Source organism: Streptomyces rubellomurinus (assembly GCF_000961885.1).
GTDB classification, from domain to species: domain Bacteria; phylum Actinomycetota; class Actinomycetes; order Streptomycetales; family Streptomycetaceae; genus Kitasatospora; species Kitasatospora rubellomurina.
Genome location: NZ_JZKH01000028.1, coordinates 1 through 88,793, shown reverse-complemented (window position 1 = coordinate 88,793; position 88,793 = coordinate 1). Strand labels below are relative to the sequence as shown.

The 88,793-nt window shown below is 73.5% G+C and carries 78 protein-coding genes, 1 tRNA gene and 1 pseudogene; 43 read left to right on the top strand and 37 right to left on the bottom strand.

From position 1 onward, the window contains the following. Nucleotides 1-159: pseudogene (locus VM95_RS39670) on the bottom strand (FHA domain-containing protein); the annotation flags it as partial. 46 nt (nt 160-205) lie between these two features. Beyond that, nucleotides 206-1,081, bottom strand: a complete 876-nt coding sequence (locus VM95_RS15940; protein WP_045697039.1) for an FhaA domain-containing protein — start codon at nt 1,079-1,081, stop codon at nt 206-208. Nucleotides 1,082-1,500: 419 nt separating this feature from the next. Between VM95_RS15940 and VM95_RS15935 the strand changes: the two genes are divergently transcribed. Further along, nucleotides 1,501-1,584, top strand: a tRNA-Leu gene (locus tag VM95_RS15935). An 84-nt stretch (nt 1,585-1,668) separates the two neighbouring features. Here VM95_RS15935 and VM95_RS15930 read toward each other — a convergent pair. Both VM95_RS15930 and VM95_RS15925 read right to left on the bottom strand, forming a co-directional pair. Beyond that, nucleotides 1,669-2,817, bottom strand: coding sequence for a sensor histidine kinase (locus tag VM95_RS15930; protein WP_045697037.1), 1,149 nt, complete (start codon nt 2,815-2,817; stop codon nt 1,669-1,671). Between the two features lie 7 nt (nt 2,818-2,824). Further along, entirely contained in the window at nt 2,825-3,481 is a 657-nt protein-coding gene (locus VM95_RS15925) for a response regulator (protein ID WP_482259365.1), read from the bottom strand. Between the two features lie 326 nt (nt 3,482-3,807). Here VM95_RS15925 and VM95_RS15920 point away from each other — a divergent pair, with 326 nt between their 5' ends. Together VM95_RS15920 and VM95_RS42605 are read left to right on the top strand one after the other, a co-directional pair. Beyond that, a complete protein-coding gene (locus tag VM95_RS15920) occupies nt 3,808-5,637 on the top strand; it encodes a phosphatidylglycerol lysyltransferase domain-containing protein (RefSeq protein WP_078859972.1) in 1,830 nt (609 codons plus the stop codon). A gap of 302 nt (nt 5,638-5,939) precedes the next feature. Beyond that, entirely contained in the window at nt 5,940-6,644 is a 705-nt protein-coding gene (locus tag VM95_RS42605; RefSeq protein WP_157882116.1) for a hypothetical protein, read from the top strand. A gap of 55 nt (nt 6,645-6,699) precedes the next feature. On the opposite strand, the gene VM95_RS15910 is transcribed toward VM95_RS42605, so the two are convergent. Beyond that, the gene (locus VM95_RS15910) at nt 6,700-9,492 is read right to left on the bottom strand and encodes a SpoIIE family protein phosphatase (protein ID WP_244178794.1); all 2,793 of its coding nucleotides are present in this window, start codon (nt 9,490-9,492) and stop codon (nt 6,700-6,702) included. 249 nt (nt 9,493-9,741) lie between these two features. Between VM95_RS15910 and VM95_RS15905 the strand changes: the two genes are divergently transcribed. From VM95_RS15905 to VM95_RS15885, 5 genes are all read left to right on the top strand, one after another. Next, the gene (locus tag VM95_RS15905) at nt 9,742-10,953 is read left to right on the top strand and encodes a rhodanese-like domain-containing protein (RefSeq protein ID WP_063773508.1); all 1,212 of its coding nucleotides are present in this window, start codon (nt 9,742-9,744) and stop codon (nt 10,951-10,953) included. Nucleotides 10,954-10,972: 19 nt separating this feature from the next. Next, nucleotides 10,973-11,737 carry a DUF5819 family protein gene (locus VM95_RS42600; protein WP_052707393.1) on the top strand — a complete coding sequence of 255 codons (765 nt, stop codon included), beginning with the start codon at nt 10,973-10,975 and terminating at the stop codon, nt 11,735-11,737. A gap of 17 nt (nt 11,738-11,754) precedes the next feature. After that, nucleotides 11,755-13,020: an HTTM domain-containing protein gene (locus VM95_RS15895; protein WP_052707392.1), complete on the top strand. Its 1,266-nt coding sequence runs from the start codon at nt 11,755-11,757 to the stop codon at nt 13,018-13,020. A 9-nt stretch (nt 13,021-13,029) separates the two neighbouring features. Further along, nucleotides 13,030-15,141 carry an FUSC family protein gene (locus VM95_RS15890; RefSeq protein WP_045697034.1) on the top strand — a complete coding sequence of 704 codons (2,112 nt, stop codon included), beginning with the start codon at nt 13,030-13,032 and terminating at the stop codon, nt 15,139-15,141. Nucleotides 15,142-15,223: 82 nt separating this feature from the next. Next, nucleotides 15,224-15,997 (top strand): TrmH family RNA methyltransferase, encoded by a 774-nt coding sequence (locus VM95_RS15885; protein ID WP_045697032.1) that lies wholly within the window; start codon nt 15,224-15,226, stop codon nt 15,995-15,997. Between the two features lie 16 nt (nt 15,998-16,013). Here the strand turns inward: VM95_RS15885 and VM95_RS15880 are convergent, their stop codons facing one another. The 5 genes from VM95_RS15880 to VM95_RS15860 all read right to left on the bottom strand — a co-directional run bounded on the left by VM95_RS15880 (nt 16,014) and on the right by VM95_RS15860 (nt 22,723). After that, nucleotides 16,014-17,342 carry a peptidoglycan-binding protein gene (locus tag VM95_RS15880; protein ID WP_045697030.1) on the bottom strand — a complete coding sequence of 443 codons (1,329 nt, stop codon included), beginning with the start codon at nt 17,340-17,342 and terminating at the stop codon, nt 16,014-16,016. Nucleotides 17,343-17,558: 216 nt separating this feature from the next. Beyond that, on the bottom strand, nt 17,559-18,470 hold the full coding sequence (locus VM95_RS15875) for a pyridoxamine 5'-phosphate oxidase family protein (RefSeq protein WP_045697028.1): 912 nt from the start codon (nt 18,468-18,470) through the stop codon (nt 17,559-17,561). 69 nt (nt 18,471-18,539) lie between these two features. Beyond that, the gene (locus tag VM95_RS15870) at nt 18,540-19,013 is read right to left on the bottom strand and encodes a VOC family protein (RefSeq protein ID WP_045697026.1); all 474 of its coding nucleotides are present in this window, start codon (nt 19,011-19,013) and stop codon (nt 18,540-18,542) included. Nucleotides 19,014-19,210: 197 nt separating this feature from the next. Next, nucleotides 19,211-20,272 (bottom strand): hypothetical protein, encoded by a 1,062-nt coding sequence (locus VM95_RS43735; protein ID WP_052707391.1) that lies wholly within the window; start codon nt 20,270-20,272, stop codon nt 19,211-19,213. Between the two features lie 297 nt (nt 20,273-20,569). Next, a complete protein-coding gene (locus tag VM95_RS15860) occupies nt 20,570-22,723 on the bottom strand; it encodes a protease pro-enzyme activation domain-containing protein (RefSeq protein WP_045697023.1) in 2,154 nt (717 codons plus the stop codon). Nucleotides 22,724-22,981: 258 nt separating this feature from the next. Here VM95_RS15860 and VM95_RS15855 point away from each other — a divergent pair, with 258 nt between their 5' ends. Then, nucleotides 22,982-23,548: a CGNR zinc finger domain-containing protein gene (locus VM95_RS15855; RefSeq protein WP_045697021.1), complete on the top strand. Its 567-nt coding sequence runs from the start codon at nt 22,982-22,984 to the stop codon at nt 23,546-23,548. Between the two features lie 116 nt (nt 23,549-23,664). Here VM95_RS15855 and VM95_RS15850 read toward each other — a convergent pair whose 3' ends face one another. The 3 genes from VM95_RS15850 to VM95_RS15840 form a co-directional block, all read right to left on the bottom strand. Beyond that, entirely contained in the window at nt 23,665-25,161 is a 1,497-nt protein-coding gene (locus VM95_RS15850; protein WP_045697019.1) for an FAD-dependent monooxygenase, read from the bottom strand. A gap of 149 nt (nt 25,162-25,310) precedes the next feature. Continuing rightward, nucleotides 25,311-27,011 (bottom strand): phenylacetic acid degradation protein PaaN, encoded by a 1,701-nt coding sequence (gene paaN / locus VM95_RS15845; protein WP_045697017.1) that lies wholly within the window; start codon nt 27,009-27,011, stop codon nt 25,311-25,313. A gap of 182 nt (nt 27,012-27,193) precedes the next feature. Continuing rightward, complete coding sequence (locus VM95_RS15840; RefSeq protein ID WP_244178793.1) at nt 27,194-28,462, bottom strand: glycosyltransferase family 39 protein; 1,269 nt, start codon at nt 28,460-28,462, stop codon at nt 27,194-27,196. Between the two features lie 116 nt (nt 28,463-28,578). Between VM95_RS15840 and VM95_RS15835 the strand changes: the two genes are divergently transcribed. Beyond that, the gene (locus tag VM95_RS15835) at nt 28,579-29,163 is read left to right on the top strand and encodes a TetR/AcrR family transcriptional regulator (RefSeq protein ID WP_045697015.1); all 585 of its coding nucleotides are present in this window, start codon (nt 28,579-28,581) and stop codon (nt 29,161-29,163) included. 9 nt (nt 29,164-29,172) lie between these two features. On the opposite strand, the gene VM95_RS15830 is transcribed toward VM95_RS15835, so the two are convergent. Further along, nucleotides 29,173-29,619 carry an Lrp/AsnC family transcriptional regulator gene (locus VM95_RS15830; RefSeq protein ID WP_078859968.1) on the bottom strand — a complete coding sequence of 149 codons (447 nt, stop codon included), beginning with the start codon at nt 29,617-29,619 and terminating at the stop codon, nt 29,173-29,175. Nucleotides 29,620-29,782: 163 nt separating this feature from the next. On the opposite strand from VM95_RS15830, the gene pdhA reads away from it, so the two are divergent. The 4 genes from pdhA to VM95_RS15810 all read left to right on the top strand — a co-directional run bounded on the left by pdhA (nt 29,783) and on the right by VM95_RS15810 (nt 35,151). Further along, nucleotides 29,783-30,922, top strand: a complete 1,140-nt coding sequence (gene pdhA / locus VM95_RS15825; protein ID WP_045697084.1) for a pyruvate dehydrogenase (acetyl-transferring) E1 component subunit alpha — start codon at nt 29,783-29,785, stop codon at nt 30,920-30,922. Further along, on the top strand, nt 30,922-31,917 hold the full coding sequence (locus tag VM95_RS15820; RefSeq protein ID WP_045697012.1) for an alpha-ketoacid dehydrogenase subunit beta: 996 nt from the start codon (nt 30,922-30,924) through the stop codon (nt 31,915-31,917). The genes pdhA and VM95_RS15820 overlap by 1 nt, the downstream gene beginning before the upstream one ends. Nucleotides 31,918-31,922: 5 nt before the next feature. Continuing rightward, nucleotides 31,923-33,248 (top strand): dihydrolipoamide acetyltransferase family protein, encoded by a 1,326-nt coding sequence (locus tag VM95_RS15815; RefSeq protein ID WP_045697082.1) that lies wholly within the window; start codon nt 31,923-31,925, stop codon nt 33,246-33,248. Nucleotides 33,249-33,603: 355 nt separating this feature from the next. Next, complete coding sequence (locus VM95_RS15810; protein ID WP_244178792.1) at nt 33,604-35,151, top strand: globin domain-containing protein; 1,548 nt, start codon at nt 33,604-33,606, stop codon at nt 35,149-35,151. A 64-nt stretch (nt 35,152-35,215) separates the two neighbouring features. Here the strand turns inward: VM95_RS15810 and VM95_RS15805 are convergent, their stop codons facing one another. Beyond that, nucleotides 35,216-35,785, bottom strand: a complete 570-nt coding sequence (locus tag VM95_RS15805) for an NUDIX domain-containing protein (RefSeq protein WP_045697010.1) — start codon at nt 35,783-35,785, stop codon at nt 35,216-35,218. A gap of 144 nt (nt 35,786-35,929) precedes the next feature. Between VM95_RS15805 and VM95_RS15800 the strand changes: the two genes are divergently transcribed. Continuing rightward, nucleotides 35,930-36,361 (top strand): SsgA family sporulation/cell division regulator, encoded by a 432-nt coding sequence (locus tag VM95_RS15800; protein ID WP_045697008.1) that lies wholly within the window; start codon nt 35,930-35,932, stop codon nt 36,359-36,361. A gap of 80 nt (nt 36,362-36,441) precedes the next feature. Here the strand turns inward: VM95_RS15800 and VM95_RS15795 are convergent, their stop codons facing one another. Continuing rightward, complete coding sequence (locus VM95_RS15795) at nt 36,442-36,822, bottom strand: phage holin family protein (protein WP_045697006.1); 381 nt, start codon at nt 36,820-36,822, stop codon at nt 36,442-36,444. A gap of 115 nt (nt 36,823-36,937) precedes the next feature. On the opposite strand from VM95_RS15795, the gene VM95_RS15790 reads away from it, so the two are divergent. The 4 genes from VM95_RS15790 to thiC all read left to right on the top strand — a co-directional run bounded on the left by VM95_RS15790 (nt 36,938) and on the right by thiC (nt 40,436). Then, nucleotides 36,938-37,255 (top strand): cupin domain-containing protein, encoded by a 318-nt coding sequence (locus tag VM95_RS15790; RefSeq protein WP_045697004.1) that lies wholly within the window; start codon nt 36,938-36,940, stop codon nt 37,253-37,255. Nucleotides 37,256-37,295: 40 nt separating this feature from the next. Further along, the gene (gene tenA / locus VM95_RS15785) at nt 37,296-37,964 is read left to right on the top strand and encodes a thiaminase II (RefSeq protein ID WP_045697002.1); all 669 of its coding nucleotides are present in this window, start codon (nt 37,296-37,298) and stop codon (nt 37,962-37,964) included. A 179-nt stretch (nt 37,965-38,143) separates the two neighbouring features. Continuing rightward, nucleotides 38,144-38,344 carry a DUF5326 family protein gene (locus VM95_RS15780; protein ID WP_045697000.1) on the top strand — a complete coding sequence of 67 codons (201 nt, stop codon included), beginning with the start codon at nt 38,144-38,146 and terminating at the stop codon, nt 38,342-38,344. A gap of 268 nt (nt 38,345-38,612) precedes the next feature. Beyond that, nucleotides 38,613-40,436 carry a phosphomethylpyrimidine synthase ThiC gene (thiC, locus tag VM95_RS15775; protein WP_045696997.1) on the top strand — a complete coding sequence of 608 codons (1,824 nt, stop codon included), beginning with the start codon at nt 38,613-38,615 and terminating at the stop codon, nt 40,434-40,436. A gap of 256 nt (nt 40,437-40,692) precedes the next feature. Here the strand turns inward: thiC and VM95_RS40365 are convergent, their stop codons facing one another. Both VM95_RS40365 and VM95_RS40360 read right to left on the bottom strand, forming a co-directional pair. Continuing rightward, nucleotides 40,693-41,313, bottom strand: coding sequence for a DUF4276 family protein (locus tag VM95_RS40365; protein WP_078859967.1), 621 nt, complete (start codon nt 41,311-41,313; stop codon nt 40,693-40,695). 7 nt (nt 41,314-41,320) lie between these two features. Then, nucleotides 41,321-42,535, bottom strand: coding sequence for an AAA family ATPase (locus VM95_RS40360; protein ID WP_078859966.1), 1,215 nt, complete (start codon nt 42,533-42,535; stop codon nt 41,321-41,323). A gap of 448 nt (nt 42,536-42,983) precedes the next feature. Here VM95_RS40360 and VM95_RS15770 point away from each other — a divergent pair, with 448 nt between their 5' ends. Then, the gene (locus VM95_RS15770) at nt 42,984-43,136 is read left to right on the top strand and encodes a hypothetical protein (RefSeq protein ID WP_045696995.1); all 153 of its coding nucleotides are present in this window, start codon (nt 42,984-42,986) and stop codon (nt 43,134-43,136) included. Nucleotides 43,137-43,300: 164 nt separating this feature from the next. On the opposite strand, the gene VM95_RS15765 is transcribed toward VM95_RS15770, so the two are convergent. Then, complete coding sequence (locus tag VM95_RS15765) at nt 43,301-44,137, bottom strand: helix-turn-helix domain-containing protein (RefSeq protein ID WP_045696993.1); 837 nt, start codon at nt 44,135-44,137, stop codon at nt 43,301-43,303. A gap of 102 nt (nt 44,138-44,239) precedes the next feature. On the opposite strand from VM95_RS15765, the gene VM95_RS15760 reads away from it, so the two are divergent. Both VM95_RS15760 and VM95_RS15755 read left to right on the top strand, forming a co-directional pair. After that, a complete protein-coding gene (locus VM95_RS15760) occupies nt 44,240-44,845 on the top strand; it encodes an NADPH-dependent FMN reductase (RefSeq protein WP_045696991.1) in 606 nt (201 codons plus the stop codon). 11 nt (nt 44,846-44,856) lie between these two features. Continuing rightward, nucleotides 44,857-45,825, top strand: coding sequence for an aldo/keto reductase (locus VM95_RS15755; protein ID WP_045696989.1), 969 nt, complete (start codon nt 44,857-44,859; stop codon nt 45,823-45,825). A 32-nt stretch (nt 45,826-45,857) separates the two neighbouring features. Here the strand turns inward: VM95_RS15755 and VM95_RS15750 are convergent, their stop codons facing one another. Then, on the bottom strand, nt 45,858-46,247 hold the full coding sequence (locus VM95_RS15750) for a VOC family protein (protein ID WP_045697076.1): 390 nt from the start codon (nt 46,245-46,247) through the stop codon (nt 45,858-45,860). 128 nt (nt 46,248-46,375) lie between these two features. Between VM95_RS15750 and VM95_RS15745 the strand changes: the two genes are divergently transcribed. Next, nucleotides 46,376-47,275 (top strand): LysR family transcriptional regulator, encoded by a 900-nt coding sequence (locus VM95_RS15745; protein WP_045696987.1) that lies wholly within the window; start codon nt 46,376-46,378, stop codon nt 47,273-47,275. An 8-nt stretch (nt 47,276-47,283) separates the two neighbouring features. Here VM95_RS15745 and VM95_RS15740 read toward each other — a convergent pair whose 3' ends face one another. The 4 genes from VM95_RS15740 to VM95_RS15725 form a co-directional block, all read right to left on the bottom strand. Further along, complete coding sequence (locus VM95_RS15740) at nt 47,284-48,642, bottom strand: DUF2029 domain-containing protein (protein WP_052707390.1); 1,359 nt, start codon at nt 48,640-48,642, stop codon at nt 47,284-47,286. Nucleotides 48,643-48,745: 103 nt separating this feature from the next. Then, on the bottom strand, nt 48,746-49,597 hold the full coding sequence (locus VM95_RS42595; protein WP_045696985.1) for a hypothetical protein: 852 nt from the start codon (nt 49,595-49,597) through the stop codon (nt 48,746-48,748). A 223-nt stretch (nt 49,598-49,820) separates the two neighbouring features. After that, complete coding sequence (locus VM95_RS45200) at nt 49,821-51,206, bottom strand: metallophosphoesterase (RefSeq protein ID WP_279616831.1); 1,386 nt, start codon at nt 51,204-51,206, stop codon at nt 49,821-49,823. A 113-nt stretch (nt 51,207-51,319) separates the two neighbouring features. Further along, nucleotides 51,320-52,477 (bottom strand): LacI family DNA-binding transcriptional regulator, encoded by a 1,158-nt coding sequence (locus VM95_RS15725; protein WP_078859964.1) that lies wholly within the window; start codon nt 52,475-52,477, stop codon nt 51,320-51,322. 348 nt (nt 52,478-52,825) lie between these two features. Between VM95_RS15725 and hisC the strand changes: the two genes are divergently transcribed. The 7 genes from hisC (at nt 52,826) to VM95_RS15690 (ending at nt 59,711) form a co-directional block, all read left to right on the top strand. Next, entirely contained in the window at nt 52,826-53,911 is a 1,086-nt protein-coding gene (gene hisC, locus VM95_RS15720; RefSeq protein WP_045696981.1) for a histidinol-phosphate transaminase, read from the top strand. Nucleotides 53,912-54,204: 293 nt separating this feature from the next. Further along, on the top strand, nt 54,205-55,608 hold the full coding sequence (locus VM95_RS15715) for an efflux RND transporter periplasmic adaptor subunit (protein ID WP_045696979.1): 1,404 nt from the start codon (nt 54,205-54,207) through the stop codon (nt 55,606-55,608). A 2-nt stretch (nt 55,609-55,610) separates the two neighbouring features. Beyond that, a complete protein-coding gene (locus VM95_RS15710; RefSeq protein ID WP_045696977.1) occupies nt 55,611-56,414 on the top strand; it encodes an ABC transporter ATP-binding protein in 804 nt (267 codons plus the stop codon). After that, nucleotides 56,411-57,628 (top strand): ABC transporter permease, encoded by a 1,218-nt coding sequence (locus VM95_RS15705; protein WP_045696975.1) that lies wholly within the window; start codon nt 56,411-56,413, stop codon nt 57,626-57,628. The genes VM95_RS15710 and VM95_RS15705 overlap by 4 nt, the downstream gene beginning before the upstream one ends. 31 nt (nt 57,629-57,659) lie before the next feature. Then, on the top strand, nt 57,660-58,271 hold the full coding sequence (locus tag VM95_RS15700) for a DUF5666 domain-containing protein (RefSeq protein WP_157882115.1): 612 nt from the start codon (nt 57,660-57,662) through the stop codon (nt 58,269-58,271). 289 nt (nt 58,272-58,560) lie between these two features. Next, the gene (locus VM95_RS15695) at nt 58,561-59,226 is read left to right on the top strand and encodes a DUF4097 family beta strand repeat-containing protein (protein WP_045696973.1); all 666 of its coding nucleotides are present in this window, start codon (nt 58,561-58,563) and stop codon (nt 59,224-59,226) included. 134 nt (nt 59,227-59,360) lie between these two features. Continuing rightward, nucleotides 59,361-59,711 carry a hypothetical protein gene (locus VM95_RS15690; RefSeq protein WP_045696971.1) on the top strand — a complete coding sequence of 117 codons (351 nt, stop codon included), beginning with the start codon at nt 59,361-59,363 and terminating at the stop codon, nt 59,709-59,711. A gap of 15 nt (nt 59,712-59,726) precedes the next feature. On the opposite strand, the gene VM95_RS38865 is transcribed toward VM95_RS15690, so the two are convergent. Together VM95_RS38865 and VM95_RS15680 are read right to left on the bottom strand one after the other, a co-directional pair. Beyond that, nucleotides 59,727-60,389 (bottom strand): DUF6304 family protein, encoded by a 663-nt coding sequence (locus tag VM95_RS38865; RefSeq protein ID WP_052707388.1) that lies wholly within the window; start codon nt 60,387-60,389, stop codon nt 59,727-59,729. Nucleotides 60,390-60,467: 78 nt separating this feature from the next. Continuing rightward, the gene (locus VM95_RS15680) at nt 60,468-61,340 is read right to left on the bottom strand and encodes an aminoglycoside phosphotransferase family protein (protein ID WP_078859960.1); all 873 of its coding nucleotides are present in this window, start codon (nt 61,338-61,340) and stop codon (nt 60,468-60,470) included. Between the two features lie 194 nt (nt 61,341-61,534). Between VM95_RS15680 and VM95_RS15675 the strand changes: the two genes are divergently transcribed. From VM95_RS15675 to VM95_RS15635, 9 genes are all read left to right on the top strand, one after another. After that, on the top strand, nt 61,535-62,008 hold the full coding sequence (locus VM95_RS15675) for a carboxymuconolactone decarboxylase family protein (RefSeq protein WP_045696969.1): 474 nt from the start codon (nt 61,535-61,537) through the stop codon (nt 62,006-62,008). A gap of 196 nt (nt 62,009-62,204) precedes the next feature. After that, complete coding sequence (locus VM95_RS15670) at nt 62,205-63,041, top strand: response regulator transcription factor (RefSeq protein WP_078859958.1); 837 nt, start codon at nt 62,205-62,207, stop codon at nt 63,039-63,041. An 11-nt stretch (nt 63,042-63,052) separates the two neighbouring features. Next, the gene (locus tag VM95_RS15665; RefSeq protein ID WP_045696964.1) at nt 63,053-64,630 is read left to right on the top strand and encodes a sensor histidine kinase; all 1,578 of its coding nucleotides are present in this window, start codon (nt 63,053-63,055) and stop codon (nt 64,628-64,630) included. A gap of 137 nt (nt 64,631-64,767) precedes the next feature. After that, nucleotides 64,768-65,379, top strand: coding sequence for a Uma2 family endonuclease (locus tag VM95_RS15660; RefSeq protein WP_045696963.1), 612 nt, complete (start codon nt 64,768-64,770; stop codon nt 65,377-65,379). 323 nt (nt 65,380-65,702) lie between these two features. Then, nucleotides 65,703-67,247, top strand: coding sequence for a cytochrome ubiquinol oxidase subunit I (locus tag VM95_RS15655; protein WP_045696962.1), 1,545 nt, complete (start codon nt 65,703-65,705; stop codon nt 67,245-67,247). A gap of 24 nt (nt 67,248-67,271) precedes the next feature. Next, nucleotides 67,272-68,273 (top strand): cytochrome d ubiquinol oxidase subunit II, encoded by a 1,002-nt coding sequence (gene cydB / locus VM95_RS15650; RefSeq protein WP_045696960.1) that lies wholly within the window; start codon nt 67,272-67,274, stop codon nt 68,271-68,273. Nucleotide 68,274: 1 nt separating this feature from the next. Continuing rightward, the gene (cydD, locus tag VM95_RS15645; protein ID WP_045696958.1) at nt 68,275-71,808 is read left to right on the top strand and encodes a thiol reductant ABC exporter subunit CydD; all 3,534 of its coding nucleotides are present in this window, start codon (nt 68,275-68,277) and stop codon (nt 71,806-71,808) included. Between the two features lie 188 nt (nt 71,809-71,996). Continuing rightward, the gene (locus VM95_RS15640) at nt 71,997-73,670 is read left to right on the top strand and encodes a sensor histidine kinase (RefSeq protein WP_425265312.1); all 1,674 of its coding nucleotides are present in this window, start codon (nt 71,997-71,999) and stop codon (nt 73,668-73,670) included. A gap of 167 nt (nt 73,671-73,837) precedes the next feature. Further along, entirely contained in the window at nt 73,838-74,245 is a 408-nt protein-coding gene (locus VM95_RS15635) for a YegP family protein (RefSeq protein ID WP_107072977.1), read from the top strand. A gap of 51 nt (nt 74,246-74,296) precedes the next feature. Here the strand turns inward: VM95_RS15635 and VM95_RS15630 are convergent, their stop codons facing one another. Next, nucleotides 74,297-75,145, bottom strand: a complete 849-nt coding sequence (locus VM95_RS15630) for an HAD family hydrolase (protein ID WP_045697059.1) — start codon at nt 75,143-75,145, stop codon at nt 74,297-74,299. A gap of 158 nt (nt 75,146-75,303) precedes the next feature. On the opposite strand from VM95_RS15630, the gene VM95_RS42590 reads away from it, so the two are divergent. Together VM95_RS42590 and VM95_RS15625 are read left to right on the top strand one after the other, a co-directional pair. Further along, on the top strand, nt 75,304-75,459 hold the full coding sequence (locus VM95_RS42590; RefSeq protein ID WP_157882114.1) for a hypothetical protein: 156 nt from the start codon (nt 75,304-75,306) through the stop codon (nt 75,457-75,459). A gap of 51 nt (nt 75,460-75,510) precedes the next feature. Further along, complete coding sequence (locus VM95_RS15625) at nt 75,511-76,323, top strand: pyrroline-5-carboxylate reductase family protein (RefSeq protein ID WP_167352928.1); 813 nt, start codon at nt 75,511-75,513, stop codon at nt 76,321-76,323. Here VM95_RS15625 and VM95_RS43730 read toward each other — a convergent pair. Next, nucleotides 76,247-76,663, bottom strand: a complete 417-nt coding sequence (locus tag VM95_RS43730; protein WP_157882113.1) for a methyltransferase domain-containing protein — start codon at nt 76,661-76,663, stop codon at nt 76,247-76,249. The genes VM95_RS15625 and VM95_RS43730 overlap by 77 nt on opposite strands. A 140-nt stretch (nt 76,664-76,803) precedes the next feature. On the opposite strand from VM95_RS43730, the gene VM95_RS40355 reads away from it, so the two are divergent. Then, the gene (locus tag VM95_RS40355; protein ID WP_244178790.1) at nt 76,804-77,193 is read left to right on the top strand and encodes an isochorismatase family protein; all 390 of its coding nucleotides are present in this window, start codon (nt 76,804-76,806) and stop codon (nt 77,191-77,193) included. Between the two features lie 435 nt (nt 77,194-77,628). Here the strand turns inward: VM95_RS40355 and VM95_RS15610 are convergent, their stop codons facing one another. The 8 genes from VM95_RS15610 to VM95_RS15575 are packed head-to-tail and all read right to left on the bottom strand — an operon-like array spanning nt 77,629 to nt 86,273. Then, the gene (locus VM95_RS15610) at nt 77,629-79,206 is read right to left on the bottom strand and encodes an amino acid adenylation domain-containing protein (RefSeq protein ID WP_244178789.1); all 1,578 of its coding nucleotides are present in this window, start codon (nt 79,204-79,206) and stop codon (nt 77,629-77,631) included. Beyond that, nucleotides 79,203-79,994 (bottom strand): lysine 5,6-aminomutase subunit beta, encoded by a 792-nt coding sequence (gene kamE / locus VM95_RS15605; RefSeq protein WP_208615463.1) that lies wholly within the window; start codon nt 79,992-79,994, stop codon nt 79,203-79,205. The genes VM95_RS15610 and kamE overlap by 4 nt, the downstream gene beginning before the upstream one ends. Continuing rightward, entirely contained in the window at nt 79,991-81,562 is a 1,572-nt protein-coding gene (gene kamD / locus VM95_RS15600; RefSeq protein ID WP_045696952.1) for a lysine 5,6-aminomutase subunit alpha, read from the bottom strand. The genes kamE and kamD overlap by 4 nt, the downstream gene beginning before the upstream one ends. Next, nucleotides 81,562-82,632, bottom strand: coding sequence for an L-erythro-3,5-diaminohexanoate dehydrogenase (gene kdd / locus VM95_RS15595; RefSeq protein WP_208615462.1), 1,071 nt, complete (start codon nt 82,630-82,632; stop codon nt 81,562-81,564). Before kdd ends, kamD begins: the two co-directional genes overlap by 1 nt. Then, nucleotides 82,629-84,035 (bottom strand): KamA family radical SAM protein, encoded by a 1,407-nt coding sequence (locus tag VM95_RS15590; RefSeq protein WP_045696950.1) that lies wholly within the window; start codon nt 84,033-84,035, stop codon nt 82,629-82,631. The genes kdd and VM95_RS15590 overlap by 4 nt, the downstream gene beginning before the upstream one ends. Nucleotides 84,036-84,095: 60 nt before the next feature. Then, nucleotides 84,096-84,779: a GNAT family N-acetyltransferase gene (locus VM95_RS15585; RefSeq protein WP_244178788.1), complete on the bottom strand. Its 684-nt coding sequence runs from the start codon at nt 84,777-84,779 to the stop codon at nt 84,096-84,098. 52 nt (nt 84,780-84,831) lie between these two features. Beyond that, entirely contained in the window at nt 84,832-85,869 is a 1,038-nt protein-coding gene (locus VM95_RS15580) for a pyridoxal phosphate-dependent aminotransferase (protein WP_045696948.1), read from the bottom strand. After that, complete coding sequence (locus VM95_RS15575; RefSeq protein WP_244178787.1) at nt 85,866-86,273, bottom strand: cupin domain-containing protein; 408 nt, start codon at nt 86,271-86,273, stop codon at nt 85,866-85,868. Before VM95_RS15575 ends, VM95_RS15580 begins: the two co-directional genes overlap by 4 nt. 181 nt (nt 86,274-86,454) lie before the next feature. Between VM95_RS15575 and VM95_RS15570 the strand changes: the two genes are divergently transcribed. Beyond that, nucleotides 86,455-87,447 carry a helix-turn-helix transcriptional regulator gene (locus VM95_RS15570; protein ID WP_052706645.1) on the top strand — a complete coding sequence of 331 codons (993 nt, stop codon included), beginning with the start codon at nt 86,455-86,457 and terminating at the stop codon, nt 87,445-87,447. Nucleotides 87,448-87,498: 51 nt separating this feature from the next. Here VM95_RS15570 and VM95_RS15565 read toward each other — a convergent pair whose 3' ends face one another. Further along, nucleotides 87,499-88,764 (bottom strand): ATP-grasp domain-containing protein, encoded by a 1,266-nt coding sequence (locus tag VM95_RS15565; protein ID WP_045696945.1) that lies wholly within the window; start codon nt 88,762-88,764, stop codon nt 87,499-87,501. Between the last annotated feature and the right edge of the window lie 29 nt (nt 88,765-88,793).

Sequence of the window (88,793 nt, the reverse complement as noted above, 5' to 3'; positions counted from 1 at the left end):
GGGCGCGGGCGTCCCGGCGTCCCGGCCGCGGCGGGCGGGCCTGGGGTTCACCTTGGTGCCGAAGAGGTCGCTGCGGATCACCTGGATCGCGACGATCACGAACAGCCACAGCACGGCCAGGAAGCCCAGCCGCATGACCGTGAGGGTCAGCTCTGACATGGCCGCCCCGTCAGTCCGGGAGCGAGGCGCGCGAACAACTCGGACACTACCCTTCGACCTGCCGGTAGACGATGGTGGTGGAACCCACGACGATGCGGGAGCCGTCGCGGAGCGTAGCGCGCTGGGTGTGCTGTCCGTCCACCACGATGCCGTTGGTGGAACCCAGGTCGAGCACCATCGAAGGGGTGCCGGGGCGGATCTCGGCGTGCTTGCGGGAGACCCCGGGGTCGTCGATCCGCACGTCCGCCTCGGTCGAGCGGCCGAGCACGCAGGCCGAGCCGGAGATCTGGTGCCGGGCGCCGTTCACCTCGATCCAGCGGCGGACGGAGGTGCCGTGGCCGGCGCCGGGGAAGGCCCGGACGTTGCCGCCCGCGGGCGCCGGCGGCGTCGGCGGGGCCGGGGGCATGGCGGGGGGCGCGGCGGGCGGCGGGGGCGTGCCGAACTGGCCGGCGCCCTGCTGCTGCCACGGTGCGCCGGGGGCCGGGGCGGCCGGGGGGCGGTCGTAGCCGGGCTGCGCCGGCTGCGGCGGGGCGTACTGCTGGGGCTCCTCGGCGGCGAGGGTGCGGCTGCGCACCCGGTACAGCCCGGTGTCGAGGTCGTCCGCCTTCTCCAGGTTCACCTGGAGCGGGCCCATGAAGGAGTACCGCTGGGCCTCCGCGTACTCGCGGACCATCCCGGCCAGCTCGGTGCCGAGCTGCCCGGAGTACGGGCTGAGCCGCTCGTGGTCGTGCGGGCTGAGCTCGACGATGAAGTCGTTCGGCACGACGGTGCGGTCGCGGTTCCAGATGCTCGCGTTGTTGTCGCACTCGCGCTGCAGCGCCCCGGCGATCTCCACGGGTTGGACCTCGGACTTGAACACCTTGGCGAAGGTGCCGTTGACGAGACCCTCCAGCCGCTGCTCGAACTTCTTCAGCATCCCCATGGGGCACCCCCTTCCAGGGTCCGTGCGCCTGCCTGCCGACCGACTCCCGCCGGGGATCCGGTCGCGCCTACTTGCGGTACTTCCGTACTGATCGTATCCACGCCGGGCCCTTCCGTACGGTTCCCGGACCGCGTGGTGCCCGGGGGTGGGCTCGGACACACAGGGTGACGCATGTCCGGCCCGGCACGCCAGGTGTGCCCGCCGGAGCGGTCGCCCACCCGTCGCGCACGCGTTCGTCGTGCATCCGTTCGGGTGCGGTCCGTTCCGCCGGAATACGGATTCGGAGTCGGCCCCGGGGCCGTGCTACTGTTTTCCACGTCGCAAGGGCCGCCCGGAAGGGAGGCCGGACCGGGGAAACGCGAAGGCCTTACGGTACCGAGCGGATCCGCGGATCGGTCGGCAACGAAGACAACACCCATGCGCGGGTGGCGGAATAGGCAGACGCGCTGGATTCAGGTTCCAGTGCCCGAAAGGGCGTGGGGGTTCAACTCCCCCCTCGCGCACAGCGAAGCCCCGCAGATCTACGGATCTGCGGGGCTTTTTTGTTCCCCGTTTCCGCCTCGCGGCGTGCTCCGGTGCTCCGGTGCTCAGGAGCGGGTGGCCGGGAGTTCGGCGCGGACCTCGAAGCCGCCGTCCTGGGTCGGGCCGGCGGTGAGGGTGCCGCCCAGCAGCTGGGCGCGCTCGCGCAGGCCGACCAGGCCGTGGCCGCCGCCGGGCAGCGTCTCGGCGGGGTGCACCGGGGGTGCCTCGTTGCGGACCTCGACCCGCAGCCGGCGGCCCTTCGCCCGGACCTTCACGTGCACCACCGCGTCGGGGGCGTACTTGGTGATGTTGGTGAGCGCCTCCTGGACGGTCCGGTACGCGGCCCGCTCGACGGCCTCCGGCCACGGGCGGTCGCCGGGGTTCAGCTCGGCGTCGGCGGCCAGCCCGCTCTGCTCGATCAGCCGGGGCAGGTCGGCCAGCCGGGGCTGCGGGGCGAGCGGGGCGTCCTGCAGCGGGCCGCCGGTGCCGCGCAGCACCCCGACCATCTGGCGCAGCTCGTCGAGGGTGCGCACGGACAGTTCGCGGATGGTGCGGGCGGTGGAGGCGGCGGCCGGGTCGGCGGTGCTGACCTGCAGCGCGCCGGCCTGGATGCTGATCAGGCTGACCTGGTGCGAGACCACGTCGTGCATCTCGCGGGCGAGCCGGCCGCGCTCGCTGATCAGCACCCGCTCGGCGAGCAGCCGGCTCTCCCGCTCCTGGCCGCGGGTCAGCTCGTCCAGGCGGGCGGCCAGCTCGTGGCGGGTGCGGGAGAGCAGGCCGGTGGCAGCCGGGCCGGCGGCCAGCATGACGGCCTGGATGGCGTCCAGTGCGGCGGCGCGGCTCAGGTCGAAGAGCTGGTCGGGCAGCGGCCAGTGGAAGTACTCGACCAGGGTGAAGAGGGCGGCGCAGGGGAAGACCAGCCGGGGGTTGGGCCGCTCGGCGGCCACCGTGTAGACGGCGGTGATCGGGGCCAGCCAGATGTCCTCCACCCAGCTGCCCGGCATGGTGAGCAGCAGCACGGTGACCGGGAAGCGGCGCCGGAACAGCAGGGCGACGGCGGCCAGGGTGGAGAGCGTGAGCTGCCACCAGGTGGCGTCCCGGGCCACCAGGGCGGCGTCCAGCAGGGAGTAGAGGACGGGCAGCGTCAGCATCAGCCAGGTCGAGGTGCACCAGGCCGGCAGCCGGCGGGAGGGCAGCTGGTCGGCGGCCGTCATGCGGCCGTCATGCCCCGTCGTTGGGCTTCGGCCGGACCAGTCCGGCCCGGTGCGCGACCACGGCGGCCTGGACCCGGTTGGCGGCGCCCAGCTTGCCGAGGATCGCGCTGATGTGGTCCTTGACCGTCCCGGTGCCGAGGAAGAGCCGGTCGGCGATCTCGGCGTTGGACAGGCCCTCGCCGAGCAGGGCGAGCACGTCGAGTTCCCGGCCGGTGAGGGTGCGGGCCAGCGCCGTCGCCTCGGCGTCCGGGCCGCCGCCGTCCACGTAGCCGCCGATCACGGTGCGGGTGACGGTCGGGGAGAGGATGTTGCCGCCGGCCGCGAGCACCCGGACGGCGTGCACCAGCTGCTCGGGGGCGGTGTCCTTGAGCAGGAAGCCGGAGGCGCCGGCGCGCAGGGCGGTGCCGATGTACTCGTCGGTGTCGAAGGTGGTGAGCATCGCCACCGCGGGCGGGTCGGGCAGGGCGCGCAGCCGGCGCAGCACCGAGATGCCGTCGAGGTCCGGCATCCGGATGTCGAGCAGCACCACGTGCGGGCGCAGCCGCTGGACGTGCTCCTCGGCCTGGCCGCCGGAGCAGTCGCCGACCACTTCGAGGTCGGGGGCGGAGCCCACGATGAGGCCGAGGCCGGAGCGGACCAGGATCTCGTCGTCGACGATGAGCACGCGGGTGGTGGTGATGGTGCCTCCTCGGTTCGGGCGGCCGGCCGGGGCGGTCCGCGTGGGTCGTTCCGAGGGTAGGGGTAGGAGCGGGGGCGTGCCGAACGCGTGGCGGGGTCCCACCCCCGCCGTTCGGCGGGGGTGGGAATCCGCTACCCGGTTCACGTAATTCTCACGTCCGGTGCGGAACCATGGATTTGGCTGCCTCTTCGTCGGCCTGCTCCCCGTGGGCGGTCCGCGCGGGCGGCCGGTCAGACCACCGGGCCGTGCGGGCGCCCGGAGCCGGGCCGTGTGCGGATGCGCCCCACCACCTGATCGTTTGGAATTGAGCTGTGTCGTCCACTGTGAAGTCGGAGCCGTCCGCGCCGCCCCAGGAGCCCCGGCACCCCGGTGCACTCGACCGCTGGAGCCCGCGGGCCGCCTCGGCCTGCGTCTGGTACCTCCGGCTGCTGGCGCTGCTGAACATCTCGACGGTGCTGCTGGTGCCGTGGCGCAACCAGGTCAGCGAGCACAACGAGGGTGAGTACTTCACCCCCTACCTGATGACCTCCGGCCTGGCGGCCGCGGTGCTGTCGATCTTCCTCGCGGTCGCGATGCGGCGCCGCAAGCGGGCCGCGTGGATCTTCAACGCGGCGCTCGGCAGCCTGTTCGCGGTGCTGTACGTGCTCGCCATGGTGGTGCCCGGGGAGCGGTTCAACCACCACCCGCTCAACTACATCTCGACGGTGCTGACCTGCGCGTTCGTGCTGGCGCTGTGGGTCGGGCGGAAGGAGTTCACCTCCAAGGGCGACCGCTCCAACCCGAAGACCGCGGCGGCCACCTTCGTCGGCGGGCTGGCGTTCGGCGGCGGTGTCGGCGCGCTGCTGGTCTGGTCGACGAACGCGCTGACCGGCGCGGGCTTCTGGGACCTCTTCCGGTACTCGGTCGGCCGGATGATCACCATCACGCCGACCCAGCACCTGCGCTCGGTGATCTCCGCGCCGACCTGGGTCGACGCGGCGATCAACGCGATGGGCGCGGTGCTCTTCCTGCTGGTGCTGTACGTGGCCTTCCGCAGCCCGCGCGGCAAGGAGCTGCTGACCGCCGAGGACGAGGGGAAGCTGCGGGCGCTGCTGGACAAGCAGGGCGAGCGGGACTCGCTCGGCTACTTCGCGCTGCGCCGGGACAAGGCGGTGATCTTCTCCCCCAGCGGCAAGGCCGCGGTCACCTACCGGGTGATCGGCGGGGTGTCGCTCGCCTCGGGCGACCCGATCGGCGACCCGGAGGCCTGGCCGGGCGCGATCGACGCCTGGCTCGCGGAGGCCCGCGAGCACGCCTGGGCGCCGGCCGTGATGGGCGCCTCCGAGGAGGCCGGGGTGATCTACGCCCGGCACGGGCTGGACGCGCTGGAGCTGGGTGACGAGGCGATCGTCGAGCTGGACGAGTTCTCGCTGGACGGCCGGGCGATGCGGGTGGTCCGCCAGGCGTACAACCGGGTCAAGCGGGCCGGGTACACGGTGCGGATCCGCCGGCACGAGGACATCTCCGAGGCGGAGATGGAGCAGCTGGTGGCGAAGGCCGACGAGTGGCGCGACGGGGCGACCGAGCGCGGCTTCTCGATGGCGCTGGGCCGGCTCGGCGACCCGGGCGACGGCCGCTGCGTGATGCTGGAGTGCCACGACGGGGACGGCGAGCTGAAGGCGCTGCTGAGCTTCGTTCCGTGGGGCCCGGACGGGCTCTCGCTGGACCTGATGCGCCGGGCCCGGGACACCGAGAACGGCCTGATGGAGTTCATGGTGATCGAGATGCTGCAGCGCGCCGACGCGGTGGGGCTGAAGCGGGTGTCGCTGAACTTCGCGATGTTCCGTTCGGTCTTCGAGCGCGGCTCGAAGCTCGGCGCCGGGCCGGTGCTGCGGCTGTGGCGTTCCGTCCTGGGCTTCTTCTCGCGCTGGTGGCAGATCGAGTCGCTGTACCGCGCGAACGCCAAGTACCGGCCGATCTGGGAGCCGCGCTACCTGCTGTTCGAGAAGAGCAGCGAGATCCCGCGGATCGGCATCGCGAGCGCGCGGGCCGAGGGCTTCATCGTCGCGCCGAGCCTGCCCGCCCTGTTCCGTCGCCGGCACGCGGGGGCCGCCGTGGTGGCGCCCCGGGTCCCGGTGGCGGCACGCGACGGGAAGGGGTAGCCCTCCGCCGGGGGGCGGAGGGGGGCCCGGGGGCGGGGGCCTCCGGAACCGGCCGGAGGGGGTGTTCTCGGCCGGATGGGGGTGCGGCCGGGAGGCGGCTCTCCCCCCAGAGGATGACGCCGATCCCCTTCCGAGCCGATGTGGATTTGTTAACGGCCTTCTAATGTTGGGATAGCCGAGAAAAAATTTCGGGGACTTCGAGAGAAACGGTTGTGATGGACAGGACCCACGCGGGGGGCGTGCGAAAGGGGCCGCTGGCGTACGCCAGATCGGCCGCTGTCGCCGAGTGGGGAACGTTGTTCGTGGCGGTCCGGGACGGCGTGGTGCGCAAGAAGTTCGCCGCCGTGCCGCTGGCGACCGCGGCGACGTTTCTGATCCTGCTGTTCAGCATCGTCCAGCACCTGCCGGGCGGCGAGCGCTTCGTGAACCACATCGGGGTGGTGAAGGCGGCCCTGCCGCTGGAGGTCTCCCTGCTGCGGACGCCGTTGTCGCTGTACGTGCCGGCGCTGGACCTGCCGGTCTGGGGGGCGCTGGCCCAGGTGTTCGTGGTCTTCGCGATCGCGGAGATCGTGCTCGGCCGGCGGATGACCCTGGTGGTCGCCTACGCCTGCACCCTGGCGGGCACGCTGTTCGCCCGGGTCGGGGTGGCGGTCGGGCCGGGCCACGTGTTCGGCTTCCCGAAGTGGGTCGCCTACGTGCGGGACACCGGGCCGTCCGCGGCGGTGGTGGCGCTGGCGATCTGCATCGCGTTCCGCTGCCGGGCCTGGTTCACCGCCGGCCTGGTGGTGGTGCTGATGGTCGGCGAGGCCGTCGTGCTGCCGAACCTGGCCGGCCTGGAGCACGTCGTCGCGGTGATCACCGCGCTGCTGATCGCCGTCTCGGTGGAGGTGTTCGGGGACTTCTGGCCCCGGGTGCTGGCCGGGGTCGGGGCCGCCACCTCGGTGGCCACCGCCGCCTCCCGGGAGGTCGCGGAGGCGCGCCGCCCGGCCGGGGCCGTCATTCCCTGAGGGGGCCTGTCGCTGCGCTGTCGGCCGGGTGCCGGACGCTGTCCGCACCCGGCCGTCAGGCGTGCGGGAGGGGCAGTTCGAACCAGACGACCTTGCCCACCGCCTTGCGGGCGGTGCCCCAGCGTTCGGCGAGCTTGGTGACCAGGGTGAGGCCGCGGCCGGTCTCGCCGAGCTGCTCGGCCGGCTCCAGCGAGGGCAGGTTGTGGTTGTCGTCGCTGACCTCGACCAGCAGCTTGTCCACCCGGATCAGCTGGAGCTGGACGCGGTCCCGGGCCACCCGGACGGCGTTCGTGACCAGCTCGCTGACCAGCAGCTCGGTGGTGTCGCTGAGCGCCTCCAGGTGCCAGGCGGCCAGCTGCTCGCGGACCAGCGAACGGGCCCGGCGCACCTCGCGCTGGTCCACGACGAGGTCCCAGGTGGCCACCTCGGACGGGGCGACCCCGTCGAAGCGGGCCACCAGCAGGGCGACGTCGTCCTTCCGGTCGTCCGAGTGCAGCCGCTTCAGCACCACGTCGCAGGCCTGCTCGGGGCTCTGCCGGGGGTCGATCAGGTTCCCGCACAGCGCCGCCAGGCCGGCTCCTATGTCCCCGCCCCGGACCTCGACCAGGCCGTCCGTGCACAGCACCAGCATCGAGCCGTCCGAGACGTCGATGGTCTTGGCGACGAACGGCACCCCGCCGACGCCGATCGGCGCGCCGGCCGGGATCTCCAGCAGCTCGCCGCGGCCGTCCGGGTGCACCAGCACCGGCGGGACGTGGCCGGCGCTGGCCAGCTCGCAGGTCCGGTTGATCGGGTCGTAGACCGCGTACAGGCAGGTGGCGAGGTGGTCGTCGCCGAGCTTGTGGGCCAGGTTGTCCAGGTGGCGCAGCAGCTGGCCGGGCGGGAGGTCGAGGGCGGCCAGGGTCTGCATGGCGGTGCGGAAGCGGCCCATCGCGGCGGCCGAGTGCAGGCCGTGGCCCATCACGTCGCCGACCACCAGGGCGACCCGGCTGCCCGGCAGCTGGATCGCGTCGAACCAGTCGCCGCCGACCTCGGCCTTCGGATCGCCGGGCAGGTAGCGGTGGGCGATCTGCACGCCGGGGATCTGCGGCGGGCGGGTCGGCATCATCGAGCGCTGCAGGGTGGTGGCGACCCGGGCCTCGGCGCGGTGCAGCCGGGCGTTGTCCAGCGACAGCGCGGCCCGGACGGCCAGCTCCTTGAGGGTGGCGGCGTCGCTCTCGTCGAACGGGTCGCGGTCCGGCAGCCGGAGCAGCTTGAGGATGCCCAGCACGGTGCCCCGGGCGGACAGCGGGACGACCAGCATCGAGCGGCCGGAGACCACCGGGGCCAGCCGGGCGTCGCCGAGCGCGCTCGCGTAGTCCACCGCGACGTCCGCACTGACCGCCGGGACCAGCACCGGCTGGTTCAGCTGCAGGGCCATCCCGGGCGGGGTGCGCCGGGGCATGCTGACCAGCGAGCCCTCGGCGAGCACGTGGTCCCAGACGCCGCCGGTCTCGTTGCAGACCAGGGCGACCCGGCGCAGCATCGTGTCGTCGTCCGGGCGGGCGACCGGCAGCTCGGAGTCCGAGATCAGCCCGTCCACCAGGTCCACGCAGGCGAAGTCGGCGACCCGGGGGACGAGCACCTGGCACAGCTCGCGGGCGGTGAAGCCGAGGTCCAGGGTGGTGCCGACCTTGCCGCCGACCTCGTTCAGCAGGGCCAGCTGCTCGCCGGCCTGCCCGTTGGTGAGGAACGGGCCGAGCCGGCCGGCCGGCGGGTTCTCCGGGCACGCGGGGGCGGCCGGGACGGACGGGGCCGCCGGGGCCGCGGGTGCGGGGACGGCCGGGTGGCCGGGGGCGGGCGGGGTGGCGGCGGCCGGCTCGATGGCGGCTCCTCCTCGGGTGTCTGGACCTGCGGTCGGTGCGGTCGGTGCGGTGGTCGGTGCGGCCTGCGGTGCCGTGGGCGACGCGGCGTGCGGTTCGGCGGCGGGGCGCTGGGCGGGCAGCGAGCCGGGCGGCCGGCGGCCGGCCGAGGGCTCGGGCGGGGCCGGCGGGCCGATCCGGGCGGCGCGCTGCTGCGGCGTCGGGTAGCGGCGGCCGATCGCGGTGGCCGCGTGCGCCGTGCCGCCCTGGGCCTCGGCGGGCAGCACCGGCAGCACGGTGGCGGCGTCCAGCCGCAGGGCGGGCAGGCCGGCGGCGTCCAGCACGTCGAGCAGCAGCACCCGGCGCTCGGCGGGGGCGGGCGGCAGCAGCCGGGCGAACTGCGCGGGCATCGGGGAGGCGCCGGGCGCGGTGAGGACGGCCGTGAGCCGGTGGAAGCCGCCCCGGGCGGACGGGGTCGCGGCGAACGGCAGCAGCCGCTCACCGAGCGCCAGCCGCGGGCCGGCCGTGCGCAGCGGCCGGGCGTCGGCGGCGAGGGCGAGCAGGCCGCCGGACGGGTCGCCCGCCGGGTGGCCCAGCGGGTAGGCCCACCAGAACACGTCGCGGACGTGCTCCTCGCGGTCGACGACCGGGATCCGGCCGGCCCAGGGGCCGCCGTGGGCGGTCAGTGCGGCCAGCGTGTCCAGGGCGTCGCGGCGGCGGCCGGCCGGGCCGGCGGGGTGCCCGGGGGCGGCGGCCGGCTCGGCGGCGGGCAGCAGGCCGGCGGCCGGGCGGTCGTGGACGACCTCGGCGCGGTGCCCGAACAGCTCCTCGGCGGTCCGACTCCACTGGGTGATCCGCCCGGCGCGGTCGACCAGGACGAGGGCGAGCCGGACCAGGGCGGCCACGCCGGTCGGGTGGTCACCCGGCACGGTCTCGGCGCCCGCCGGACGCGGTGTGGAGTTGGACTCGGCCACCATGGATTCGGTCTGCTCCCGCCTGGCCGCCACGCCTGGAGGCGGCCCGTCACTCCGGAGGAAGGCACGCTGTGCGGATACCAGCGAAGCACGGACCGGGCCGGGCTCGACACCGAAACGGGGAGATTCATCAGTATCGGTTGCGTGTCGTACCGCGCGCGCCGGTGCGCACCCCGGGTTCACCCGGACGGCGCTGCCGGGGGCGAGGGTAGGGTGGCAGGCCGGGCCGCCCGAGCGGGCGCCCGGCAGGACGCAGCCGGCCGGACGAGACAGAGGCGAAGAGTGAGCGCGCAGAGCCCCGCCCGCTGGACGGATCCGGAGCAGTCGGAGCTGGAGGAGCGGGTCGCCGCCGCCGAACTCGCCTGGCTGACCATGGACGTCGACGTGCAGACGCTGCGCGTCGAGATCGACAACTTCGCGCTGATCCACCACCAGCTGCTCGGCCCGCTCTACGCCCGGCTGGACGAGCTGGACGCGCTCGTCGCCGAGGCCGTCGCGGCCCGCACCGGCCGGCCCGAGGACCGGCGGCGGGCCGCCGAGGCGCGTCGGCAGGTCGAGGAACTGCCGGACCTGGACGCGCTGTTCGACTCCGTGCGGGAGGTGCGGGAGAAGTCCGGGCAGGACGCGGACGCCGTACCGCCGCCGCCCGCCGCGCCCGCCCGGGTCCGCCCCGGCAAGGACGCCCAGCGGATCTACCGCGACCTCGTCCGCCGCGCCCACCCCGACCTGACCACCGACCCCGGCGAGCAGCAGCGCCGGGCGGCCTTCCTGGCCCGGGTCAACGAGGCCTACGCGTACGGCGACGCCGCCGCGCTGGCCGGGCTGGCCGCCGAGTGGTCCACCGCGCCCGAGGCCGCGCCCGCCGTCGACTCCCCCGACCGGCTCGACTGGCTGCGCCGCCGGCTGGACTGGCTCACCGCCAAGATCACCGAGACCGCCACCGAGCAGGTCCGGCTGGAGCAGACCCCGATGGGCCAGCTGCTCGCCCTCGCCCCGCAGGACCCGGACGGTCTGCTGGAACAGCTCGCCGAGGAGCTGCTGGCCAAGGCGGCCGAGCGGCAGGCCGAGCTGGAGCGGCTGCTGGGGCCGTCCGGCGACCCGTCCGGCCGGGCGGGCGCGGTGGGCGACAATGGCACCGAGTCGACCGAGACCCAGGAGAACCAGACGATGTTCGCGCAGATCCCCGCCACTGACGCCGCCGCCGTGCCCGCCGACGCCGCCCTGCTGGACGTGCGCGAGCAGGACGAGTGGGACGCCGGCCACGTCGAGGGCGCGCTGCACATCCCGATCGGCCAGGTCGTCGCCCGGATCGGCGAGCTGCCGGACGAGAAGCTGTACGTGCTGTGCCGGGTCGGCGGCCGCTCCGCCCAGGTCGTCCAGTACCTGGTGCAGCAGGGCCGGGAGGCCGTGAACGTCGACGGCGGGATGTACGCCTGGGAGGGCGCGGGCCGTCCGATGGTGAGCAGCACCGGGCAGCCGGCCTTCGTCCTGTAGCGGTCGGCCGGGGGAGGGCATGACGGAGACGACGGACCGGGCGGCGACGGCGCGGCCGGCGGGGGACCGCCCGACTGCGGACCACCCGGCGGGGGACCGCCCGACTGCGGACCACCCGGCGGGGGACCACCCGGAGGGGGACCACCCGGCCCGGGACCGGGTCTGGTCGGCGCCCGCGCAGCTGGTGCTGGGCCTGGCCGCCGCCATGCTGACGGCCGGCACCGGGCTCTTCCTCGCCGCCGTGTTCCTGCACGTCGCGCCCGCCAACACGCTGTCCCGGCAGTACCGCGACCAGATCGACGGCGTGGTCTACCCCGAGTTCGAGCAGAACTGGAAGCTGTTCGCGCCCAACCCGCTGCAGCAGAACATCACCGTGGACGCCCGGGTGCGCACCGTCGCGGACGGCGGCACCACCCGCACCCGCGACTGGACCGGGCTGACCGCGCAGGACATCGCCGCGATCCGGGGCAACCCGGCGCCCAGCCACGTCGACCAGAACCTGCTGCGCCGCGCGTGGGACTTCTACGACGGCTCGCACGACCCGCAGGACGAACGGCCGACCGGCACCCGCGGCAAACTCGCCGAGCAGTACCTCAAGCGGATCGCGCTGCAGCGGATCGGCCGCGAGGTGGACGGCGAACGGGTGCTGGAGATCGAGTTCCGGATGACCGCGACCACCGTCGCGCCGCCCGCCTGGAGCGGCGAGGCCGAGCCGCCCGCGCCGAAGGTGCGGGAACTGCCGTGGTGGCCGGTGGCCGACGAGGACTACCGGGGGCTCGGGTGAGCGAACCGGCGCGTCGGGTGGCGGAGCAGCCGCGGCTGCTGGACGGCATCCCCCGCCAGGGCCCCGAACCCGGTGTCGGCGTGCCCGCCGCCGCGCCTGCCGTCGCGCGGTCGGCCCCGGTGCCGCCCGCGCCGGGGGTGCGGGAACGGGTGGGCCGGGCGGTCTGGCAGGCGCTCGCGGCGTTCACCGGTCGGGCCCTCGGCCCGCACCAGGCCGCGGCGGTGCGGATCGGCTTCGGGCTGGTCTGGCTCGCCTACCTGCTGCGCGAGTGGCCGCACCGCCGGGTGCTGTACGGCGACCTCTCCCCCTGGTCGATGCCCCTGGCCGAACGGCTGCTCGCCGAGAACGGGGCGTTCACCGTGCTGCCCTGGTTCGGCGGCCGGCTCTGGTTCGAACTCGTCTACCACCTGGCGGTGTTGGCCGCCCTGGCGGTGCTGCTCGGCTGGCGGACCAGGGCCAGTGCGGTGCTGTTCCTGGTCACCGTGCTGTCGCTGCAGAACCGCGACGTGTTCCTCGGCGACGGCGGCGACAACGTCGTCCACCTGATGGCGGTCTACCTCGTCTTCACCCGCTGCGCGCAGGTCTGGTCGCTGGACGCGCGGCGACCGGCGGGCCGGGGCGGGGTGGTGCTGTGGGCCGTCCTCGGCGCGCTGCTGGCGGCCGCTCAGTTCGGCGGCTCCGCCGGTGACGCGCTGACCTGGACGACGACGAGCTTCCCGTACGTCGGGTGGTCGCCGCTGTTCTGGGGGCTGTGGGCGGTGGCCGGGCTGTGGTGGGCGCTCGGGCGGCTGCGGCCGGACGGCGAGATCCGGGCGGTGCTCGACGCGCTGGCGAACATGGTGCACAACTGCGCGATGGCGGTGATCGCCGCCGAGGTGGTGCTGATCTACGCCACGGCCGGCTGGTACAAGGTGCAGGGCTCGCGCTGGCAGGACGGCACCGCGCTGTACTACCCGCTGCACCTCGACTACTTCGCCCCCTGGCCCTGGCTGTCCGGGCTGGTCGGCTCGGCACTGCTGCCGGTGTTCCTGATCTCGTACGGGACGGTGATCCTGCAGGTCGCCTTCCCGTTCACGCTGCTCAACCGGCGGGTCAAGAACGCGCTGCTGGCGCTGATGATGGCCGAGCACCTGGGGATCGCGGTGGTGCTCGGGCTGCCGGTGTTCTCGCTCGCGATGATCGCGGCGGACTCGGTGTTCCTGCCGACCAGCGTGCTGCTCTGGCTGGCCGCACGGGCGGACCGGCTGCGCCGGTGGCGTCCCGCGGGGGATGCCGCGACCTAGGATGTCGCTATGTCCTGGTTCGCCGCACTTCGTGACACCGCGCGGACCGGGCTCACCCTCGACCGGGCGCTCACCGACCCCAAGCGGGCGCTGCGCGGCGCGGTCGCCGTCGCCCTGGTGCTCTTCCCCACGCTGGCGCTCGGCGGGCCCGCGCTCGCCACCTCGGCCGCGATGGGCGCCTTCATCGCCGGGACGGCCACCTTCCAGCGCAGCTTCCGGCCCCGGGCCAGCCTCGCCGTCGCGGCCGGACTCGGGCTCGGCACCAGCACCTTCCTCGGCTACCTGGCCGCCGGCGTGTACGGGCTGTTCCCGGCGCTGCTCGCGGTGTGGGCCTTCGGCGCCGGGCTGGCCTGGGCGATCGGGCCGACCGCCGGGGTGGTCGCCGCCAACACCGTCTCGGTGATGCTGGTCGTCGTCCAACTCCCGGTCAGCGCCGCGGCCGCGCTCGGCCACGGACTCGTCGCCGCCCTCGGCGGCGTCACCCAGGCCGTCGTCATCACCCTGTGGCCGATCGGCAGTTGGACCGCCCAGCGGTCCGCCCTCGCCGACACCTATGCCGAACTCGCCGACTACGCGCGGCGGTTGCGGCAGGATCCGACCGCGCACGTGGACCCGGCGCCGTTCATGACCGCCCGGCACGCCGCCGCCCTCACCCCCTGGCAGGACCGCCACCGGCCGCCCGAGCTGCGCGGCCTGCGCGGCATCGCCGAACGCATCCGCCCCACCCTCGCCGCGCTCGCCGACCCCAAGGTCGGCGCCCCCGAGGAAGGGCCCGGGCGCGACCGGGCCCGGGAGGTGCTGGCGGCCGCCGCCGAGGTCATGGACGCCCTCGCCCGGGCCGTCCGCACCGGCGACCCGCTCCGGCTGCCCCGCTCCGCGCCCTCGCTCACCGTCGTCGGCGCGGAGGACGGGCCACGGCTGCAGGGCGCCGCCCGGCACTCCGCGCGGCGGCTCGGCGGACTGCTGCGCAAGGCCGCGGACGCGCTCGACCGCGGCGACGAGGACACCATCACCACCCCGGTGGTCGGCGCCGGCGGGGCCCTGCACAAGCCCCCGCTCTCCCGGATGCTGCCCGTCGCGCTGCGGGCCGTCCGGCGCCAGCTCCGGCCGCGCTCGGCGATCTTCCAGCACGCCGTCCGGCTCGCCGGGGTCGTCACCGTCGCCTACCTGCTCGCCCGGCTGGCCGGCTTCCACCACGGCTACTGGGCGCCGCTCACCGCCGCCATGGTGATGCGGCCCGACTTCGCGCAGACCTACAGCCGCGGCGTCGCCCGGCTCGCCGGGACGGTCGTCGGCGTCGCCGTCTCGACGCTGGTCGTGCAGCTCGCCCACCCCGGGCACTGGGTGCTCGCCGCGCTCGCGGTGCTGTGCATCGGCGCGGCGTACCTGACGCTGAAGACCGGGTACGCGCTGATGACCGTCGGGATCTCCTCGTACGTGGTGTTCCTGCTCGGGCTGCAGGCCGGGGACCCGCTGGTCACCGCCTTCGAACGGGTCGGGCTGACGCTGCTCGGCGGAACCGTGGCCCTGCTGACGTACGCGCTGTTCCCCACCTGGCAGACCGCCCGGCTCGGCGAACGGCTCGCCGAGTGGCTGGCCGCCGCCGGGCGGTACGCGGCCGCCGTCGTCGCCTGCTACGAGACGCCGGACCGGCCGCGCGGGCGGAGCGTGCGGTCCGCGCTGCTCGACTCGCGGGAGGCGCGCTCCGAACTGCTCCAGGCGATCCAGCGGGCCGACGCCGAACCCGGGCGGCACGAGACCGGGCTCGCCGGGGTGACCAGGCGCCAGGTCGACCGGGCCCGGGCCGCGGTCGGACACCTCGGGCGGGTCGCGGTGCTGCTGGAGGCGCACCTGCCGGCGGCGGACGCGGAGCCGGTGCCCGGGACGGCGGAGTACGCGGAGGAGCTGCGGCTCGCCACCGCGCTCGCGGCGGGGGCGCTGCTCACCGGGCGGCCGGTGGAGTTCGGGGCGGTGCGGGACGCGCAGGCGCGGCTGGAGGAACGGCTGGCGGCGGGGGCGCCGGGGGTGGAGCGGGACGTGGTGCGGGCGGGGACGCGGCTGCTGGGGCAGGCGCTGCGGGACCTGGAGCGGGCGTTGCGGGGGAGTGCGAAGGGGGTGTGAGTCGGGGTGGGTGCGGGTCGGTGATCGCTGCCGCCGGACGCCGCAGTGAGTAGGGCACTGGCGGGGTGACAGCATGATTGCCATGGACGACGAGGTGGAGCGGGCCTGGCGGGCGGCGGAGCGGGAGCCCGGGGTGGTGGTGCTGGACGGGTTCCACGCGCTGAAGCACGCGCTGCGGTTCGGCGGGGACGTGCGGCGGGTGCTGACCTCGGACCGGGCGGCGCTGGCGGCGCTGGCCGAGGAGCTGGCGGCGGACGTCGGGCCGGCGCTGGACGAGCTGGCGGTGGAACTGCCGGAGCCGGTGCTGCGCTCGCTGGTGCCGCGGCTGCATCCGACCGGGGTGATCGCGCAGGTGCGGCGGCCGTCCGCCGGTGCGAACCGGGAGGCGCTGGCGCGCCGGCCGCGGCGGGCGCCGGTGGTGCTGCTGGAGAACCCGCGGAACCTGGGCAACGTCGGGGCGGTGATCCGGCTGGCGGCCGGCTTCGGTGCGACCGGGGTGGTGACCACCGGCGAGCTGGACCCGTGGCACCCGACCGTGCTGCGCGGCAGCGCGGGCCTGCACTTCGCCACCGCCGTCGAGCGGCTGAGCCTGCCGGAGCTGCCGGACGGCCCGCTGTACGTGCTGGACCCGGAGGGCGCGGACATCCGGGAGGTGCCGTTCCCGGACGACGCGCTGCTGGCCTTCGGCACCGAGCGGCACGGCGTCTCGGCGGAGCTCCGGGCGCGGGCGGACCAGCTGGTCGCGGTGCCGATGCGCCCCGGGGTGTCCAGCTTCAACCTGGCGACCAGCGTCGGGATGGGGCTGTTCCACTGGATGGCGGGGCGCCCGCCCGGCGCGGGGCCGGACGGGCGCTGAGGCGGAGCGGGGGCGGTCAGGAGAAGAGCCGGCGCCAGGTCTCCGGGCCCGGGTAGCCGTCGGCGTCCGCATCCGTCCAGCCCTGGGCCTGCTGGAAGGCCTGGACGTTGCGGCGGTCGCTCTCGCTCCACCGCGGGCCGGGGCCGACGCCGTACGCGCCGCCGTAGCCCTTGCGGACCAGCTGCTCGCCGAGCTGCCGGACGGAGTCGTTGTCCTGCCCGGGCCCGAAGGCCTCCCGGCCGGGGTAGGCGGGGGTGCCGGTGGCGGTGCCGGGCGGGGGCGGCGGGGGCGACGGGACGCCGGCGGCGTCGATGTCGCGGCCCTTGCCGTTGACCAGGTAGGCCCAGGTGTCCTTGCCGGGGATGCCGTCCGCCTCGGCGCCGCGCCAGCCCTGGGCGAGCTGGAAGGCCTGGGTCGCCCTGCGGTCGGCCTCGCCCCAGCGCGGGCCGGGGCCCTCGGAGTAGAAGCGGGCGCCGCCGCGCTGCACCAGCATCCGGCCGAGCCTGGTGACGTAGGCGTTGTTCGCGCCGGGGCCGAACTTGTCCGCGCCGGGGAAGGCGTCCGCGGAGGTTCCGCCGTCGCTGCTGCCGCCGGACAGGCCGGTGTAGCGGTACGGGACGTAGCCGGCGGAGTTGTTCCAGTACGCGTACGGGGTGTCGCGCTTCTTGGTGCCGGGGGAGGTCTGCTCGTAGGCGAGGTAGCGGGTGCGGGAGGAGTCCGTCCAGCCGCCGAAGAGCGTGACGTGCGAGCCGGCCTGCGGGTTGGCCGGGTTGTTGTAGATCAGCACATCGCCGGGCTGGAGGTCGTTCTTCCCGATCCGCTCGGCGAAGTCGGGCAGGGTCCAGGTGGTCTGGCTGCTGTCGAGGCCCCAGGCCATCGAGACGAAGCCGGAGCAGTCCTGGCGGTAGCCGTCCGACCAGTAGCGGCCCATGCTGTACGGCACCCGTTGGTCGACCCAGCTCTGTGCGCGCTGGATGATCTGCGCGCGGGTGACCGGGACGGCGGCGCCGCGGGCCTCCTGGTCCTCGCCGTACAGGCCGCTGACCTCGCCCTGCGGGGACGCCGGGGGCTGGGCGGTGCTGCTGCCGCCCGGGCCGGGGGTGGGGGCGGGCGCCGCGGCGGCGGATCCGGCGGCCGCGGTGCCGCCGGCTATCGCGGTGCCCACCGCGGCCACCAGGACGGCGGCCCGGCGGCGCAGGCTGCGGGCCGCCGCGTGGCCGCCCTCGTGGACGGGGGCGGCGTGCAGCCGGGCCAGGCGGCGGGCGCCGCAGCCGCCGCACGTGCAGTCCTCGCCCGGCTCGATCTCGTCGAACTCCGGCAGCGGGGACAGGTCGGTCAGGGTCATGCTCCGCCTCTTTCCTGCGGTCCTTCCTGGTCACGGCCTGACGGCGTGACAGGAGTGGCCTGCCCGGGTCGGCTCCGCGTGCCACCGGGACCAAAGTCCCAAAGCGGGCGGGGTGCGGCGCGGCGGATTGAGCCGGAGGGGTGACGACCAGTTGGCTCCCGGGCGTGGCGCGGGACCGGCGGAGCGGTTAGTGCCGGTACGGAGCTGTGCGCGGGGTCAGCGCGGGTTGGCCGGCGAGTACTCGGGATCGGTCCAGGTCAGCGGGGTGGCGTCGGCGAGCTCGACCACGCCGGTGACGGCGAGTTCGACCATCCGCTCGGCGCCCGGGGCGGCGCTGCGGGCCTCCTCGGACCAGTCGGTGCGGGCCTCGCCGGTGACCAGCAGCGCCCCGCCGGTCTCCCAGTCGGGCAGCAGCAGGCCGGCGCGCGGGTCCACCTCGAGGTTGCCGAGGGTCAGGAACATGCTGTTGCCCGGGTACTCCGGCCAGCGCAGCCGGTCCGGGGCGACGGCCTGGAGGAAGCCGGGCAGGCCGCCGCGGTGCGAGGCGTCGACGCTGCCGTCCGGGCCGGTGGTGGCGATGAAGAAGGTGTCCGCGGTGACGGCCGTCAGCTGCTGCGCGGTGGTCAGCGTGGTGCCGGCGGCGACGGTGCGGGGCGGGCCGGCCTCCGGGCGGTCCAGCGGGGTGCGGCGCTGGATGTACTTCGGGCAGTTGGAGACCACCTCCTCGGCGGTGACCGCCAGCCCGCCCCGCCCGTCCGGCCGGGAGTGGCCGTTGAGCCGCATCCGGCGGCGGCCGGCCGCGTCCAGCGCGATGGTGCCGACCCGGGCCGGGCGGGTCAGCGCCTCGGCCAGCGGGTCGGCCTCGGCCGGGTGCGCGGCGACGGCCATCGTCCGTTCGTCCGGCGCCCGCAGGAAGCCGGCCGGGCCGGCCAGCTGGGTGGCCCAGATCCGGCCGTCCCGGTCGGCGGCGCCGAGGACCAGGGTGCGCCGCTCGGCCAGGAAGCGGGCGGCGACGGCCGGGATGGTGGCGCGGATGGCGCGTCCGGCGTGGTCGGCCCGCGCGGTGAGGCCGGCCCGGGCCTGGGCGGCCCGTTCACCGGAGTGGTAGGGCGTGCTGACGGTCGTCATGGTGTGCTCCCCCGTGGCTCACCTCGATGGCCGACGGATGTCGTGGTCCGGCTGTGGTCCAGCCGCGGTCTAGAAGAAGCCGCAGGTCGGGGCGTCGGCGGTGGGGGCGGCGGCGCCCGTCGCGTCCACGCCGGTGCGGGTGTAGATCTCCAGCCGGATGCCGTCCGGGTCGGTGAAGAAGATGCCGCCGGAGGCGGAGCCCTCGCCGTGCGGGACGACGCCGTCGTAGGCGAACTCGGCGCCCAGCTCGCGCAGCAGGGCCTCGGTGGCGCGGACCTCGTCGAGGCTCTCGACCTCGAAGGAGAGGTGGTGCAGGCCGGGGGTGGCGGTGGAGAAGGTGCCCTCGCTCTGCTGCCAGAGCGTGACGACCAGGCGGCCGTCGCGGCCGAGGAGGGCGAAGCGGCGGTCGGCCTCGGTGCCCTCGTGGGCGATGTCGAGGCCGAGGACGGCGCGGTAGAAGTCGATCGAGCGGGCCAGGTCGGTGACGTTCAGGCCGACGTGGCCGGTCTGCAGGGTGCGGAGCTTGGTGACGGTGGCGGACATGCCTGATCACTCCTGGAGGGCGGTGGCTCCGGCGGCGACTGCCTAACCGGTATGAATGAGAGTAGGGGTTAGGTGATGAGGCGTCAACCGGTGTGGGTGCGTGAAGGGGTTAGGTGTCCGGGGCAGAAGGAAGCCCCGCCGGGCACGGGGCCGGGCGGGGCTGACGGGGTGGGGCTGACGGGGTGGGGCCGGAGGGGCTAGGACCACTCCCAGCGGATGCCGATGTGGCCCGGCTGCTGGTCCGGGGCCAGGACGTGGGCGCTGGCGGAGGCGCCGATCCACAGCTGCTCGCGGCGGTGGTCGACGTCGGCGCCCGGCTCGCGGTCGTACCGCTCGCAGTGCGCCGGGACGGACGCCGGGTCGAAGTGCACCTGCAGCACGTACTCGCGCACCGGGGTGGCGAAGCGGCGGCTGTACTCCAGGGTCGGGCCGCCGGGCGGGATCTCCACCTCGTACTCGAAGACCGTGCTGTCGCCGAGCCCCAGCGGGCGGTCCAGCATCAGCTCGGCGACGGTCAGCCCCTCCTCGGGGCGGCGGCGGACCCGGCCGAGCCGGCCGTGCCGGACCGAGGTGATCTCCGGGCAGCCGGTGGCCTCCTCGTCGGCCTTGTGCACGACCAGGCAGCGGCCGACGCCGCCGACCGTGGCGCGCACCACCTGGCGCATCCGCAGCAGGTTGCCGCGCCGCTCGGCGTCCACGTAGTAGGAGTCGTGGATGCTCAGGCGCTCCAGCTCGCCGGCCGGCGGGGCGTCCAGCTCGGCGAAGATCGAGGCGAGCTCCTGCTCCCCCGGCCAGACGTCCTCCAGCCCGAGGTGGCAGGTGTTGGCGGCGGCGGCCCAGCGGCCGCGCGGGCGCGGCGGGCCGAGCAGCGCGGAGAGCGCGCTGTGCGGCAGGCCGAGCAGCTCTTCCAGCAGGTGGACGGCGCGCAGCGAGCTGGCCCGTTCGGGCTGGCTGCGGCCGCGCCGCCAGTAACTCAGCGTCGTGACGCTGACCCTGACGCCGCGTTGGGCGAGGGCCGCGCGGATCCGGTCCAGGCTGAGGCCGCTGGCCTCGATGGCCAGGTGCAGGGTGTCCGCGAAGCCGCCGGCCGGCGCGGGCCGTCCGGGCGAGGGCGCCGGGACGGGCGCCGGCCCGGGTGTCGGGGCGGGTGCCCGGTCGGCCGGCGGGGCCGGCTGGGCGGGCGCGGACGGGCCGGGGCGCTCCGGGTGCGAACCGACCAGCCGGAGCCGCGCGGAATCCTGAGGCTGCTGTGCGGCCATGCGGTGACCCTCCCCACCAACTGAGCTCGGTCGGACCGGGCCGACGCCGGGTCGCGTCGCCGGCGGCTTCACCGAGGTTTGGGGAACCCTATGCACGGTCGAGAGGCTACGTCATCAGTCGTGCGTATGACAGTGGTCACGACAGGTGAACCGCACAGTTAGCGATCTTGAAACAGTCCGGAAACACGGCGGGAACCCGGCCGGCGCGGAGCGGAACGGACACCGCCGGGGCGGGCCCTGTGGCTCCGCCCCGGCGGGGGTCTCGGTGGTGCTGCGGCCGGCGCTACCGGCCCGTGGTCACTTGACGTTCAGCGCGACGTCGTCGATCACGAAGCTGGTCTGCTGCGAGCTGTCCTCGGTGCCGGTGAACTTGAGGGTCACGGTCTGGCCGGCGAAGGAGGTCAGGTCCACCGTCTGCTGGACGTAGCCGGCGGCCGCGTTCACGTTCGACCAGGTCTTCAGCGTGGTGCTGTTGGCCTGCAGGGTCAGCTTGTCGTACGCGGTGCTGCCGGTCTCGGCGGTGTCGATGTGCAGCCAGAAGGTGAGGGTGGCGGAGGCGCAGCCGGTCGGGACCGTGACGGTCTGCGACAGGGTGTCGGTGTGGGCGCTGCCGTAACCGTTCAGCCAGGCCTTCCAGCTGCCGGAGTGGGCCGCCTGGGAGGAGCTGTTGTCGACGACGCCGGAGGAGGCCGTCCACGGCGAGGCGGTGCCGGTCTCGAAGCCGCCGTTGTTGATCAGCTGGGTGGCGGTGCAGCCGCCGCCCGGGTTCGGCGGGGTGGTGCTGCCGCCGAGCAGGGCGGTGGTCAGGGCGTCGGCGACCGGGGAGCCCCAGCCGGTGACCTGGTCGTAGCCGGTCTTCGCGGGGAAGTCCTGGTTCGAGCCGGAGGTCACGTCGTGGAACGTGCTGCCGTAGCTGGTGCTGTTGGCGACCGAGTACAGGCGCGGGCTCGCCTCGCCGAGGACCGGCTGCCCGGCGGCCTTGGCCTTCTGGTTGAACTGGGCGGCGTAGCCGGACCACAGCGGGGCGGCCGCGCTGGTGCCGCCGTAGACCTGCCAGCCACCGGCGGTGTAGATCGAGAAGCCGCTCGCCGGGTCGGCGTTGGAGGCGACGTCCGGAACGGTGCGCATGGTGCCGCTGACGCCGGTGCCGGTCTGCCAGGACGGCTTGCTGAACACGGTGGAGACGCCGCCGCCGGCGGTGCTCCAGGCGCTCTCCGAGGAGTAGCCGTTGCCGCTGGTGACCTTGAGGTTGGTGCCGCCGACACCGGTCTGGTGCGGGCTGGACGCCGGGAAGTCGACGGCCTTGACGGTCGAGCCGCTGGTCGAGCGGGTGCAGTCGCGGGAGCCGTCGTCGCCGGAGGCGGAGAAGATCGAGATGCCCTGGGCGGCGGCCTGCTTGAAGGCGTTGTCCACGGCCGTCATCGAGGCGGCGGTGGTGTCGGGCTCGCAGGAGCCCCAGGAGATCGAGATGACCGAGGCCTTGTTGTCGGCCACGATCTTGTTGGCCATGTCGATCTCGCCCTGGTCGCTGTTCGGGGCCTCGTAGACCAGCTGGGTGGCCTTGGGCGCCGCGCCGCGGACGATCTCGCTGTCCAGCTCGACCTCGCCCTGGCCCTGGCCGGGGGCGGAGTCGTAGCTGGCGCCGTCCACCGAGACGGTGCTGACGGCCGGGCCGGTCAGGCCGAACTGCGAGTCGTAGGTGGTCAGGTTGGACGACTGGTAGCCGTCGAACTCCCACAGGGCGACGGTCACGCCGGTGCCGTCCGCGCCGGTCTTGTTCAGGTTGTAGGCGCCGGTGTACTGGGCCGGGCTCATGCCGCTCGGGCTGGCGGTGGCGGCGTTCGGGGTGATCGCGCTCGGCTTGGCGATGCGGTTCTTGCGGACCGCGTGGTTGTCCAGGCCGCTGACGCCCTGGATCACCGAGGCCAGCTCGGCCGGGATCGAGGCGGCGGCGTCGTTGGCGAAGAAGGTGCGCTGCAGCTGCGGGTCCACGTAGGCGCTCTCGTGGGTCCCGAAGGCCTGCGAGACCTGGGCGGTGGTGCCGTGGGCGCTGACGACCTGGCGGTTGGCGCTGACCTCGGTGACGGTGAGGCCCTGGGCGGCCAGGTAGGCCTTGACCTGGGCGACGTCCTGCTGGGTCGGCCCGAAGCGCTCGGTGAACTGCTCCGGCGTCAGGAACTTGCCGTACTCGGGGGAGCCGGGCGTGGTGACCGCGCCGAGGAAGCGGTCGAGCTCGGCGGCGTTGCGCAGCTTGAGGCTGACGGCGACCGAGATCTGCTGCTCGGCCGGGACGTCACCCTTCTTCTCCGAGTGGGCCACCGCCGGGTTCACGGTGTTCGTCAGGGCGACGCGGGGAGCGGGCGCGGCCTGCGCGGTGGAGACGCCGAGCGAGACGGCGGTCAGCGGCAGGACGGCTATCGCCGCGGCGAGGGCGAGAGAACGGGGGCGCAACGGATCTCCTCCTCCAGCCGGCTGTGGGGGCCGGCAAGGGGCCAGGCGTTCCGGGGTCGTGAACGCTGGCTAGAACATGTCAGAACCGGTGTGCGAGGTGGCCCATGATCAAGCAATTCGTTGCTAAAAAACAGTCAAGTGTGGATGCCGCGAAATGCCGGTCGTTCATACAGTGAATGGCTGGAATTCTCAGGACGGTCCATACCAATTCACCGGCGGGGGCGCGGCCGTAGAATCGGCTCGAACCGAGGGAGAAGGATGACTGACGTGACGCCGGACCCGAGGGATCCCCGGCCGCTGATCGGCGAACCGCTCGCGCTCGACCTGCTCAACACCCGCTGGGCCGGCCTGCCCGTCAACGACCTGCTGGACGGCGTCGAAGGCTACGGCATCTGGATCTCCTCGGCCGGGCTCGGGGGGCGCTGCACGGCCGACGAGGCCGGGCTGGCGGCGATCCGGCAGGCTCGTGAGGCGATCGACCGCGCCGCCCAGGACGCCCGTGAGCAGGGCGAGTTGGGGCCGGCGGCGCGGGACGGGCTGGACGCGGTGCTGGCCCACGGCCGGATCCGGCGGTCGGCCGGGCCGGGCGGGGCCGAGGAGCGGATCGAGGTCGACGGGCCGCAGTGGCTGGCGCCCTGGCTGGCGGCGGACGACTTCCTGGCGCTGCTCGGGCAGGGCGCGAACCGGGTGAAGCAGTGCGCGCACGAGGCGTGCATTCTGCATTTCTTCGACGCCTCGCAGAACGGGCGGCGCCGCTGGTGCCGGATGGCGGTGTGCGGGAATCGGGCGAAGGCCGCCCGGCACTACGTGAAGGCGCGGGGTTAACCGACGACCGGATCCGGTCGGTGGGTCTCCTGTGTCGCGCACGAACCCTCCGCGCCCGGGCGGACGCGGAGGGTGAGGACGGAGCGTGCGGGCGGCAGGAGCGGCCGGACGGCCCGTCAGGCGGTGGCGGGGGCGCCGAGCCAGCCGGTGAGGGCGGTGCGGAGCTCGTTCTGACCGGGGTCGACGCCGGCCCAGGCGACGTAGCCGTCCGGGCGGATCAGCAGAACGGTGTCGCGCAGCTTGCCGTGCGGATCGGCCGGCGCGGCGAACACCAGGCGGTCCGCCCAGGGCGCGGTGGCGGCCAGCTCGTCATTGCTGACCAGCACGAACTTCCCGGCGCGCAGCGCCTCGTAGAGCCGCTCGGGGGCGGCGGGGGCGTCCTCGGCGGGGCGGCTCAGCGCGGTCAGCCGCAGGTCGGGGACGCGCTTGCCGGTCTGCGGGTGGGTGTCCTTGGGCGCCGGGTAGGAGATGCCGATCCCGGAGACCATCCGGGCGCCGCGCTCGGCGACCGGGTCGAGGTGGCTGCTGATCGCGCCGAGCGCGCCGCGCAGGGCGCGGGTGGGGACGGATTCGGCGAGGGCGAGCCGGATCAGCGCGCCGGAGCTGCGCAGGACCATCCGCCCGACCGGGTGCCGCTCGGTCTGGTAGGTGTCGAGGAGCGCGTCGGTGGCCCGGCCCCGGAGGACGGCGGCGAGCTTCCAGGAGAGGTTGGCGGCGTCCTGGAGGCCGGTGTTCATGCCCTGGCCGCCGGCCGGGGAGTGGCAGTGCGCGGCGTCGCCGGCGAGGAAGACCCGGCCGGAGCGGTAGTTGGGCACCTGGCGCTCGTCGCTGTGGAAGGTGGACGTCCAGCGGGCGTCGTGCAGGCCGAAGTCCTCGCCGATGGCGGCCGTGGCGATGGCGGAGATCTGCTCGATCGAGGGGGCGGTGCCGTCCGGCACCTTGTGGTGGCGGTCCCAGGCGATGACCCGGTACCAGCCGTCGCCGAAGGGGGCCAGGAAGGCGAAGCCGGACTCGTTGGCGCCCACGGTGATGGTGCCCTCGGGCTCGCGCTCCAGCCGGACGTCGGCGAGCAGCACCGAGTCGACCACCGACTCGCCGGGGAACGGGAGGCCGAGCAGGTCGCGGACGGTGGAGTGGACGCCGTCGGTGCCGACCGCGTACCGGGCGCGGTACGCGGTGCCGCCGGCCGTCTCCAGGGTGACGCCGTCCGCGTCCTGGCGCAGGCCGGTGACCTCGGTGCCGCGCAGGATCGTCGCGCCGGCCTTCTCCGCGCGCTCGTGCAGCAGCCGTTCGACGTTGTACTGCGGGGTGATCAGGACGAAGGGGAAGCGGGTCGGCAGCCGGTGGAGCTCGACCGCGAGGCGGTCGAACATCCTGAGCTCGGAGAGCGGGCGGCCGGTGGCGATGAGGTCCTCGGCGAGGCCGCGGGCGTCCAGCATCTCCAGGCTGCGGGCGTGCACGGCGAAGGCCCGGGTGAGGTTGGACTCGGTGGCGCGCTTCTCCAGGAGGGTGACGCCGATCCCGGCGGCGGCGAGGTCGCCGGCCAGCAGCAGGCCGGCCGGCCCGGCACCGACGACCAGGACGTCGGTTTCGATCGTCGGATTCTCGGCCATCTGTCAGCTCCCGTGGTTCTGAGGGTGGTTGGACGCCGCCCCGCGCGGCGTTCTCCCAGCCTCCATCATCGCGGGCGCGGTCGGGGCTGTGAACCACCGGGGCCCCGGCGGTCGGTGTGACCGCCGGGGCCCCGGGCGCCGGGCCCGCCCTACTGGGGGCGGCGGATCTGCACCGTGCGGAACCGGTTGGCGACGAACGCGCCGTCGCAGTAGGCCGCGTTGGCGGCCGGGTTGGCGCCGGTGCCGTGCAGGTCGGAGAAGGCGGCGGTCTGGTTGGGGTAGACGCCGCCGGTGAGGTTGAGCGAGAGCGAGACGCCCGCGTCCAGCGCGGCCTCGACCAGCAGGCCCTCCACCTCGGGCGAGGTGGTGTAGCCGGTGGCCGTCATGGCGCCCTTGTCGCGGACCGTGGTGCGCAGCAACTCGACGGCGGCGGGGGTGGATTCGACGGCGATCGCGAAGGTCACCGGGCCGAAGCACTCGGTGCGGAAGACCGCGCGGTCGTCCGGCTTGTCGGCGTCGAGCTTGACCAGCGCGGGGGTGCGCACGGTCGCGCCGGGGAACTCCGGCGAGGTCACCGTGCGCGGGGCGAGCGCGAGTTCGCCGTACTCGCCGCTCGCCGCGGCGGCCGAGCGCTGCAGCACGCCGGGGTTGACCACGGCGCCGAGAATGCCGGCGGCGCGGGCGTCGTCGGAGAGCAGGCCCGTGATGGCGGCGCCGAGGTCGGCGACGACCTCGTCGAAGGACTTGTCGCCCTGCTCGGTGGCGATGCCGCCGCGCGGGATCAGCAGGTTCTGCGGGGTGGTGCACATCTGGCCGCTGTAGAGGGAGAGCGCGAAGGCCAGGTTGCCGAGCATGCCCCGGTAGTCGTCGGTGGAGTCGATCACCACCGCGTTGACGCCGGCCTTCTCGGTGTAGACCTGGGCCTGCCGGGCGTGCTCCTCCAGCCAGTCGCCGAAGGCGGTGGAGCCGGTGTAGTCGATCATCTTGATCTCGGGCCGGACGGCCAGGGCCTGGGCGACGGTGCCGCCCTCGTGCTCGGCGGCCAGGCAGACCAGGTTGGGGTCGAAGCCGGCCTCGGTGAGCACCTCGCGGGCGATCGCGACGGTCAGCGCCAGCGGCAGGACGGCCCGGGGGTGCGGCTTGACCAGCACCGGGTTGCCGGTGGCCAGCGAGGCGAACAGGCCGGGGAAGCCGTTCCAGGTCGGGAAGGTGTTGCAGCCGATCAGCAGCGCGAGGCCGCGCGGGACGACGGTGAACTCCTTGCTCAGCACCAGCGGGTCGCGCTTGCCCTGCGGCTTCGTCCAGTCGGCCCGCTTCGGCAGCCGGGTCTGCTCGGCGTACGCGTAGGTGACGGCCTCCAGCCCGCGGTCCTGGGCGTGCGGGCCGCCGGCCTGGAAGGCCATGCCGTAGGCCTGGCCGGTGGTGTGCATGACGGCCTGGGCGAACTCGTGGGAGCGGGCGTTGATCCGGTGCAGGATCTCCAGGCAGACGGCGGCGCGCTCCAGCGGGGAGGCGGCGGCCCAGCCGGGCTGCGCGGCGCGCATCGCGGCGATCAGCTCGTCCGGCCCGGCGTGCGGGTAGGTGATGCCCAGCTCGATGCCGTACGGGGAGGCCTCGCCGCCGACCTGGTCGCCGTCGGTGGGGTGGCCCGGCAGGGCGAAGGGCTTGCCGAGCACGGCGTCGAAGGCGGCCTTGCCGTCGGCCGGGCCGCTCTCGCCGTAGGCCTTCGGGAACTCGGGGTACGGGGACCAGTAGTCGCGCTTGGCGGCCGCGTCGAGCGCGGCGTCCAGGGTGGCCTGGTGGCGTTCGACCAGCTCGGCGACGAGGGGGTGGGTGACCGCTGCGGACATCTGTGCGCTCCTCAGAGGGGAGGACGGGACACCTCACAGAGTAACCGAACGATCGGTCGGCGAAAGGGGGTGTGGCGATCCCGATCCGATGCGCGAGGGACGGGCGAGGGACGGGCGTGGGGCGGAAGCACGCGGGGGCGCGTCCCGTACGGACGCGCCCCCGGTTCGGGTCCGTGCGCGGTCTACGGCACGCCGAGCTCGAAGATCACGTACCCGGCGTACCAGCCGGAGGCGATCGCGCCGCTGCCCAGCACCGTCGCCAGCACCGGCCAGCTCAGCTTGCGCATCCCGATCGCGAGCGGGACGAACAGCGGGAACGCCGGCAGCAGGTAGCGCGAGACGTTGCCGAAGATGCCGAGGCTGCCCAGCACCGAGACGATCGTCGCCAGCGTGTAGGCGACCAGCACCAGCGGCGGGCGCAGCCGGATCAGCAGCACGATCAGCATCGGCAGGGTGAACACGATCAGGGTGGCCAGCAGGTCCGGCACCGCGAACGCGAACGGGTAGTCGCCGCGGCCCAGCAGCACGCCGCGGATCGCGTGCCAGGTGCCCTCGCCCCAGTCGAAGTAGTGCAGCCAGGCGTCGTGCTGCAGCCGGAAGTAGCCGCCCCACTCGCCCGTCCGCCAGCCCACCCAGGCGACGTAGCCGAGCAGGCCGAGCGGGGCCAGCAGCATCGCCGCCAGCGGGCGCAGCACGCCGCTCTCCCGCCGCCACAGCTCGACCAGCGCGGCCAGGCCCACCGCGCCGATCAGCGCCGCGGCGGTCGGCCGGTTCAGCCCGGCGACCAGGGTGACGGCCCCGGCGGCGATCCACCGCTTGGTCATCGTGAGGTAGCAGGCCCAGGCGGCCAGCGCGACGAAGGTGGAGTCCGAGTAGACCGCCCACTCGGCGCCCGAGCCCGGTGCGATCGCCCAGATCCCGGCCGCGATCACGCCCGCCCGGGCGTCCCCGGACAGCTTCTCCACCACGGCGAAGATCCCGGCCGCGGCGAACAGCGAGGCCACCACCGACACCAGCATCCCGGCGCCGTACAGGCCGAGGCCGGTGACCTCCGAGGTCATCCGCATCAGGCCGGGGTAGAGCGGGAAGAAGGCCGCCGAGTTCTGCTCGACCATGAACCCGCCGGTGGCGCCCGGGATCGGGACCAGGGCCGGGTGGTAGCCGAACTGCGCCACCTGCTGGTACCACCAGCCGTCCCAGCTGGCCAGCACGTCCCAGGGGTTGGCGCCGCCGCCGAACCGGGCCGGCTTCTTGGCGTAGTCGCCGGCGAAGGAGAGCAGCTTCATGAAGACGGTGAAGCCGACCAGTTTGAGCAGCGTGTAGCACCACACGGCCGGGCCGAACCGGATCACCAGCGCTCGGGCGCGCGCCTGCCAGCCGCCGGAGACGCCGTCCGGCGCCCCGCTGCGCTGCTCGGGCACGTCGGAGGCGACTGCCGGTATTGCGTTCATCAGCCGTGGCTCCAGCCGCTGGACGTGGACGATCGTCCGGCGATTCTAGGGCCTGTCCCGCGGATCGGACGGGGCCCGATCGCGTCCCGGTCGGGGCGGCCGGGGATACTCGGAGGATGGCCGATCACACCACGCGCACCGCCTACACCGTGGAGTCACTGCTCGCGGTGACCGTCGACGTGTTCAACGAGCGCGGTTACGACGGGACCTCGATGGAGGACCTGTCCCGGGCGGCCGGGATCTCCAAGTCGTCGATCTACCACCACGTGCGCGGCAAGGAGGAGCTGCTGCGGCTGGCGGTCGGGCGGGCGCTGGACGCCCTGTTCGCGATCCTGGCCGAGCCGGGCGCGGTCGAGGGCCCGGCGGTGGAGCGGCTGGAGCACGTGGTGCGGCGCACCGCCGAGGTGCTGCTGGCGGAGCTGCCGTACGTGACGCTGCTGCTGCGGGTGCGCGGCAACACGGCCACCGAGCTGTGGGCGCTGGAGCGGCGGCGGGAGTTCGACCACCAGGTGGCCGCGCTGGTGCGGGCGGCCGTCGCGGACGGGGCGCTGCGCTCGGACGTGGAGCCGCGGCTGGCCACCCGGCTGCTGTTCGGGATGATCAACTCGATCGTGGAGTGGTACCGCCCGGGCCTGAAGGCGACGGACGGCGTGCCGGACGCGGTGGTGCACCTGGCCTTCGACGGGCTGCGGGCGCGCTGACCGGGACGCTCAGTCCGGCGGCACCTGGTCGGTCTCCTCGAACACCAGCATGGTTCGTGTGCCGAGCACCTGCGGGATGGACTGGATGCGGTTGAGCACCAGCTCCCGCAGCGCGTGGTTGTCGGCGGTGTGCACCAGCAGCAGGACGTCGAAGTCCCCGCCGACCAGGGCGATGTGCGCCACCCCGGGCAGCTCCAGCAGCTGCTCGCGCACCGTCCGCCAGGAGTTCTGGACGATCTTCAGGGTGATGTACGCGGACGCGCCCTGACCGGCCCGTTCGTGGTCCACCCTGGCGGTGAAGCCGCGGATGACGCCGTCCTCGACCATCCTGGAGATCCGGGCGTAGGCGTTCGCCCGGGACACGTGCACCCGCTCGGCCACCGAGCGGATGGAGGCGCGACCGTCCTGCTGCAGCAGCCGCAGGATCGACCGGTCGACCCGATCGAGTCTGGACATCTGTTCAGCCGACATGACCCCCCACCCTCACCGTTTGGACGTACTGCCACCAGTCGACCGCCGCTCAGGCCGAATGTCCACCACCTTGTCACGCTTCTGGTCAAGATGAACAGACGACCGAACAATCGGTAGGGAGCCCCCGCCACCCATGGAGGTGCCCGAGATGACCGTTCTCGACCACAGACACCAGACGGGCGTGCCCGGCTGGCTGCCCGGGGCGACCGCCCCGCGCACCGACCCGGCCCCCTTCCTCCCGGACGACTCCCCCGTCCGCGTGCTCGGCACCCCCGCGCTGGAGAAGCACGACCCGGCCCTGCTCCGCGAGCTGTACCGCCGCCTGGTGGTCGGCCGCCGCTACAACCAGCAAGCCACCACCCTGACCAAGCAGGGCCGCCTCGCCGTCTACCCGGCCTCCACCGGCCAGGAGGCCTGCCAGGTCGCCGCCGCGCTGGTGCTCGACGAGCAGGACTGGCTGTTCCCCAGCTACCGCGACACCCTCGCGGTGGTCTCCCGGGGCGTCGACCCGCTGGAAGCGCTCACCCTGCTGCGCGGCAACGCCCACACCGGCTACGACCCGCGCGCCACCCGCACCGCCCCGCTCTGCACCCCGCTCGCCACCCAGGCCCCGCACGCGGTCGGCCTGGCGCACGCCGCCCGGCTGGGCGGCGACCCGGTGGTCGCGCTGGCCATGCTCGGCGACGGCGGCACCAGCGAGGGCGACTTCCACGAGGCGCTGAACTTCGCCGCCGTGCTGCGGGCCCCGGTGGTCTTCCTGGTGCAGAACAACGGCTACGCGATCTCCGTCCCGCTCACCGCGCAGTCCGCCGCGCCGACCCTGGCGCACAAGGCGGTCGGCTACGGCATGCCGGGCCGGCTGGTGGACGGCAACGACGCGCCGGCCGTGCACTCCGTGCTCACCGAGGCCGTCGAGCGGGCCCGCAGCGGCGGCGGCCCCACCCTGGTCGAGGCGCTGACCTACCGGGTCGAGGCGCACACCAACGCCGACGACGCCACCCGCTACCGCACCGAGCCCGAGGTGGCCGCCTGGCAGGACCACGACCCGATCCTGCAGATGGAGCGGGCGCTGCGCGGACTCGGCATCCTCGACGACGAGCTGGTCCGGCTCGCGGCGGACGAGGCGGAGGCGCTGGCGGCCCGGATGCGGGCCGAGTTCCACGCCGACCCGGAGCTCGACCCGATGGCGCTGTTCGCCCACGTCTACGCCGAGCCGACCCCCCAACTGCGCGAGCAAGCCGCCCAGTTGTCCGCCGAGCTGGCCGCCGAGGCCGAGGTGCAGCACTGATGTCGACCGCTGTTTCTTCCCGTACCGCCTCCATGGCGCAGGCGCTCAACTCCGCGCTGCGGGACGCCATGCGCGAGGACCCGGCGGTACACGTGCTCGGCGAGGACGTCGGCGCGCTCGGCGGCGTCTTCCGGATCACCGACGGGCTGACCGCCGAGTTCGGCCCGGACCGCTGCCTGGACACCCCGCTCGCCGAGGCCGGCATCCTCGGCACCGCGATCGGCATGGCGATGTACGGGCTGCGCCCGGTCGTCGAGATGCAGTTCGACGCCTTCGCCTACCCGGCGCTGGAGCAGCTGTTCTCGCACGTCGCCAAGATGCGCAACCGCACCGCCGGCCGCCTCCCGCTGCCGATCACCGTCCGCGTCCCGTACGGCGGCGGCATCGGCGGCGTCGAGCACCACAGCGACGCCTCCGAGGCGTACTACACCAGCACCCCCGGCCTGCACGTGGTCACCCCCGGCACCGTCGCCGACGCGTACGGGCTGCTGCGCGCCTCGATCGCCTCCGACGACCCGGTGGTCTTCCTGGAGCCCAAGCGGCTCTACTGGGGCAAGGCCGAGTTCGACCCGGCGGCGCCGGTCGAGCCGATCGGCAGGGCCGTGCTGCGGCGCACCGGCACCTCGGCGGTGCTCATCACCTACGGCCCCTCGCTGCCGGTCTGCCTGGAGGCGGCCGAGGCGGCGAAGGCCGAGGGCTGGGACCTCGCGGTGCTGGACCTGCGCACGCTCGTCCCGTTCGACGACGAGACCGTCACCCGGGTGGTGCGCTCGCTCGGCCGGGCCGTGGTCGTGCACGAGGCCAGCGGCTTCGGCGGCACCGGCGCGGAGATCGCCGCCCGGGTCACCGAGCGCTGCTTCCACCACCTGGCCGCGCCCGTGCTGCGGGTCACCGGCTTCGACATCCCGTACCCGCCGCCGATGCTGGAGCACCACCACCTGCCCGGGGTGGACCGGATCCTGGACGCGGTCGCCCGGCTGCAGTGGGAGGACTGAGCGTGATGCCCGTCGTGCGGGAGTTCCGACTGCCCGACCTCGGTGAGGGTCTCACCGGGGCCGAGGTGGTGCGCTGGATGGTCGAGGTCGGCGAGGTGATCGCGGTCGACCAGCCGGTGGTGGAGGTCGAGACGGCCAAGGCCGTGGTGGAGGTGCCCTGCCCGTACGGCGGGGTGGTGACCGCGCGGTACGGCGAGGTCGGCGAGGAGATCGCCGTGGGCGCGCCGCTGGTGACGGTCGCGGTGGCGTCGCCCGGCGGGGCCGCGCCCGAGGAGCCCGCCGAGCGGGCCGCTCAGGTGGCCGCTCAGCTGGCCGCGGAGGTGGAGCGGCCGCTGGTCGGGTACGGCGTCGCCGAGTCCAAGGGCGGACGGCGGCGCCGGGTGGGCGTGCCTGCCGCTCCGGCCGCGGTCGCCCCGGTCGCGGTCGCGCCGGCTCCCGTTGCTGCGGCTCCCGTCGCGCCGGCCGCTCCCGTGGTGGTGCCGGTGATCTCGCCGCTGGTGCGGCGGCTGGCCCGGGAGCAGGGCATCGACCTGGGCGCCGTCGCGGGCAGCGGGCCGGACGGGCTGATCATGCGCGCGGACGTCGAACGGGCGGTCGCGGCGAAGGTGGCCGCTCCGGCGGCCTCCGTCGCCGCCGCGCCGCAGGAGGGCGTCGTCCCGCTGCGCGGGCTGCGCAAGGCGGTGGCCGAGAAGCTGAGCCGCAGCCACCGGGAGATCCCGGCCGCGACCTGCTGGGTGGACGCGGACGCCACCGAACTGATGGCGCTGCGCCGGCAGTTGAACGCCACGCCGGGCCCGAAGGTGAGCGTGCTGGCGCTGCTGGCGCGGATCTGCACGGTCGCGCTGGCGCGCTTCCCGGAGCTCAACTCCAGTGTGACGGACGACGGTTCGGGCATCATCCGGCACTCGGTGGTGCACCTGGGCTTCGCGGCGCAGGGCGAGCGCGGGCTGGTCGTACCGGTGGTGCGGGACGCGCACACCCTCGGCACCGAGCAACTCGGCGCCGAGCTCGGCCGGTTGACCGAGGCGGCGCGCGACGGCTCGCTCTCGTTGGCCGAACTGACCGGCGGCACCTTCACCCTGAACAACTACGGGGTGTTCGGTGTGGACGGCTCGACGCCGATCCTCAACCACCCGGAGGCGGCGATGCTCGGCGTCGGCCGGATCGTCGCCAAGCCCTGGGTGCACGAGGGGCAGTTGGCGGTGCGCGAGGTCACCCAGCTGTCGTTCACCTTCGACCACCGGGTCTGCGACGGCGGGACGGCGGGCGGCTTCCTGCGGTTCGTCGCGGACTGCGTGGAGCGGCCGGGGATGCTGCTGCGGCAGCTGTGACCGGGCCGCGGCCGTGACCGTCGCGGCCGTGACCGTCGCGGCCGTGACCAGGGCCGGGTTGCCCTGAGTGGACAGGGGGGCCACTCAGGGCAATCGCAGATCGAGTGAGAGTAGCGCGTTCCCGGGCCGGGTGTCCGGGCTTCGCGCGATTTGTCGGATGAGTACTTCGGGCATGCCACGCTGCCTAGGCGCCAGTAGGGATCCAGCCAGGTGGTGGCGCAGTGCGGCCGGAGGCGAAACGATTCTCTTGGGTACTCGAAACGCGGCGGTGAAGTCCCGCCGAACACTTCTGATCCGCACCGGGCACGGTTCGGCGGGGGTTGCCGCCGTCCCGGGCCTGGCGGAGTTGCCGGAGTTGCCGGAGCTGCCGCCCGAGCCCGTGGCGGCGCAGCCGGCCCGGCCGCCGATGCCGCTGGACCCGCCGGACCTGCCGCCGGCGGACGGCGCCGCGGGGCTGCCGCAGGCCGTCCACCCGGTGATCCCGGCCCGGCCGGCCCAGCCGCCGGCCGTGCCCGCGCCCAGCTACCCGGAGCCCGGTCATCCGCACCCCGGTCACCCGGAGCCGTTCGCGACGACCACCGGCGTCGCGCCCGCCTTCCAGCCGCTGTTCGCCGACGCGCCCGGCCTCAACTGGGCGGGCCCCGGCGACAGTTGGAGCGAGGCCTGGGCACACCGGCCGGCCGTTCCCGCGCTGCCGCCCGCGCCGCAGCCTGCCCCGCTGTCCGTGCCGCCGGCCGCCCAGCCGGACCTCTCCGCCGCCGAACTCCCTCCCACGCCACGGGACATCGAGCTGATCCGGGCCAGCCTCGCCGTCGTCGAGCCCGTCGCCGACCGGGCCACCGCGCACTTCTACGCGCTGCTCTTCCTGCACCACCCCGAGGTCCGCTCGCTCTTCCCGGCCGCCATGGACGTCCAGCGCGACCGCCTGTTCCGCGCCCTGCTGGCCGCCGCCCGCGGCGCCGAGGATCCGGTGGCGCTGCGCACCCGGCTCGGCGAGCTCGGCCGCGGCCACCGCCGCTACGGCACGCTGACCGGCCACTACCCCCCGGTCGGGGAGTGCCTGGTGCAGGCGTTGGCCCGGTACGCGGGCGCCCGCTGGGACGCCGACACCGAGCTGGCCTGGCGCCGCGTCTACCGGCTGATCTCCACGATCATGATCGAGGCCGCCGAGGAGGCCGCCCGCACCTCGCCGCCCTGGTGGCAGGGCGAGGTCGTCCGGCACGAGCGCCGCACCCGGGACGTCGCGGTGATCACCGTCCGCCCCGACCAGGCGTACCGGTACCGGGCCGGGCAGTACTGCAGCCTGGAGACGCCCTGGTGGCCGAGGGTCTGGCGGCACTACTCCTTCGCCACCGCACCCCGCCCGGACGGGCTGCTGACCTTCCACGTCAAGGCCGTCCCGGCGGGCTGGGTGAGCAACGCGCTGGTGCACCGGGCCGCGCCCGGGGACGTCCTGCGGCTGGGCCCGGCGGCCGGTGCGATGACCGTCGACCACGCGCTCGGCGCCGACCTGCTCTGCCTGGCCGGCGGCACCGGCATCGCCCCGATCCGCGCCCTGGTCGAGGAGGCCGTCGAGTACGGCGGGCGCGGCCGCAGCGTCGAGGTGTTCTACGGCGCCCGCGGCGCCGCCGAGCTGTACGAGCTGGACGGGCTGCGCGAGCTGGCCGCCCGTCACCCCTGGCTGGCGGTGCGCCCGGTGCTGTCCGGCAGCGGGCCGGCCGAGGGCGTGCTGACCGGTGAACTGCCCGAGGTGGTCGGCCGGTTCGGCCCGTGGACGGGCCGGGAGGCGGTGCTCAGCGGGCCGCCCGCGATGGTCCGCCGGGGTGTCGGGGTGCTGCTGCGGGCGGGGGTGCCGGCCGAGCGGATCCGGCACGACCTGGTCGGCGAGCTGGCCGCCGGATGAGCGGCAGAGCCGGCCGGGCCCGATGAACGGGCCCGGACCGCGGCACCGGCCCGGACCGGGTCCGTCAGCCCAGGTCGGGGGCGAGCAGAGCCCGGACGCCCTCGATGTTCGCCGCCAGGTACGCCCGCAGCCGGGGCGGGACGACGTTGACCGAGGTCACGCCCTCGCGGGTGAACGGCAGCCGGACCACCTCGTACTCGCCGTTCGGGTCGTCCACCTCGGGCCCGTGCCGCCGGCTGAGGTCCATCGAGGCCAGCCGGCAGACGAAGAAGTGCTGCACCTTGACCCCGTGCGGGTGCAGCAGCGTCCCGTCGTCGTGGTGCGTGTGGCTGATGGTGTCGACGAAGGCGGGCACCACGTCGACCACCTTGCCGCCCAGTTCCTCCGCCACCTCGCGGTGCAGCGCGTCCACCACCGTCCGGTCGCCCGGCTCCACACCGCCGCCGGGGGTGATCCAGTACGGGTGCGGCGAGCCCGGCCGGACGCGCCGGATCAGCACGATCGAGGCGGGGCCGTGCGGATCGTCCGGGTCCAGCTCCAGCAGGATCGCGCGGGCGGTGCGCTTGACCACCGGGCGCGGCGGCGCCGTGCGCGGGAGCGGGGGAAGCGGCGGAGTGCGGTCGTCGGGGCCCATGGCCACCTCCGGGGCGTGAGCGTTGTGCCGGAGTCTCCCGCGCGGGCGCGGGGTCGAAACGCCGACCCGGGCGGGTGCGTCCGTTCGGGGCTCCGCTGTGCTGCCATGGGCAGCCACCGGACGAAAGCGAGAGGGGCTGGCGCCATGCAGCACAGCACGACGGTCCAGGAGCACCTGGTGATGGGCCTCGCGCTCTCCCCCGAACTGGCCCTCGGCCTCGTGGTGGAGCTGGCCTACGACCCGGGCGACCCGTACGCCGTCCGGTTCACCTTCCACCTGCCCGGCGATCCGCCGGTCACCTGGGTGTTCGCCCGCGAGCTGCTGCTGGACGGGCTCGGCGGGCCCGCCGGCGAGGGCGACGTGCTCATCGAGCCGGTCGAGGACGAGCGGTCGCCGGAGGTGCGCGTCACGCTGCGCTCGCCCGGCGGCGAGGCGGTGCTGCGGGCCCGCGTCGCGCCGCTGCTCGCCTTCCTGGCGCGCACCGACCGGCTGGTGCCGATCGGGCGGGAGAGCACCGGGCGGCAACTCGACGCCGAGCTCGCGGACATCCTCGGCGGCCCGGGCCACCCGGGGTGAGCGCACGGGGAGGGGCCCGGACCCGGGTGGACCACCCGGGCACGGGCCCCTCGCGCTCGCGCGCACGGCCGCCGGTTCCGTCAGTCGTCGTCCAGGGCCAGGTGCAGGCCCCAGGAGACCAGGCTGATGATCAGCGAGCCGATCAGCGCGGCCCCGAAGCCCTTGACGTGGAAGTCCAGTTCGAGCTTGGTGGAGGCCCACGAGGTCAGCAGCAGCATCAGGGCGTTGATCACGAAGGTGATCAGCCCCAGCGTCAGGATGAACAGCGGGAAGGAGAACAGCTTCACCACCGGCTTGATCAGCCAGTTGATGACGCCGAACACCACGGCCACGCCGAGCACCGTGAGCGCCTTGTGCTGCCAGTCGGCCTTGCCCTGGGCGAGTTGGATACCGCTGACGATCCAGGCGGCGACCCAGATGGCCGCCGCGTTGATCAATGTCTTGATGACGAAACCCTTCATACCGCCCAAGCGTGGCAGGCGCCCCGGCCGCTGGGAAGCTCCCGGCGGACGAGTTGGTGTTGAATGCCCCTGATCCGGAAGGTGGACGGACGGGACCGAGTGGAGGGGTGCGGCGGTGAAGCTGTTCCGACTGGACGAACTGGACGCCGAACGCTCGGCCAACGACGGGGCGTACCTGCGCTTCCTGCGCGAGCCGCGGATGTCCGCCGGGCTGTACGCGCTCTCCCCCGGCGACACCGACACCCAGACCGCCCACGAACAGGACGAGATCTACCAGGTGATCAGCGGCCGCGCCGAGCTGACCGTCGGCGCCGAGACCGCGACGGTCGGGCGCGGCACCGTCGTGTACGTCCCGGCCGGCACCCCGCACCGCTTCCACCACATCACCGAGGAACTGCGGGTGCTGGTGGTCTTCTCGCCGCCCGAGGACTGAGCACCGCACGCGCACGGGGGCGTTGCATAGGGTCGTTCGCATGACCCGAAGCCTCACCGAAGAACTCTGGACGGCCATCGAGCCGATCTACGCCGAGATCCTCGCCCATCCCTTCCTCGGCGGCCTCACCGACGGCACCCTGCCGCGCGCGGCGTTCCGCCACTTCGTCGTCCAGGACTCGCACTACCTGCGCGACTACGCCCGCGCGCTCGCCGTCTGCGCTGCCAAGGCGCCCGGCGAGGAGGACGTCCGGGCCTTCGCCGACGACGCGGTCGGCGCGCTCGCCGCCGAGCAGGGCATGCACGCCGCGTTCCTGACCGCCTTCGGCGACAGCGCCGAACGGGCCGCCGCCGAGCCGGTGCTGCCCACCACCCGGGCCTACACCAGCTACCTGCTCGCCACCGTGTACGGCGGCTCCTTCGCCGAGGCGCTCGGCGCGGTGCTGCCCTGCTACTGGATCTACGCCCGGGTCGGCGAGGCGCTGCTCGCCCAGGGCTCGCCCGACCCGCTGTACGCCCAGTGGATCGCCACCTACGGCGACGAGGCCTTCCAGTCCGTGGTGCGGCGGGTGCTGGCGCTCACCGACCGGCTCGGCGCGGAGCTCTCCCCGGCCGAACGCCGCAAGGTGGTCGAGCACTTCACCACCACCTCGCGCTACGAGTGGATGTTCTGGGACGCCGCCTGGCGCGGCGAGTGCTGGCCGGTCTGACCTGCGGGAGCCTGGCTCTCGGGGGTTTCCCCGGGGGTCGGGATCGGGGTGATCTCGGGGTTCTCTCCGGGCCGTTGGGCCTCGTTCGGGCCCACCCGCCCCCGTACGATCGAAGTACCGAAAGCAAGCGGGATGCGGCACCGGACGGCAGCCGGCCCGAGGGGAGAAAAGGAACCGACATGGCTGAGCTCTGGAAGTCGCTGCCCTCCTGGGTGCGCAACATCGTCATCCCGGTGCTGGTCCTGGTGCTGGCGTGGAACATCGTGGGCTTCGTCTTCGGTGTGGTCGGCGCCCTGCTGAGCATCGTCATCAAGCTGCTGGTGGTGGTCGGCATCGCCGCCGCCGTGGTGATCCTGGTGAAGAAGGCGGCCAGGAGCTGAGCCGCCGGCCCAGCACGCGCCGTCGAGGCCCGGCACCCCCGTCGCGGGGTGGCCGGGCCTCGGGCATTTCCCCCGGTGGCCGTCTGGACCTGCGGCGATCGGCTCGCTACGGTGTTGGGCGTCATGCGCAGGCAACCCGCCTGCGGACGCGGGAGCTCGGAGCACCGGGCTGAGAGGACGCTGACCGGAGCCGTCGACGGACGGACCGCAGGCTGCGTCGACCGCAGGAACCTGACCGGGTAATGCCGGCGTAGGGAGTAGAGGTCAGATGACCACGTTCGAAGCACAGCCGCAGTCTGCCCAGGCCCAGTCCGCCGCCGGCGCCCCCAGCAGCGAGCGCACCGGCTACCCCACCCCGGCGTGGCACAAGGCCTACCGCGAAGGATCCCGGCCCGACCTGCGCGTCCCGTACCGCGAGGTGCACCTCACCGACGGCAAGACCGTCCCGCTGTACGACACCTCCGGCCCGTACACCGACCCCGCCTACCAGCCCGACGTGCGGCGCGGCCTCCCGCCGCTGCGCGACGCCTGGATCCGCCAGCGCGGCGACGTCGAGGAGTACGACGGCCGCGAGCCGCGCCCCGAGGACGACGGCATCAAGCACACCTCGCCGCGCGGCGGCGACCTGCGCAACCTCGACGCCGTCTTCCCCGGCCGCCCGCGCCGCCCGCTGCGCGGCCGCGGCGGTGCCGCCGTCACCCAACTCGCCTACGCCAAGCGGGGCGTGGTGACTCCCGAGATGGAGTTCGTGGCGCTCCGGGAGGGTCTTGAGCCGGAGTTCGTGCGCGCCGAGGTGGCCCGCGGCCGCGCCGTCATCCCGGTCAACGTGAACCACCCCGAGGTGGAGCCGGCCGTCATCGGCACCAACTTCCTGGTGAAGATCAACGCCAACATCGGCAACTCCGCCGTCACCTCCTCGATCGAGGAGGAGGTGGAGAAGATGACCTGGGCGACCCGCTGGGGCGCCGACACCGTCATGGACCTCTCCACCGGCCGCAACATCCACACCACCCGCGAGTGGATCCTGCGCAACTCCCCCGTGCCGATCGGCACCGTGCCGCTCTACCAGGCCCTGGAGAAGGTCGACGGCCGGGCCGAGGAGCTGAGCTGGGAGGTGTACCGGGACACCGTCATCGAGCAGTGCGAGCAGGGCGTCGACTACATGACCGTCCACGCCGGCGTGCTGCTCCGGTACGTCCCGCTCACCGCGCGCCGCAAGACCGGCATCGTCTCGCGCGGCGGCTCGATCATGGCCGCCTGGTGCCTCGCGCACCACCGGGAGAACTTCCTCTACACCAACTTCGAGGAGCTCTGCGACATCCTCGCCGCGTACGACGTCACCTTCTCGCTCGGTGACGGCCTGCGCCCCGGCTCCATCGCGGACGCCAACGACGAGGCCCAGTTCGCCGAGCTGAAGACCCTCGGCGAGCTCGGCCGGATCGCCCGCGAGCGCGACGTCCAGGTGATGATCGAGGGCCCGGGCCACGTCCCGATGAACAAGATCAAGGAGAACATCGACCTCCAGAAGGAGATCTGCGACGAGGCGCCGTTCTACACCCTCGGCCCCCTCGCCACCGACGTCGCCCCCGGCTACGACCACATCACCTCGGGCATCGGCGCCGCGATGATCGCCTGGTGGGGCACCGCGATGCTCTGCTACGTCACGCCCAAGGAGCACCTGGGCCTGCCCAACCGCGACGACGTCAAGACCGGCGTGATCACCTACAAGATCGCCGCCCACGCCGCCGACCTCGCCAAGGGCCACCCCGGCGCCCAGGCCTGGGACGACGCGCTCTCCGACGCCCGCTTCGAGTTCCGCTGGGAGGACCAGTTCAACCTGGCCCTCGACCCGGAGACCGCCCGCGACTTCCACGACGAGACCCTCCCGGCCCAGCCCGCCAAGACCGCGCACTTCTGCTCGATGTGCGGTCCGAAGTTCTGCTCGATGAAGATCAGCAAAAGCATCAATGAGCAGTTCGGCCAGGGGCAGTCCTCGCCGGAGTACGACGAGGAAGCTGTCGAGGGCATGAAGGCCATGTCCGACGAGTTCAAGGCCCAGGGCAGCAAGGTCTACCTGCCGATGGCCGACTGACGCCCTGGATCGGAACGGCTGGCTGTCTCAGGGATCCCGGACACGGCCAGCCGTTGTCCGGGATCCAGGCGCCGGCGGCTGACGAGGTGCCTCCTGGCAGCGGCCCAGAGTTCTTGATTGGACGAAGTAGTTGCAGGTATGACTCTGGCTCAGTCGCGGAAGCGGGAACGAACCCTCGGATGGACATCCGTCAAGGAGAACGGCCTCTGCCCAATGATGGCCTACAAGACTGACTGGCAACCGACAGGCCATGCATTTAGATAAGCAATCTGAATGCATCGCAGAATTGTCGAAAGCTGGATGACCCATTGATGTCTGGCTGCATGAGCGGTCCAACTGCCCGAGCAAGCTCCATCTTCCGTAGCCCGCCGGGGAAGTATCCGTAATCCTGAAGAAGTTTTTCGAGCCTCTCCCAGGTGCCACCCTTAATCGAATCAGGCTCTCGATATTGCGATTTCTTCTCGAAGGCCTTCGGTAGTCTTGGATAGGCAGCACGGAGGGCATCTGGATCTCCGAGCATCCAGGCCTCGATCTCCTCGCAAGCAATCCTGACCTTAACGTGCCCTCCCGCAGCCGGCTCTGCACCGACGAGCATACTCAGACCGTCCACCTTGCTGACCATCTCGTTCAGCCGACTCTTCAGCGCCAAGCAGTCATCATCGTCACGATCAACGAGAATCAGAAATCTGATATTTCCAGCCGCCGCCCAGCTCCCGTATCCGGAAAGGCGCTGCGGAAGCTTTCGGAGCAAGTCATCTTTTCCCTGGAATACGCGAAGCTCGTAATCCCTACCCTGCTGCACGCCCGGAGCAATAATTGGGGCGAGCTTCTGAATCAGAGCCTCTGCGCTCGGCTCTTCGAGAAGAATTTCCAGCATCGACCCCTCACCGAGCCGACTCGGGACTCAACGGGTCTCCGTGGTTGAAGTACCCTTCCATCCAGAGATCGCCAAGCAGTGCCCCAGAGTCGACGTGGGAGCGAATGGCCTGGCTGTCCGAAGCGCGAAACGCCTTCGTGTATCCGGTTTGATCGCGATAGAGAACTCGAAGCTCATTCGGCCTAATGCCATTTACAAGAAATGGCGAGTGGGTAGAAACGAATACCTGGCCCCGCTCAGCGGCGGCCCGGCATTCTTCAGCCAGCTCCACCAGGAGTCGAGGGTGCAGATGATTCTCGGGCTCTTCGATTCCGATTAGGCTAGGTGGCTCCGGATCATACAGCGCAATCAGATAGGAAAGCATCTTCAATGTACCGTCAGATGCCCATCGCGACTGCACGGGATCGGCAAATGGCGCGTCTTTCACCTGCAGAAGAAGCCTGCCGTCATCCAGCGGGCGCGTTTTTACTTCCTGCAGCTGAGGCACGCGGGCAGCGAGGATTCGGAGAATCTCCTTGAGGCGTTCCGGATGTTGCTCATCCAGGTATTGCATCACATTGGGAAGATTGTCACCGGTCCTCGAAAGTCGCTCTTGGGGTCCCGACTCAGGGGTGCCGCGTGCATCATCAGCGGAGATGTATGAGAGGTACCACCCCGTAATGAATCGCCGGAGAGCATTGACACGAGGGTGTGCGGCCAGCTGACCCAGGGTGCTAACCGCGAGAAGGTCTGGGGAAGTCAATCTTTCCGGGACTCGCCTGTCTTGTTCTTCCGGGGTCTCGCCGGCGATGACTGTCCCCTCGCCGTACTTGAAGTCAAGAAACGTGTACGGCTTCCCATACTGCTTTCCTCGGCGCCACTTCAGCGACTCCGATGCAACCACGGGACCTTTAGCCCCATCTTCGATCGCAAGGTGATAAGTGATCGGCGTCAGACCTGGCTCGCGATACTTGATTTCGAACTCGACGGCCCCCGATGAGCCGCGTGACCTAATTTCCCGCCCACGTCCACGGCGGTCCCACGCGCGACGGAGCCCGTCATCGAAGCATTCCGCCAGAAAAGCGAATACATCAAATAGGGTGGACTTTCCACTGCCGTTTGGCCCAGCGAATACAGTTAGAGGAGTGATCTCCGACAGCTCCAAGTCGCGGAGGACGCGGTAGTTGCGCACCCGCAGGCTCTCGATCCGGGCCAGTCCATGCTGGGCGGTGGTAGCTGCCATCGATGAGTTCCATTCGCCAGAGAGACGGCTGGTTCGGTTGTTGGAGGCCTCGTCTTGACTGAGAGCTTCAGTCGAGGCCGAGGCGGACCGCACTCACTCTAGTCAGCTTCCGACGAGCACGGTGATGGTTCCGAGTGTGGCAGGCAGGTCGGGTCACTTATGGCCGGGAGAGGCTCTCTGCCAAGGCTGTTCTGGACCAATGGAGTTGGAGGGCCGTGGTGCGCGCCCACCGGAGGGCCCAGCCCCAGGTCCCTGTCACCGTAGGTGCGCGGCGAGCGGCCGGTACATGCCGATGCCCTGGAGCACCAGGCACAACGTCTCGACCCGCGCGGTCAGTGACAACTTGGGTCCGTGGACATGTAGCTGGCGGTCGATGCGGCGCACCGATCGATGGAGGAAACGCGCGTGGGCAGCCACATATGCAGGCTTCAGACAGAAGTTCTGCTCGATGAAGATCTCCCAGAAGATCCGCGACGAGCACGGCGACGGCTCCACCGCCGTCACCACCGACTTCGACGCCGAGGCGCTGGCCGGCATGCAGGCCAAGTCGGAGGAGTTCGCCGCGCAGGGCAACCGCGTCTACCTGCCGCTGGCCGACTGACGGTCCGATGACGGAGCGCCGCCCCGAGGCGATCGGGGCGGCGCTCCGGCGTTCCCGGGCCGGGGATATCGGGAATTCACGTGTTTCCGTCCGCTGCTGCCCGGACTACCGGCCTGCCCAAGGCTGTCCCGGCCGCCTCGGCCGCCGCGGTTCGCGTGGGGGCGTCAGGAGATGGCGCGCAGCCGCTGCGGGGCGGGGTGGCGGAGCCGGTCGAGGGCCTGCTCGGTCGCCTCGTCGGCCGGCAGGTAGACGGTCAACTGCTGGGCTTCGGCGGCGAGTTCCATGGTCTCGCGGTGGAGCCTGAGCCGGTCGCCCGAGGGGTGGTCGAGGCGCAGGACGCCGCGGCGCGGGACGGTGTGCCGGTTGAGGCGGGCGGTGAAGTCGGGGCCGGCGACGGGGGCGAGCTCGGTGGTGAGCCACTCGGAGTTCTCGACGGACGGGCCGAGCCAGAGGTCGAAGGCCTGCTCGTCGGCGACGTCGTCCCAGTCGGGGAAGAGCGTCCGGGCGGCCGGGTCGGTGAAGACGTAGCGGGTCAGGTTCGGGGCGTCGGTGTCGAGCAGACCGGCGGCGCCGAGGGTGAGTTCGTAGCCGCTGGTGCGGGCGAGGACGTCGCCGAGCCGGTTGGTGACGGCGGCGATGCCGGGTTCGAGCAGGCGCAGCGTCGCGAGGACGGTCGGGCGGACGTCGCGGCGCGGGGGTGCGGGCCGGGTGCGGCCGGCGCACTCGCCGCCGGTGATCTTGGCGAGGTAGCGCAGGTGGGTGCGTTCGGCGGGGGCGAGACTGAGGGCGTCCGCGAGGGCGTTGACGATCGGCGTCGAGGGGTTGCGGTCGCGGCCCTGCTCGATGCGGGTCAGGTACTCGACGCTGATGCCGGCCCGGGCGGCGAGGTCGGAGCGCCGCAGGCCGGGCGAGCGGCGGCGGCCGTGGTCGGGCAGGCCCAGCGCCTCCGGCTGGATGCTGTCGCGCTTGGCCCGGACGAAGTCCCCCAGTGGTGTCCCCATGGGCAGCAGCGTACGGCGCGCGGCGGAGCTCAGCCTGGCCCTGCGGGGGCCAGCCTGAGCGCGGCCTGGTTGCGGCGGCGGGCCGGGCGAAGAGTGGTGGCCATGGAGAACACGGAGCACGACACGCACAAGCTGGTGATCATCGTCGGAAGCGTCCGGGACGGCCGGTTCGGCCCGGTGGTGTCCTCGTGGGTGGCCGAACAGGCCACCGCCCACGGCGGGTTCGAGGTGGAGGTGGTCGACCTCGCGGAGGTGGAGCTGCCGCTGGCCCTGCCGGCGTCCTCGCCGAAGTTCGCGGGCGACGGCTACCCCCGCCCGGCCGGGATGGCGCGGCTGACCGAGGCCCTGGAGGGCGCGGACGCCTTCCTGATCGTCACCCCCGAGTACAACCACAGCTACCCGGCCTCGCTGAAGGCCGCCATCGACTGGCACTTCACCCAGTGGACGGCCAAGCCGGTGGCCTTCGTCAGCTACGGCGGCGCGGCCGGCGGCCGGCACGCGGTGCTGCACCTGGAGAACGTGCTGACCGAGCTGCACGCGGTGACCATCCGGGACGGCCTGGCCTTCCCGAACTACTTCACCGCCTGGCAGGACGGCAGCCCGCTGGACCCCGCGGCGGCCGGCTACGCCACGACCCTGCTGGACCAACTCTTCTGGTGGGCTGGTGCCTTGAAGAACGCCAAGGCCGTCGCGCCGTACCCGGCGTGAGGGCGGCGACGATGGAGTACGGGAAGCTCGGCGGCACGGACCTGACGGTCAGCCGGATCGCGCTCGGCTGCATGGGGTTCGGCGACCCGGCGCACGGGCACAACCCCTGGTCCCTCGGCGAGGAGGCCGCGGCGCCGCTGTTCCGCAGGGCCGTCGAGCTGGGCATCACGCTGTGGGACACCGCCAACGTGTACGGCGGCGGCACCTCGGAGGAGATCGTCGGCCGGGCCGTCCGGAGGTACACCCGGCGCGAGGACGTGGTCGTCGCCACCAAGGTCGGCCTCCCGATGCACGACGGCCCGGGCGGCTCGGGGCTGTCCCGGCGGGCGGTGCTCGACCAGGTGGACGCCTCGCTGCGGCGCCTCGGCACCGACTACATCGACCTCTACCAGATCCACCGGTTCGACCCGGGCACTCCGGTGGAGGAGACGGTGGCGGCCCTGCAGGAGGCGGTGGCGGCGGGGAAGGTCCGCCACCTCGGCGCCTCCTCCATGTGGGCGTGGCAGTTCGCGAAGCTGCAGGACGTCGCGCGGCGGCTGGGCGGGCCGGGCTTCGTGTCGATGCAGAACCAGTACAGCCTGGTGCAGCGCGAGGACGAGCGGGAGATGTTCCCGCTGCTCGCGGACCAGGGCGTCGCCAGCCTGCCCTGGTGCCCGCTCGCCTCGGGGCGCCTGGCCCGTCCGTACGGGCAGGGCACCGAGCGCTCGGCGAGCGATCCGGTCGGGCGGCGCTTCTTCGAGGGCGTCGACCGTCCGATCGTCGACGCCGTCCAGCGGGTCGCGGCCCGGCGCGGCCTGCCGATGGCACGGGTGGCCCTGGCCTGGGTGCTCGGCAACCCGACCGTCGCCGCCCCCGTCATCGGCGCGACGCGGCCCGCCCACCTGGACGACGCGGCCGCCGCCCTCGCCGTCCGCCTCGACGCCGACGAGACCGGGGCCCTGGAGGCCGGCTACACACCCCGCCGCCCGACCGGCTTCTGAGCCGGGGGCGCGGCTGCCCGAGCTGTAGTACCTCAGGCGCTCGGCACGTCCTGGGGGTACCAGCGGAGTTCGACGGTGTTGCCGTCCGGGTCCTGGACGTACAGGGAGGTGGCGGTGCCGCGGGCGCCGTAGCGGGGGCCGGGGCCGTCGAGGACGGTGAAGACGCCGGAGTCGACGACCTCCTGCCAGTCGAGGGGTTCGACGGTGAGGCAGATGTGGTCGACGTTGGACTCGTGCCGGGGGCGGTGGAACAGGTCGATGATGGTGCCGGCGTTGACCCGGACGGAGGGGAAGGAGACCTGGCCGGCCCGCCACTCGTCGACCCGGACGGGCTCCAGGCCGAGCAGGCCGGTGTAGAAGTCCAGGGACCGCTCGATGTCGGCGACGTTGAGGACGAGGTGGTCGAGGGCGATGACGCGCATGGTGGCCGGCTCCACGGGTGAGGGGGCGGTGCGGTGACGGGTTCCACGATGCTCCGTCCCGGGGCGGGCTTCAACGGTGGATCACCGTACGATCGTTGAGCTGGATTCAACGGTCGAGGGGGCGGCGGATGCTGGAACGGTTGGAGATCGAGGTCTTCCTGGCCCTGGCCGAGGAGTTGCACTTCGGCCGGACGGCCGAGCGGCTGCACCTGACCACCGGGCGGGTCAGCCAGCTGGTGAAGCAACTGGAACGCCGGATCGGCGGGCCGCTGTTCGAGCGCACCAGCCGCTCGGTGCGGCTCACGCCGGTGGGGGCGCGGCTGGTGGAGGACCTGACGCCGGTGGTGGCCGCGATGGAGGCGGCGGTGCGCCGGGCGGTGGACGCCAGCCGGGGAGTGTCGGGCGGGCTGCGGGTGGCGTTCCTCGGCGAGCAGACCGCGCCGGTGCTGCTGCGCGCGGTGGCGCTGTTCGGCGCGCGGCACCCGGACTGCCGGGTGGACGTGCGCGAGGTGCAGCTGACCGACTCCCGGGCGAGCCTGCTGGACGGCACGGTGGACGTTTTGATCGCCTCGTACCCCTTCGGCGGGATGGAGTGCGGGCCGGTGCTGCTCACCGAGCGGCGGGTGCTGGCGGTGGCGGCGGACCACCCGCTGGCCGGGCGGGAGTCGGTGTCGCTGGAGGTGCTGGCCGACCACCCCGTGGTGCAGTACCCGGCGCAGACCTCGGTCGGCTTCAAGCGCGACCGCACCCCGGACCGCACCCCGTCCGGCCGGCCGGTGCCGAAGGGCCCGGCCGGGCGGACGTTCTCCGAGATGCTCAGCCTGGTGGCGCTGGGCCGGGGCGTGCTCCCGGTCGGCGAGCACTCCCGCCGCTACTACCCGCGCCCGGACGTCGCGTACGTGCCGATCCACGACGCGCCGCCGATCGAGCGCGGCCCGGTCTGGCTGCCGGGCAACGGGACGGCGCGGGTGCGGGAGTTCGTCCGGGCCGCGGCGGAGGCGGCCGCCGCGGCCCGGACGACGCCCTGAGCCGGGGCTCAGGAGGACAGCAGCTGCGGTTCCGGCTCGCGCGGCGCGTCGTCGGAGGAGCGGACCGGGCCCAAGGGGCCCTGGCCGGTGCTCCGGTGGCGGTACTCCAGGGCGGTCACGACCAGGACGGCGACGGCGGCGACGCCCATCGAGGCGGCCACCAGCTGCCACACGGGCGTGGACCACTGGTACTCCTCGGCCAGCATCGACGCGTACGTCTTCGGCCGCAGGAACGGCAGGTAGCTGGCGAAGGACGCGGTCTGCACCAGGATCGGGACGAACCAGAGCCGGCGCGGCAGGTAGAAGGCCGCGACCAGGCTGAGCACGTCCGCGAGGTAGAAGTAGCGGTCGTGCATGGCCGGCAGCAGGAACGGCACCGTGATCGCCGAGGAGAGGGCGGTCAGCAGGACCTGGTTCTGGGTGAGGGTGGGCCGGGCGGCGCCGCTGCGCAGGGCCCGCCGCCCGGTGCGGGAGAACAGGGCCAGTGCCATCAGGGCGCACACCACAGCGCCGGCGATCAGGACGCCGGTGCCGCGCATCGCCTCGACCTGGTGCGGGTCGGCCGGCGTCTTGACGAACTGGTACACCGAGGGCGCGTCGAGCGCGAGCTTCTGCGCGTACGAGTCGGCCTGCCGGGTGTAGACGGTGAGCAGCTTGCCGGGGTCGGCGCCGACCAGGAACGCGGGGACGTCCAGGGCCAGGAAGACCGCCGGGACGGCGAGCAGGCTGCGCCACAGCACGCGCCGGGTGACGAGCATGACCAGCAGGAACGGGAAGACGAAGACGGTCTGGAGCTTGAACGCGAGGGCGAGGCCGAGCATCGTGCAGGCCCACCACGGGTGGCGGGTGAGCACGAAGTAGACGGCGCCCAGCACGAAGGAGGTGTAGATCGCGTCGGCCTGGGCCCACCATCCGCTGTTCACCGCGACGGTCGGCAGCAGCAGGGAGAGCAGCGCGGCCGCGAACGGCTGCCAGGCGTCGCGGCGGGGGTAGCGCAGCGCGACGATCCGGAACACGAAGAAGGCCTGGAGCAGGTCGAAGGCGATGGAGATCGCCTTGATCCCGACGAGCGCCGATCCCGGGAGGTAGGTGAGCGCGGCCAGCAGGTACAGGTAGGGGACGTTGTAGTCCGCGAAGCCGGTGTCCTTGAGGGCGCGGAAGCCGCCCTTGTGCTCGATGGTCCGGTACCAGCGGTGCAGGAAGTACCCGAAGTCCAGCGACTGCCAGTGCAGCATGAGGTACCGCACGAGCAGCGCGACCGCTCCGATGCCGACGGCGAGCGCGATCCGGACCGCCGGTCTGGCGAGCGGTGGTAGCGGTATCGGCTCGCTCTCGGTGCTTTCGGGGCGTGCGGTTGTGCCCGTCATGTGGCCTCCGTGGAAAGGTCGGGACGCGACCCTTCGGCGGCCCCCCATGGCTACCGCACATTTAATCCGATCTGTGGAGAGATCTTGATGCCGGGGAGGAGATTCAACCGACCTCGTCGGGCCCGGTGAAGTCCGGGCTGGTGTAGGACGGGCCGGTGAAGCTCGGGCCGGTGAAGTCCGGCCCGGTGAAGTCCCGCCCGGTCGCGTCCGGGCCGGTGAAGGACGGCGATTCGTACCCGGGGCTGCTGAAGTGCGGCGTCGGCCGGGCGTCCGCGTCGCCCCCGCCGTCCGCGCCGTCGCCGCCCGGTCCGCCGGGGACGGCCGGCAGGGCGGCGTGCAGGTACGGGAGCAGGCCGCGGTCGCGCAGCGCGGTGCGCCATTCCCGGCGGGCGTCCGCCAGTTCGGCGACGAGCTCGCGGTCGGTGCCGGCCGGGGCGGTGGCGCCGTCGCGCAGGGCGGTGAGCACCAGCCCGGTGACGCCCACCGCCATCGCGGCGACGCCCGCGGCGAGGGCGACCCAGCCGGCGGTGGCGAGGGAGCGGCCGAGGGCGAGCGTGGAGTCGGCGGCGCGCAGCAGGCAGCCGAGCAGCAGCAGGGCGATGCCGGCGGCCCAGGCGAGGATCGGGGTGAGCACGGTGAGGACGGGGAACAGCCCGGCGCCGCCGCCTCCGGTGCGCAGCTGGGCGAGCAGGCCGGGGGCGGTGGGCTCGGTGCCGGCCTCCGGCGGGGGCGTGTGGTGCAGGCTGTCGCGCAGCGCGGTGTAGTGGGCGTACTCGGTGGCCGCCGCGGCGGCTATCCGGTCGGCGTCGCGCAGGGCGAGGACGCGGAGCTGGGCGGTGGTGAGGGCGCCGGGGGCGCGCAGGGCGGTGAGGACGGTGCGGTCGCGCAGGGCTTCGCCGAGCAGGCGCTCGTAGTCGGGGCGGTCCTCGGCGAGCAGTGGCGGGGGGTTGGACATGGGGACCCCGTTCGGGCAGACCCCGGCCGGCGTCGGGAGGCGCGGGGGCCCCGGGGCGCCGGTGCGGGCACGGAGGCGGGCCCTGGACGGGCGGGCCGGGTGTGACGTGCCTCATGGTAGGGGCGGCCGTGGCCGGGCTGACAGTCGGTTTCCGGAATTTCGCGCCCCGGGCCGCGCGCGTGCGGCGGCCCGGGCGCCGGGAACAACCGTTCGAGAGTGGAAGTCAGTTGACGGGGAGTCGGGCGATCAGCAGGCGCCCCTCCATGGTGACGCCGCCGTCCATGGCGACGGCCAGGTCGTCCGCGTACACGTACGGCCCGGGGATGTGCGGCGGCTGCCCGTCGTCGTTGTGCACCGCGCCGGTGAGGTACGGGATGGGGCTGTGCCCGTGCACGATCCGGCTGCCGCCGTAGGTGCCGAGGAGCTCGTGGACGGCCATCGGCCCGGCGTCGCCGCGGAAGGCGAAGCGCTTGGTGAAGCGGCGGAAGCAGTCCCACCACTCGTCGACGCCGCTGTCCAGCAGCAGGGTGTGCACGGCGTCGTTGACGTCCGGGATGGACTCGCCGTACTCCAGGTACGCGGTGGTGTCGGAGTGCAGCAGCAGGTGGTCGTCCTCCAGCGCGATGGCCGGCAGCCGGGACAGCCAGCTGATGTGGTGCGCCTCCAGGCGGTCGAGGTCGTTCTGCTGGCCGCCGTTGAGCCGCCAGGCGGCGAGGAAGGAGGCGGTGCCGGCGGTGGACTGCACCGGCTCGTCGCCGTACTTGGCGGCGCCCAGGAAGAGGAGCTCGTGGTTGCCCATCAGGGCGCGGCAGTAGCCGCCGGCGGCGGCGGCCTCGGCGGCGAGCTGCATGACGAGGTCGATGACGCCGATGCCGTCCGGGCCGCGGTCGGTGAAGTCGCCGAGGAACCAGAGCCGGGCGCGGCCGGCGGACCAGTGGCCGTCCGCGTCGATGATGCCCTGGTGGCGCAGCTCGGCGCGGAGCTCCTCCAGGTAGCCGTGGACGTCGCCGACGACGTACACCGGGCCCGGGGGCTCGTCGGGGCCGGGGGCCGGGTACGGGTAGGTGGGCGCGGCGGGGTCCTGCAGCGGCGGGCCGAGCTCGATGGTCGGCGGGTCGTCGCGGTCGGTCGGGCCGGAGTGCTCGGCCGTCCCCGGGTGCTCGGCCGGGCCGGGGTGCTCGGCCGGGGCGGGGTGTTCGGGCTGCTCGGCGGGGAGCTGGAGGGCGGGGGAGGGCTGGTCCGGGAGGGTGGGCTCGTAGCCCTCGTCGTACCCCTCGTCGTAGCCGCGGTGCTGCCCGTGGTCGGAGAAGGCGACGGCGTGCGACTGGGCGTGGACGGTGTGGCCCTGGCCGTGCCCGTCGGCGGGCCAGTGCTGTTCGAGGTAGCGGGCGCCGCCGTAGCCGCTGTAGGTCTCCGCGTCGTACGACTCGTACGTGCCGGGAGCGCCGGCCCCGCCCGGACCGCCCGGACCGCCCTGGGCGTCGTACGCGTGGCCGGCGGCGTGGTCCGGCTCGTAGTAGGTGCCGTACGGCAGCACATCGAGGTCCGGCTGGTGGCGGGGGCCTGAGGCGGGGTGTTCAGGCCCGGGGAAGCGGTCCTCGGGTGTCATTCGCCCATCATAGGAAGACCACTCTCCCGGCGTCGTCACCTGGTGGGTATCCAATCCTCCGGAGCGTCAGCCGGGCGTCCCGCTAGGTCCGTTTTGTCCCGACTCGTTATGGTCTAGACCTCGCCGGGGGGCCGGGGAGGGCTGACGGTGGTGCGCGGACTCCGGCGCTGGGAGGACGCGCGGACGATCAGTTCGGTGGGCATCAGGGTGCCCGGCGGCGGGCCGGTCCCGGCGGTGCGGAAGCGCGGCGGGAAGAGCCGGGCGATGTCCACGCCGGTGCCCGAGTCGACGCCCTCGATCGCGTCGATGAGCAGGTTGACGACGGTGGTGCCGATCCGGCGCGGCTTCAACGAGAGCGTGGTGATCGGCGGTTCGGTGGCCGCGTAGACGTCGCTCTCGCTGCAGCAGACCAGCAGCAGGTCGTCCGGCACCCGCAGGCCGTAGCGGCGGGCGGCGGCCAGCAGGTCGGTGCCGTTGGGGTCGAACAGGCCGTAGACGGCGTCCGGCCGGTCGGGGCGGGCGAGCAGCCGGTCGGCGGCGACGGCGCCCGCGGCCGGGTCGTGCGCCGGGTACGCCTCGTACACCGGCTCCTGGCCGACCTTGGCGCACCAGCCGAGGTAGGCCTCGGTGGAGAGCCGGGTGTAGGTGTCGGTGCTGGTGCCGGTGAGCAGGCCGATCCGGCGGGCGCCGGCCTCGGAGAGGTGGTCCAGGATGCCGAGCACGGCGGCCTCGTGGTCGTTGTCGACCCAGGCGGTGACCGGGCAGTTGCCCGGCTTGCCGTCGCTCACCACCGGGACGCCGGACCGGTACAGCTCGCTGACCAGCGGGTCCTGGTCGGGCGGGTCGATCACGACCGTGCCGTCCAGGGCGATGTTGCCCCAGACGTCGTGCCGGGAGGAGGCGGGCAGCACCACCAGCGCGTAGCCGCGGCCCAGGGCGGCGCTGGTGGCGGCCCGGGCCATCTCGGCGAAGTACGCGAACTCGGTGAAGGTGAAGGGCTCTTCGCCGTAGGTCGTGACGGTCAGCCCGATCAGGCCGGACCGCCCGGTGCGCAGGGTGCGGGCGGCCGCCGAGGGGCGGTAGCCGAGGCGCTCGGCGACCTCGCGCACCCGGCTGCGGGTCTCGTCGGGCAGGCGGCCCTTTCCGTTCAGCGCATCGGAGACGGTGGTGATCGACACTCCGGCGGCTGCTGCCACATCCCGGATGCCGGCCCGCTCCAGACGCCGTGAGGTGGTGGGACGCCGACCGCTCTGGTTGGCTGCTGCTGTCATGGCGGACCGATCGTATGGCTCCTGACAAGGGTCTGTGACCGGCGCATCGGGGGCACTCGAAGATACGTTTCTCCGCTAGTGAGCCGGGGTGCGCCCCTTCGATACCCGCCCACAACCAGGGCTCTTACCTCTGACATGTGCCGAAGGAACCGGGCAGAATGGCTGATCTGCACCTGTAAGCCGACCGGGCATCTCACTCCTACGGGTGAGGGCGGTCGGTATCGTGCAAAGCACCCGACCGGGGTGGTCCGGAGCGCGTTCCGGAGCCCGCGGCACAGCGGCGACCCCGACCGTGCCACGGCGGGCGGAACGAATGACGCGACCGGAGAGACACGAAGGAGTACGACCGTGAGCAGTGGTACGTCAGCGCAGGGCCCGCGGCTGCGGCCGACCCTCGACGGCATCCCCACCTACAAGCCCGGCAAGCCCGCCGGCGCCGACGCCTACAAGCTGTCCTCGAACGAGAACCCGTACGAGCCGCTCCCCGGCGTGCTCGAGGCGGCCGTCGCGGCGGCCGGCTCCTTCAACCGCTACCCCGACATGGGCGTGAGCGAGCTGGCGCGGGTGCTGTCCGAGCGCTTCGGCGTGCCCGTCGAGCACATCGCCACCGGCACCGGCTCGGTCGGCGTCGCGCAGTCGCTCATCCTCGCCACCGCCGGCCCGGGCGACGAGGTGATCTTCGCCTGGCGCTCCTTCGAGGCCTACCCGATCATCACCCAGGTCGCCGGCGCGACGCCGGTCATGGTGCCGCTGACGGCCGGGGGCGACCACGACCTCGACGCGATGCTCGCGGCGATCAACGAGAAGACCCGGCTGGTCTTCGTCTGCAACCCCAACAACCCGACCGGCAACGTGATCCACCGCGCCGAGCTGGAGCGCTTCCTGGACGCCGTCCCCGGCGACGTCCTGGTCGTCATCGACGAGGCGTACATCGAGTTCATCCGGGACGCCGAGGTGCCCAACGGCATCGACCTGTACCGGGACCGTCCGAACGTGTGCGTGCTGCGCACCTTCTCGAAGGCGTACGGCCTCGCGGGCCTGCGGGTCGGCTTCGCCGTCGCGCACGAGCCGGTGGCCGCCGCGCTGCGCAAGACCGCGGTGCCGTTCGGCGTCACCCAGCTCGCGCAGAACGCCGCCGTCGCCTCGCTGCGCAGCGAGGAGGCGCTGCTGGAGCGCGTCGAGGCGCTGGTCGAGGAGCGCGGCCGGGTCGTCGCCGGGCTGCGGGCGCAGGGCTGGGAGATCCCGGACTCGCAGGCCAACTTCGTGTGGCTCGGGCTCGGCGAGCGCTCGGCGGACTTCGCGGCGCGGTGCGGCGAGGCCGGCGTGATCGTCCGGCCGTTCCCGGAGGGCGTGCGGGTGTCGATCGGGGAGGCCGAGGGCAACTCGATCTTCCTGTCGGTGGCGGAGGCGTTCCGCAAGGAGATCAGCGGCTGAGGCCTGCTGGCTGCTTTCCGTTCCGCAGGGGCGCGCTCCGTTGGGGGTGCGCCCCTGCGGCGTGTTCGGGCGGGCCGGGGCCGGGCTTCTGACGGCGGGCGGATGAGGATGTGCTCCCGGATGGGCGGGGATCGCTGGGAGGAGCCTGGGAGTTCGGCCAAGGGCTGCCCAGGCCCCGGCCAAGGCGCCCGCGCGACGGAGGTGGTTCGGGCGGAATGCCCGGATCCTGTCGGTCAGACTTCTCCCAGCCGGCGCCCAGGACCGTGCAAGAGCACCCGGCGAAGCTGTCCGCCATGAAGGTGCTCCCACGGCGGCGAGGCGCCGTCCTCGTCAACTCCGCGCTCGGCGTGGCCCTGCTGGGCGGCGCCGTCCTCGCGTACACGGCGGTCAACGGCAGCGGTGGGACGGCCGCGGCCAAGTCCGCGCCCCGGACCGCGACCGTCTCCAAGGGGACGGTCCTGGCCACCGTCTCCGGAACCGGCACCCTGGTCTCGCCCAGCGACGCGGCCCAGGACTTCGCCACCGGCGGTCGGCTCACGGCCGTCAAGGTCGCGGTGGGTGACGCGGTCAAGAAGGGGCAGGTGCTGGCGACCGTCGACACCACGGCGGCCCAGCAGCAGGTGGACGCCGCCCAGGCGGCCCTCACCACGGCCAACGCCAACCTCACCAAGGCGCAGGCCGGGGTCACCACGACGACCACCGAGCCGCTGCCCCAGGCCTCCGCCGCGTCGCCGGCACCCTCGGGTGCGGCCGCGGGCGGGGGCGGTCGCGGTGCGGGCGGGAGCAGCGCGCCCGCCCCGCAGACCACCACCATCACCACCACCAAGGTCGACGACGCGGCCGTCGCGCAGGCCCAGCAGCAGGTCGCCACCGCGCAGACCAACCTCACCAACGCCCAGAACGCGCTGGCCGGCACCACCCTGACCGCGACCGCGGACGGCACGGTCGCCTCGGTCTCGGCGAAGGTCGGGGACACGGTCGGGGCCACCGGCTCCGGCTCCTCGGCCGCGTCGTCCTCCTCGTCCAAGTCGGCCGGTGCGAGCGCGGTTTCCGGCTCGCCCAGCGGCTTCATCGTGCTGACCAACCCGACCGGGATGCAGGTCGCCGCCAACTTCTCCGAACTGGACTCGCTCAAGCTGAAGAAGGGCGAGGCGGCCTCCGTCACCCTGAACGCGCAGTCCGACACCAAGCTCAACGCGACCGTCCTGTCCGTCAGTTCGCTGCCGTCCGGCGGCTCGGGCGGCGGCGCGGCGGGCGGCTCCGCCGTCCAGTACGCGGCCACGCTGCAGATCGGCGGCGACACCGGCACGCTGCGCACCGGCCTCAGCGCGACCGTCCAGGTGATCACCGGCGAGGCGGACAACGCGCTCTCGCTGCCGACCTCGGCGCTGTCCGGGACGGGCGCCAGCCGGACCGCGACCGTGGTCCACCCGGACGGCAGCACCGAGCGGGTCACCGTCGGGGTCGGCGTCGAGGGCGACAGCACCGTGCAGGTCGTCTCCGGGCTCAAGGAGGGCGACAAGGTCGAACTCCCCAGCACCAGCGGCGGCAACGGCTTCCCGAACGCCTCCTTCCCGGGCTTCGGTGGCGGCCAGGGCGGTCGGGGCGGCAGCGGCGGTGCCGTGGGCATCCCGGGCGGCTCCGGCGGCTCCGGCGGTGGCGGCGCCGGTGGCTCCGGCCGGGGCGGCAAGGGCTGAGCATGCGTCACGTCATCGACAAGCGCGTCCCCGCGCACCCCGTGCCGGTGATCCGGATCAGCCGGCTCACCAAGTCGTACGGGCACGGCGACGCCACCGTGCACGCCCTGCGCGGCCCGTCCCGGCCCGGGACCGACGAGCCGGAGGGCGTCAGCCTGGACATCGAACAGGGCGACTACGTCGCGGTGATGGGCAGTTCGGGCTCCGGCAAGTCCACCCTGATGAACATCCTCGGCTGCCTGGACGTCCCGACCTCCGGCCGCTACCTGCTGGACGGCATCGACGTCGGCCACCTCGACGAGCAGCAGCTCTCGCTGGTCCGCAACCGCAAGATCGGCTTCGTCTTCCAGTCCTTCAACCTGGTGCCCCGCACCACCGCCCTCGCCCAGGTCGAGCTGCCGCTCGCCTACGCGGGCGTGCGCGCCGCCGAGCGCCGGCGGCGGGCGATGGCCGCGCTGTCGCTGGTCGGGCTCGGCGAGCGGGCCGGGCACAAGCCCAACCAGCTCTCCGGCGGCCAGCAGCAGCGCGTCGCGGTGGCCCGCGCGCTGGTCACGGCGCCTGCGCTGCTGCTCGCCGACGAACCGACCGGGAACCTGGACAGCCGCTCCACGGAGGAGGTGCTGGCCCTGATCGACGGGCTCAACGCCACCGGCCGTACGGTCGTGCTGATCACCCACGAGGACGAGGTCGCGCGGCACGCCAAGCGGGTGCTGCGGCTGGTCGACGGGCAGATCGTGAGCGACGTCCGGCAGGCGCCGGTGGACGGGCCCCCGCCCGTCCTGTCCCCGGCGGGGGTGATGGCGTGATCCTCTGGCAGACGCTCCGCTTCGCGGCCGGCGGCCTGATCGCCAACAAGGTGCGCTCGGCGCTCACCATGCTGGGGGTGCTGATCGGTGTGGCCTCGGTGATCCTGCTGCTGGCGGTGGGCAACGGCTCGTCCCAGGCGGTGAAGGAGTCGATCACCTCGCTCGGGACCAACTCGCTGACGGTCAGCACTGGTTCGGCCTTCGGCGGCGCGCGTTCGGTGGCCTCGGGCTCGGTGAAGAAGCTGACCGTGGCCGATGCGAAGGCGCTGGCGAGCGACGGCGACTCGGCGGCGATCCGGTCGGTGGCGCCCGTGGTGACGACGAGCACGACGGCGCTGTACGGGAACATCTCGTACAGCCCGGGGTCGGTCGTCGGGACGTACCCGGCGTACTTCGAGACCGCCAACCAGAAGGTCGCGCACGGCGACTACTTCACGGACGACGACGTGCTCGGCTCGCGCAAGGTCGCGGTGCTCGGCGCGACGACGGCCAAGCAGCTGTTCGACGCCGAGGACCCGGTCGGGAAGAAGATCGTGCTCGGCGGGACTCCGTTCACGGTGGTGGGCGTGCTCCAGGCCAAGGGCGGCAGCGGGTTCACCGACCCCGACGACGTGGTGATCGCGCCGCTGCCGACCGTGCAGAACGCGTTCACCGGCTTCGGGGCGGTCAACCAGATCCTGGTGCAGGCCTCGTCGGCGGACACGACGACGGCCGCGCAGTCCGAGATCACCCGGGTGCTGCTCGGGACGCACGCGATCGCCGACCCGGCCAAGGCGGACTTCCGGATCACCAACCAGGCGTCGCTGCTGACGGCCCGGGAGAGCACGACGAAGACGTTCACCGTGCTGCTGGGCGCGGTCGCGGCGATCTCGCTGCTGGTCGGCGGGATCGGGATCACCAACATCATGCTGGTGACGGTGACGGAGCGGACGCGTGAGATCGGCATCCGCAAGGCGCTGGGTGCGCCCCGGGCGGTGATCCTCGGGCAGTTCCTCACCGAGTCGACGCTGCTGTCGGTGATCGGCGCGGGGTTGGGCGTGGCGGCCGGGATCGCCGGCTCGCACTTCAGCATCGTCGGCATCAAGCCGGTGGTGATCCCCGAATCGGTGCTCGGTGCGTTCGGGATCGCCGTCGCCATCGGGCTGTTCTTCGGCAGCTACCCCGCCAACCGGGCCGCCTCGCTGCGGCCGATCGACGCCCTCCGGCACGAGTAGGAGCACTGTCTCGATGAGTTCGATGAGCTCGATGAATCACGATGATCAGGTCGCGCTCCTCGCCACGCCGCCGGACGCCCGGGACGTGAGCGCGGAGCTGGCGGCGCCGCCGCGCCGGAAGCTGCCGTGGCTGAGCCTGGTGCTGGCGGGCGGCGTGATCGCCACCGGGGCGTTCGCGGGCGGGGTCTGGTACCAGCAGGGGCAGGGCGGGTCGGGCGGGAAGTCCTCCGCTCGGGCTGCTGCCCCTGCCGCCGGCCCGGCGGCGGGCGGCTACGGCCAGGGCGGCGGGCGGCGCGGCGGGCAGGGCCAGGGCCAGGGTCAGGGTCAGGGCCAGGGCGGTTCCCAGCCCGGGTTCGCGCGCGGCACCGTCAAGGCGGTGGACGGCTCGACCGTGTACCTCACCGATTCGAACGGCAACACCATCAAGGTCACCACCGGCGACGCGACGAAGGTCCAGCTCAACAAGGACGGCAAGGTCGCGGACCTGCTGCCCGGCCAGAGCGTGACCGTCGTCGGCACCCCCGACGCCAACGGTGGCTACACCGCCAGCCAGCTCGTCGAAGGCGCCGCGACGGGCGGCTTCGGCGGCGGCTTCGGAGGCGGTGGCTTCGGAGGAGGCAACCGGAACCCGTCCGGCGGCTGACCCGGAGCCGACGGACGCCCGCGAGGCCCTCGCCCTGGGACGGGCGAGGGCCTTCGCGTGTCCCGCGCCGGGCGGTGCGTTCAGTTGCAGTTCATTGCAACGAATCCCGTGCTTCGTTGCGTTAGGCGGCAGGCTGGCTGCAACGATTTCCCTGCTGTGAACTGCAGTTAAGGCATTTCTTGGCAAGGAAGTCGTTGCCTGACTCGCGAACGCAACGTAGCTTTTCCTCTGTCGGAAACGACGGGCCGAAACAAGGGAGGCCCGCCGGAGACCACAGGGAGAGACCACGATGTACACCTTCGCCACCACCGCCCCGATCGCCGCCGTCCTCGACGTCCCCGCCGCCCAGATCCGGTTCATCGCCGCCGACCGGGCCGACACCGTGGTCGAGGTCCGTCCCGCGAACCCGGCCAAGTCCCGTGACGTGAAGGCCGCCGAGCAGTTGCAGGTCAGCTACGACAACGGGGTCCTGCGGATCGAGGCGCCGGCCGCGAACAACAGCCTGCTCGGCAACTCCGGGACCACCGAGATCACCGTCCAGCTGCCCGCCGGCTCGACCGTCGAGGGCAAGGCCGCCGACGCGGAGCTGCGGGGCGTCGGGCGGCTGGGCGACGTCACCTTCGAGGCCGCCCGCGCCACCGTCAAGCTCGACGAGAGCGCGGCGACCCGCCTGACCCTCCAGGCCGGTGACGTCACCCTTGGCCGCCTGACCGGCCCCGCTCAGCTCAGCACCCAGCAGGGCGACCTGACCATCGCCGAGGCGGCCCGGGGCCCGATCGTCCTGCGCACCGAGTCCGGGAACATCGCCGTCACCGCCGCCCGGGGGGTCTCCGCCACCCTCGACGCGGGCACCGCCTACGGCCGGGTCGCCAACTCGCTCGTCAACACCGGCACCGCCGTCGTGGCCATCCGCGCCACCACCTCCTACGGCGACATCACCGCCCGCAGCCTCTGAACACCGCCCGGGGAGCAGGCGCACCGTGGGGGGTGGGCCTGGACCCACCCCGGGTGTGGGGCTGGACCCGTGTTGCCCATCTCCCCTGCTCCGTAGCGTCGTTGTCGTCAGCCCGAGACCGAGGAGAACGGCACATGACGACGACCACCAGCTTCGACGCCCGGGCCACCGTGCGGAAGTGCACCACCCTGTTCGGTGCGATCAGCGCCATTGTGCTCGGGACGGTCGCCGTGCTGGCGGCCCTCGGCCACGGGACCACGCCGTTCATGTGGATCCGCGCCGCCCTCTTCCTCGCGGCCGCCCCGTACCTCCACCGCCTAGAGGGCCGCTCCACCGACCGGCTGCGGACCCTGGCCACCGTCATGCCGATCGCCATCATCGGTGTGGACCTCGTCCCCGGGCTCTGCCCCGCCTGGTACGCCGTCCTCCAGGGGCTCTCCGCGCTGCCGCTGGCCGCCGTCGCGGTGATCGTGCGCAGGCGCTGAGGGCCGCCGGGAGCGTCAGCCCCGGTAGCCGGTTCCGGGGACGCGCGGCTCGAACTCCCCGCACAGGTACGTCTCCGGGACGAGCTCCGTCAGTGGCACCGGCCAGTACTCGGCCTTGCGCGTGACCGCGAGGTACTGCTCCCTGGCACCGCGGTGGCAGCGGATTCCCATGAGGCCCTTCCCGGCCGGCGAGTAGTCGGAGAGGAGGCAGGTGACGCAGCTGCGCAGCCGCAGGCCGTCCGGCAGGGCGGCCGCGAGTTCGAGCAGGCCGTTCTCGAAGTCCTCGGCCTCCGTCTCGACGGTCTTCCCCCCGATCACGATCGACAGCCGGAGCGGGGTTTCGGACGGCGCCGACGCGTCCTCGCGCAGGTCGAGGGTGAACCGGATCGTCGACAGCGGGTGATCTCCGGGGCGCTCCACGGTGCAGGGGAGGTCGCCGGAGAGGACGCAGGTCTCCAGGTGGCCGTAAGCGTCGAGCCGGAGCCCGGCCGCGGCGGCGGCGTGCGCGTCGACCGGCTTCAGGACGTCGAAGTCCGACCCTCGGACGTCGGCGCCGCGGATCGTGGCGCGGACCTCGTAGCTCGGCCCCCACCTGGTGGCCGCCGGTACGAACCGCCAGGTGAGCTCCTCCGCGCCCTGGTCGTCGGTGAAGCTGCCGGGGAATGACTGCGGGATCATCGCCCACCTCCGCAGGGATGGTCCCGCAGACCGCACCGCGTCGGGAAGGGGAAGGGGACGAGGAAAGGGCGGGAGGTGTCAGGGAACGGCCGTCCAGTGCCAGGGGCGGGGGCCCCGTTCGCCGCGGAGGCAGGCGAGGCGGTGGTGGGCTTCGGGGGCGGCGTGCTGGAAGGCGAACAGGGTGAGGCGCAGTTCGCGGATGTCGCGCAGGGTGGGGTAGCCGGGCCAGGCGGTGACGTCGGTGCCGTAGGCGGCGCAGAAGGCGGGGTAGGACGGCGAGCCGAAGGTGTCGCGTTCGACGGCGACGGCGGTGAGGTCCCATTCGGGTGGGCCGAGCGCGGTGCGTTCGAAGTCGAGCAGGTAGGCCGTGTCGGCGGTGACGGCGACGTTGCCGCCCCAGGCGTCGCCGTGGACGACGGCGGTCGGCAGGCCGGGCGGGAGGTCGGCCCAGGCGGTGCGGAGGGCGGCGAGGCGTTCGCGGAGCCAGCGGCGGTCGGACGGTCGCAGGGTTGACGCTCCGTCAAGTCGCTGGGGCAGGCGGACGAACGGGTCGAGCGGGGCCAGGGGCGGCCAGGGGGCCGGGAGCCGGTGGAGCCGGAGCAGGAGCGGCGCGAGGTCGGCCGGCGTTCCGGCGGTGTGCGGCGGGAGTTCGTGCCAGAAGGTGACCGGGTGGTCGTCGACGGCGCACGGCTGGTCGACGGTGTCGAGCGGTCGGACGGCCGGGACGCCGCGCGCGTGCAGCCAGCGGGCGACGGCCAACTCGCGCCCGGCGGCCACCAGTTGCCCGGCCCGGCCGATGCGGGCGACGACGCCGCCCGGCAGTCGCCACAGCGCGTTCTCGCCGTGCCGGATCGGCTCGGCGCCCGCGGCCGGGAGGCCGACCCGCGCGCACGCCCGCAGGAGCAGGGCGCAGGAGGCGGCCGCTGCCGCGGTCGTCGCCGAGTCCGCCATGGCGCCCCTCCCTCACCCCGTTCTGCAGGCTAGCCCGGCGCCCGGGCGGCGGGCGGGTGGCGCAGGTCACACCGGGGGCTTGTCACAGTCGGGTGCGCTGTCCCGTCCTCCTGGGCAGCAACGCCGGCAGCGGCAGCAACGCCGGAAGCGGCAGCAACGCAGCAACTGAGAAACACCGACCCCGGGAGTACGCGATGGAAGCCCGACTCAGCCCCTACACCAGCCCGATCATGTCCAAGGTCTTCAAGCACCTCAGCGCGGCGAGCCGCCTGCTGCGGGAGGAGTCGACGCTGCCGGTCGCGACGCAGGAGCTGGTGCTGCTGCGCGTCAGCCAGATCAACGGCTGCGGCTTCTGCGTCGACATGCACTTCAAGGACGCCGTGCACGAGGGCGAGGAGCCGACCCGGCTGAACCTGGTCGCGGCCTGGCGGGAGGCGACGGTGTTCACCGACGCCGAGCGCGCCGCCCTGGAGCTGGCCGAGCACGGCACCCGGCTCGCGGACGGCGCCGGGGTCGCCGACGAGGTGTGGGAGAACGCCGCGAAGCACTACGACGAGGAGCAGCTGGCGGCGCTGGTCTGCCTGATCTCGCTGATCAACGCCTTCAACCGGGGCAACGTCCTCACCCGCCAGCCCGCGGGCGGCTACCAGGTCGGGCAGTTCCGGTGAGCGGCTGAGCGGCGGGGACAGGCCGCGGTGGCCGGGGAGGACAGGGGACTCCCCGGCCACCGCCGGTTCCGGGTGGGGAGATCCGGTGCGCACACCACCGAACCGGTCCCCGCAGGCGCATCGTCGAAAAACCGACCGATAAGGTGTTAATCCAACATTCATCCATGCCGCATAGCCTCCGGGGGCTAGCCTCATCATGAACGTCATCGTCCGACCGGGAGGCGAAACCCCCGTGCAAGGCACTGTCACCACACCAAGCGGCTCCGCGGTGGCCGGGAGCCAGGGCGAGGCGTTCCTGCTCATCGTCGACGACGAACCGAACATCCGCGAACTGCTCTCCGCCTCGCTGCGCTTCTCCGGCTTCCGGGTCGCCTCCGCGGCCAGCGGCACCGAGGCGCTCGACCTCATCGCCGTCGAGCGGCCCGACCTCGTCGTGCTCGACGTGATGCTGCCCGACCTCGACGGCTTCACCGTCGTCGAGCGGCTGCGCGAGCGCACCAGCCGCGGCCGGATCGGCGGCACCGGGCACGGCCACGGGCACGGCCACCCCGGCGACCACCTGCCGGTGCTGTTCCTCACCGCCAAGGACGGCGTGGGCGACAAGGTGCAGGGCCTCGCCGCCGGCGCCGACGACTACGTCACCAAGCCGTTCAGCCTGGAAGAACTGATCGCCCGGATCAGGGCCATCCTGCGCCGCTCCGGCGGCCCGGCCGAGGACGGCCGGCTGGTCGTCGCCGACCTCGCCCTCGACCCGATCGCCCACGAGGTCACCCGCGCCGGCACGCCCGTCGCGCTCTCCCCGACCGAGTTCAAGCTGCTGCACTACCTGATGTCCAACGTCGGCCGGGTGGTCTCCAAGTCGCAGATCCTCGACCACGTCTGGGCCTACGACTTCGGCGGCGACCTCTCCATCGTCGAGTCGTACATCTCCTACCTGCGCCGCAAGCTCGACTCCGGCCCCGCCCACGGCCCCAAGCTGATCCACACCGTGCGCGGCATCGGCTACGCGCTGCGCCGCCCCGCGCAGCACTGACGGTCCGACCCGTGCTCGCCCGCTTCACCTCCCGGCTGTCCCTGCGCGCCCGGCTGCTGGTGCTCGCCCTGGTGCTGGTCACCACCGGGCTGGTGGTCAGCGACGCCGTGGTGCTCGGCGCCGTCCGGGTGCAGCTGGTCGAGCAGCTCGACGAGCAACTCCAGCGGTACGGGCCGCTGCTGTCCCGCCGGCCCCCCAACCTGCCGGTGCCGCCCGCGCCCGGGCGGCCCGCCGTCACCGGCAAGCGGCTCAGCCTGCCCAGCCAGTACCTGGTGCAGTACCTGTCCTCGGACGGCAAGGTGCAGGGCACGATGCGCCAGCCGGTCTCCGACACCGACCCGGCGCCGCAGCTCGCCGGCCTCGACCCCCGCCGGACCGTCGCCGACGTCCCCTTCGACCTGCCCGACCAGGCCCGGAGCCACCACAGCTGGCGGGTGCTGGTGCTGCCGCTCCAGGCCCCGCGCCAGCCGACCGACAAGCAGCCGGCCGACAAACAGCCGACCGACAAGCAGCCGACCGAGAAGGCGCCGCCGGGGAAGGACCAGCCCGCCGGTCAGGGCCCGTTCGCCTCCCCGGCGAACGCCCCGACGTACGTGATGGTGGCCGTCTCCCGCGAGGACATCGACGCCACCCTCGGCGGCCTGCGCACCTCCTTCCTGGCCATCGGCGGCTCGGTGCTGGCGCTGATCACCGCCCTCGGCTTCTTCGCCGTCCGGACCGGACTGCGGCCGCTGCGCCGGATCGAGGCGGGCGCGGCGCGGATCGCGTCGGGTGAACTGTCGCACCGGATGCCGGAGCTGCCGCCCGGCACCGAGGTCGGGCGGATGTCCGTCGCGCTCAACGGCATGCTCGACCAGATCGAGACGGCCTTCGCCGCCCGCGCCGAGTCCGAGGCCCGGATGCGGCGGTTCGTCGCCGACGCCTCGCACGAGCTGCGCACCCCGCTCGCCGGGATCCGCGGCTTCGCCGAGCTGTACCGGATGGGCGCGCTGCCCACCGACGAGGACGTCCGCCGGACGATGACCCGGATCGAGAGCGAGGCCGTCCGGATGGGCGGCCTGGTCGAGGACCTGCTGGTGCTCGCCCGGCTCGACGAGGAACGCCCGCTCGACCTCGCCCCGATGGACCTGCGCACCCTCGCCGCGGACGCCCTGCACGACCTCACCGCCCTCGATCCGAGCCGGCCCGTCGCGCTCACCGGCCCGGACGGCACCGGCGCGCCCGGCGCGGCGCCCGTCCTCGGCGACGAGGCGCGGCTGCGGCAGGTCGTCACCAACCTGGTCGGCAACGCGGTCAAGCACACCCCGGCCGGCACCCCCGTGCGGATCGGCGTCGGCGCCGGCCCGGACGGCGTCTGCCTGCTGGAGGTCGCCGACTCCGGGCCCGGCCTCACCGAGGACCAGGCCCGCCGGGCCTTCGACCGCTTCTACCGCGTCGACGCCTCACGCAGCCGCGACAACGGCGGCGGCGCCGGCCTCGGCCTCGCCATCGCCACCGCCCTCACCCGCGCCCACGGCGGCGCCCTCACCCTGACCACCTCCCCGGGCCAGGGCGCCACCTTCCGCGTCGAACTCCCCACGAACGCCTGACGCGTCCGCTAAACCCCACGATCGAGTGAACTCGTCGCCGTTCACTCGGTCAGCCCCTCGGTCGCGTGCGACCGTGCTGCCGTTGCTTGTGCAGCCCCGCGCAGGCTGATCACACTGGACGGGAAAGAGGTGTCCCAATGAGCGTGCTCGTCGTCGAGGAGACCGTCGTGAACCTGGACCAGATGCTGTGGCAGACGTGGAAGTCCATGGATGTGCCCGAGGGCTTCCGCGCGGAGATCATCGAGGGGACGATCACGTTGTCACCCACCGGCGGGAACCGCCACTTCGGCATCAATCGACGGCTCGGCAGGGCCCTTTACGACCACTTGCATGGCACTGGCTACGGGCCCGCACAGGACGGCAACGTCATCGCTGGTCTCAAGGTGCTGATTCCGGACGTGTTCGTGGCTCCCGATGAAATCGATGAGATCGAGCACCCCGAGGGTGTGGGGTTGCTGGCCTCCGGTGTCGCCCTGGTCGTCGAAACCGTCTCGCCGGGGGCCGAGGCCAGGAAGCGCGACCACGTCCTCAAGCACCGCGCCTACGCCGCCGCCGGCATCCCGGTCTACGTGATCATCGACGACTACGACGACGGCGGGGCCGTCACGATCCTCACCGGCCCCGACACCCAGCGCCGTGCCTACGCCTCCTCGACCCGGGTCCCGTACGGCAAGGAGGCCGTGATCCCCGAGGGCCCCGCCAAGGGTTTCGCGATCGGTCCCGAGATCACCGGCGAGCGGCGCGACTGACTCGTCCTGGCCTCCGTTACCACGCCCCGCTCGTCGATGCGAGCGGGGCGTGGTGCTGTCAAGGGACGGTTCGGACAAGGGGGCGACGTGGGGGTGCGTTGTCGGGGCCGTACGGGCGGGCGCAGACTGTGCGGAGTGTGACGTTCCGGTACGCCGCGTCAACCCCACCCCACCTGCGGTTCCTGCGTAAGGATGATGGATACTGGGGCTTGTGAACGTGTTCACGTTCACAAGCGGACAAGCTTGTGCGGCTCCGCGATGGTCTGCGGCTTTAGGTGAAGTCTGTCCGGAAATGGCCCACGGGGCCGGTTGGAGAGGGCGACGTGGAACTGGCAATCGCTCACGAAACCATCGCGCGATGGCAATTCGGCATCACGACCGTCTACCACTTCCTCTTCGTCCCGCTCACCATCAGCCTGGCCGCGATCGTGGCCGGGCTGGAGACCGCCTGGGTGCGGACGAACAAGGAGAAGTACTTCCACGCCACGAAGTTCTGGGGAAAGCTCTTCCTCATCAACATCGCGATGGGCGTGGTCACCGGCATCGTGCAGGAGTTCCAGTTCGGCATGAACTGGTCCGACTACTCCCGCTTCGTCGGCGACGTGTTCGGCGCCCCGCTCGCGATGGAGGCGCTGATCGCCTTCTTCTTCGAGTCCACCTTCATCGGGCTGTGGATCTTCGGCTGGGACAAGCTGCCGAAGAAGCTGCACTGCGCCTGCATCTGGATGGTGGCGCTGGGCACCGTCCTCTCCTCCTACTTCATCCTCGCCGCCAACTCCTGGATGCAGCACCCGGCCGGCTACGCGATCGACCCGGCCACCGGGAAGGCGCAGCTCACCGACATCGCCGAGGTGCTGTTCCAGAACACCACCCTCGTCGTGGTCTTCCACACCCTGACCGCCGCCTTCCTCACCGGCGCGGCCTTCGTGGTCGGCATCTCCTCCTTCCACCTCTGGAAGGCCAAGCGCAGGCCGGAGACCGCCGACCCGAAGAAGACCGCCGTGATGCGCACCTCGCTGCGGCTCGGCCTGGTGCTCGCGGTGGTCTTCGGACTGGGCACCGCGCTCAGCGGCGACACCCTGGGCAAGGTCATGTTCGAGCAGCAGCCGATGAAGATGGCCGCCGCCGAGGCGCTGTGGGACACCCGGTCGCCCGCGCCGTTCTCGATCTTCGCGGTCGGCGACGTCAGCAAGGGCCACAACTCGGTCGAGCTGGAGGTCCCCGGGATACTGTCCTTCCTCGCCCACAACGACTTCAGCTCCGCCGTCCCCGGCATCAACGACACGGCCGCCGCCGAGGCCGCCGCGCACGGCGGGAACCCGAAGGACTACATCCCGAGCGTCTTCGTCACCTACTGGGGCTTCCGCTTCATGATCGGCTTCGGGATGACGTCCTTCGTCGCCGCCCTGATCGGCCTCTGGACCACCCGGCGCAAGCTGTTCCTGCGGCCCGAGTTCCGCACCGGCGACACCGAGGTGCCCCGGCTGATGCTCACGCCGAAGCGGGAACTGGGCCCGCTGCTCACCAAGTGGAGCTGGCGGATCGGCATCCTGACCATGGGCTTCCCGCTGATCGCCAACAGCTTCGGCTGGATCTTCACCGAGATGGGCCGTCAGCCCTGGGCCGTGTTCGGCCTGATGACGACCGCCAGCGCCGTCTCCCCCAACGTGAGCGTCGGCACCCAGATCGGCGCGCTGGTCACCTTCACCACGCTGTACGCGGTCCTCGCCGTGATCGAGGTCCGGCTGCTGGTCAAGTACGCCAAGGCCGGGCCGGTGACGACCGAGCGGCCGCCGGCCGAGGACCCGTCCCTGCGCGGCCCGGCCGCGGACGAGGACGCCGACAAGCCGCTCGCCTTCGCGTACTGACCCCGCCGGAACTGAGGATCTGACATGCAACTCCACGACGTCTGGTTCGTGCTGATCGCGGTCCTGTGGATCGGCTACTTCTTCCTGGAGGGCTTCGACTTCGGGATCGGCATCCTCACCAAGCCGCTCGCCCGCGACACCGCCGAGCGCCGGGTGCTGATCAACACCATCGGCCCGGTCTGGGACGGCAACGAGGTCTGGCTGCTGACGGCCGGCGGCGCCACCTTCGCCGCCTTCCCGGACTGGTACGCGACGCTGTTCAGCGGCTTCTACATCCCGCTGCTGGTCATCCTGGTCTGCCTGATCGTGCGCGGCGTGGCCTTCGAGTACCGGGCCAAGCGGGACGGCGCCCGCTGGCAGCGCAACTGGGAGGAGGCCATCTTCTGGACCTCGCTGCTCCCGGCCTTCCTGTGGGGCGTGGCCTTCGCCAACATCGTGCGCGGCGTGGACATCGACGCGCAGAAGAACTACGTCGGCACGTTCTGGGACCTGCTCAACCCGTACGCGCTGCTCGGCGGCCTGGTCACCCTCGCCCTGTTCACCTTCCACGGCGCGGTGTTCGCGGCGCTCAAGACGGTCGGCGAGATCCGCGAGCGGGCCCGCCGGGCGGCGCTGGGGGCCGGGCTGGCCACCGCCGTGCTGGCGCTGGCGTTCCTGACCTGGACGCAGGCCGACAGCGGGAACGGGCGGAGCCTGGTGGCGCTGGTCGTCGCCGTGCTGGGCCTGCTCGGCGCCCTGGCGGCCAACCAACTCGGGCGCGAGGGATGGGCGTTCGTCCTCTCCGGGGCGACCGTCGTGGCCGCCGTCGCGATGCTGTTCCTGGCGCTCTTCCCGAACGTCATGCCGTCCAGCCTGAACGACGCCTGGAGCCTCACCGTCTCCAACTCCGCCTCGGCGCCGTACACGCTGAAGCTGATGACCATCGTCGCGGCCGTGTTCACCCCGCTGGTGCTGCTCTACCAGGGCTGGACGTACTGGGTGTTCCGCAAGCGGATCGGCGTCCAGCACATCCCGGCCGGGCACTGACATGAAGCCCGTCGACCCCCGCCTCCTCGGCTACGCCCGCACCACCAGGGCCTTCCTCGCCGGATCCGTACTGCTCGGCGCGGCGGGCGCGGCCCTGGTGGTCGCCCAGGCGAGCCTGATCGCCGAGATCGTCGTCCGCGCCTTCCAACGCGGCGACGGACTCGGCGAGTTGACCACGCCGCTGATGCTGCTCGCACTCACCGCGGGCGGGCGGGGGCTGGTCGGCTGGCTCACCGAACTCACCGCGCACCGGTCCGTCGCCCGGGTGAAGTCCACCCTGCGGCGCCGGCTGCTCGACCACGCCACCGCGCTCGGCCCGGCCTACCTGGCGGGCCGGCGCACCGGCGAGCTCACCACCCTCGCCACCCGCGGCGTCGACGCCCTCGACGACTACTTCGCCCGCTACCTGCCGCAGTTGGCGCTCGCCGTCGCCGTCCCGGCGATCGTGCTGCTGCGGATCGTCGGCGCCGACCTCACCTCGGCCGCGATCATCGCCGGGACGCTGCCGCTGATCCCGCTGTTCATGGCCCTCATCGGCCTGGCCACCCAAGCCCGGATGGACCGGCAGTGGGACAGCCTGGCCCGGCTCTCGCACCACTTCCTCGACGTGGTCGCCGGCCTGCCCACCCTCAAGGTGTTCAACCGGGCCCGCGCCCAGGCCGCCACCATCGCCCGGATCACCGCCGACTACCGCCGCGCCACCCTGCGCACCCTGCGGATCGCCTTCATCTCCTCCTTCGCCCTGGAACTGCTCTCCACCCTGTCCGTCGCGCTGGTCGCCGTCACCATCGGCTTCCGGCTGGTCGACGGCACCCTCGACCTGGAGACCGGGCTGGTCGTGCTGATCCTCGCCCCCGAGGTGTACGTCCCGATCCGGCAGGTCGGCGCGCTCTACCACTCCAGCGTCGAGGGCCTGACCGCCGCCGACCGGATCTTCCAGGTGCTGGAGACGCCGCTGCCCGCCGCCGGCACCCGCCCGGCGCCCGCCCTGGCCGGCGCCGCGATCGCCGCCGAGGGCCTGGTCGTCCGGCACCCCGGCCGCACCGAGCCCGCACTGGACGGCGCCTCGCTGACGCTGCGTCCGGGCGCCACCACCGCCCTCACCGGGCCGAGCGGCGCCGGGAAGTCCACCCTGCTGGCCGTCCTGCTCGGGCTCACCGCCGCCGACGCCGGCACCGTCCGGATCACCGGGGCGGACGGCCGGACGCACGACCTCGCCGAGCTGGACCCGGCGAGCTGGCGGCGGCAGATCGCCTGGGTGCCGCAGCACCCGCACCTGTTCGCCGGCACGGTCGCCGACAACCTGCGGCTGCTCCGGCCGGAGGCGAGCGACGAACAGCTGTGGACGGCGCTGCGGGCCGCGCACGCCCTCGACTTCGTCACCGACCTGGACGCGCGGCTCGGGGAGGACGGCGCCGGGCTCTCCGCCGGGCAGCGGCAGCGGCTCGCCCTCGCCCGGGTGCTGCTCGCCGACGACCGGCCGCTGGTGCTGCTCGACGAGCCCACCGCGCACCTGGACGGCGCCTCCGAGGCGGCCGTGGTCGAGGCGGTGCGGGCGCTCGCCGAGGACCCGGCGCGCACCGTGCTGGTGGTCGCCCACCGGCCGGCACTGCTGGCCGTCGCGGACGAGCGGGTACGGCTGGCGGGGCCGGCGGCCGCGGAGGCTCCTCCCGCGGCTCGGGTGCTCGCACACGGCGGGCGGCCGACCGCCGCCCCGGCCGTGCCCGAGGAGTCGGCGGAGGAGACCGGGGCCACGCCGCGGTTCGCGCTGTCCGTGCTGCTCGGCGCGCTCGCCCTCGGCAGCGCCGTCGCCCTGATGGCCACCTCCGGCTACCTGATCTCCCGGGCCTCCCAGATGCCCCCGGTGCTCTACCTGATGATGGCCGTCACCTCGGTGCGCGCCTTCGGCATCGGCCGCAGCGTCTTCCGCTACGCCGAGCGGCTGGTCTCGCACGACGCCGTGCTGCGCACCCTCGGCACCCTGCGCGCCGCCGTGTACCGGCGGCTCACCGTGCTCGCCCCGGCCGGCCTGCCCGCCTTCCGGCGCGGGGACCTGCTCTCCCGGCTGGTCGCCGACGTGGACGCCGTCCAGGACCACCACCTGCGCTGGCGGCTGCCCGCCGCCGTCGCGGGCGTCGTCGGGCTGGCCTCGGCCGTCGCACTCGGCGCCTTCCTGCCCGCCGCCGGGCTGGTCCTCGGCCTGGGGCTGCTGCTCGCGGGCGTCCTGGTGCCCGCGCTGGCCGCCCGCTGGTCGGCCGGTGCCGAGCGGCGGCAGGCTCCCGTCCGGGGCCGGCTGGCCGCCGGCGTGGTGGACGTGTTCACCGGCACCGCCGAGCTCACCGTGGCCGGCGCGCTGCCGCGCCGACTGGCCGCCGCCCGCTCCGCCGACGCCGCGCTGACCGGGCTGGCCGCCCGCTCGGCCGCGACCACCGCGCTCGGCACCGGGCTGATCGCGCTGCTCACCGGGCTGACCGTGACGGCCGCCGCCGCGGTCGGCGTCCAGGGGGTGCGGGACGGCGCGCTGGCGCCGGTCTGCCTGGCCCTGGTGGTGCTCACCCCGCTGGCCGCCTTCGAGGCGGTCACCGGGATGCCGCTCGCCGTCCAGGCCCGGCAGCGGGGCCGGGCGGCCCGGGCGCGGCTGGACGAGGTGCTGTCCGCGCCGGAACCGGTCGTCGAGCCCGTGGACGCGGCCGCGCTGCCCGCGCAGCCGCTGCCCGTCGCGGTGCGCGGGCTGACCGTCCGGCACCCCGGGCAGGCCGTGGACGCGCTCACCGGGATCGACCTCGACCTGGCGCCCGGCCGCCGGATCGCCGTCGTCGGCCCGTCCGGCTCCGGCAAGACCACCCTCGCCCAGGCGCTGCTGCGGTTCCTGGAGCCCGGCGCGGGCAGCGTCACCTTCGCCGCCGGTCGTCCACAGGCTGTGGACAGCCGCGCGCTCGCCGGGGAGGACGTCCGCCGGGTGATCGGCCTGTGCGCGCAGGACGCCCACGTCTTCGACAGCTCGCTGCGCGAGAACCTGCGGCTCGCCCGCCCCGACGCCGACGAGGAGCAGCTGCGCGCCGCGCTCGCCGCCGCCCGGCTGCTGGACTGGACCGACCGGCTGCCGGCCGGGCTGGACACCATGGTCGGCGAGCACGGCGCCCGGCTCTCCGGCGGCCAGCGCCAGCGGCTCGCCCTGGCCCGGGCGCTGCTCGCGGACTTCCCCGTCCTCGTCCTGGACGAGCCCGCCGAACACCTCGACCTGCCCACCGCCGACGCCCTCACCACCGACCTGCTCGCCGCCACCGCGGGCCGCACCACCGTGCTGATCACCCACCGGCTGGCCGGGCTGGACGACGGCACCGTGGACGAGGTGCTGGTGCTGGACGGCGGACGGGTCGTCGAGCGCGGCCGCTGGTCCGAGCTGGTCGCCGACCCGGACGGGCGGCTGCACGCGATGCGGCGGCGCGAGCGGGAGGCGGACGGGCTGCCGGCGGCGGACGGGGCTGTGGAGGCGGACGGGCTGCTGGAACCCGTCGTGTCGGCCGTCCGTTGAAACGGTCTGCCGAAAACCGTACAAACTAGGCTTTCTTCATGGACCCCACGCCGGACCTCACGCCGGACCCCGCCGCCGTCCCCGAGCCGGCCCCCCACCGGGTGCCGGAGATCGCCTCGCTCGGCCTGGACACCCTGGTCACCGAGGTCTCCGAGCGTCTGCAGTCCGCCGCCGCCGTCACCGACCGGATGCAGCGGCTGCTGGAAGCCGTGGTCTCCATCGGCGCCGGACTCGACCTGCACGCCACCCTGCACCGGATCGCCACCGGCGCCGCCGAACTCGTCGACGCCCGCTACGCGGCCCTCGGCGTGATCGCCCCCGGCGGCACCGGCCTCGCCGACTTCATCCACGTCGGCGTCGACGACGAGACCGCCGCCGCGATCGGCGAACTGCCCGCCGGCCGCGGCGTCCTGGGCGCCCTCATCGACCGCCCCGAGCCGCTGCGGCTGCCCGACCTCGGCGCCGACCCACGCTCCACCGGCTTCCCGCCGCACCACCCCGGGATGCGGACCTTCCTCGGCGTGCCGATCCGGGTCCGCGCCGAGGTGTTCGGCAACCTCTACCTCACCGAGAAGAAGGGCGGCGGCGCCTTCACCCCCGAGGACGAACAGGTGGTGCACGCGCTCGCCGCCGCGGCCGGCGTCGCCATCGAGAACTCCCGGCTCTACGAGGAGGGCCGGCGCCGCGAACGCTGGATCGCCGGCGCCGCCGCCGTCACCACCGCGCTGCTCTCCGCCGCGCAGGCCGAGACCGCGCTGACCGTCGCCGCCGAGCAGGTACGGGAGTTGGCCGACGCCGCGCTCGGCATGATCCTGCTGCCCACCGGCCCGGAGGGGTCCGGCGACGGCGACGGGCAGATGCGGGTCGCGCACGCCTCCGGCGAGGTGGCCGAGTTCGTCCGCGGCGAGCTGCTGCCCAAGGACAGCTTCGCCGCCCGACTGCTCGCCGGGGAGAGCGTCTACCTCGACGACATGTCCAGCGACCCCACCGTGGTGATGCGGCACGCCCGCTCCTTCGGCCCGTCCATGGCCGTGCCGATGGTCGCCGCCGGGCGGGTGCTCGGCGGGCTGTGCGTCTGGCGCCCGTGCGGCGCCGTGCCGTTCACCGACTCCGAGAAGCAGCTCGCCGAGGCCTTCGCCTCCCAGGCCGCCCTCGCCCTGCGGCTCGCCGAGGGCCAGCGCGACCAGCAGCGGCTCGCCGTCTTCCAGGACCGCGACCGGATCGCCCGCGACCTGCACGACCTCGTCATCCAACGGCTGTTCGCCACCGGGATGATGCTGGAGAGCGCCGCCCGCCGGTCCGTCGTCCCGGAGGTGAAGGTCGGCATCGGCAAGGCCGTCGACGAGCTCGACGCCACCATCCAGGAGGTCCGCACCACCATCTACGCCCTCCAGCACGACAACCACGGCGACGCCCCCGACACCCTGCGCACCCGGGTGCTGCGCGAGGCCAGCCAGGCCGCGGCGGCCCTCGGCTTCAAGCCCTCGGTCAGCTTCGTCGGGCCGGTCGAGAGCCTGGTCGGCGAGAACACCGGCCGTCAACTGCTCGCCGCACTACGGGAGATGCTGTCCAACACCGCCCGGCACGCGCGGGCCTCCCGGGTCGGCGTCGAGATCGACGCCACCGTCCACCTCGGCGGCGACGGCCGGCCGGTCGGCGGCGACCCGGAGTCGCCGGTCCGCGACGGGCGCCCCGGCGTGCTGCTCACCGTCACCGACGACGGGGTCGGCATCCCGGCCGGCGGGCGGCGCAGCGGACTGCTCAACCTCACCCGGCGCGCCGAGGCCCTGGGCGGCGACGCCTGGCACGAGCCGGGGCCGCACCGCAGGGGCACCCGGGTGCGCTGGACGGCCCGGCTGTGACCTCCGGCTGCGACCCCTGCTGGCTGGCCGGTGGAAGCTGAACGGGGGAGAACTTCCCGGCCAACAGCGCAAGTTGTGAACCGTCCGGGCTTTCGCGGATTCCGTGTGCACACATAGCTTGTCACCGTCCCGGAGGGTAATCGGCGGGGAAACCGGACGGAGGGGCAGTGGACGCTTCCGGCCGCGGTCGCACCGCAGCAGGGGCACGTCGTGGCGGGTTCCGGACCGAGCGCGCTCCGGACGGGCGGTACCGCTGGCAGCTGAAGGCGCCGAACGGGCGGGTGGTCGCGGTCACCGCCGCCCAGTTCGACACACCGGGGGAGGCCGAGCGCGGCTTCGAGGGCCTGCGCGCCGGGGCCTCCGAACTCACCGCGCGGATCACCCACGTCCGGGACGGCATCGGCTGGATCTGGGTCGTCCCCGGCACCCGCGCCCTCCCCGAGGTGCGGTCCAGCCGCGCCTACGAGCGGTACGCCACCTGCCAGAGCGCGTTCCGGCGGTTCGTGGTGCTGCTCGGCAAGCAGCCGCCGCGCGAGCCGCGGACCCCGGACTGCGGCAACGGGCGCTCCGGCTAGGCGAGTTCGGGTAGGCGAGTTGGCCAGGCGAGTTCGGCCAGGCGAGGTCGGCTAGGCGAGTTCGAGGAGGCGCTCCAGGACGGCGGCGACGCCGTCCTGGTCGTTGCTCACGGTGTGCCGGGCCACCGCCGCCAGCACCTCCGGGTGCGCGTTGGCGACGGCGTAGGCGGTGCCCGCCCAGGCCAGCATCTCCAGGTCGTTCGGCATGTCGCCGAAGGCCACCACCTCGCTCCGGTCGATCCCGTGCCCGGCGCACCAGCGGGCCAGCGTGCTCGCCTTGGTGACGCCCGGCGCGCTGATCTCCAGCAGCGGGATCGGCGCCGAGCGGGTGATCTCGGCCAGGTGCCCGGCCGCCGCCCGGGCCTCGTCCAGCAGCACGTCCGGGTCGAGGTCCGGGTGCTTGGCGAGCAGCTTGAACAGGCCGCGGACCCGGCCGTCCGGGCCCAGCAGCTCCTCGGCCGAGCCGATCGGGTGGTCGGTCTCCTCGCCCCACATCGGCACCGCGTACTCGGGCTCGCGGGCGAAACCGGCCGGGTACTCGAAGGCGAACGCGGTGCCGGGCAGCTTCGCCCGCAGCACGTCCACCACCGCCAGCGCCGTCCCGGCCGCCAGCGGGAACGACTCCAGCAGCTCGCCGCGCCGCACGTCCACCACGGCGCCGCCGTTGGAGCAGATCGCCACCCCGTGGCCGCCGATGTGCGGGCTCACCTGCTGCATCCAGCGCGGCGGGCGGCCGGTCACGAACACCACCTGCACCCCGGCCGCCTCGGCCGCGGCCAGCGCGGCGGCGGTGCGGTCGCTCACGGTGCCGCCGGCGCAGAGCAGGGTGCCGTCCAGGTCGGTGGCGATCAGGCGGGGGGCGGGGGCGAGGGGCTCGGTCACCGGACCATCTTCGCCCATCGGCGGCGGCCCGGTCACGACCGCGGCACCCGGCCGTCTTTCGGCCTTCTTCCCGGTCGCGGGCGTCGTTTTCCAGCCGATCGGCGGGGTTGACGCGTGTCCGCACCGGCGGCGACGGGCAGGAACCGGCCGTGGCCACCACATCGGCAGAGAGAACCGTGCCCACCCCCACCGACCCCGTCGAGACCCCGGCGCGGGACACCTCGCGCGACCCGGTGCTCCTCGGCGACATCCTCTTCCACACCCTCGCCGACCTCGCCCGCCGCGCCCCCGCCCCGCTCCTCCCGCCGCAGCGGACCCGCCCGCACCCGTAGGCCGCCCGCTGTCCGTCCGGGGCCCGACGCGGGTCTGCGATGCTGGTGGCCGTGAGCGGGTATCGGGCGGTGGGCGTGGTCGGTCTGGGTCGCATGGGGCTGACCCTGGCGGCCGGTTTCAGCAAGGCGGTCGGGCCCGAGGGGGTCTTCGCGGCCGGGCGTTCCCCGGCGAGCGTCACGCGGCTGCGGGCCGCCGTGCCCGGTGCGACGGTCCTGCCGTTGCCGGACCTGCCCGGTCGCGCCGACGTGATCGTCCTGTGCGTGGGCAACGCGGACCTGCCGTCCGTCCTCGACGACCTGCGCCCGGGGCTCGGCCTCCGGCACGTGGTGGTCGCCATCAACAACGGCCTGCCGCTGCGGGCGCTGGCGGAGGCCGTCGACGGCCCGGTGGCCAAGCTGATCCCGAGCGCGGGCAACGAGGCCGGTGCCGGCGCGACGCTCCTGGTGCCCGGTGCGCGTCTGACGGAGCAGGGCACGAGGGACCTGCTGGCCCTGCTGCGGGCCTTCTCGACCCCGTTCGTGATCGAGGAGGCCCAGGGCCGGGCGGCCACCGACCTGGCCTCCTGCGGCCCGGCGCTCCTGGCCGCCGCCGCCCGGGCGATGGTGGACGCGCAGCAGGAGCGCGGCGCCCCGCTGCCGCGGGAGCTGGCGGAACAGCTCGTCGCGCAGAGCCTGCAGGCCGCGGGCCGGCTGCTCGCCGAGGGCGCGGGCCTGGACGACGTCGTCCAGCGCGTCGCCGTCCCCGGCGGCAACACTGCTGCCGCCCTCACCGCCGCCCGCGACGGCCTCACCACGGCATGGCACGCCGCGTTCCGGGCAACGGCGGCCAACGAACGCTCCCGCCCGGCCCCCGCCTTCCGCTGACCCCGGCTGGGCCGGGGCAGCCCTGGTCCTCCCACCAGAGGTAGGCGGCCTCGACCTCGTCCCAGAGGCGGCGCGGGCCGTACTGGTGGACGGCGAAGCGGTCGCGGTCCCGGTCGACGGCAGCCCAGGAGCGGGCGTCGGTGGTGGCGACCCAGAGGCGGTCGGCGTCGGCGTCCCAGGCGGTCCAGACGTCGGGCAGGCACAGGCCGAGGGCGAAGCGGGCCTCCCAGCTGTCGCCGGTGATCCGGTGCGGGGAGAGGGCGGTGGTCGATTCGTCCGGGACGTGGTCGTCGCGGACCACGTCCCGGAAGATGCGGAGATCGCGGCGCTGGTTGCGCATCAGCATGAGAATTGGACGGGGTCGGGATCGGGCGTGTCCTCGGAGTCCTCGGGTGGGAGGGGCTTCACCGCTCGACGATCGGGAGATCGGCGTGGACGACCTTCCCGAGCGGGAGTGGTGAGACGCCCCACTGCCCGCGCGTGAGCCGGTGCACCATCGCCAGCCCCCGCCCCGACGTGGAAGCGGAGTCGGCCCGGATCATCACGGGCATCACCCGGGACCCGTCACCGCACGCTCGGAAGGCCACGGCGGTCCTGGACAAGACGATCTACAGCCTGTTCACCGACGAGGGTGCGGACCTGGTTCGCCGGCACGGCGGGACGGATCTGTACATCTGCGGCATCGCCACGGAGAGTTGCGTGCTGAAGACGGCCGTCGATGCGTTCGAGCGGGACCTCACACCGTGGCTGCTGGAGGATGCCGTTGCCAGCCATGCGGGCCAGGCAGCCCACGACGCGGGCATCCTGGTGGCCAGCCGGTTTATCGGGCCCGGCCAGATCATCAAGACGGCTGACATCCCCAGTTGCTAGGTCCCTGCCGTCCAGCTGGGCGAGTTCGGCGGGATTTGAGCCATGGGCGCCGTTGTCGGAGTGGTCGCTTGCTGGCATCGCATCGTCCCGCTGTCACAAGGAGGATTCGACGTGAGGCCTGCGCCCACCGGCACTCCTCCCGGCGTCGGAAGTCGCCGACAGCCTGCGAGTCCGCCAGCGGAACCGCCTGGACGCGGCCGTCCGAGCGCTCTCGGACGGCCGCGTTCGACGCCTGCGAGACGGGGTGGAAGCGTGATCCGACTCCTGGACGGCGAGCAGACAGGCGAGCTGGAGGACCAGCTGAAGGTGGTCTTCGCCGAGTCCTGTGCCGAACCCCCGTACGGCGAAGGGCTGGCCGACTGGACGAAGGGGCCGCGGAAGGCGCGCGGCTGGGTGCGCAGGAAGTCGGGCTGGCCGACTTCCTGTGCGACCGGGTCAGGCCGCGAGGAGGGCGGTGCGGTCGAGTTTGCCGTGAGGGGTCAGCGGGAGCTGGCGGAGGTGGTGGATGGACTGGGGGAGCATGTGGGCCGGGAGGTGGTCGGCGAGGTGGGCGCGGATGACCCTGGTGGGCACCTCGTCCGGGTTGGCGACCACGTAGGCGCTCAGGGACTGGGCGTCGGGGGTGACGGTGCAGGCGGCGCTGGTCACTCCGGGGATGGCTCGGAGGGCGGCTTCGATTTCTCCGAGTTCTATGCGGAAGCCTCGCAGCTTGACCTGGCCGTCTTGGCGGCCGAGGTAGGAGTAGGTGCCGTCCGGCTCTTCGACGGCCCAGTCGCCGCTGCGGTAGTGGCCGTCGACGAAGCGGGCGGCGTTGAGCTCGGGGCGTTCGAGGTAGCCGTGGCTCACGGAGGCCCCGGAGACCCAGAGTTCGCCGGGCTGGCCGACCGGGACGGGCGTTCCCTCGGCGTCGCGGAGGGAGATGGCGAGGTGGGGCAGGGGGCGGCCGATGGGGGTGCGGTTGGGGCGGGCGCCGTCCAGCAGGTCGGGGGTGAGGGGGCAGAAGGTCACGTGCACGGTGGTTTCGGTGATGCCGTACATGTTGACCAGGCGGGCGTTGGGGCCGAGGCCGGCCTGCCAGAAGCGGCGGACGTCGTCGGGGACGAGGGCCTCGCCGCCGAAGACCACGTGGCGGAGGGAGGGGAAGGAGAGGCCCAGAGCGGCGGCTTCGGTGACGAGGTTGCCGAAAGCCGAGGGGACCTGGTTGAGGAAGGTGACCCCACGGTCCGCCAGCAACTGCGCGAAGGCCTCCGGATCAGCAGCGTTCTCGCGGTCGACGACCACCGCCTGCCCGCCGTACAGCAGCGGGCCCCACAGTTCCCAGACGCTGAAGTCGAAGCTCCACGAGTGGAAGATCGTCCACACCTCGTCCGGGCCGAGGTCGAACAGCGGCGCCGCGCCGTCCATCAGTTCCAGGACGTGCGCGTGGCTGACCAGGCAGCCCTTGGGCAGGCCCGTCGAGCCGGAGGTGTAGATGGCGTACGCGGTGTCCGCAGGGGTGGTCTTCGGGGTGACGCCCGGGCGGGTGGCGAGGGTGAAGGGGCCGACCGTCGCGACGGGCTCCTCGCCCGGGAGCAACGGGGCGTCGGTGAGCACCAGTTGGGCCCCCGAGTCGTTGAGCAGGTGCTGCTGCCGGGCCTCCGGGTAGCCGGGGTCGACGGGCAGGTAGGCGGCGCCGGAGCGGAGGATGCCGAGGACGCCGCCGGGGGCGTGCCGGGTGCGGTCGGCGCGCAGGGCGACGAGCTGGCCCGGGGAGACGCGGCCGCCGAGGGAATCCGCCACCTCCGAGGCCAGGGTGTCGAGTTGACGGTACGTCAGAGTGCCGGAGGTGTCGGACACGGCGGTGCGGTCCGGGTGGCGGGCGGCGGCGTCGGCGAAGCGGGTGTCCAGGCGGTCGGCGGCGGCGGTGGGCATCGGTGGCTCCGGGTACGGGAGTTGGGGGTGCAGCAGGAACGGGTCGGCGAGGTAGACCAGCAGGTGCGGGTCGCTGAGGAAGTCGGACGGTCGGAAGCTCATCCCGTGAGCTCCGCCCCCGTGAGCGCGTGCACCAGGTAGCTGGCGACGTCGGAGGGCGTCGTGCCCCGGCCGAAGACGCGGTCGGCGCCCAACTCGGCGGCGGTGCCCGGGTCGAAGCGGGGCCCGCCGACGACCAGCAGCGGCCGCTCGTGCTCGGCGAACTCGGCGCGCAGTTCGGCCGCGAGTTCCTTGACGTTGGTGAGGTGCGCGTCCCGCTGGGTGACCACCTGGGAGACCAGGACGGCGTCCGCCCCCTCGACGCGGGCCCGGCGGACCAGCTCCGGGACGCTGACCTGCGCGCCCAGGTTGAGGACCTTCAGCTCCTTGTAGTACTCCAGGCCCTTCTCGCCCGCGAACCCCTTGATGTTGAGGATGGCGTCGATGCCGACGGTGTGCGCGTCGGTGCCGATGCAGGCGCCGAGCACCACGAGCTTTCGGCCGAGCCGTTCGCTGACGGCGCTGTTGGCCTCCTTGGCGGTCAGCAGCGGGTACTCCCGCTCGACGACCTCGATCTCGTCGAGGTCGACCTCGTGCACGACCGGCCCGTAGACGACGAAGAAGCTGAAGTCCCGCCCGATCGGCTTGGAGTGGACGAGCAGCGGCCGGTCGATGCCCATCTTCCGGGCGAGCTGCAGCGCGGCGCCGTCGGCGAGCGGGCCGTGCGGGACGGGCAGGGTGAAGGAGACCTGCACCATGCCGTCGTCGGTGGTGTCGCCGTACGGGCGGACGGTGGTGGCGGTGCGGGGCAGCGTCGGGAGGTCGAGGTCCAGGTCCGGGGCCGTGATCACGTGGTCTCCAGGAGGTCGATGGCGGGGTTGCGGTAGCCGGCGGCCCGCGCCACCACGCCGTCCGCGCCGCGGCCGCCCTCGGCCGTGCGCCGCATGCCGCCGAAGGTGCCGGCGGCGATGGCGTCCAGCAGGCCGCGTTCGCGGATGTCCTCGAGCAGGTCGATCGCCTCGCCGAGGACCTGGCCGGCGCGGCGGGCGATCAGGCCGTCCGGGGCGGGGTGGAAGTCCTCCGCGAGGCCGCCGGCCGCGTCCAGCACGTAGCGGATGTTGCGCAGCGCGAGGTCGCGGTCGGAGAGGAAGGGGGTGACGACGGCCTCGGTCATCATGCCGACCAGCAGGATGCTCTGTTCGGTGAGCGCGCCGGCCAGGTTGAAGAAGCCGTTGAGCAGGTAGCCGTGGAAGACGTCGCCGGTCATGTGCCGGGTGGGCGGCATCCACTTGAGCGGGGCGTCCGGGAAGAGTTCGCGGGCGAGCAGGGCGTGGGCGAGCTCCAGCCGGAACGAGTCGGGCACCGCCGGGTCGATCTCGAAGGCGTGGCCGAGGCCGAGCTGGCCGTCCGCGAGGCCGGCCTCCTTGGCGAAGTACTCGTTGAGCAGCTGGCTCGCGGTGACGGTGTGGGCGGCGTCGACGGCGTCGGCGGTGGTGAGGTAGTTGTCCTCGCCGGTGTTGATGACGATGCCGGCCCGGGCGTGCAGCTGGCGGGAGAAGCGCTGGTCGACGAAGGTGCGGACCGGGTTGATGTCGCGGAACAGGATGCCGTACATGGAGTCGTTGAGCATCATGTCGAGGCGTTCCAGGCCGGCCAGCGCGGCGATCTCCGGCATGCACAGCCCGGAGGCGTAGTTGGTGAGCCGGACGTAGCGGCCGAGCTCGGCCGAGGTCTCGTCCAGCGCGGCGCGCATCAGCCGGAAGTTCTCCTGGGTGGCGTAGGTGCCCGCGTAGCCCTCGCGGGTGGCGCCGTCCGGGACGTAGTCGAGCAGGGACTGCCCGGTGGAGCGGATCACGGCGATCACGTCGGCGCCGCCCTGGGCGGCGGCCTGGGCCTGCCGGATGTCCTCGTGGATGTCGCCGGTGGCGACGATCAGGTAGATCCAGGGGCCCTTCGGGTTGCCCCAGCGGCGCACCAACTCCTCGCGTTCGCGGCGCCGTTCGTCGATCCGGGCGATGCCCCGGCCGACCGCCGTCCGGGCCGCCGCCTCGGACCGTACGGCGGCGTCGCCCTCGGGGACGCGGAACGGCACGGTGCGGGTGGCGGCGCGGGCGGCCAGGTCGGTCAGGTCGCGGTACTCGCCGCTGCGCAGCGCCTCCCAGACCGGCAGGCAGACGCCGTGCTCCAGGCCGACCTGGTCGCGGACGGCGTCGACCAGCCGGTTCGCCCACGGGATGCCCTCGGGGTCGGCGCCGTTCAGGCCGGCCAGGCGCAGGGTGGCGCGCTCGACGGCGACGGTGGTGTGCGAGCGGGCGAGGTCGACGACCGGGCGGCCGGCTCGGGCGGCGAGTTCGCGGGCGCGGCGGACGAGCGCCGGGTCGAGGCCGAGCTTGCCGGGGGTACGGACGGCGGTGGTCATCACAGGCTCCCGGCGAGCGCGGGCTCGGCGGCGCCGAGCCGGTGGTCGAACAGCGCCCGCACGCCCGGCTCCTGCCGGATCAGGTCGAGCGCGAGGGCGGCGTGCCCGGGCTGGTAGCCGTTGCCGATCAGCATGGTGACGTCGCGGGCCAGCCCCTCGGCGCCGAGCGCGGCGGCCGGGAAGGAGGTGGCCATCGAGAAGTAGACGACGGTGCCGCCGTCGCGGGTGGCCAGGATCGCCGGGTGTTCGCAGCCGGGCACGTCGGTGCAGACCACGGTGACGTCGGCCGGTCCGCCGTGCGCGTCCAGGAGGGCGGCCAGGCCCAGCGGGTCGCGGGCGTCGCCGAGCAGCGCCAGGTCGGCCAGCCCGGACTCCTCCAGGGCGCGCCGCTCGGCCTCGTTCGGCACCACGCCGATCAGCCGTCCGGCGCCGGCCCGGCGGGCGGCGGCCAGCGACAGCGAGCCGGACTTCCCGGCGGCGCCGAGCACCAGCACGGTGGGCGCGGGCAGCAGTTCGGCGCGGACGACCCGCTCGGTGAGCGCGGGGGCGCCGCACACGTCCAGGACGGACAGCGCCAGCTCGTCCGGCAGGTCGGGCGGCAGGACGGCGGCGATGGAGCGGCCGAAGAGGACGGCGTGGCCCGAGGCGGGGATGCGCTCGCTGAGGCCGTCCCAGCCGAGCAGCCCGTCGTAGACGGCCAGCGGGGTGAGGCTGAGCGAGACCAGGGTGGCGATCCGGTCGCCGGGGCGCAGGCCGAGCGGCGAGTCCGGGCCGACCGCCTGGACGCGGCCGATCAGCATGCCGCCGGACCCGGTGACCGGGTTGTGCATCTTGCCGCGCTCGTCGATGATCGCGCAGACCTCGTCGCGGATCGCCGGGCCGTCGCCGTGGTGCTTGTCGTGCAGCTGGCGGTAGGAGGCGGCGTCCAGGTTCAGCACCTCGACGCAGACCAGCACCTCGTCGGCGGCGATCGTCGGATCCGGGTCGAGCCGCCAGGCGGCCTGCGGCAGTACGCCGGCGGGCTCCAGCACCCGGTGCAGTCCCATCGACAGGTTCATGGACGAGGTCATGCCGCACCCCCGGTGAGCGCCAGGGCCTCGGGCGTGCTCCACCAGCGGCGGCCGGCCTCGGGCAGGGTGTGCACCGGGTCGTAGTAGTGGTAGGTGCGGTCCAGCGCCTCCGGGTCGTCGTGCTCGACGGAGGTGCGGTAGTTCTTGCGCCAGGAGGAGATGCCGCGCTCGCGGTCGTAGGAGTCGACCTGGTGCACCCAGCGCTTGCCGACGTACGGCACGTCGCAGACGATGCGCGGGGTGGCGAAGCCGGGCAGGTAGCCCATGATCGCGTGCTGCAGGCGCTGCGCCTCGGCGAGCGGGAGGCGCCAGTGCTCGGCGCCGGGGATCATGTCGCAGAGGTAGAAGTAGTAGGGCATGATGCCGGCGTTGTCGAGCAGGCCGAAGCACAGGTCGAGCAGCGCCTCCGGGCTGGCGTTGACGCCGTCCAGCAGCACGCCCTGGTTGCGGACGTCGCGCAGGCCGGCGTCCATCAGCGCGCGGGAGGCCTCGGCGACCAGCGGGGTGACCTGCTGGGCCACGTTGGCGTGGGTGTGCATCGCCAGGGAGACCCCGCGGCCGCGCGCCTTGGCGGCCAACTCTGCCATGCCGTCGAGGAGTTCGGGTGCCATCCAGTGCTGCGGCAGGCCGATCAGGCCCTTGCTGGCGAGCCGGATGTCGCGGACGGACTCGATGTCCAGCAGCCGGTCGACGAAGGAACGCAGGCGCGGCCAGGGCACGTTGGCGACGTCCCCGCCGGAGACCACCACGTCGCGCACGGTCGGGGTGGCCCGCAGGTAGTCGATCATCCGGTCCAGCCGGTCGGCGGGCCGCAGCACGAAGCGGTACTTGGCGATCTGCGGGGTGTTGTTGCCGACCAGGTCCATCCGGGTGCAGTGGCCGCAGTACTGGGGGCAGGTGGTGACCAGCTCGGCCAGCACCTTGGTCGGGTAGCGGTGGGTCAGGCCCTCGACCGCCCACATCTCGGCCTCGTGCAGCGAGTCCCGGGAGGCCAGCGGGTGGCTGGGCAGGGTGGGCCGGCGGTCGGAGGCGACCGGCAGCATGTAGCGGCGCACCGGGTCGCGGTACCAGGTGCCGGTCTCCGGCGGGCCGTCCGGGCCGATGGTGTTCAGCACCTGCGGGGTGAGCAGCAGCGACATGGTCGCGTGGTCGCGCTGGTCGGCCTCGACGTCGGCGTAGAACGCCTCGTCCAGGCCGGGGCCGACCAGCTCGCGCAGCTGCCGGACGCTCTTGACGCAGTGCGCGCGCTGCCACTGCGGGTCCCGCCACTGGGCGGCGGTGACGTCGCGCCAGCCGGGGAAGCGGGTCCAGTCGGGCTCGACGGCCTCGCGCCGCCGGTACTCGTACGGCTGCGGCAGCGGTTCGAGGGCGGTGGGGGCCAGGGTGGGGGCGGCGTACGCCATGGTGCTCCTCCTTAAGGCCACCGGCGGGCGGACGTTCCCCCGGGGCGGTGGGTCGGGTGGTCAGTGGGTGAGCTGGTAGACGAACAGGCCGTCGGCGTCGGGCATGCGGGTGAAGGCGGCCCGCTCCATGACGCGCTGGGAGGCGCGGTTGTCCGGGGTGGTGGTGGCGATCACCCGGTCGACGCCGTCCTGGGCCAGCGCCCAGCAGGCGAGTTCGCTGAGCGCGAGGGTCGCGTAGCCGTGGCCGCGGGCCGGCTCGACCAGGTCGAAGCCGATCTCCACCTGCCCGCCGTCCGGGGCGCCGTGGAAGCCCATGCCGCCGACCGCGACGGCGTCCTCGCTGCGCACCAGCAGGTACATGCCCCAGCCGGGCCGCAGCAGGCCGGCCGCGGCGGCGCCGGCCAGCATCTTCGCGGCGACCCGGGTGCCGTCGCCGGGCGTGCCGCCGAGCCAGTCGAGCCCGGCGGTGCCGCCGTCGCGCAGCTGCTCGGCCTCGGCCGGCAGCACCTCGCGCAGCTGGACCGGGCCGGCGGTCAGCAGCTGGACGGCCGGGCGGGCGGCGTCCTCGGCGACGGCCTCGCGCACCGAGGCGGGACGCAGGTCCGTCCAGCCCTCGGCGACGCGCTCCAGGCAGCCGCGCTCGTCGCCGGTCCAGTCGGTCGCCCGCCAGCCGGCCGGCAGCTCGGCCCGGCGCGGCCAGACGGCGTACTGCTCCTCGTGGTTGACGATCACGACGTGGGTCATCAGGGGTGCTCCTACAGGTACGGGGGAGGGTGTGGTGCGGCCCAACGGAGGCTCAGCGCACGGGGGCGAGCTCGTCGAGCGCGTCGAGCAGCCGGTCCAGCTGCTCGTCGGGGCCGAGCGAGACCCGCAGGTAGCCGGGCAGGCCGAACCGGCCGGCGTCGCGGACGAGGATCCCGTACCGCTCGGCGAGCAGGTGCTCGGCGGCCGCGGAGTCGGGCACGGCGACGGCGACGAAGTTGGTGACGGAGGGCAGCGAGCGGCGGCCCCGGGCGGCGAGGTCGGCGCGGAAGCGCTCGCGCCGCTCGGCATTGCGGCGCACGGCCCGCGCCAGGTGCTCGGGGTCGGTGAGCGCGGCGACGGCGCCGGCCTGGGCGGCCCGGTTGACGCTGAACGGCATGGTGCCCTGGGCCTCGCGCAGCCGGGCGATCAGGTCGGCCCGGCCGACCGCGTAGCCGATCCGCAGCGCGGCCAGCCCGTACGCCTTGGAGAAGGTGCGCAGCGAGACCACCGGGGCGCCGCGGTCCAGGTAGTCGCGCAGCTGCGGGGTGCCGGCCGGGGTGAACTCCAGGTAGGCCTCGTCGACCACCAGCGGGGTGCCGGTGCGCTCGGCGGCGGCGACCAGCAGGTCGAAGCGCTCGCGGGAGAGCAGGGCGCCGGTCGGGTTGTGCGGGTTGCACAGGTAGCCGATGCCGGCGCCGGCCAGCGCCTCGGCGAAGCGCTCGGCGTCGGTCTCCGTACCCGCGAGCGGGATCTCGGTGCAGCCGCGCCGGGCGGTCTCCAGGCAGATCCGGTAGCCGGGGAAGGTGCCGGCGGTGGTGACGCCGGGCCGGGTGACGTCGCCGAGGGCGAGGGCGGTGAGCAGGACGAGCTCGTCGCTGCCGTTGGCGACGGCGATCTGCTCCTCGGCCACGCCGAGGTGCGCGGCGAGGGCGGCGGTCGGGCTCTGCCGGGCCGGGTCCGGGTAGATCTCGGTCAGGTCGATGGCGTCGCGGGCGGCGGCGAGGGCGAGCGGGCTGGCGCCGTACGGGTTCTCGCTCAGGTGCAGGCGGGCCGGGGCCGCGGCCGGGGCGGGGGCCGGGGCGGTGGTCACGCCTTGTCGCCCAGCAGGATGCCGAAGCAGTAGCTGCCCGGCTCGGCCTCCTTGGTGAGGAACTGGTGCTCGGCGCCGGCCGGGACGTGCAGCATCGCCGGGGAGCTCAGCTCGTGGCGCTCGCCCTCCACGGTGACGTCGATCTTCGCGCCGCCCGGGTTCGGCGAGACCAGGAAGTAGATCTCGGCGACCTCGTGCCGGTGCGGGTCGGCGACCGGCTTGCCGACCAGGTGGTCGATCGAGCCGCCGGCCAGCTGGAACGGCAGGCCGCCGAACATGTCGGCGGTCAGGTAGAACGGGGCCGGCACGTGGTGGCCGGCCACCGGCAGGAACTGCGGGATGTCCGTACGGACTTCGACGGTCTGCAGGGCGGTGTGCGAGGCGGTGTGCGAGGCGGTCTGCAAGGCTCCACTCCGGGGCGTTCGGCGGGCGGTCGGCGATGCGGTCGACGGGGCGACCGACGCTGCTGCCCGAACGGGCTGCTCGACTGGGGATGCGAGAAGCCTTGCCGATCCCGGGGCCCGGATCGATGTCCGGACGCTGTCATAAACTTGCCTGGCAGCAAGTGACCGCGGGGGGAGCACCATGACCGACCCGGAGACCGGCGGCGCCGCCGAACTGACGCCCGACGCGACCGTCCTGTACGAACAGGCGCTGCGCGACGGCGTGCTGATCGCCGCCGACCGGCGCGACGGACTCCCGCCGGAGCGCTTCGACGCCGCCCTGGCGGCGCTGCTGGAGCTGCGGCTGCTGCACGGGACGGGGCCCGGCCGCTGGGTGCCGGCCAGCCCGGAGGCGGCGGTGGCCGAGCTGGTGGGCCCGCTGGAGCAGGAGATCCACGAGCGGCGGATGCGCGCCGAGCGGACCAGGGCGATGCTGCTGCCGCTGCAGTCCACCTACTTCGAGGCCCGGCGGGACCGCGGCCGGGGCGTGGCGATCGAGCTGCTGCACGACGTGGAGCAGGTCCGCAGCATGCTCAGCGAGGTGTCCCGGGCCTGCTCGGAGGAGGTGTTCGTCAGCCAGCCGACCGCGCTGAGCGAGGAGACGCTGGTCGACAGCCGCCCGCGCGACCTGCAGCTGCTGGACCGGGGCGTGCGGATGCGCGCGCTGTACCCGCACGTGGTGCTGGCCAGCCCGGTGGTGCAGATGCACTTCACGAGGATGTCGGAGGCCGGCTCGGAGATCCGCACCGTCGGCGAGGTGATCGACCGGCTGATCATCTTCGACCGGCGGATCGCCTTCCTGCCCGACCGCACCCAGGACGGCGAGCCGGGCGCGATGGTGATCCGCGAGCCGGTGGTGGTGGAGTACCTGTACCGCACGATGGAGCGGGAGTGGAGCCAGGCCCGCCCGTTCACCCACACCGGCTTCGGCTACGGGGACAGCGGCGACGAGGTCAAGCGCGGGATCGTCCGGCTGCTCGCGGCCGGGCACAAGGACGAGGCGATCGCGCACCGGATGAACATGTCGGTGCGGACCTGCCGGCGGCACATCGCCGAGCTGATGCGGGACTGGGGAGTGGACAGCCGCTTCCAGGCGGGGGTGTTCGCCTCCCGCTTCGCGCTGATCGACCGCTGAGGCACCGGAGGGCGGCGGGGTCGGCCGCCGCCCGGTCCCGGAGGCGGGGGGTCAGACCTCGCACTCGGCGGAGGTCAGGGTCCGCTCGCCGTCCGGCCCCTCGATGGTGAAGGTGAGCCTGCCGAGCGCCTGCTCGACGACGGCCAGCATCGCGGCGTGGTCCTCGACGATGCCGGTGACGGAGACCAGCTCGGCGGTCGACACGGTCGGCGGCAGCTGCTCGCCGGGCCGGCTCATCACCGTCGCGCCCTCGACGCCGGGCAGGTCCAGCACCTCCCGCAGGCCGTGCACGGCCTTCAGCAGGCCGCCCTCGCGCGGGGTCTGGATGGAACGGACGAAGTACACCCGGTCGGTGGGCGCGTGGCCGACCTCCACCTTCTCGCCGAGCGCGATCCGGCCGGCCAGCTCCATCGGGTCGAGGCCGCCGGCCAGTTCGGCGAGCCAGGACTGGTAGCCGCCGAGCCGGCCGTTGAGCTCGATCAGCCGGGGGCCCTCGGCGGTGAGCTTGAGCTCGGTGTGGGTGATGCCGGTGCGGATGCCCAGGGCCGCGATGACCTGCGTGGTCAGGGCGAGCGCGGCCGCCCGCTCGGCCTCGTCGATCGGCGCCGGCCAGTACTGCCCGGGCTCGCGGAACGGCGGCAGCAGCGGGTACTTGCCGGTGACCTGCCAGTGGGTGGCCTCGCCGTCGACCACGGCGCTCTCCACCGAGACGTAGTCCCCGAACGGGCCGCAGTCCCGGCCGCGCAGGTACTCCTCCAGCACCATCGGGCCGGCGTCCGGCCCGGTCAGCAGTTCCTCGGCGAGGCGGGCGCCCGCGGCCTCCTCGGTGATCAGGTGGGTGTCCCGGCTGCCCTGCCCGGTGGCGGGCTTGAGCACGGCGGGCAGGCCGACCTCGGCCAGCGCGGCCGGCCAGTCGGCGGGGCCCTCCAGCCGGGCGGAGCGGACGGCGTCCACGCCGTGCTCGCGCAGCCGGGCGCGCATCGCGTACTTGTCGCGCAGCAGCCCGACCGTCTCGACCGAGTGGAACGGCAGGCCGAGCCGCTCGGCGAGTTCGGCGGCGTCGCCGAGGCAGGTCTCGCTGAAGGTGAGCAGCGCGTCGGGGCGGTGGCGGCGCAGCTCCTCGGCGGCGACGTCGTGGTCCGGGGCGAGGTCGACGACCGTGGCCAGTTCCTCGATCAGCGCGCGGTTGAGCTCGGTGTGCTCGGACCGGCGCAGCGCCATGAGCACGTCGCCGAGCGGTTCCAGGTGGTCGACGATGGTGAGCGGGCTCACCGCGCCCAGGTCGTAGACGACGGCGATGACGGGTCGGTCTGCCACGGTGCTTGGTCCTTCGGGTTGGGCGGGCG

Bases quoted from the DNA above. Each gene is read 5' to 3' on its own strand.
- VM95_RS15820 (WP_045697012.1), top strand. From the start codon at position 30,922: ATGTCGACCGCTGTTTCTTCCCGTACCGCCTCCATGGCGCAGGCGCTC.
- VM95_RS43730 (WP_157882113.1), bottom strand. From the start codon at position 76,663: ATGCGCAACCAGCGCCGCGATCTCCGCATCTTCCGGGACGTGGTCCGC.
- VM95_RS40360 (WP_078859966.1), bottom strand. From the start codon at position 42,535: ATGGCAGCTACCACCGCCCAGCATGGACTGGCCCGGATCGAGAGCCTG.
- VM95_RS15570 (WP_052706645.1), top strand. From the start codon at position 86,455: ATGACCGACCCGGAGACCGGCGGCGCCGCCGAACTGACGCCCGACGCG.
- VM95_RS15835 (WP_045697015.1), top strand. From the start codon at position 28,579: ATGGCCGATCACACCACGCGCACCGCCTACACCGTGGAGTCACTGCTC.
- VM95_RS15725 (WP_078859964.1), bottom strand. From the start codon at position 52,477: ATGACAGCAGCAGCCAACCAGAGCGGTCGGCGTCCCACCACCTCACGG.
- VM95_RS15875 (WP_045697028.1), bottom strand. From the start codon at position 18,470: ATGACGACCGTCAGCACGCCCTACCACTCCGGTGAACGGGCCGCCCAG.
- VM95_RS15890 (WP_045697034.1), top strand. From the start codon at position 13,030: ATGTCCTGGTTCGCCGCACTTCGTGACACCGCGCGGACCGGGCTCACC.
- VM95_RS45200 (WP_279616831.1), bottom strand. From the start codon at position 51,206: ATGACACCCGAGGACCGCTTCCCCGGGCCTGAACACCCCGCCTCAGGC.
- VM95_RS15930 (WP_045697037.1), bottom strand. From the start codon at position 2,817: ATGACGGCCGCCGACCAGCTGCCCTCCCGCCGGCTGCCGGCCTGGTGC.
- VM95_RS15880 (WP_045697030.1), bottom strand. From the start codon at position 17,342: ATGACCCTGACCGACCTGTCCCCGCTGCCGGAGTTCGACGAGATCGAG.
- VM95_RS43735 (WP_052707391.1), bottom strand. From the start codon at position 20,272: ATGGCCGCACAGCAGCCTCAGGATTCCGCGCGGCTCCGGCTGGTCGGT.
- VM95_RS15770 (WP_045696995.1), top strand. From the start codon at position 42,984: ATGAAGATCTCCCAGAAGATCCGCGACGAGCACGGCGACGGCTCCACC.
- VM95_RS38865 (WP_052707388.1), bottom strand. From the start codon at position 60,389: ATGATCCCGCAGTCATTCCCCGGCAGCTTCACCGACGACCAGGGCGCG.
- VM95_RS15660 (WP_045696963.1), top strand. From the start codon at position 64,768: ATGAGCGTGCTCGTCGTCGAGGAGACCGTCGTGAACCTGGACCAGATG.
- VM95_RS15755 (WP_045696989.1), top strand. From the start codon at position 44,857: ATGGAGTACGGGAAGCTCGGCGGCACGGACCTGACGGTCAGCCGGATC.
- VM95_RS15610 (WP_244178789.1), bottom strand. From the start codon at position 79,206: ATGAGCTTCCGACCGTCCGACTTCCTCAGCGACCCGCACCTGCTGGTC.
- VM95_RS15695 (WP_045696973.1), top strand. From the start codon at position 58,561: ATGTACACCTTCGCCACCACCGCCCCGATCGCCGCCGTCCTCGACGTC.
- VM95_RS15740 (WP_052707390.1), bottom strand. From the start codon at position 48,642: ATGACGGGCACAACCGCACGCCCCGAAAGCACCGAGAGCGAGCCGATA.
- VM95_RS15940 (WP_045697039.1), bottom strand. From the start codon at position 1,081: ATGGGGATGCTGAAGAAGTTCGAGCAGCGGCTGGAGGGTCTCGTCAAC.
- VM95_RS15590 (WP_045696950.1), bottom strand. From the start codon at position 84,035: ATGGCGTACGCCGCCCCCACCCTGGCCCCCACCGCCCTCGAACCGCTG.
- VM95_RS15585 (WP_244178788.1), bottom strand. From the start codon at position 84,779: ATGACCCACGTCGTGATCGTCAACCACGAGGAGCAGTACGCCGTCTGG.
- VM95_RS15800 (WP_045697008.1), top strand. From the start codon at position 35,930: ATGCAGCACAGCACGACGGTCCAGGAGCACCTGGTGATGGGCCTCGCG.
- VM95_RS15670 (WP_078859958.1), top strand. From the start codon at position 62,205: ATGAACGTCATCGTCCGACCGGGAGGCGAAACCCCCGTGCAAGGCACT.
- VM95_RS15840 (WP_244178793.1), bottom strand. From the start codon at position 28,462: ATGAACGCAATACCGGCAGTCGCCTCCGACGTGCCCGAGCAGCGCAGC.
- VM95_RS42595 (WP_045696985.1), bottom strand. From the start codon at position 49,597: ATGTCCAACCCCCCGCCACTGCTCGCCGAGGACCGCCCCGACTACGAG.
- VM95_RS15710 (WP_045696977.1), top strand. From the start codon at position 55,611: ATGCGTCACGTCATCGACAAGCGCGTCCCCGCGCACCCCGTGCCGGTG.
- VM95_RS15640 (WP_425265312.1), top strand. From the start codon at position 71,997: ATGCAGCGGCTGCTGGAAGCCGTGGTCTCCATCGGCGCCGGACTCGAC.
- VM95_RS15750 (WP_045697076.1), bottom strand. From the start codon at position 46,247: ATGCGCGTCATCGCCCTCGACCACCTCGTCCTCAACGTCGCCGACATC.
- VM95_RS15630 (WP_045697059.1), bottom strand. From the start codon at position 75,145: ATGGGCGAAGATGGTCCGGTGACCGAGCCCCTCGCCCCCGCCCCCCGC.
- VM95_RS15715 (WP_045696979.1), top strand. From the start codon at position 54,205: ATGAAGGTGCTCCCACGGCGGCGAGGCGCCGTCCTCGTCAACTCCGCG.
- VM95_RS15830 (WP_078859968.1), bottom strand. From the start codon at position 29,619: ATGTCCAGACTCGATCGGGTCGACCGGTCGATCCTGCGGCTGCTGCAG.
- kdd (WP_208615462.1), bottom strand. From the start codon at position 82,632: ATGACCTCGTCCATGAACCTGTCGATGGGACTGCACCGGGTGCTGGAG.
- VM95_RS15680 (WP_078859960.1), bottom strand. From the start codon at position 61,340: ATGGCGGACTCGGCGACGACCGCGGCAGCGGCCGCCTCCTGCGCCCTG.
- VM95_RS15855 (WP_045697021.1), top strand. From the start codon at position 22,982: ATGACTGACGTGACGCCGGACCCGAGGGATCCCCGGCCGCTGATCGGC.
- thiC (WP_045696997.1), top strand. From the start codon at position 38,613: ATGACCACGTTCGAAGCACAGCCGCAGTCTGCCCAGGCCCAGTCCGCC.
- VM95_RS15805 (WP_045697010.1), bottom strand. From the start codon at position 35,785: ATGGGCCCCGACGACCGCACTCCGCCGCTTCCCCCGCTCCCGCGCACG.
- VM95_RS15700 (WP_157882115.1), top strand. From the start codon at position 57,660: ATGAATCACGATGATCAGGTCGCGCTCCTCGCCACGCCGCCGGACGCC.
- pdhA (WP_045697084.1), top strand. From the start codon at position 29,783: ATGACCGTTCTCGACCACAGACACCAGACGGGCGTGCCCGGCTGGCTG.
- VM95_RS15780 (WP_045697000.1), top strand. From the start codon at position 38,144: ATGGCTGAGCTCTGGAAGTCGCTGCCCTCCTGGGTGCGCAACATCGTC.
- VM95_RS15885 (WP_045697032.1), top strand. From the start codon at position 15,224: ATGGACGACGAGGTGGAGCGGGCCTGGCGGGCGGCGGAGCGGGAGCCC.
- VM95_RS15675 (WP_045696969.1), top strand. From the start codon at position 61,535: ATGGAAGCCCGACTCAGCCCCTACACCAGCCCGATCATGTCCAAGGTC.
- VM95_RS15870 (WP_045697026.1), bottom strand. From the start codon at position 19,013: ATGTCCGCCACCGTCACCAAGCTCCGCACCCTGCAGACCGGCCACGTC.
- paaN (WP_045697017.1), bottom strand. From the start codon at position 27,011: ATGTCCGCAGCGGTCACCCACCCCCTCGTCGCCGAGCTGGTCGAACGC.
- VM95_RS15815 (WP_045697082.1), top strand. From the start codon at position 31,923: ATGCCCGTCGTGCGGGAGTTCCGACTGCCCGACCTCGGTGAGGGTCTC.
- kamD (WP_045696952.1), bottom strand. From the start codon at position 81,562: ATGACCACCGCCGTCCGTACCCCCGGCAAGCTCGGCCTCGACCCGGCG.
- VM95_RS15765 (WP_045696993.1), bottom strand. From the start codon at position 44,137: ATGGGGACACCACTGGGGGACTTCGTCCGGGCCAAGCGCGACAGCATC.
- VM95_RS15690 (WP_045696971.1), top strand. From the start codon at position 59,361: ATGACGACGACCACCAGCTTCGACGCCCGGGCCACCGTGCGGAAGTGC.
- VM95_RS15795 (WP_045697006.1), bottom strand. From the start codon at position 36,822: ATGAAGGGTTTCGTCATCAAGACATTGATCAACGCGGCGGCCATCTGG.
- VM95_RS42600 (WP_052707393.1), top strand. From the start codon at position 10,973: ATGACGGAGACGACGGACCGGGCGGCGACGGCGCGGCCGGCGGGGGAC.
- VM95_RS15760 (WP_045696991.1), top strand. From the start codon at position 44,240: ATGGAGAACACGGAGCACGACACGCACAAGCTGGTGATCATCGTCGGA.
- VM95_RS15745 (WP_045696987.1), top strand. From the start codon at position 46,376: ATGCTGGAACGGTTGGAGATCGAGGTCTTCCTGGCCCTGGCCGAGGAG.
- VM95_RS40365 (WP_078859967.1), bottom strand. From the start codon at position 41,313: ATGCTGGAAATTCTTCTCGAAGAGCCGAGCGCAGAGGCTCTGATTCAG.
- cydB (WP_045696960.1), top strand. From the start codon at position 67,272: ATGCAACTCCACGACGTCTGGTTCGTGCTGATCGCGGTCCTGTGGATC.
- cydD (WP_045696958.1), top strand. From the start codon at position 68,275: ATGAAGCCCGTCGACCCCCGCCTCCTCGGCTACGCCCGCACCACCAGG.
- VM95_RS15850 (WP_045697019.1), bottom strand. From the start codon at position 25,161: ATGGCCGAGAATCCGACGATCGAAACCGACGTCCTGGTCGTCGGTGCC.
- tenA (WP_045697002.1), top strand. From the start codon at position 37,296: ATGACCCGAAGCCTCACCGAAGAACTCTGGACGGCCATCGAGCCGATC.